Source organism: Candidatus Hydrogenedentota bacterium, assembly GCA_016791475.1.
Taxonomy (GTDB): domain Bacteria; phylum Hydrogenedentota; class Hydrogenedentia; order Hydrogenedentales; family JAEUWI01; genus JAEUWI01.
This window is the reverse complement of record JAEUWI010000034.1, coordinates 1-83,501: the sequence shown is the minus strand read 5'-3', so window position 1 is coordinate 83,501 and position 83,501 is coordinate 1. Positions and strand designations below refer to the sequence as shown.

Sequence of the window (83,501 nt, the reverse complement as noted above, 5' to 3'; positions counted from 1 at the left end):
GCTATGGTGACCGCGCCCTCTATTTTCACGGGGATCTATCGAGTTTTGTGCGAATGCACGACCGCCAGTTGGTTCCCATTGACGGGGATTACGCGCTCGACATCGCCGACTTCCTGAAGAACGTCGTGGAGAGGAATACGGAGTTTGGGAAGAATGTACGTCCACGATGCGTGGTGCCATCGATAGTTCCGCCGCTCAAGCTGAAACCGGTGCTTTCCAACGCCTACATCGACGTCTGGTATCGATCTAAAGAAGCGATCGCCAACGCGGACCGGATTGTTGTCGTCGGGTACTCCTTCAACTATGCCGACGAGCACTTCAACGATTTGATACGTCAACACAAAGACAAGCCCGTCGTGGTTGTTGACCCGAATGCGGCAAGCGTTCGCGAGAACTTGCGCAATATCTTCTCTTACGGTGAGGGAGACTACGTGTCCAATACATTCAAAGGGCAGGCCTGCTTCCAAAAGGATAAGCTTCGGGTAATAGAAGGGAAAGCGGCTGACATCCCCTGGACGGATTTGTAGGCTCATTGTCGGGCCATGCCGCTGCGGTCAAGAGTGGGGCAATCGCGGGTACACCGAGCGCGCCGGGGTGCTTGGTGCGGCTTCCGATGGCCCTGCGGGCCAACCGAAGCCCTGGGAGAGACCCTCGGACTCGGGACCGATCCGGTAGGGGGTGTAGCGATTCTCCCCCACCGTCTTCGGACGCCGTGCGTCGGGCCCGTGCCGGGGTGAGACCCGACGACGACGGCCGAAGACGGCAGGCAACCCCGCAAAACGAAGCAGTGTTCCCACGGAGGACACTTTAGCTTGGTATTGCGCGCGGGAGCATTTGCTGGTAAGATTGTAAGTAACTACTCACTTACTAGTAAGGAAGATCAGTTTGGGAATTCGTGCACAACATTTACCCGCTGAGAAGCGACGGACCGCCGCCGTTGAAGCCGTCGTTTTTCTCGCGGGCTCCCAGAATCCCGCCAGTATAACTACCTCGGCTATTGCCAACCATATGCAACTTTCTCATGCGGCGCTGTTTCGGCATTTCCCCACCAAAGACGATCTCTGGGAGGCGGTCATGAGCTGGGTTGCCGAATTCCTTCTTGCGCGGATTGATCGTGCCGCACAAGACATCGAATCGCCGCTCACGGCCATGGAGGCGGTTTTCATGAGCCATATCGACTTTGTTTTGGACCACCCCGGAGTACCACGGATAATCTTTGGTGAATTGCAGCGGGGTGATGCCACCCGGACCCGGCAGATAACTCATGAATTGGTGCAGCGCTATGCCGAGAAAATTCGTAACCACATCGAACGGGGTAAGCGCGTGGGCGAAATAGCGTCGGACGTGGACACCCGGGCCGCGGCGTTACTTTTCATCGGAACTATCCAGGGCCTGGTGATGCAATCCATGTTGTCCGGTGATATTCGGCGCATTCGCCAGGACGCGCCGGGCGTTTACGCGCTATACCAGCGCAGTCTGAGGTGTGCGCCATGACACGTTCTCGTGTTCTAAGTCGAAAGACTATAGTGCTGGGGGCCATTATGCTTTCTTTGCTGGGTCTTTTCGTGGCTGTTACGTTTCGCTCGGGGCCGTTTTCGCCTGTGCCTGTAACCGTGGTGACGGTGGAAAGCAGGGCCATCACGCCCTCCCTTTTTGGCATCGGCATTGTCGAAGCGCGCTACACCCACAAGCTTGGGCCGACCTTCACCGCCCGGCTGCGGAATGTGGATGTGGAACCGGGCGACCGGGTTACGACGGGCCAATTGCTGGGCGAGATGGAGCCAATCGATCTGGACGCAAAAATCGTAGCTCAGGATGCGGCCATCAAGCGTGCGGAATCCATGGTGGCGGCAAGCGAAGCCCAAATCGAAGAGCTTGCCGCACGGGAAGACTTTGCCGAGGTGCAGGCTCGACGATACGAGGAGATCACCGCCAATGCCGTAAGCGCAGAGGATGTCGACGGGAGTAAAATGGCGCTGCGCGTGGCGAATACCGCCTCGGAGGCGGCGCGTGCAAATCGCGAGGTGGCCGTCCAGGAACTGGCGCGCGTGCATGCCGAGCGTGATGGTCTCCTCCAGCAGGGCGCGAACCTCCGCCTTTTTTCACCGGTGGATGGTCTCGTAACGCGCCGGGAGGCTGATATAGGCTCTACCGTCGTCGCGGGCCAATCGGTCGTCGAGGTCGTTGACCCGGAAAGCCTCTGGCTAAACGTTCGTTTCGATCAACAAAGCGCCTTGGGCTTGCAGTCTCACTTACCCGTCCAAATACTATTGCGCTCACTGGGCGTTGCCCCTTTAGCCGGCCATGTTGTACGCATTGAGCCGCACGCTGATGCGGTCACCGAGGAGATCCTGGCCAAGATAGTGTTCGATACGATTCCAGAAATCCTCCCTCCGATCGGCGAGTTGGCGGAGGTAACGGTCGCGCTTGAAGCAGAAAAGCCGACGCCCGCAGTTCCCAATGCCAGCATTCATCGCGTTAACGGAAATCTTGGTGTATGGGTGGTTGCGAATGGGGGAATTCGTCTTGCTCCGGTTAAATTGGGTGTGGCCGACCTGGACGGCTGGGTCCAGATACTGGAGGGAGTCCAGGACGGCGATCAAGTTGTTGTGTATAGCAAACGAGCCTTGAGTTCCACGAGCCGGATTACGATTGTCGACCGGCTTACGGACAAGGCCCGATGATCAGCCTGGCCGGGCGAGATATCCTGCATGGATGGGGGAAATTCCTGCTGACGGGTATTGGCCTGGGGCTCTTGATTGGCGTGACCCTTACCATGGCGGGGGTGTATCGGGGCATGGTGGACGATGCCCAGATACTGCTTGAAAACAGCGGTGCAGATTTATGGGTAGTGCAACAGGACACGCTGGGGCCCTACGCCGAATCTTCCAGCGTTCATGATGACGTTTACCGAGGGTTGCTCAGTATGGCGGGTGTCGCGCGCGCGGCCAACGTCACCTACCTCACCATGCAGGTGCACCAGACCAGCGGGCCAACCCCCATTGAAAAACGCGTCATGGTAGTCGGCATCTCCCCTGGTGGCCCTGGAATGCCGGGGCAACCCACCCACTTGGTCAACGGGCGGCACATTACCCGCAGCCATTATGAAGCCGTGGCGGATATCGCCACCGGATTCGATCTGGGGGACCGGATCCAGATCCGGCGCAACGAGTACTCCGTGGTTGGCTTGACACGCCGTATGGTCTCGTCCGGCGGCGACCCGATGGTGTTCATCCCGCTGAAAGACGCTCAGGAGGCCCAGTTTCTCAAAGACAACGATGCCATCGTCCGCCAGCGCGCCCGAACCGCGCAGAATCCCCAACTGAACCGTCCCGGCGTGCCCGGCGTGCTGGATGCGGTGATCGATTCCCAAAGCACGAATACCTACGTGAACGCCGTATTGGTCCAGATCGATGAGTGGGCGGAGCCCGATGCCGTTGCCGAACCCATTCGGCGGTGGAAGCGTCTGACGGCCTACACCCGGGCAGACATGCAGACGATCTTGCTCGCCAAAGTGATTGCCACCTCCGCCAGACAGATCGGAATGTTCCTGGTCATCCTGTCAATCGTGAGCGCCGCCATCGTGGCGTTCATCATTTACACGATGACCATGGGAAAACTCCGCGAGATCGCGGTGCTCAAGCTCATCGGAACCAGGAACCGAACTATCGCCTCCATGATCCTCCAGCAGGCGATCGGCCTGGGACTCATAGGCTTTATGGTTGGAAAAATCGCCGCCACCTTCTGGGGGCCTATGTTTCCGAAATACGTGCTGCTACTCCCTGGCGATACGTTGCGCGGCTTTGTTGCGGTACTCATTATTTGCATGCTGTCGAGCATTCTCGCCATCCGCGCGGCGCTCAAGGTCGATCCCGCGGAGGCTATCGGTGGATAGGAAATCTTCAAAGCCCGAGACCAGCGGCATTCACATTGAGTCGCTCAAGAAGCGTTATGGCAAGGGCGATACCGCGGTTGACGCGCTCAAGGGGGTTGATATGGTGGTGGCGCCTGGCGAGGTCGTTGGATTGGTTGGGCCATCCGGTTCGGGCAAGACCACCCTGCTCAAGTGTCTTGGGGCCATCATCGAGCCCACCAGCGGGCGCATGCGGGTCGGGGACAATGTCATCTATGATGATAGGTGGATGATTTCTGATCTGCGGGCACTGCGACGCGATAGAATGGGGTTCATTTTCCAGGCGCCCTATTTGATTCCCTTTCTCGACGTAACCGATAACGTTGCCTTGCTTCCGATGCTTGCCGGTTGTCCCAATGCGGCGGCGCGCCAGCGTGCGATGGAATTGCTCGAATCCCTCGATGTTGCGCACCGTGCCCGGGCCATGCCCTCGCAACTTTCGGGCGGCGAGCAACAGCGCGTGGCAATCGCCCGCGCGCTTATCAATCGGCCACCCGTCGTGCTCGCGGACGAACCAACGGCACCACTGGACAGTGAACGCGCGTTGGCGGTGATCCGACTGCTGAACCAGATGGCTCGGCAATTCCATACGGCGATTATCGTCGTCACGCACGATGAAAAAATCCTCCCCACATTCAAGCGTATCTACCACATCCGCGATGGTGTGGCCTTCGAGGAGGCGGGCGAAGGACGTGCATGATCACTCGGGAATCCTAAGTGATATGGCCGACGCTCTCGGGATGCTTTCGAAACGAAATGGACGGAGAAGTCGTGATCCGCAGCTCCCCTACTTTCCCGACATCCGGTTGCAGGAAACACAATAAAACTGCGGACATCATGCGCTGGCTATGTGCTTTGGAGTCCGAGGGCCGTGCGGGAGCGGTGACCTCCGTCGCCAAGCGGTGAATCACTTATCTTGTTGCTTCCAGGTTTGCCAGCAGCATGAGCGGAGCACGCGCAAAGGCCAGGATTTCAGGATGTGTCAGCCTGGGTGCACGCAGAATCCAGCGGAACGCATCGGCACATTGGGCGTCGAGCACGCGGAAAAGCTTGTTGAACTCGATCTCGTTTCGCGACGGAGGGGCAATAGTCCCGTTATACCGGGTGATGACGCGTCCATCGATTTGGACGTTCCATAGAATCCGGTAACGATCCCGGATTGCGTTGGGTATACCGTGCTCATCGAGGAACTGACTCAGCGACGGGTCATACTCAAAGTCGGGATCGAGAATATCGTCAATGTGCATCAGTTCGTGCCGCATAAAGGCCCGCATCCGGGCCGGGTAACTGAATAAGTCGACATCGAGCCGAATGAGCAGGTTGGGCTTCGGTCCATCCAGGGCGTGGGTTCCGTACAGCTCGGCACCTCCATCGCGGCGGCGAACGGAGGGCGCGAGGATGCAGCGTTGTACCCGCGACAGGACCATAGGCCACTCGGCCAGCGCATCGATGGCCGGTCGGGCGAGGTCGAGTTTCACGAACCAATCGCGATCCAGCCGCAGGAAGTTGTGATCGCGCCGCTCCGGGTCAGGTTCCTGATAGCAGACTTCCCGCGCGGCGTGGTAGGCCGCCTCCCCGGCCGTGCCACGGGTGGCGAGAAAAACGACTTGCTCGACGAGCAAGGGATCCCACTCGACGTCGCCTTCTACATGGTCGAGGCTCCTGTCCTCTTTGCAATCGAAATCCAATACGGGCGATTCGATCATTGTGTCAGCCTTCCGGCATTTCAGCGCTTTCGCACGGGCCATCGCAACTTCCACAGGCCATCGGGACGTCGACTTCTTCGATTGGCCGGAGGGTCAGGTAGCGCCGCCCGATGGTCAGCCCTAAACGCTTGCATTCAGCCTCCAAAAAAGCGTTGCAGAACGCCGCCGCCGCCACGTGCCAGGGCGCGGCCGTGTGGCTGGAAAGGTTCGTGAGGAAGGTGCGCGCAAAAGCGCCCATATGATCGCGAAGGAAGAGGCGCTGCGCCTGGCGGGCCACCTCGGCGGCGGAATCGTCTTTCTCGTCCAATGCGTGGGCCTCCTTCGCGCACAGAAAGCACATGAACTCGCTTTCGCACGCAATGTGATCGAGTCTTTCGTGCTTGCCGGGATCCACATCAAGGCCGAAGGCCCGATAGAAGCCGACAATATCGCTCATTTCCTGGGGCTGGAAGAAGGGCCCGCCGGTCCCGTATTCAGTCTCGTAGGGCGGTACCTGCCCGCGGGCGGTATGCCCGAAGAGGCGGACATGGGCGACCACCATTGCCTCGTGGCTCGTGCACCGGGCGGCCTCCGACAAATCGGAGATCGCGGCCCTCATCGCTTCCGAGTACGGGCTGTCCACACAGAAGAGTGCTGCGCTCAGGGCATCGCATTCTTCCCGCCCGGCAAAGGTGCGGAAGCGCGCGCTATCTGGATGGCGGAAGGCCGAGGCCATCACGCCATAGAAGGCGCTGCGCGCAAGGGCGGTTTCGGTCGTGTCCTCCAACGTTTCAGCAAGCATGGTCGTTGTTCCTCAGATGGAGTTCTGGTGGGTCGCCGGTCGCACGTAAAGTGGCTCTTCGACTTTTGTACGAAAGAGTTCCTCGTCGCTTGCCCCGTAGGCGATAACGGTGTCGTCATACACCTCAATGGCTTTGCCCCGCAGCGTGCCCTCGTAGACCTTGGGGCCCTCCTGCACTTCATAGCGGTAGATGATCCGGTTTGAGCGGCGGAACAGTTGGAGTACCGCAAGCAGCTCGCGGTCGGGATACATATAGCGCTCGATGGCCGCGTCCACGCCCGGGCCGAACATCTGATAGAGATAGGAGCGGGGTACCCAGCGCGGGGGGATGTAGTAGCCGTTGGGCTCGGTGCCAAACTGGGGGTAGAGGGGCAGCGCGACCTTCGCGACATGGACGAGATAGTAGAGGGGGTGGTAACGATTCTCGGCCCAGGTGCCGTCCTCGTTCAACTGAACGGTTCCCTGCATACGAATCTGGCCGATACAGGCGGCCATACAGCGCGTTTCCATTGGCACGCCGCCGCTCTCGGGATCGGAGCCTTCAACCCGCGGGTAGCAGCCGATACATTTCTCGGAAATGCGCGTGTTCCCCCGATACATCGACTTCTTATAGGGACAAGCCTCGACACATTTGCGATAGCCGCGACACTCCTGCTGGTTGATCAGGACGATGCCGTCTTCCGGACGCTTGTACACCGCCTTGCGCGGGCATGCCGCGACGCAGGCCGGATACTGGCAGTGGTTGCAGATGCGCGCCAGGTAGAAGAACCAGGTCTTGTGCTCCGGCAGCGAGGTGCCGCTGGGGTCATACTGGCCCTTTGTCCCCGTATTGCCCGATGGATTGTCCTCGTAGATATTCGGATTGATCCATTCCTCGTCCCGGGGCAGATAACCCAACACGCGCGTGCTGTCCGGGGTCAGCATCTTTTCTGCGGCTTCAAAAATCGTTGTTCCGTCGAAGGTCCCGTAGGGCTGGCGTGGATCGGTGCCGTCCCCCGGCGTCCAGGTCTGGGCATCGGGATTGGCCTCTTGCAGCAGCTTCAGGGTCTTAACGTCCCAATGCTGGGGGTAGCCGCCGTAGGGTTTCGTCTCCACATTAGCCCACCACATGTTCTCCTGGCCTTTGCTGAAGGTCCAGGTGGATTTGCAGGCCATCGTGCAGGTCTGGCAGCCAATACAGCGGTTCGTGTTAAACACGAAGGCGAACTGTCGCTTGGGGTAGGCCGCCTCATAGGGGTACCCCATCTCGCGACCGAGTTGCCAGTTATAGACCCGTGCCATCTTGTTCTCCTTGGCAGCCAACTCGGGAGAGCGGCCGGTACTGCGGTTCTAACACGCCATGCGGCCCCGGATTCATGCGGGTGCCGCCATTTCGCAACACGGGTCCGCGCCCGCCGCCACGCGATGCGCGCGCAGTGCGGCCCGGCAGGAGGACATGACTTCGCAACATTCCCGGACCACCTGGGTGACGCTATCGGCGCCAAGCACCAGGAAGGCGCTGTGTGGCCCTCGGTACTCGGGCGATTGAAACAAATCAAGAATGGATTGCTCGCTCTGGCCCAGGCGGGCCAACTCTTCCGCAAAAACATAGGCGGCCTCGAGGGCTGTGGCGGGCGACGTCACGAAAGCCACGCCGTTCAGGACCATGGGATCGTCGGATTCCGGGTCGTTATAGGGCATTGGTGTTCCTCGCTTCGTTAAAACAGCGTTTCGCCGGAGTAGCCGCCCGCCAGATACAGCTTCATGGCCTCGTCCTCGTTGTCCGGCGCCATGCCCGACAACGTCGGACCCCAGACGCCCTTCCCTCCCAGGCCGCCGTTTTCGGCCTTTGTCACCTTGACGAGCGCCTCCTTGGGCACGGTGTTGACGGCGTGGTTGTCGGCTTCGCCGCCGAACAGGAATCCGATGGTCGCCTTGGCCTTGTGGAAAAGGGTGTCCGTCTGGTGCATCGGCATATGCCAGTTACGCGTGATCGACTGCTGCGAGCCGTAGCGCATGTTGGCCTGATACCCCGTGTTTTCCGACAGGGCGCGTCCGTCGGCCCGCGTCTCGTGGGCCTTCACACTACGCTCGGTTGCGATAAAGGGCCCGTGCTTCATCATGATCACGTCGTAGGGATAGGCATGGTTGTACTTGACGCGCAACATACAGCGGGACACCTTGTAGAAGGGGTCATCGGGCGTCGCGCCAATGTAGGGACGGTCGGCCGGATTGGCATCCACATAAACATAGTCGCCATCCTCGATTTCCAGATCCCGGGCGGCCTGGGGGTTCATGTGCAACTGATGTTCCCCGAGTGTTGGGGAGCGCTTGTCGAGCCGGTACGGGTCGCCGAAATTCGAGTCGTACATCATGTGCCAGTCCACGTTCGACCAACTGCTATGCACGCGATGCCGTGTCTTCGGGGTCAGGCAGAAGAATTGGTAGCCCTTCTCCCATAGGAAATTCGTGGTCTTCTTCGCTTCGGCCCAGGGCATCTTCACATTGCGGATAGTGCGGTCGTCCCAGTGCTCGGCGTCGGCCGGGATTCCGTAGTCTTCCGGGCGCACCAGGGGATTGGAACTGATGATCACATTGGGCAGATAGGGTGACGCCTCCGGACCTTCCCGGTGGACAATGAAATTCTCGCCGTACTCGATGGCCTCGGACGTGTCCGCATAGGCGTGGAGGCGTCCCGTGTCCGTAAAGAAGGGTTCGGAGAAATGTACCTGCTCGTAGAACGGAATGCGGGGATAGGTGCGAAAGTTCAGGAGGCAGCCCCCGGAAGGTCCGTACTTGCCCGCCATGATGTCGTCAAGTTTATATCCGGTCGTGGTGGTCGAGGTGTCGAGGAGCCGCTGGATATAGATGTTGCGGTTGCCCTGGTTCTCGAAGTGAAACATGTCGTGAAAGCGCTGCTCGCCGGTGAGGTCGCCGAGCGCGTTTGCGATACCCGCCAGAATGGTCAGATCGTCTTTGCTATCGAAGACGGGGGGGATCCCGCCTTTCCAGATTTGGAGGAAGGGGTTCGAGCAGGAAGCGGTGATCTCCAGCCCCTCGAACTCAAGCCAGGAGTTCGCGGGCAGCGCGATGTCCGCATATTCGATGGAGGCCGTCATCTGCACATCGACCGAGACGATCATGTCCACCAGGGGGTTCACGTTCTTAATCATCTCGTACGCCCACTTGGCATTGTTGATGAGGTTTACATTCGTGAACACGATCGCTTTCGTCGGTGTCGGCATGTGCGTCTTGCCCGTGAAGTTCTTATGGCCGAACTTCGGCGTATCGACGATAAGCGCCTTGTCTCCGTGATTCCAGTAGGCGGGTTCCTCATCCTTGGTATAGGCGTGGGTATGAACTGACTTCCCGGGCGCCTCCGAATCGAGCGTCAGTTCAAAGGGATCTTCCGCCACCCAGCCTTTAAACCCAGGGCCGGTCCAGGGCGAGCCCTGGAAGAGCGCCGACTTATAGTTGCCCGCCCAGGTGTGGCAGCCCGCGCCGGGCTTCCCGATATTGCCGGTGAGCATCATAGGGAGATAGGCCGCGCGGTTCATTTCGGTCGCGTGAAACCAGTGGTTGATGCCTTCGCCCTGATGGATCGTGCATGGTCGGATTGTGGCAATGTCTTCCGTGAGCTGTAGTATCAAGTCCTTCGGGGCCTGCGTGATATCGCAGACTGTGTCGATGTCATAGTCCTTGAGGTGCTCGTGGTACAGATTCCAGAGGGTCGCCACTTCGACAGTCTCGCCGCTGACCAGCGTCAGGGTGTAGTTCCCGTCGAGGGCAAGCTCCACCCCCTTCGCGGCCAGATGCTCCCCCACTTCGTCGCGCGTTATGGCCACAGGGGCATTGGCCTTCGTGTCCCATCCGACAAAGTCGCTGAGCTCGGCGTACTGCGCCTCCGTGAGATTCTGGATCTTCATCGAGGCCCCATCCGCCTTGAGGCCCGGCTGATAGCCGGGAATTACGTCGGCCGCGCGCAGCCGTTTCAGGTTGTCCTTGCGCACTAGCAGCGGGAAGTCCGTGAACTGCTTCACGAAGGTTTCATCATACTGCTTATTGTCGATCAAGAGCTTCGTCACGCCCAGCCACAGGGCCGCGTCCGTCGCGGGCCGGATCGGGATCCAGTAATCCGCCTTGGTGCTGGGCGGTCCGTACTCGGGCGCGATCACGACGATCTTGGCACCCCGCTCCATACATTCGATGAACCAGTGCGAATCGGTCATCTTGTTCTCGACTAGGTTTTTCCCGTCCATGATGATCAATTTCGAGGAGCGGAGGTCGTTGAAGTCGCAGTCCGACGCCTGCAAGCCATGAACCCAGGGCTGACCGGGTGCCTGGTCGCCGTGCCAGGTATAGTTCGACCAGTTCCTGCCCGCGAGCGCCTGTTTTGGTTCCACGCCGCGCACCGTTGCGTCCAGCAGGGCCAGGGAGTTGTTCAGGCGATACATTCCATACTTGCCCATGACCCCGAGCAGGCCCATGCCGCCGCGCATCTTGATGCAGCGGGTCCCGGCCCCCTGAGTCTCGGCCACCATCTCGGGTTGATAGCCCTGAGAGAGCAGGCGCTGTGTACCCTCCTCGCCGCTGTAGTTGACGGCCACCGACTTCAGTCCGCCCGCCACGTACTTGAATACTTCCTCCCAGGCTACGCGCACAAATTCGTCATTGCCGCGGCTATCGAATTTGTACATTGTCCGCAGCTCGGGCGTAAGTGCCGGGAACCCCGCGTCGGCCCAGGCCTTCCAGCCTTTCCGGACGATGGGATAGCGCAGGCGATAGGGACCATAGATCACCCGGTGAAACGTATAGCCCTTCGCGCATTGGCGGGGATTCCAGTTGACCGTGGCCTTGTTGCCGTACAGATCGGCGTAGTCCTGGTAGTCATAGGTTGATCCGAGACGCGTCACCACGCCGTTGCGCAGGTAGGCCCGGACCCGGCAGGCATGGGTGTCATTCGGCGAGCACACCCAGTCGAACATGGAGTCGTAACGATACTGATCCCGGTAGATCTTTTCCCAGTCCCGCGCGATAGTCCCCGCCAGCGGATTGTCGCCTGCCTCCGCGGCGTGCAGGATCTCCAGGGGGAGGCCTGCGAGGCCGGCGCCGAGGCTAACCCCGAGCACCCGAAGGAAACTTCGCCTGCTCACCTTGTCACATCGTCTTTGGTTACTCATTGTACCCTCCCGATGACTGTCGCGCGGATGGTCACGGTTGAATCTCGAGTTCGTGCCATGTGGTGACACACTTCTTCCCATCGCGGTCCCCCTTGCTTCCATCCCACACGGCGAAGGCGATGGAGATACGGGAGCCGGGCTCCAAATCCATTTGGTTTGGGTGGGGCGCTTTCAGGCTCCGCTTGAACGTCACGGCATAGGAAGACGTGTCGTAGCGACCGAAGGCGGCGACGGCCTGGTGCTCCAGCGGGCAGGCGCTGAGCGTGCCAAAACCGCGGGCGTTGAGGTCCTCCGCCGACAGGGGATAGGTGGGATCAGAGACGATGTTACCCGCCCCCCAGCCGGTAACGTAGGTCGGCGATGATTTCAGGGTGAGTGCGTGGCGCGCCGGCTGTTCCAGCGGCGAGCTTTCCGAGTTTGGATAGGAGTCGATGCCAATATTCGGATAAACCGTTTCGATATCCTGAAACGCCGTCTCCAGATTGACCTGGCGTTCGGATTTCCACATCCAGATGTTGACCGGGCTATCGGCCGCGCCCATCCCGATGAAGGGCGGGGCGGTTTCGGGAGACATCTGGACCGCCACCGCATCGCGAAAATCTTCCGTTCGTATCGCAGTGTGGTCGTTCGTGGCATCGGTCCAGACCAGTTGAAGGGCAAGGTTCTCGCCATCATGTATCGCCCGCACGGTGACGTAGTCTGCGGATTCGTCACGCCACCACAGCGGCGTAACTCTAACCCGGATCGGGGCTGCCGCCTGCCATTCGCTTGAATCCGGGTGATCGGGGATCGCCACGCGGCGAAGGGCGCGAAGACTTTCCCGATGGGGTTCAAAGGCGGCGCGCTGCTCGGCGGAAGACATTTCCATGACGTATTGGGCCAACAGAGACGCCGTCTCGCCTTCCGCCCAATCGCTCATCGGCATGGGGGTTCCCGGTATGCCGGCTACAATTCGGCGATACACGGCTTCGTAGGTTGCCGGCCCCTTGTAAATCCCTTTGGTCAGATCCCGCGGGCGGGTCGGGAAACCCTCCGAGTCGATCTGCCGCTGCGGGCCGTCACTTCGGCCCGTGGGACCGTGGCAGGGGGCGCAGCCCTCAACAAACAAGGCCGCCGCCTTCGCGCGCGTCTCTGGAGTCAATGCAATCGGCGGTGTCACCCGAACCACGCCCCCGGTAGGCGCCTGCACCGCGCTATCGGCCGCATCGACAGCACCCGGCCACGGGCGCGGCGAAAGGGATTTTACATAGTGGACCAGGGCCCCCCGGTCGGGCTCGCTCAGATGGGCGAAGGGCGGCATTGCCGAGCCCGGCATGCCCCGGGTCAGTGTGTCAAAGAGATCCTGATCCGTAGGAAGTCGTTCCCAGGTGGAAACTATCCGGAACTCGCCCTCGACCAGATTCCGAGGCTTCGGATAGAGGAGATACGCGGCGGGGCCATCTCCCCTGCCCTCCGCGCCATGACAGGCCGCGCATTCCCGGGCAAAAACTTGCGCGCCACGCGCCACCCCCTCGGGCGTGGCTGGCGGGAGGACCTCCGGACAGGCGTTCAGCGTGCCTAGTAGAATGCCGAAGACCAGGGAGAGCGAGCATCTGGCTCGGACTCTTCGAATCATGACAGGAGACCTCCCAGTATCTTGACAATGTGGCCCTGAGCCACGCGGATGACGCCAGGGCCACCAAAACAGGACATTTTCATCCACAATATGGGCAGGCCAAGTGGACAATTTCCACCGAAAACGGGCTTCTGCAAATAGTGGACAATTTAATCCACAAATTAGCACGGTTCGTGGGCATTGTCAATACCTTTGACTGCAACCGCTGGCGGGCTGGAGTGTGCCGGACATCAGACGGGACCTTGCATTTCACTTCTCCAGCGATTCACTAGTGACACTATGCCTTGAGTCCGTTGAGTCCGTCTTTGAGAGAGTACACATTCGCGTCGCCCCCATCCCTGAGTGCCTTGGCGAGTTGACGGCTGCGCAGTCCCCGAGTGCAACAGAGGACGCTGCGTTTGTGAGGTACAGTGGGCAGACCGTGATGCAGGAGTTTGCTCGCAGGTAGTGCGACGTCCGCCCAGGCCACTGGGGCGGCCTTCTGGTCCCGTTCTTCCCGTATGTCGATGAGGACCAGTTCGCATCGGGCCTTCTCGACCGTCTCCCACGGAATCTCAAGGTCCTCGTCGCAATGGAGCGGGTACGGTGTTCCGGGTTGGTGACAGCGGCATCGGGGATTGTCACGGGGCACACGGGCCTGGCGCGTGCGGAGCGTGAGCAGATCGATGAAGGTCATGACGGTCTCGGGCTGTCGAGGAAGGTCCAGAATGATTTTGAGCGCCTCCATGGCCTGCATGGCGCCCAGGATGGCCGGTACGCTTCCCAGGACACCCACTTCGGCACAGGAACCGGTGCAGTCTGGAGCGGGCATCTCGGGCCAGATACAGCGCAGGCATGGGCCCTTGCGGTGTGGGTTCACGATCAGGAGCTGCCCTTCGTACTGGTAAATGCTCGCCTGGACGAGGACGCGGGAAAAGGCCATGGCTCCGTCGTTGAGCAGAAACTTGGCTTCGAAGTTGTCCGTGCAGTCGAGCACGATGTCATAGGGCGCGAGCGTCGCTTCAATATTGGCGGCCGTGATCCTATTGGGGTGAACCTCAACCTCGATGAGCGGGTTCAGGGCACGCAGATAGGCCGCCGCGAGTTCGCCCTTGGGCTGCGTCACCTGATCCGCCCGATAGATGGTCTGTCGGTGAAGGTTGGAGACCTCGAGCCGGTCGGCTTCGCAGATACCGATATGTCCGACGCCCGCTGCGGCGAGGGCGGGCAGTGCCGCTGCCCCCAGCCCCCCCGCGCCCACCACCAGCACGCGTGCGTCTCCCAGCTTCTTCTGGCCCTCCAGACCTACGTCCGCGAGATTGAGCTGGCGTGCGTAGTAGTCCGTCGTCAGGATCACTCCTCCCGCAGTGCAGCCGGCCGCTTGAATTTGGTGATGGTCGTGGCCGTGGGTGGCGCAGCGCTCGCAGTTCACCCACCCGGAGTCCCCGTCCACGTAGTGCTCTTTCTTCCAGATGGGTACGCGGTGCTTTACTTCGTCGATGATATAGCGGCAGGCCGCAAAGGCCTCGCCCCGGTGGGCGGCGCACACCCCCACCCACACCGCAATATCTTCCAGACCGAGGTGGCCGGTGCGGTGTACGCAGGCGGCTCGAATAACGCCAAATCGTTCGCGTGCCTCATCCAGAATGCGATGCCCTTCTTTCAGGGCGAGTCCCGGATAGGCCTCGTATTCGAGCGAGCGCACTTGACGGCCTTCGTTGTGATCGCGCACCCAGCCTTCAAAGCTTGCATAGCCGCCCGCTCCGATGTGGCGGCTTGCCCTATGCAGCGCGCCCAGATCGAGGGCCTGATCGGACAGGGCGAACACCTTTCAGCCTCCGGCCACGGGCGGTATGAAAACCACGGTGTCCCCATCCTTCAGGGTCGTGTCCCAGGGAGCGAAGGCTTCGTTTACCGCCACGCCGAGCTGGGCCGGGCGCAATGTAAAGCCGAAGGCGCTGCGCAGCGCTTCGTAGAGTGCGGCGGGGGTCTCCGCCTCGCTTTTCAGGGTTTCTTCGGAACAGCCCCGCTCTTCCCGCAGCTTGGCGTAATAGGCCACATTAACTGTTTTCATAGATTCTCCTTGGCAGTTTCTTTGCTTCCGGCGACTAACCACCGATATGGTACATCTCGACTTTTTCCTGGCGTGCGGACTGACCGCAACTCCGCTCTTCCGAATAACGATCCGTCCGCTGTTTCCAAAGGTCCTCGATTTGGTCTTCGAGGAGGGCATCGGCGCTATTGCCGCGCAGGGAGGGTCTCAGATCGAGTCCGCGCGCAGCGAAGAGGCATGTAAACAAATGGCCGTCGCACGTCAGGCGCAGTCGGGAGCAGCCGCCGCAAAAGGGCCGCGTGACCGATGCGATCACGCCAATCTCCCCCAGCCCGTCGGCATATCGATAGCGGCTGGCGACCTCGCCGGGGTAGCTCGGCGCAACAGGCTCCAGGGGGAAGTGCTCGTGGATACGGGCAATAACCTCGTGGGCGGGTACCACGCGATCCAGCTTCCATTGGTTCATGGTGCCCACATCCATAAATTCGATAAAGCGCAGCACGATGCCCGTTCCGCGAAAGTGGCGGGCGAGATCGATGATGCCCCCGTCGTTCACGCCGCGCTGCAGCACGGTGTTCACCTTGATCGATTCGAAGCCTGCATCCCGCGCGGCGGCGATGCCGTCGAGGACGAGATCCGGGTGCACGTCGCGCCCGCATATCTGGCGGAGCACCGCGGGATCGAGACTGTCGAGGCTGACCGTGATGCGATTCATGCCCGCATCCCTGAGGGGCCGTGCGTAGCGCGGTAGGAGTAGACCGTTTGTGGTGATGGCGAGATCCTGGACGTTGGGAAGATCCGCCAGCATGGATACAAGCTCGTCGAGATTATGGCGCAGGAGGGGTTCGCCGCCGGTCAGGCGGATCTTATGTACGCCGAAGTCCGCCGCTATGCGTGCAATCCGCGCAATCTCCTCGAAGCTAAGCAGGGCATCCCTGGCCTGAAAGCAGTGATTCTCCGGGTAGATGGACGCGGGCATGCAGTAGGCGCAGCGCAGGTTGCAACGATCAGTGACGGAGATCCGGAGGTCGCGCAGCGGCCGGTGGCGCGCGTCGCGCAGGGATATCGCGGTGCCGGTTTCGTCCAGGACGGCCCGGTCCAGGGTCACGCAGTCCATATACTCTTACTCATTGCGGCGCTCCAGAACTCTGCGTCGATCGCGATACCTGGGCGGCCTGTTGCTCCACCCATTCCACCAGTTGATCCAGACTCACGTGATCCGGCAAACCCTCTTTCTTCTTGATCCCGAAGTCGTGCAGGCGCAGGTGCAGCACGGCGGGACGATCCACCTTCTCGGCGATGCCACCGCCGCACTCGATGGGGCAGCCGTCGATGATCCAGACCGGTCGCCGTTCCGCGAGTTTCAGGAACACAGGCTTTTCCGCGCCGAGCCCGGCGAGACAGGACATCTCCGCGATACCGCGCCGGTCCAGTTCGAGTGCGAGCTGGTTGGCGAGCTGGCCGGCGGGAGAACAGCCGGAGCAGGCAAAGACGACCGGTTTCAGGGGCAGATCCATGTTGCGTATTCCTTCAGCAGGGGACTTCCGCGTTCTTGCGCGCGTAGTACCACCAGTTCAGTGCGAGACAGGTGACGTAGTAGACCGCGAAGCCGTAGAGGGCGTATTCCGGCTTGCCGGCCTTGATCTGCATGGCGAAGATGGTGGGAATGAGGAACGCGCCGTAGGCCGCGACGGCGGAGGTCCAGCCGAGGACGGGCCCAGCGAGCTCTTTTGGGAAGATCACCGCGATCATGCGGAAGGTGGAGCCGTTGCCGATGCCGGTGGTGGCGAAGAGCAGGATGAACAACAGCAGGAAAGGCAGGAACCAGGTCTCCGGCCGGGGTGAGGTGTTGGCTTCGCGAATGACCCAGGCCGAAGCGAGTGCCGCGCCAATCATGACCGCCGTGCTCCACTGGGTGACCCGTGCGCCGCCAAGCTTGTCGGAAAGCCAGCCGCCCACCGGGCGGATGGCGGCGCCCATGGCCGCGCCGAGGAAGGCATAGTGCAGGAAGTTGGGCGCGTTGGGATTCACGAGTGCCTCGGCCAGGGGCTGCCCGGCGGCGTCCACATGGATGTAGCCGAAGACGTCTTTCAGCAGCTTGGGGAAGGCGCTGGCATAGCCGATGAAGCTGCCGAAGGTCATAACATAGAGATAAGTCATGACCCAGTTGTGCTTCTCACCAAAGATGGCGAATTGCTTTCGCAAGCTCTCGCGTGTGGAGGAGGGCGTGGCGACGCGCATGAGGACCATGGTGACGGCGATGGCCAGAAATACATTGAGAATCGTTGCGAGGATCTCAATACCGGGCGACAAGACCCATTTCTTCGAGAGGAGTAGTAGCGCTATGGAGGCGGCGACACCACCAAAGCCCAGGAGCTCCAACCAGAGAAACCGGCCCATCGCGGCGGCCATGGAGCCGCTCCGGTGTTGCTTTAGATTGTTCATCAGGAAATACGCCATGAACCCGAGCACCAGCAGAACGGGCACCCAGACGAAGCCCGCATTTTGAACCCACACCTCCCTGCCTTTAAACGACAGCGAAGGGCCACCGAAGATCCCGAAGGTGATGACCCAGGGAATGGCGAACTGGAACAGCGATACGCCCAAATTTCCAAGGCCCGCGTTGAGACCGAGCGACAGGCCCTGGCTTCGCTTGGGGAAGAAGAAACTTATATTGGACATCGACGACGCAAATACCCCACCACCCATTCCGCAGAGCGAGGCGAGCACGACAAAGGTGAGAAAGTTCGTCTGCGTGTTTTGCAGGGCGAACCCCGTCCCCAAGGCGGGAATAATCAACAGAAACGTGGTCATGTACTTGACGGTGCGCCCGCCGCACAGGGCAACCATGAAAGAATTCGGAATGCGCAACGTTGCCCCCGCGAGTCCCGCGACGGCCGGCAGGGTATAGAGGAGCGCCTGGTAAGCGGGTCCGCTCAGGGGCTGTCCGTCCGGGCCCGTGAACGCATATACCGTCGGGTCGCTGTCGTGCAGCCCCTGCATCACGTTGATGATAATACTCCAGTAGATCCACACGCCGAAACCCATGAGTAAGTTGGGAATGGACACCCGGAGATTTCTGCTGGCGATTTTATGTCCTTCGGCTTCCCAGAACGCTTCATTTTCCGGGTCCCAATTTCTTAGCGTATGCATGGCGCTCTCTCCTCAATCGTTCCCAACGACGCCGTGCGCGGCGTCCACCTGTTCCAATCGCCCGCGCAGGGCCGGCGAACTCTCGTAGTGCGCGCGCTGGATCACGTGGTGCATCCACCACAAGCAGACCGCCGACAGGATGGTGAAAAATATCCAGCAGGTGGTCCAGAGTCCAGTCCATTCCAGCAGGTAACCGAAGATGATCGGGCAGATGAAGCCGCCCAGGCCGCCAATGACCCCCACGATGCCTCCAACCACCCCCACCTCCCGTGGGAAGTAGTCGGGAATATGCTTGTAGACGGCGGCCTTGCCGATGCCCATCATGATGCCGACCACGAAGAGCAGGGCGGTGAAGACCCAGACGTTGGCCTGGAAATAGATATGGGTGACACCCCGGGCGAGCAATTCTTTCTTTTTGACGGTCTGTCCCGGCTCCACCACCGGCTCCTGGTAGGCGCTCATGGTGGGCCAGATGAGCAAGTCCTCACTTGCCTCCAGATTGCGCTGGTCCTCGGCGCTTTGGGGCCGGACGGGGTAGCGCACCTCGCCCACCGTAATTTCCGAAGGTGACACGGCGCTCACCGTTCCGCCGCGCTTGGCGAGGACCGCCTTGCCCGGCGACTGAATGTCCATGCGGGGCACGACGAGCAGGGCGCAGCAGATCAGGCAACTACCGAGCACCCAGTACATGACGCGGCGCGCGCCGAAGTGATCGGAGAGATAGCCGCCGAGGGCGCGTATCACGCCGGAGGGCAGACTGAAGATGGCGGCCAGCAGTCCGGCGGTGGCCAGAGGCATGGTGTATACGCTCACGTAGTAGGGAATGAGCCACTGGGCCAGGGCAACGAAGCCGCCGAAGACGAGGAAGTAGTAGAGGCCGAAGCGCCAGACGCGCATGTGACGCAGTGGTGCGAGGCGCTGGCGGAAACTGGTGATGTGGGAGTCGTCCACCCGCTTGGGCGCGGCGAGCAGGGCGAAAAGGATCGCCATTAACACGAGTCCACCCGCATAGAGGCGGGGCATGTTGCGCCACGCCTCAAGCTGCTCTCCCCCATTCGTGAGGGAGCGTAACAACCAGGGCGCGCCCATACTGGTGAGGGCGGCGCCGGCATTGCCTGCGCCAAAGATGCCGAGGGCCTTGCCCTGGTGCTCGCGGGAGAACCAGACCGAGGTGTAGGCGATACCCACGGCAAAGGAGGTTCCCGCCAGACCGAAGCCGAGGCTGCACCACAGGAAGGCGGCATAGGAGTCTGCGAAACTGAGCAGGTACATGGGCACGGCGGCGACCAGCATGACGATGACGAAGACCCATTTTCCACCGTACTTGTCCGTCAACAGGCCCACCGGCAGCCGGAAGATGGAACCGCTCAATACGGGAATGCCGATCAGCCAACCAATCTGGGCATCGGTCCAGTGGACGAGCTGGTTTTCGACGAGATAGGTCACGAGCACGCCGTTGAGCATCCAGCAGGCAAAGCAGACGGTGAAAGCGATGGTGTTGAGTGCCAGTACGGTAATGGCCTGTCGTCGATGTTCCATGGGGTTCTCTCTTATCCCTGTTTTCGTGCGGTCTTCGCGGCGCTCATGACCTCAAAGCCATGGAGCAGATTGTTGAGCCCCCAAAGCCCCAGAGCCGTTGCCAGCCCCACCATGAGAACATGGAACCAGCGCCGCTTGAGATTGATCGCGAGGAGCGCCCAGGGGTCGCCATGATTCGGGTCCGTGGGCAGGGTGCCGTCCACATACTCCCGGGCGTCGCTCAGGCCATCGCCATCGAGATCACTCTCCGCCCCGAGGGCCTCCGCGAGCTTGGCAGGCTCCTGGCGGATCTGGAGAAACTGCTGCTTGCCGATCACCTGAATGATGTGATCGCCGAAGGCGTTCAGGATGGGGCTGTCCACTTCCTCACCGGGAGCGAAGGCCGCGCGGGCCTTGCCGAGAGCCTCCATCTGCTGGGGGGTCAGACTACCGATCTGGCCGGGCTTCAGGCCTTCGGGGCCGTCGGCGTGGGCATGGCACATGGCGCAGTTCACATTGCGCCCGGACTGGGCCTCGATGTAGGTCTGGAACTCCGGGTAGGACCAGGCGGCGCCGCAGAGTATCAAACTGAGGGCCGTGACCATTGTGACGCGGGGTTTCATTGATGGGCTCCTTTGAAGAACTCGTAGATCTGCTGGCCGAAGACGGTCATGGCCACGAGATAAAAGGTGGCGGCGATGGCGATATTGCGGAGGGTCCTCCGGCTCGTGCCTTGAAAGATCCACGGGACCCCGAGCAGGACCGCCACGGCGGCCCCGGAAAGGATCATGATCATCCAGAAGGGCAGCAGCTCCAGCGGGTAGTAGACGAAGAAGAAATACCACTCCGGCTTGATCCCGTCGGGCGTGGAGCCCTGGGGGTCGAAGGGCTCGAAGAGCGGATAGGAGAAGAAGGCCTCGAAGGGCAGGCAGAGGGCGACGACGAAAAGGACGAAGAAGACAAGCCCCCAGATGGAAAAATCCTTCAGGGCGAAAATGGGGAAGAACTTCTCGGTCTTGCCCGTGGGGTTGTCCACACCTTTGCTCATACCGTGGATTTGCACCATGAAAAGGTGCTGGCTCAGGATGGCGAAAATCGCCAGGGGCAACAGCACGACGTGGAGCGCGTAGAAGCGGCTGAGGGTGGCCTGGCCCACGGCGGCTTCACCCTGTATCAACTCCTTGAGCTGACGCGGGATGTCGGCCAGGGCACCTGGGAGATAGGTCCCGGCTTCTTCGACGGACTGGAGACCGACTTTGGTGGCGTTGACGGCGATCTGGTGCCAGGGCAGCAGGTAGCCGGTAAACCCGAAACCGAAGGTAATCAGCAGCAGGAGCACGCCGGAAACCCAGGTGATCTCTCGCGGCTTTTCGAAGGCTTTCATGGCGAAGGCCGTGATCAAGTGGGTGAGCACGCAGAAGATCATCGCCGAGGAAGACCAGGTGTGAAGATTGCGCACCAGCGCGCCACCGCCGATATGGAAGGTAATCAGTTCCACCGACGCGTGGGCGTCGGCCACGGTGGGCTGGTAGTAGAAGAGGAGCAGGAGGCCGGTGACGAGCTGGATGCTGAAGCAAAAAAGCGCCAGACCGCCGAAGTAGTAGCCCCAGCTCATGCGGTGAACGGGAACTTCTTTTTTCTGAAAAAGCGATTCAAAACTCAGCTTTTCCAGGGGAAAGCGTTCGTGAATCCAGTCGCTTGCCTGCTGAAGCCGGTCGTGTGTACGCATCAGGCCATCTCCTCAAACTGTTTGGCGATGTACACGCCGTAACTGCCCGCTAGGGCAAGATCGACCTCACCGGTCATCTCGCCGCCCGCGCCCTGGCTGGCCACGAGGTTGCCGGTGCCGTCCATCAGCACCCAGCCGAGGTGGGGCAAGGGCGCTTTCGCCGGGGCACCCGGCGTGGGCATGCCCGTCTTCACGTCAAACCAGGACACGTGGCAGGGGCAGAGAATGCGTCCGTTGTTTATCGTGCTCGCGACGGTGCAGCCGAGGTGAGTACATTTCGCGGAAATCAGGAGGGGCAGTCCCCGCTCGTCCTTGAAGGCCAGGGCTGGACGCATGTGGTAATCGGTGAAGTAGCGTCCGTCCTTATCCGAGAGTTCGGCCAGGGACGCAACATAGATGTAATCTTTCTCGATACGCTCGATTTCGAGCTTTCGTTCCGCCGCGGCCAGCTCCAGGCGTTCGAGTTTCTTCTGCAGCAGTTCGGCTTGCTGCCGCGTATCCATGGCCGGGCCGCGAAAGTAGCGTCCGAGCTTTTCCAGCACACCGATGCTGAGCAGGAACAGAGCGCCGGTACTGGCGAGGGCACCGCGCACAAAGTAACGACGGCCGTCCCGGTGCTGGTGCTGGGGCGCACAACAAGCCGCGGCTTCAGGCCGGGGCGTGGTCCAGACCACCTTTTGCGGCGGGCGCCAGAGGTAGGCGATGGGTACCGAGAACGCGTGAACGAGGCGGGTAAAGGGGATGACGAGGAAGAAGCACCAGGCCAGGACGAGGTGGAGCTTGACCGTGGGCGGCAGTCCGGTGATGTATTCTGGCTGGGGCTGAAACGTGGCCAGGCTCCAAAGGTAGGGCGTGGTCGTGCTGGCCGACCAGGCGGCCCCCCAGCGCGCACCGGTCGCCACCGAGATGCCCACGACCACCTGGGCGATGAGCAGGAGCAGCAGCAGGTAGTCCGCCGTGGTGGTTACCGCCGAGACCCGGGCCGAGGTGGTGCGTCGATAGAGGAGCACGCAGAGTCCGCTGAGGGCGAGGAAGGCGGCAATGGTGCCGATAACCTCAACCGTGATCAGAAAGACCGGGATGGAGGTCAGGGCCTGCCACAATCCGGGCACGAGGACGGGAATCACGTGCCCCACCAGGAGGACGAGAATCCCAGCGTGCCAGGCCATGCTCCCCCAGCGCAATTGATTGCCCTCGAGAAACTGGGAACTGAGGGCGGAATAGGTGAAGCGCTGGGTCCGGTAGCGGTAGGCCGACAGCACGATCATCAGCGTAAAGGCGATGTAGGGGAATCCGACAAATAGAAAAAGGTCAAGCATGGATCAACGCTCCGGCAGTCACGTGCTTTACAAAAACCTCCAGGGATGCGAGGACGTGTTCATAGGGGCTCTCCCCTACCCGCAAGGCCTGGCGCATAAGTTTCAGGGGCGAAGGCAGGCAGAGTTGCTGCACTTCCTCCCAGGTATCTTCGGGGGCCACCCCGGCGTAGCCCAGCACGGTGGCCAGGTGGTCGGGCAGTTCTCCCCCGCTGTCGTAGCCCGCTTCGGCATAGGCCCCGCTGAATCCGGCCATGAACTGGCCGCGCTGCGGATTCTCCGCGCCGAAGAGGTAAACACTCAGGTACGGCACGGCGAGCGGGCTCAAGTCGAAGGCGCGGGTATAGTGTTCCCGCGCCTCTTCCACCGTGGACGATGCGAGGATTTCCGCGAAACGTTCCAGCGGTTCCGCCGTCTCATCGGAGACCTCGCGGAGTCGCGACGCCAATGTTTCGGCCAGCTTTTGATGACCTGGTTCCGGGTAAGACAGGAGCGCGGCGAAGTCCTGGTAGATCGCGCGATATTCGGGTGATTCCGTCATGGTCACAGCCCTCGCTCGGGGGTGGAAATGGCGCCCAGGCCGCAGGAGCCTTTGCACATCTCAGGCGAGCAACCGCTCCCCGCGATATTCACTTCGCGCTGGATGGGCGGCATCACGTAGCGCTCGTTCATCGGCGCGAGGGTCGTCATCTGGTAGATTTCTTCGGCCTCGGCTTCGGAGAGTCCGGCCTCGCGCAACACGGCGTGGACCTTGGACGCATCCACGTCGTCCACATCCTGCGCGCGCTTGAAGTAGCGCACGGCCATCTGGCGTTTCATCACGTCGTGGACGATCTTCTCGTTGCCCGCGCTGAAGAGGGAGGCCAAGTAACGGATGGGCAGGCGCGCGCTGTCGAGGTTGGAGAAGAACTCGGTGGCGTTCTGCTGATAGATACCATCGCCCGCGCGTCCGCTGACGGGCAGGAGCGGGGGCACGTAGTAGAGCATGGGCAGGGTGCGGAACTCGGGGTGGAGCGGCAGGGCCAGCTTCCACTTCATGACGTAGTTCCACACCGGAGAGCGCTGGGCGGATTCGATGAACTGGGCGCTGATACCGTTGGCCTCGGCGCCCGCGATTACGGCGGGATCAAAGGGATCGAGCAAGACACTGCGGTGGGATTCCACGAGCGCGTCTTCGGGTGCCTTCATGGCTTCTTCCACGCGATCAGCGTCGTAGAGCAGCACGCCCATGTAGCGGATGCGGCCCACGCAGGAGTGGAAGCACGCCGGGGGCTGGCCGGTCTCGATGCGCGGATAGCACAGGATGCATTTCTCGGCTTTGCCGGTTTTCCAGTTGTAGTAGACCTTCTTGTAGGGGCACGCGGCCACGCAGGCGCGCCAGCCGCGGCAGGTGTCTTGATTGACCAGGACGATGCCATCTTCACCGCGCTTGTAGAGCGCGCCACTCGGGCAGGCCGCGACGCAGCTCGGGTTCGCGCAGTGGTTGCAGATGCGGGGCAGATACATCATGGTGATCTGTTCCACGTCGAAGAGGACGCGCCGCTCGTCTTCCGTCAGTGCGTCGAGATTGGGGTCGTTGGCCGCGTAAACAGGAGAGCCGCCCAGATCGTCGTCCCAGTTGGGCCCCGCCTCGATGTCCATATCTTCCCCGGTGATCTGGGAGATGGGTCGGGCCGTGGGCTGGTCGTCGCCCTCGGGCGCGTTGGTGAGGTCGCCGTAGCGATAGGTCCAGGGCTCGTAATATTCATCCAGACCCGGCTGGTTCGGGTTGTAGAATATCTTCTGAAAGTAATTGGCCTTTTTCTGGCTCTTGAGCTGGAGCTCCCGTTGGTCGTTCAGTTCCCAGCCGCCTTTGTAGTTGAGCTGGTCCTCCCAGCGCGTGGGATAGCCGGTGCCCGGCTTGGTCTCCACGTTGTTCCACCACATGTATTCGGCACCGGGCCGGTCGGTCCAGATGTTTTTGCAGGCCACGCTGCACGTGTGGCAGCCGATGCATTTGTCGAGGTGGAACACCATGGAAACGTGTGCGCGTACATTCATTGTCTTCTCTCCTACCAAATCGGCTTGTCGAGTTTGCGCACCACCACGAAGGTGTCGCGGTTCACCCCCTGGGGTCCCCAGTAATTGAAGCCATACGAGAACTGGGCGTAGCCGCCGATCATGAAGAGGGGTTTGAGGCGCGCGCGCGTCAGGCTGTTGTGCCCACCCGCACGGCGCTTGCCCCGGTGTTGGCTCTTGGGATTTCCCACGGTCCGCTCGGTCGCGTGGTAGATGAAGCAGATGCCTCGGGGGATGCGAGCGCTCACGCAGGCGCGGGTAACCACGGTGCCGTGATCGTTGAGGACCTCCACCCAGTCGTTGTCGTGGATCGCCAGCATCGCCGCATCCTGCTCGTTCATCCAGAAGGGCTCAATGCCGCGCGAGAGGGTTTCCATGCGCAGGGTGTCGCCGAAGGTGGAGTGGATGTGCCACTTGCCGTGGGGCGTGAGGTAATTGAGGACCAGCGATCCCGGTTCGGTGCCCGTCATGTCCAGATCGCGGGTGGTCCGCAGGTCGGCCCGGGGCTTGAAGGTGGGCAAATGCTCGCCGTAGGCCACATAGGCCTCGTGATCGAAGTAGGTGTGCTGGCGCCCGGTCAGCGTGCGCCACGGGATACGCTCTTCGAGGTTCTGACAGTAGGCGGAATAGGTGCGCGTGCCATTCGTGATACCGGTCCAGTAGGGCGTGGTCAGCACGCGGCGCGGCTGGGTGCAGAGATCGGCGAAGTTGTAGCGCACGTTGCGATTGCCCGCGGCCAGGTGCGTGTGGTCGATGCCGGTCTTGTGGGACTCGGTCTCGTAGGCCCGGTGCGCCAGTTCGCCGTTGGTCTCAGCGGCGAAGTGGAGGATGGCCTCACAGACGCTGCGGTCAATCCGCAGGGAGGGGTACTGCTCGCCACCCCAGGTCTCGACCGGATTGTGCAGCAGGTATTCGTCGTAGACATCGTCCACTTTATACGTGCAGCCGTGGACGCCGATGCCGTTGTTGCGCACGTTGCGGCCCAGAGAGATAAATTTCTGGTAGACCTTGGTGTAGTCCCGCTCGACGACGGTCATGTTCGGCATGGTCTTGCCGGGAATGGCCTCGCACTCCCCTTTCGCCCAGTCTTTGATGCGGGGCTGCGTGATTTCGCCGGGGGTATCGTGCAGGAGGGGCGAGCAGACAAAATCCTGAATCGGCTCGGGAAGATAGCGCTCTGCCATCGTGCTGGTGGCTTTGGCGATCTCCTGGAAGATTTTCCAGTCGGTCTTCGACTCCCAGCAGGGCGGCACAGCCGCCTGGAGCGGGTGGATGAAGGAGTGCATGTCGGTGGAGCTGAGGTCGTCTTTCTCGTACCAGCTCGCCGTGGGCAGGACGATGTCGGAATAGAGCGCCGAGGTGTCCATGCGAAAGTTGATATCGACGATGAGATCCATCTTGCCCAGTTCGACCTTGTCGTGCCAGGTGACTTCCTTCACGTCTTCCTTCGCCTGTTCCTCGGCGATGCTGTTGTGGTGGGTGCCGAGGTAGTGCTTGAGGAAGTACTCGTGGCCTTTGGCGGACGCCTGAATCGCGTTGCCGCGCCAGATGTACCACACGCGGGGGAAGCACGCGGGATTGTCCACGTCTTCCATAGCAAACTTGAGGCTGCGGTCCTTCAGGCGCGAGACCACGTGATCCACGGGGTTCACGCCAAGCGCCGCCGCCTCTTTCACGAGCTCGAAGTTGTGCTCCGTAAACTGGGGATAGCAGGGCAGCCAGCCGCAGCGCACGGCCAGTGCCTGCTTGTCCGCCGTATGGCCCTCGGCGATGGGATTGGTCTTGTCGGCCACGGGACAGAACTCGCCAAATTTTCGGTCGTAGCGCCACTGGTCGCTGTGCATGTAGTGGAAGGAGGGCGCGTTCTGCAGTCGGGGCGGCCCGCTCCAGTCCGTGGCGAAGGCGATGGGCGCCCAGCTAGCCTGGGGCGCGAGTTTCTCCTGGCCCACATAGTGGTTCAGCCCGCCCCCGCTCCGGCCGACGCATCCGCAGAAGAGCAGGGAGTTGATGCAGGCGCGGTAGATGAGATTGTTGTGGTACCAGTGGTTCACCCCGGCGCCGATGATGATGCTGCATTTGCCGCCGGTCTTCTCCGCCGTGATTGCCCACTGGCGGGCGAAGTCGATTACCGTCTCCGCCTTGATGCCGGTGTACTGTTCCTGCCACGCGGGCGTGAAGGGATGGGTATCGTCGTCGTAACCGGTGGGCCATTGGCCTTCGAAACCGCGATTCACGCCGTGCTGGGCGAACTGGAGGTCGTAGACGGTGGCGACGAGCACCGGCCCATCCGCCGTCTGGATTTCGCGCACGGGCACATGACGCAGGCGGCCCTGGCCCTGAATACCTTCGGAGAAGTCGTCGAAGTACGCGCTGACTGTCTTGTCGGCGCAGTCTCTCAGGGAAAGCAGGGCGTCGATGGGTGCACCGTCGCGGCTGTCTTCCTGCTTAATGTTCCACTGGCCTTTTTTCGTCTGCCAGCGGTGGCCGATCTGGCCCGCGGGAATGCGCAGATTGCCTTCGGTGTCCAGCACGAAACTCTTCCACTCGGCGTGCTCCTCGCCCTGGGTTTCCGTGATCTGGGCGATGCGGAGCAGCGAACCGGGCCGGTAGTGGCCTTTCGCGTCGGGCTCCATCACCACGAGGAAAGACGCATCGGAGTTTTCCCGCATGTATTGCTGAAAGAAAGGCACGGCGCGGTCCGCATGGAATTCCCGGAGGATCACATGGTTTACCGCCATCCAGAACGCCGTGTCGCTGCCCTGGTTGATGGGGATCCATTCGTCGGCGATTTTGGAGGTCTGGCTGAAGTCCGGCGAGAACACGACCACCTTGGTGCCCCGGTGGCGCGCTTCCACGAGGAAGTGGGCATCGGGCGTGCGGGTCATGAGCACGTTGGAGCCGACCGTGGCGATGAACTTCGAGTGGAACCAGTCGGCGCTCTCCGCCACGTCGGTCTGTTCGCCCCAGACCTCGGGGGAAGCCGGCGGCAGATCGCAGTACCAGTCGTAGAAGGAAAGGGCGATGCCGCCCATGAGCTGGAGGAAACGCGCGCCCGCCGCATAGCTGATCATGCTCATGGCGGGGATAGGCGAAAAACCGACGAGGCGATCGGGGCCGTATTTTTTCACGGTGTAGATGTTGGAGGCGGCGATGAGTTCCTGGGCCTCGTGCCAGGAGACCCGCTGAAAGCCGCCCTTACCCCGGGCCTGCTGATAGCGCTTGCGCCGCTCGGGATTGGCCGTGATCGATTCCCACGCGGCCACGGGGTCGTTCCCGTGCTCCGCTTTGGCCTCGCGCCAGAGATCGAGCAGCGCTCCGCGCATGTAGGGATATTTGATCCGCAGCGGCGAGTAGATGTACCACGAGGTGGAAATGCCGCGCTGGCAGCCCCGTGGCTCGTGGTTGGGGATGGCCTTGTCTATCGTGGGGTAATCGAGGGCCTGCATTTCCCAGGTCACGATGCCCTGCTTCACATAGACGTTCCAACTGCAGGAGCCCGTACAGTTGACGCCGTGGGTCGTGCGCACCACCTTGTCGTGGGCCCAGCGGTTCCGGTAGAACTCTTCCCAGCTACGCTGTTCCGGCGCAAATAAATCCTGTATCCAACCCATCAGTTCTTCCTCCTGCGATTTGCGCCCTGGTCACTCCGGCGGCAGGCGTCCGCCACCATTCGCGCGCGCGTGCCCGCGACCCGCTTTGCCGTGGATTTACCCAGCAACACCAGCACCAGCGCCGTGCCGCCGATTCCGGCGAGGTGCATCGGAAGGCGGGCCGGAGGTGCGGGGGTGGCGGAAACTTCTTCGAGATATTTCACTACGTGCATCGCTTCCTGCTTCGTCACGGGCAGGGGCGTGTAGATGGCGCGCATGACGGGAAAGCCGGGGGCTTCGGTGGTCGCTTGAAGAGGCTGGGCACCCAGCCGGGTAAAGGCGTCCTCCAACGACACCGCCAGATTGCCTCCACGGCCACCGGCCTGGTGACAGGCCGCGCAGGCTGCGCCACCATTGGCGAAAGCCGTGCGCCCGGTAAACAGGGCTCGGCCCAGTTCGGCGTTCGGGGGCGCCATAGAGGCCGCTTCCCGTAGCTGCACCTGCTGGCGGTGCGCATCGATGCGGGCCGCCGCGTCGGGCGCGAGCAGAAAGTCGGCCAGCATGGTCAGGTCTTCTTCGCTGATGGGCCCCACATTCTTCTCCATCCGCTTAATGCCGTCCAGGACCGTCTGTCGCGGATAGGTGGCCGCGTTTTTGAGATCCGGACCGCTCAGCACGCCGCCGCCGATGGTGTGGCAGCCCATGCACTTCATGGCATAGGCCGCGGCGGCGGCATCGACCGGGGCGACCGCTTCCGGCGCTGCTTCGGCTGCGACAGTCGCAGGTGTGCTTTCCGCAGGGACTCCCGGCACCGCCTGGGCCGATACCCAGGGCGCAAATAGCCCTGCCCCAACGCAGCAGGCCATGAAGGCCCCACCACGCCCCCACCGAAACTGTGCCTTTCCTGAAAAATAGCTCATATTCTCTGCTCCTGGCGGGTGCATCCACTCCGGAATTTAGGGCAATTAATAGTGGATAATCTTATCCACTATATTCCGGAGAAAAGTATCCACTATTATGCGCTGACAAGTCAAGAGGATTTTATCGGTTTTGAAAAAATGCGGATTCCCATGGCAAAAGGAGTCAGAAAGAGGAAGGATCCGCCCGTACGGTGCTTATCAGGCGTCGTGCGTTTTGTGCTCGTGGAGCATCTTGCGCTCCAGGGTCACGGCAGCCAATTTGTCGAGGGTGGTGTGGGACAGATTCTCGATGAGGTTCTTTTTCGACATTACCCAGATATCGTGAAGGGGACACGGGTTGGCCTTGCCGCACTCGGCGAAACCAAGCACGCAATGGTCATACGTATCCTCCCCCTCGACGGCCTGAATCACTTCCAGGAGCGTGATATCGCTGGGATCCCGGGTGAGTGAGTAGCCACCGCCCGGCCCCCGGTGGGCCTCAAGGAATCCCCCCTGCACGAGGGCCTGAAAGACCTTACGCGTAAAGTACTCGGGAATCTCCGCCTTTTCGCAGATCTCACGCGCCTGAAAGCGATCCTTCGATTTGTCCGCAACAACGAAGGTAAGCGCGCGCAGCGCGTATTGGCAACCTTTCGAATAGAGCTTGAACATATTATGGATGTTTCCCTCCACTTAAGTATCGGTTACGGAGAAAGGATTGTCAAGGCCCCTGTTTTTGGGTCACCGAAGCCCCGGGAATAGACCGCTTCACATCGGGGTTTATATTGTGGATAAAATAGTCCATAATAGAGACTCAACCAAGGAGAGAAGCTATGAGTACCACAATGTTGGATCGAACGGTTGCCGAACTCGTTCTGGAGCGACCGGCCCGCTCCCGTTTCTTTGAAAGCTTCGGAATCGACTACTGCTGTGGCGGTAAGAAGACCCTGCAGGAGGCTTGCGACCGGAAGGCGCTGCCGTCCGAACAGGTGCTTGAACTGCTGGCGGCCCTCGCCACGGAGCCGACCCAGGATCAGGAACCGGACGCGGGTGCCATGACCCTCGCTAACCTGATCGAGCACATTCTCGAAGCGCACCACCAATACTTGCGCCAGGAACTTCCCCGGCTCGGTGCGATGCTGCAGAAGGTCGAGCGCGTACACGGCGACCGCAACGAGCGACTCGCGACGATGCTGTCTGTCTTCGAAGCGTTCACGTTGGAATTGAACCAGCACATGATGAAAGAGGAGGAAATCCTCTTTCCGGCGATTGCCCGGATGGACGCTACCGGCGCGGAGGTGGCGGCCTGCTTCGGCAGCGTCGCGAATCCCATCGCCCGGATGGAGGCGGAACACGACGACGCGGGTAACGCCCTGGAGCAACTCCGTACCCTCTCCGATGGCTACACCCCGCCCGACTGGGCCTGCAACACCTACCGGGCGCTGCTGGATGGCCTGCACGATCTGGAGCGCAACATGCACGCCCATGTCCACAAGGAGAACAACATCCTTTTCCCCAAAGCGATCCGGTTGGAAGCGAAACTAAAAGGCGAGACAGAACCTGGCGGGACCGAATAGCGCAGGCTTTAATCACTGCGCAGGAGTATGAATCATGAAACTTCGCATTCAGGGAAACAGTCTGCGGCTCCGTCTGCAACAGCGGGAGGTCGCCGAGTTACACGAATGCGGCCGCCTGTCGGAATCCCTCGTTCTGGGGACCGGGCCGGAGGAGACTTTCACCTACAGTCTCGAGCGCCATTCCGGCGCGACGCTCCAGGTACTTCGGGAGCCCGCCGGGCTTGTCGTTCGCCTGCCGGCGGTGTGGGCCGCGGAACTGGCCGAGACCGATCAGGTCGGCGTGGATGTGGAAGTCCCCGTGGCCCCTGGCGCGATGGTTCGGGTCAAGATCGAGAAAGACTACGCCTGTCTTACCGAGCGACCCGGCGAGGACGAAAGGGACGCCTTTCCCCATCCGGAGGGCCCCTGCGCGGGCCGTTGAATCGGAAACGAGACGTTCGAAATGTCCCAAAAACCACCCTTGTCTACGGTACTATCTTGGGTGAAAGCCGTTTCGCAGCATCCCCCAGGCCTGTGGGAACGGATCTATGCTTAGCACACCGGAAACGACGCGGCTGCCCGCGCGAATTCGCTTTGACCGGAACGAACTGGCCGGAAGCTTTGGCGACATTGGGACCGACCTACCCCTGCTTGCGGCCATGATACCGGCGGCGGGGCTGGACGCCGCCAGCGTGTTCATCGTTTTCGGGCTGGCTCAGGCCTTCTCGGGCATGCTATATGGCCTGCCCATGCCGATGCAGCCCCTCAAGGCCATGGCCGTGCTGGTGATCACCCACCAACTCAGTGGCGACCTCCTTTATGGCGCGGGGCTGGCCATCGGGCTCATCATGCTTGTCATGAGCGCCACGGGACTACTTAATTGGATTGCCCGAATCGTGCCGCCCTGTGTGGTGCGTGGCATTCAACTGGGCCTCGGCCTCCAGCTCGCCAACCTCGCGCTGGGCAAATACGTTCCTTCTGAGGGGCTGCCGGGCTATGTCTTGGCCGGGCTCTGCTTCCTTATCGGGGTGACTTTGTTCCGACACAGGCGCTTCCCCGCCGCCCTCCCCATCATCGGTCTCGGCCTGGCCTACGCCGTCTGCTTCGATCTCGACCTCGACGCCATCGCTGCGGGCGCGGGCTTCCGTCTACCCCGCCCCCACGCGCCGCTCCCGGACGACATCTGGACAGGCTTGTTCGTGCTCGCGCTGCCCCAGTTGCCGCTTTCTGTTTCCAATTCGATCATAGCGACTCACAAGACCCTCGGGGACCTCTTCCCCGAACGACCACAAACGCTGAAAAAGATTGGGCTGACCTATTCTCTCATCAACCTCATCGTACCTTTCTTCAGCGGCATCCCGGTCTGCCACGGCTGCGGCGGGCTGGCGGGCCACGCGGCCTTTGGCGCTCGGACGGGCGGATCAGTGATTCTCTACGGCGCGTTCTACGTAGTCATCGGTCTTTTTTTCGGCGGGTCTACGGAACACGTCATCCGGATCTTTCCTCAACCCGTACTCGGAATTATTCTCCTCTTTGAAGCGCTCCTGCTCATGTCCTTCATACGAGATACCGCAAACGATCAGCGAGCATTCCTCATCGCGCTGCTCGTGGCTACCGCAGCAATGACACTGCCCCAGGGCTTCGCTATCGGATTCGTGGCCGGTACACTCCTCCACTACCTTCCAACCCGGTACACCTTTCCTACTTAGTCGGCACTACGAGCTCTCGATCTCGCTATTCTCTCGATATGCGAGGCAAATGGGTGCCTAACGCCCACAAACTTTCCCTCGAGAGCGACACCCTTCCCGAATTTGGCTTGTGCTAGTTGTGGAAGCCCACGTGGATGCTCTTTCCGTTGCCGTCCCTACCGGACACAACCCGCCCATACGCAAACTGGACAAGAAGGGTATCGCTTCCAAAAAGCTCCTTAATGGATGCGTCGAACTCGAAAAACCAAAGCTGCTCAGTGAGGCGGGAAAGAAACGGGCCCGTCCCCCGCAACCAACTACGGGGGACGGCCCCCCTTGGCTCTTCACTTAGGACATAGGCATCGCTGGCCGACGACGATTCTCCTCTTCCAGGGCTCGGGGAAACAATACGTTGTTCTCCTTATGGATATGCTGGTGCAAATCCATTTCCAAATCGTGCAGGCCGTCCAGAAGGGCCTGGTAGGTATTGCAGGCCCATTCCGGCGGTGTATAGTCGTCGGTCAGGTCGGCCAGCCGTGCGAGGCCATCGCCCGCCCCGTCGTGATCGGCTTCCATGGCGTGGATCGGGTTGGCCAGCGTCCCGAAGGGCATAGGCGGCAGCCCTTCCCGGCGCGCCAGTTCGCGGATGACGGGAAACAGCACGCGTTCCTCTTTCATCGTGTGGACCTCCAGCTCGCCGGCCAGGCCGCGCAGAGTTTCGGCGACCCCTTCGAGGCGCGGGTCGTTGTCCCCATGCACCTTCGCGACCTTGTCCGCCATCTGCATCAGCCGCGGCAGTTCGCGCCGCAGGTAGTCGTGGTGCCGCTCGACAATATGGTCGCAGAGGGCGTCGAGGGGCATGGCGGCCGCGTCCAGATGGGCATCCGACGCCCGCAGCGAATCCGCGCGCACGAGGGCATCCAGGACCGTGTCCACGGACACTCCTTTCTTGTCGCAGGCGTCCGCGAGCGATCGCTTGCCGCCGCAGCAGTAGTCAATATGGAAGGCTTCAAAGACCCGCGAGCGAGCGGGCTGCGCGGCAACGAGTTCGCCGACGCTCTGGGTTGCTGTGATGGTGCTCATAGTGGGTTCCTTTCGAGGGTCGCGGGCACTACGGCTCCGCGGGATGGGTGCGGTCAGTTTCGATTTCGTGGTAGTCGGTGGCCATGACGGCTTCCTGCTCATCGCGCAGGGACCAGCCGGTCTTGAGCCCCAGCACGAACCAGGCGAGGGCGAGGATGCCGATGGCGAAGATGGTGTCGCCGATGACGCGCATCCAGCGCAGGGTATCCATCAGGCCGGTCTGCATGAACTCGGCGGAGCGGGCCATCCACATGCCGTCGTTTACGCTGGCCCAGACCTGGAGGATGCCGCGGGGCAGGTCGCTGAGGAGCACCATGAGCGCAAGGCCGATGTTGATCATCCAGAAGGCAAAAGCGAGGCTGCCGGTCTTCCACATAAGCCGCTGGGTCAGCCCCTTCAGGCAGAAAAGCGTCAGCCCGATGCCGAGCATGCCGTAGACCCCGAAGAGGGCCGTGTGGGCGTGAACGGCGGTGGTATTGAGACCCTGCATGTAATACAGGGCGATGGGCGGGTTGATCAGGAAGCCGAAGATCCCCGCGCCCACGAGATTCCAGAAGGCCACGGCGACGAAACAGTAAATGGGCCACTTATAGGCCACGACCCAGGGCCGCGCGCGGCTGAGGGTGAGGTTTTCGTAGGCCTCGAAACCGATAAGCACCAGCGGCACCACCTCCAGCGCGCTGAAGACTGCGCCGAGCGCCAGCACCGCCGTGGGCGTGCCGGTGAAGTAGAGGTGGTGGAAGGTGCCGATGATCCCGCCCGCCAGGAAGATGGTGGTGGCGAAGAGCACGGCCGAGGTCGCGGTCCGGATGTTCAACAGCCGCATGCGGGTGAAGAGGAACGCGATAATCACGGTAGCGAAGACCTCAAAGAAGCCTTCCACCCAAAGATGGACCACCCACCAGCGCCAGTACTCCGCCAGCGCCAGGTTGGTCTGCCGCCCCCACATGAGACCCGCGCCGTAGAAAAGGGCGATCGCGGCGCTGGAGAGGAAGAAGAGCGCGAGCAGGTTGCGGTTGGGTCCGGGGTTCCGCAGCGCGGGCCAGAGGGCGCGCGCCATGAGCCCGAGCCAGATGAAAAGGCCGGCAAAGAGAAAGATCTGCCAGAAGCGACCAAGATCGACGTACTCGTAGCCCTGGTGTCCAAACCAGAAGTTCATCTCATAGCCCATTTGCTGGCGCGTGCCGTACCAGGTGCCGAACATGGAACCCACGACGATCAGCAACAGCGCGCCGAAGAGCACGTTGACGCCCAGCCGCTGGAAGCGGGGCTCGTGTCCCGAGACCGCCGGCGCCATGAACAGGCCGGTGGCCAGCCAGGCCGTGGCGATCCAGAAGATGCCCAGTTGCGTGTGCCACGTGCGCGTCACAGCGTAGGGAAGGATCTCCGCCAGCGGAATGCCGTAGAAGCCCGAACCCTCGACGCTGTAATGCGCCGTCACCGCACCCAGGCCCACCTGCACCACAATGAGTCCGACCACCACCCAGAAATATTTGAGCGTCGCGCGCATCGACGCCGTGGGCTCCTGCCCCATCAGCGGGTCGTGCGCGGGCAGATCGTCATCCTCGTGCTCGCCGTGTTTCAATATCGCATAGTACCAGGCCAGTGCGCCGATGCCCGCCAGCAGCAGCACGAAGCTGACCACCGACCACACGATATTCGAGCCGGTCGGGCGGTTGTCGATCAGCGGCTCCGGCGGCCAGTTCTGCGTGTAGGTGATTGCCTGGCCGGGACGGTTCGTGCCGCAGGCCCAGGCCGCCCAGAAATAGAAGGCGCTCAGCTTCTCGCGGCGTTCATCGTCGCGCAGCACGTTGTTCGGCAGCGCATAGGCCTCACGCAGTTCCGCCAGCGCCGGATCGTCGCTGTACAGCGTCTCGTAGTGCGCGCGCACCGCCTGGATGGCCTGCGCCCGCGCCGCGGACACCACGATATCGCCCGTCTCCGGATCGTGGGTGTTCGTGCGGATCTCCGCCTTCAGCCGCGCGCGCAACGCGCCCTGCTGCTCCAGGTCCAGTTCCGCATAGGGCTTACCGAAGTCCGCCTGACCCCAGTGGTCCAGCAGCCATTCGCACTCCCGGTGCAAAAAGTCCGCCGACCAGTCCGGCGCCACATAGGAGCCGTGGCCCCACACCGTGCCATTTTGCTGCCCGCCCGTCGACTGCCACACGTTCTGCCCGTCCATGATGTCCTGCCCGGTGAACAGCACCGTCCCGTCGGCCGTCACCACCCGCCCCGGGATCGGCGGCGCCTTGTGGTACAGGTCGTACCCGAAATAGCCCAACACCAGGAAGGACAACACCATTACCAGGATCAAACTGATCCACAACCTGCGATCCGTCATTGCAACCTCCAATCTGCATTTAATATTTGCCCATTGCCAAATAGTTATAGAAGTATATCAAACATTGCCCGGCAGCGTTGCGGGAAGTTTCGGTGCGAGGCGCTCCAACGCTTTCGGGTACATCATCCGCGCCAGGTGCAGGCCCCAGATTGCCAGGGCCGCCACTTCGAGCAGTCCACTCGCCCCGGCGGCGGGGAAAGCAAGCGGCGTGAAGTCGGTCAGGGTCTGAAAAGTGACGCGCAACGCGCAGCCCGTGTTCAGCAGCAGGAAGGGCACCCACAGCGGGGTCAGGGTGCGGCCGTCTACGCCGGTGAAGACTGGCACGAATTTGGCCGCGACGCCGAGGATCATCATGCTGATGAAACCCACCGTAGCCGCGTGGCGGATGGCGCCATAGTAGGCGTGGGAAAAGCCGAGCGCCGCCGCTTGACTCTCGGGGGCGAAAACCCGCAGCACGCCAAACTGGTAGGCCGGCAGCAGCACGAGCATGGCCAGCGAGATCACGAGCCAGAGATAAGCGGCGCGGATGAATTTGAGGCTCCGATCCGGACGCCACACGGGCTGGTCCAGCCGCCAGGACCAGACAAGCGCCGCCACGGCGCCAAGGAGGAGCAGAACGCCGAAATACCAGACCGCGACATACGGGCGCCCTCCGATCCGCATCGCCACGAAGCCCCCCGCTTCTGCCAGCAGGGCGAGGTTTATCAGCACCAACATCGACAGGCTCTTCCGCGAGGTCGGCCTGGGCAGGTGGTAGAGCTTGTCGAGGATGAAGTGGCTCACCCCCAGGATCATAAGCAGGGCGAAGCCGTGGATCTGGAGATCCCGCAGGGGGGCCTGCCACAACGCGATCCGGGCGAGCAAGGCCTCTTCCGTGGGGGCTGTCGCCAGTGCGGTAAAGTGGATCGTGCTGTAGATCGCCTGCACCACGAACCAGAAGAGGGCACAGGCAATATAGTACTCGTACGCCTCCAGCGGCTTGCCGTGGAGACGCGCGGTCCGGATCAGCACAGCGGCGAAGGCCAGCACCGCGACGATTTCCAGCGCTCCCCCGAGCAGCGCCACACCCAACAGCCCCGGCCACGTGTCAATGAAGGCCTCCCCCCCGGCCCGCAGCAGGATCCCGCCGACCATGAGCCACAGGGTTGATCGGGCCAAACGGGGCCAAGCGAGCCGGGTATTCTTGAAGCGAGGAAACATGTGATAGGCGAACCCCATCACGAACAAACCCACCCAGCCGAATATCTGCGCGTGGCCGTGGGCGTTCACCTGATGAATACCCACGCTAGTAAACGAGCCGGTGGCCGCAATCCGCAGCAGCAGCCAAGCGCCCCACACCGCGCCGAGACTCAGCGCGATGGCAATGCCCGCGAGAAAGAAGGGGCGGAAGTGGCCGCGGGCATGCTCCTCGGCGGGGTCTATTCCGGTCTTGGAGAGTAGAATCTCTACAGGATTTGTGACCGGGCTATACTCTTTTTTGTTTACACTCATCCAGTTACGCATGACTGCTCCTTCTCGCATAATCACATGCTGTTAGGTGATTATAGTCCAAAAAAAATTCCGTTCACCCCACCGGCAGCACGGCGCGATGCTCCACGATGTCCGCCAGGGTCGCTTCCTTAAGCATCTTCAAGTAGGCTTGGCGCACCGCCGCCCACTGAAAGTGTACCGCGCAGGGATTGGCCGCATCGCAGGTCTCTTTTCCCATGAAACATCCTTCCCAGCGGGTGGCATGATCGATCGGGTCCACTACGTCGAACAGCGTGACCTCCTCCGGTTTGCGGGCCAGACAGAAGCCTCCCCCCATCCCCTTCTGCGAATGCACGATGCCCGTCTGGACGAGTCCCTGGAGCAACTTGCCCAGGTAGTTCTGCGGCGCGCCAATCTGCTCGGCGATGTGGGCGGCGCCCTGATACTCCCCCGGCCGCTCGGCCAGCAGTACGACGGCTTTGAGGGTGTGAAGGGCAGTTTTGGATATCATAGCTTTAAATCCTTAATCACATGCCATTATATGATTCTTTGCCCGGCACTGTCAAATGCCCTTGCGTGTTTCCCGCTGGGAGGGCTGTGGGGTCTCAGCGGTAACTTCGGAATTGTCGCCCAAGACCGCCGTTCTCGTTCACGCGCTTAAGACACTGGGCGGGCAGAACTTGGGTAGCCAGACAATGGCCACCGCTTATACATTCTCATTTGGAAGGAACGAAATTGCGGCCGCGTAAGAAAGGCTACGTCCCGATGTGGCTTCTCGATCGCATAGAGCCGGGCCCGCAACGTTGTTCAAATCAACACGCTGCACCGCTTCGCAAATATTGCAGGGTCTTGCCCTGGGTGCATTCGCACACGGTCCGCTTTCCGAGGCTCCTGCGTCGCCACCGAAAGCGCCAGCGCACACAACCCGGCTTCCGATGGCCCTGCGGGCCAACCGAAGCCCAAGAGAGCCCCTCGGACTCGGAACCGATCCGGTAGTAGGTGAATCGAGCGCAACTATCGCCTTCGGACGCCGTGCGTCGGGCCCGTGCCGGGGTGAGACCCGACGACGACGGCCGAAGACGGTAGGAAAATTGGACCGGTGTACGTGGGGGCACGTATATCCCTCCCCCATTCCTGACCCAAGCCTTGACTAAATGACACGCTCGCGTATATTCCCGCCATAACCCTTCCAAAGCTGATGCTCTTTCAAATCCGAATACGCGTAGACGGGATACCCCCGTCTCTCATGTCTTATGGGAGACCGGTGGTGCAACACGGTTTTTTCATTGGGAATTTCAACAACAAGGAGACAGGGTCATGGCCCATTTGACGCGGGCTCATAATGAGCTCTACCGGCGTTCGCCGGATGAACAATACCCCACGCTGGCGGCGCTTGTAAGCCACTGCGAGGGGCAGAAGCGATGGTCGGAGGAAAAGTGGAATCCGCCTTCCGGGATCCGTCCAGAGGTGGAGGGCGATGCGCTCAACCTGCGCCTCGGCGAGGATGGCGTCTACCGCCTGAACGACTGGAGCTTCAGCCAGGTGTGCGCACTGGCGAAGGTCAGCAAGGACACGGTGAATAAGCTCCGGCCGGAAACGGCGGCCAACGTGCTGCGGGAGACGCTCCCCGGCGGATCACGGCCCATTCAGGCCATGACCATGGCGGACGGAATCCGCTCCATCCATGGCGCGACGTACACCCGCTTGCACAACGCCGATTTGCTCGGTGCGGTGCTGGACGTGGCGGGTGATTTCGCGCCACCCCAGGCGGCCATCACGGGCGCGACGGGGCTCTATTGCGGGGAGCAGGATATGTTCTGCTTTCTGATTGATCCGACGGGTTGGACGGAGATCGACGGCGAGCCTTTTGCTCCCGGCTTTTTCCTGTGGAACTCGGAGGTGGGCAAGCGCTCCGTGGGCGTGCAGACCTTCTGGTTTCAGGCGATTTGCCGAAATCACATCGTCTGGGACGCGGTGGAGGTCGTGGAGTTCACGCGCAACCACACAGCGCGGGTGCATGAGTCGCTGGATGAGATCCGGCGGATCATCGAGCACCTCGTGTGGAAGCGGGACGAACGGCGCGACGGCTTTGCCAAAGTGATCCGCAAGGCCATGCACGAACGCCTCGGCGCGGATGCCGAGGAGGTGCTCAAGGCCCTGACGAAGAATGGCATCCCCCGGAACCTCGCCCACGAGGCGACGGAGATAGCCAAAGCCCAGGGCTGCTTCACCATCTTCGCGCTGGTGGACGCCCTCACCCGCATGGCGGGCAAGCTGCCCAATGCCGGCGACCGCATCGAATTGGACACCAAAGCGGCGGGCCTTCTGGCCCTCGCCGCATAACCACTCCTCACGAAAGGAGGCCATCATGGCCAGCAGCAACAAGAAAACAACGGCCAACAAGCCCGTGGAAGAACTCCGCCTGGGCACCATCAAGGCCGCCATCTGGCAGAACGAATCCAAGAACGGCACACGGTATAGCGTCCGGATCACGCGTCTCTACAAGGACGAAGACGAGTGGAAGACCTCCGACTCCTTCGGGCGCGATGAACTGCCTCTGGTCGCCAAAGTGGCGGACCTGGCCCACATCTGGATCTTCCGCGCCAACCAGCGCTCGGAGAGTGACGACGAATAATAGTTGTTCAATGCGGCAGGGATTTTTTTAAAATGGTTCGATTGCACCACCGGGCCTCCCTGCCCACGTCTTCGCCGGCTCGGCACCCACCTGCGCTCAACGCTGTCCCGCAATTTTCACCGCCAGAAATGAAATATATCCATCGACCCGTGTTCATCCGGCCGTGACCTGTCAGCCGCATTGAGCACCCCGTTCCCCATCTGGTACTATCCTGTGACAACCACCACGGCAGTTGGAAAGGCCCTAAGCGCCTATGCGGGAGCATCTTACTGGCCCTTTACCACGTGCTGCGAACGTCGGTGCGGGCCCGTGCGCAGGGGAATCAGAATTCATGCTCAACCTCGAAGACATCCAGAGTGATGCCGCCCATTCCGGCGTCGGGACCTGCCCGTCCGTCCAGTCCAAGCCTCAAGAGACGATGGGCGCGTGCTTTGCGGCGATCCCTCGTCGTGCCGGAGTCGCATAATCATGGATCAAGCCACACACAACAAGATCGTCTCCTTCATTTGGGGCATCGCCGACGATGTCCTGCGCGATTTGTTCAAGCGTGGGAAATATCCGGATGTCATCCTGCCCATGTGCGTCATCCGACGTATGGACGCCGTGCTCGAACCGACCAAGCCGCAGGTGCTTGAGACGAAGAAGATGCTCGACGACGCGCAGATTACGGAGCAGCGCGCCGCCCTCTGCGATGCTGCCGGCCAGGCCTTCTACAATACATCGAAGTTCACCCTGCGTGATCTTAAGTCGCGGGGCAGCCAGCAACAGCTCCTGGCCGACTTCGAAGACTACCTCAACGGCTTCTCGTCGAACGTCCAGGACATCCTGGAAAACTTCAAATTCCGCAACCAGCTCCAGACCCTCTCTCGGGCCGACGCCATCGGCACGCTGATCAACAAGTTCCTCGATCCCGACATCGACCTCTCCCCCGCTGGTATCGACAACCACGCCATGGGCACCGTCTTCGAGGAGTTGGTTCGAAAGTTCAACGAGGACAACAACGAAGAGGCGGGTCAGCACTGGACCCCGCGCGACGCAGTACGCCTCATGGCCAATCTCATCTTTTTGCCCATCGAGGACGAGATCAAGTCCGGCACCTACCTCCTCTACGACTGCGCCTGTGGCACCGGCGGCATGCTCACGGTTGCGGAGGAGACGCTCGTGGCCATCGCTGCGAAGCGAGGTCAACAGGTCAAGTGCCTGCCCTACGGCCAGGAGATCAACCCCGAGACCTACGCCGTCTGCAAGGCGGACATGCTGCTCAAGGGCGAAGGCGAGAGCGCCGACCACATCGTCGGTGGTGCCGAATGGTCCACCCTGTCGCACGATGCCTTCCCCGCGCAAGAGTTCGATTTCATGCTCGCCAATCCGCCCTACGGCAAGAGCTGGAAGAAAGATCTGGAGGCCATGGGCGGCAAGGAAGGGATGCGCGATCCGCGCTTCAAGGTCATGCACAACGGCGAGGAGCTTTCCCTCGTCACCCGCTCCAGCGATGGCCAAATGCTCTTCCTGGCCAACATGGCCTCGAAGATGAACGGCAAGTCCGCCCTGGGCAGCCGCATCGCCGAAGTACACAACGGTTCCTCCCTCTTCACGGGGGATGCGGGCCAAGGCGAGAGCAACATTCGCCGGTGGATCATCGAAAACGACTGGCTCGAAGCCATTGTCGCCCTCCCCCTCAATCTCTTCTACAACACCGGCATCGCCACCTACATCTGGGTGCTTTCCAACCGGAAGGCCACCCACCGCAAGGGCCAGGTCCAGCTCATTGATGCCACCCAATGGTTCAAACCGCTTCGGAAAAACCTCGGCAAGAAAAACTGCGAACTTTCCCCCGAGGATATCGAACGGATCAACCGCACCTTCCTTGAATTCAAAGAGACACCCGAATCGAAGCTATTCCCCAACGCCGCCTTTGGCTACTGGAAAGTCACCGTCGAGCGTCCCTTGCGCCTGCACAGCCAGTTCTCCCTCAAGGCCATCGAGACGCTCCGCTTCACTTCCGGCGACGAGGACATCCGCACCGTGCTCAACGAGGAATTCGGTGACCTTCTGTTCGAGAATTTCCCGAAAGTCGCCACCCAGGTCGAGGCCCGACTGGCCGATTGGGGCAGCGACGAGGAAGAAGGTGACGACGAAGAAGGCGGCTCGACGAAAAAGGGCCTGCCCGAGAAGAAGAAAAAGAAGCTCCTCGACCCGAAGACCTGGGAGCGCGACGGCCGCCTGGTCGAAGCCGCCACGAAACTCCGGGCCGCCCTGGGCGATCAGCCCTTTGAGGACCACAATGTTTTCCGCGACCGGGTGAACGCCGCCCTGAAAGACGGGGGGATAAAGCTCGGCGCTGCGGATCTCAAGCAAATCTTCAAGGCCGTGAGCTGGCGCGAGGAGTCCGCACCGCCCGTCATCGCCAAGGTCCATAAGCCGGGCAAAATCAAGGCCGACCCCTTGCGCGGACTCGTCGAAGCCACCGTGGACGGCAAGAGCGCCATCGTAGAGTATGAGCCCGATTCCGATCTACGCGACACCGAGCAGGTCCCGCTCCTGGAGGAAGGCGGCATCGAGGCCTTCATCCGCCGCGAGGTCCTGCCCTACACCCCCGACGCCTGGATCAAAGAAAGCGCCACCAAAATCGGCTATGAAATCAGCTTCACCCGCCACTTCTACAAGCCGCAACCGCTGCGGACGCTGGAAGAAATCAGCGCCGACATCCTCGCCATCGAGAAGGAGGCCGAAGGCCTGCTGGATGGCCTGCTGAAGGGGGTACGCTAGGGTGATCCGGCCCCAGTTCGACATAACGATTATCGGGAGGAGCGGCCCTCGGATCGGGTGGAGCAACCCCTGGATCGGGGGGAGCGACCCCTGGATCGGGAGGAGCGGCCCTCGGATCGGGGGGAGCGACCCCTGGATCGGGGGGAGCAACCGCCCTTTTTGAGCCCACCGAATGTGCGACAGGCGACGCGCAGGCTGTGCCCGTCTCAGGCGAATTGCCGAATAGCGCTGTAGTACCATGACAAGCGTGCAAGGTGCCAGGTCATCGCACCCGGCTACAGGGAAGAGACATGTCAGACAAGTTGGAAAAGCTGGACTTAAGGGTCCTCGGGGCAAACTGCGATGCTGTCGAAAGCATTGAGCCGCTGGCTATGTCGGATTTCGACGTGAGAGAAGTGCCGTGGCGCGAGAAGCGCCTCCTATTCCATGAACCGCTCAAGCTCACGCCCGAACTCACCGCGTCCAGGCAACACGTGATCCTCAAGGACGACGCGTTGCACATTCACGTGATTGCCCCCACCCGCGAAGATCTGCAGGCAGAGCTGCACGAACAAATCGGCGTGTTGTGGTCCGAGTATGCCCTGGAGGCCGACGAGAATCTCTCCGATGCCGCGCGCGCGTTGAAGATGCGCCTGCGCTCCGCCATAAACGAGGAACACGCAGGAATACCTCAAGACCAGGGGCAGATATGACAGTTAACTTCGCCATGGAAACCTGTAGTGCATCGCTGGTCGGATTGCCAGGCAAACGGTACAAGCAAGGGCTCTTGATGACGCTGCACGGAAGTGCTTCCTTTATTGTTGCCGGGGATAGAGCTACCGCGCTGATTCACCAATTCAGCTTTCGACGCAGGCCTGACTTACTCCGCAGGGGCATACTAGCCATCGAGCGGATAGCAGAGGTCCTGCTGAATGAGAGCAAGGGATGGAGTGAGGCATCTCCATGAATGCACTTGCTTCAAGCACCTGCTATGCGGGAACCCATTTGGGCTCATTGTGGTCCGGTCGTAAGGTATCGGACGTCGAGCAGTTCACCAACTATCTTCGAAGTGTAGTGAAGGATCGTGTTGAAGACGCCGATACCAGCTTTGAGGCTGAGTTGCGCGGAATGGCCTCTACAGGGATGGAGACCGGTTTCGTCGAGAAGCTCCTGCGCGCAGTTCCCGAAGAGAAATCGTGGGCAATCGGAGAGGCTCTCGCAGAGTGCGTTCTCGTAGACGATGACAGTCGCGAGATCTGCTGGCCGTGGAACCTTGTCCGAGATCGACGTACCCCTAGAGCCAGTTTGCCCGGCGCAGACCTCGTCGGTTTCTGCAGAGAAGGCGAATCGGTGCTGCTACTTTTCGGTGAGGTTAAGACTTCCTCAGACGCAAGAACGCCTCCAAATGTAATGAATGGTAGTGGCGGAATGGCGTGGCAACTTGAGGAAGAGGCAACTCGCTTGGATATTCAGCACGCACTGCTGAAGTGGCTGCGGTCCCGGTGTGAAGCTCCAAAGCATCAAGAACTCTATCAGGCCGCGGTTCGGCGCTACGTTCAGTCTGTCGGCAAGGAGTTCCTTTTGGTCGGGATTCTGCTTCGCGATACAGAGCCTGATGAACGAGACGTTAGCATGCGCGCGAAAACGCTTGCAGCGACAATTACCGCCCCGACGCGCATTGAATGCACCGCTTGGTACTTGCCTGTCCCGATCGCCGACTGGCCAACTTTGCTTCATGGGAGTACACCATGACAACAGGCTCTTGGCTTAGGACAGCTATTGGCGAGGACCGCCTTCAAGATACCACAACGGAAGCGAGTCGCCGGAGACTCACACAAGCGTTGGGGTCCACATCGCCACCAGATATGGATGAGAGTGAACTCCTGTTCATTGCTAACGCGCTTGAACTCCAGGTCTTTGATTGCCTCGATGACGAGCACCGGGCGATTGAACTTCGATCTGTAGCTGCTGAAGCGTTCCAGATTGCCAGAACTCTGAAATGGCCGGAGGAGCCAGTCGCGGCTTCTCATTGGCTGGTGCGCTTGGGTTGCCTTGCCGTCCTTGGTGATCGCTCTGCGGATTTTCGACGCATCGTGACGGAGGTAGAGTTCCCGGTACTGCCGCTCGACGCTCCAGACTGGGGCGTCCGAGTGTGGTCGTCGGTATTGGAGGTATGGCTGCGACTTCTTCGAAAACAAGGTTGGGCGGACCTCGACGCGGTTCAAGCACGTATCGTCGCTATCCGCATTGCCCAGCGTGACATTGAACCCACGTTCCTGCAGGAGGCCGAGGCCAGCAAGGACGTCCGGCCAGCATTAGAATTGATAGCCCTATACCATCTCGCGAAAGCCGCCGAGCTCCTGGGCACCTACCTGGGGCAGGGCTCCATCGACGGCCACTTCGACATCAGAGAACAACTGGAAGCGCAGTTCGACCGGGCAATTGGCGCATCCGCGCGCGGCCAACTGATCGACCAGGAAAACCTGTCGCGCCTACTCGCTCGAACTGCACGCGCGATGGTTGAAAGCAGCATCTGGACGGTCACCCGCGCAGTCAACAGCCGGGTGACGCGATTCGTTGAGACGTTGACTGCTCGAGATCGATCGCGCCCAATCTTTGAGATGCTGCCTCCCCAGAGGCGGACCCTCCGTGAGGAGGGCCTTCTCGGCTCTGGCCATCGCGCGGTTGTGGTGAGCTTGCCGACTTCGAGCGGTAAGACGTTCATCGCACAGTTTCGGATTCTTCAGGCCTTGAACCAGTTCGACCAGGAGAACGGTTGGGTAGCGTATCTGGCGCCTACGCGAGCGCTGGTGAACCAGTTAACAACGCGCCTCCGTCAGGACTTCTCGAAAATCGGGACGGTCGTGGAGAAAGTGAGCCCGGCACTCGAAGTGGATGGCCTCGAAGCCGGGATGCTGACAGAGTCCGACAAAGCACAGCAGTTCCGGATTCTCGTAACCACGCCGGAGAAGCTGGATTTGATGTTGCGTGGCGGTTGGGAAGACAAGATTGGCCGACCCATTACGCTCGTGGTCGTGGACGAGGCTCACGGGTTGGCGTCCCCGGACCGAGGAATCAAGCTTGAGCTGCTCATGGCGACGATTAACCGGGAGTGCCGCTATGCGCAGTTCCTCCTGCTGACGCCCTTCATCCGTAACGGGGCGGAGATCGCACGATGGCTGTCGCCAGATAGCAACAAAAACATCGACTTGGGCGTTGACTGGACTCCGAACGACCGAGTTGTGGCCATTGCCCGTGTCGACAAGGGCGATAGCAAGGGCGCATTCACTCTATCGCTTCGCACGCGCCATACGACTCGCAATACCCTCGATATCCCGGAGCAGATCGTTATCGGCCAGCCGCGCCCTCTGGGATTGGCCTGGTCCAAGGTGGCGAAATCTCCGGGGAAAATTGCGGCTGTAACCGCGCAAGTTCTGAAGGAACGCGGCACAGTCATCGTGCTCGCCGACGCTCCACGGGCGACCTGGGGCATTGCTGACACATTTAAAGTCGAGGCGAACAGGCGAAGGCTGGTAGACGAAGATCTCGACCATGTGCGGAAGTTTCTCGTCGACGAGATGGGGCACGACTTCCCTCTGACCGGTCTACTCGAGTACGGCGTCGGGGTTCATCATGCGGGTATGTCCGAGGACACGCGTGCGCTTGTGGAATGGCTCACGGAAACCGGTCGGCTTGGCATTCTCGTGGCGACCACCACCATCGCTCAGGGTGTGAACTTTCCCGTGTCCGGTGTCGTGTTTGCCAGCCAACAGTACCTTTCTAGGAGCTTCCCGTTTCGCACCGATATGCCTCCCGAGGACTTCTGGAACATCGCCGGTCGGGCCGGTCGCGTTGATCAGGGGGACCTCGGCGTGGTTGCCCTGGCGGCCAAAGATGACGCCAGGCAGCGGGAGTTGGAGCACTTGATCGATACGGCTGTGGGCGAACTCAATTCGACGCTCATCGACATGGTGAGGGCCGCGATGGAAGCTGGCTCGCTGCTGCGCTTGGAATCGCTCTCTCATCAACCAGGTTGGTCGGCGTTCGTTCAGTATCTGGCTCATACATACCGTCAAATCGGGAACCACGAGCAGTTCGCAGCGCAAGTTGAACAGGTTCTTCGAGGTACCCTCGGCTTCCAATCACTGCGCAAAAGCCACCGAGGATGGGCGGATACGTTGGTGCAGGGCGTTCACGCCTATGCCGAACGAATCAAGGGAAAACCACTGAGTCTGGTTGACGCTACCGGGTTCTCCTGGGAGTCGGTCAGCAACACGCTCGCCCGACTGGGTCAGGAGAATCTTCCGGACGATGTCTGGTCACCGAAGTTGTTCGCGGACCGCAAAGATGACCTTCGCCGAATGATGGGGCTGTTGCTCCAAGTGCCGGAGCTTCGCGACCCCCTGAAAGCGGTAACGGGAGGTACGAGTCCGGATGGAGACAAACTCGCCCGAATCATCTGTGACTGGGTACAGGGGCGTGCGCTTACCGAGATGGCGACAGACTACTTCAGCCATCACGAGCAAGTGGCGGACGGCGAGACCACCACCGACCCCGTCGCCGCAATGACCGAGTGTTGCCGCAACGTATTCGGACGGCTCACGCAGACGGCGTCCTGGGGACTTTCCGCATTGCAGTCGCTTACGCTCGGAAGCAAGATCGAACGATTGTCCCCCGACGAGCAGCGCAGCCTGCGGAATCTACCAGCGCGCGTCTACTACGGCGTGAACTCCGACGAGGCCGTGGCCCTGAGACTTCTCGGGGTTCCAAGGACTGCGGCGCCAGCCCTGGCTAAACACCTTGAAGTTACAACGGAAGAGCCGCTCCACCAGATTCGCCTCCGGTTGCGGGCTGCCGACCCCAATGAGTGGACAATAGCGATGGGCGAGCGTGGCGCCAGCTACCATCGAGTCTGGTCGATCATGGAGGGGGAATCATGATCGCCGACCTTAAGCCGTACCCGGAGTATAAGGAGTCGGGTTCAGAGTGGCTCGGCACGGTCCCGACAACCTGGGAAGTGCAGAATCTCCGCACACTTATCTCTAAGCGAACCGAGCGAAATCGAGCAGACCTGCCCCTTTTGTCGGTTGCGCGCGAGAAGGGCGTCTTCGTGCGCTCGATGACCGATGAAAAAGAGAATCACAATGTCATCCCTGAGGATTTGAGCAACTACAAGGTGGCCCGCGCTGGCAATCTCGTGATCAATAAGATGAAGGCTTGGCAAGGCTCAATGGGCATCGCTCCATGCGACGGTATCGTCAGCCCGGCCTACTTTGTCTTCGACCTACGCATAGCCAATCACGCATTTGGACAAAGGCTGCTTCGCAGCAAGCCCTACGTTGCACATTTCGGTCAGGCGTCGGATGGCGTACGGGTCGGTCAATGGGATTTGTCCATTCCTGGTATGCGACAGATTCCAGTGCTCCTCCCTCCCCCCGAGGAGCAGGCGGCGATTGTGCGTTTCCTGGACTGGGCGAACGGGCGGCTGGAGCGGACGATCCGGGCGAAGCGCAAGGTGATCGCGCTGCTGAACGAGCAGAAGCAGGCCATCATTCATCGCGCCGTCACCCGAGGCCTCGACCCCAACGTCCCCCTCAAACCCTCCGGCATCCCCTGGCTCGGGGATATTCCCGCGCATTGGGAGCTTTGGCGGATAAGTCGTTTTGCTCGCGTCGGTAATGGATCAACTCCGTCTCGCGGCAAACCCGCCTATTGGAATGGCGGAACATATCCGTGGCTGAATAGCTCGCAGGTTAACCGCGACATGATCGACAGCGCAGATCAATTCGTCACAAAGTCCGCACTTCGAGAGTGCCATCTGCCCATAGTTCCCGCTGGGAGTGTATTGGTGGCGATTACTGGCCAAGGAAAAACTCGCGGTATGTCTGCACTCCTCCGCATCGAGGCGACCATCAACCAGCATATCGCTTTCATAGCTCCGCGAATCCCTGTCGCATCGCCCGAGTTTATATGTCTTAGCCTAAGAGCGGCCTACCTTCAACTCCGTGCTCTTAGTGAAGACTCCGGCAGTACAAAAGGGGCGATTACGTGCGAAGATTTGAAACGTTTCAAACTCGCCATTCCTCCCGAGACTGAACAGACGGAGTTGTTGAGAGTTGTTGAGAACGAGACTCGGGCCCTATCCGCCGCCATCTCCCGCCTCGAACGCGAGATCGAACTCCTCCGCGAGTACCGCACCCGCCTCGTGGCCGACGTGGTGACCGGCAAGCTCGATGTACGTGCGGCGGCGGCGCAGTTGCCCGAGGAAGTCACGTCGGAACTCGCCGAGGACGACGTTGAGCTGGACGACGCGCTTGAGACCGCTGACGAGGAGGCTGAAGTGTGAGTCTCGTACCTGCCCAGCCCAAGCTATATCACATCGTGCATGTGGATCGGTCACCGTCCATCGTGGCGGATGGGTGCCTGTGGTGCGATGCGGAAATCGCGCGGCGGCATCCCCCTGGAACGACGATTGGAATGAGCGACATTAAACAACGGCGGATGACCGAGCTGACCTTGACCAGCCATCCCGAGTTGCATGTCGGCGATTGTGTCCCCTTCTATTTCTGCCCGCGCTCGGTTATGCTGTATCTTATCGCCCGCGCCAACCACCCGGAGCTGTCTTACCGGGGCGGGCAAGGCCCGATCATCCATTTGGAGGCCGACCTTCAGGCTACGGTGGACTGGGCGGCGCAGCGGGGTGCGCGATGGGCCTTCACCCTGTCCAACGCGGGTGCGCGATACTTCGAGGATCGGGCCGATCTGGGAAAATTGGCGGAAATCGACTGGAAAGCGGTACAGGCGACCGATTGGCAGAGTTGCAAGGAAGGCAAACAGGCCGAGTTCCTGCTGGAGCAACGTTTCCCCTGGCCGCTTGTGGAGCGCATCGGGGTGTATTCCGACGTCATTTATAAGCGAGTCATCAAGACGTTACCACAAGACGGGCACCGGCCGGTGGTGGAAATTCGGAATAATTGGTATTATTGACCCATGAGGCACAACCATGATTGAACTGACCAGCGGCGATATGCTGCGCGATGAATCCGAGGCCCTCGTCAACACCGTGAACTGTGTGGGCGTGATGGGGCGGGGCATTGCCTTGCAGTTCAAGAACGCGTGGCCGGAAAACTTCAAGGCCTATGCGTCAGCATGCAAGCGCAAGGAGGTCCAGCCGGGGCGCATGTTTGTGTTCGAGACGGGCCAGCTCACGCCGCCGCGCTATATCATCAACTTTCCGACGAAGCGGCACTGGCGGGGCAAGAGCCGCATGGAAGATATTGACCACGGTCTAGCGGCCCTTGCAGCGTTCATAGAGGAACGGAAGATTCGCTCCATCGCCCTCCCACCTCTGGGCAGCGGTTTGGGCGGCTTGGAATGGGTGGAGGTGAAGCCACGCATTGAGGCGGCCCTGGGCGCGCTGCCCGACGTGACGGTGCGGATCTATGAGCCCAAGGGCGCGCCCGCATCGGACACCATGCACCACAGCCGCGAGGTGCCCCGCATGACTGCCGGGCGGGCGGCGCTGGTGGAGCTGATAGACCGCTACTTTCGTGGCCTGCTCGACCCTTTCGTCACCCTGCTTGAAGTCCACAAGTTGATGTATTTCATGCAGGAGGCGGGAGAACCCTTACGCCTTAATTACGAAAAAGCGGTCTACGGGCCCTATGCGGCGAACCTGCGCCATGTGTTGCATGCTATCGAGGGACATCTGTTGGTGGGTTACGACGACGGCGGAGACGCGCCCGACAAGCAACTGTCTCTGGTGCCGGGCGCGGTGGAGGATGCCGGGGCCTTTCTCGGCCAGCATCCCGATACCCGTGCGCGCTTCGACCGGGTGACGGCGCTGACAGAGGGCTTCGAGTCGCCTTTTGGCCTGGAAATGCTATCGACGGTCCATTGGGTGATGACGAAGGAAGGGGTCTCTGCCATGGACGACGTGGTTGAGCGAGTCTACGAGTGGAGTCCCCGCAAGCGGCAGTTCACACCCCGACAGATCGGCATCGCTGCGGATACCCTGGTCAAGCAGGGTTGGATAAAGCACGACCCGATCGAAACGAGCTCAAAGTGAGCGTCTCTGGACTTGCGATGCGCGACCGGTGAGCATACGTTTGCTTGATTGCACCGGGTGATCGCGCCGCTGTTTCAGCTCACATGCACCGCAACCTGTTGATTTGAATAGGATTATGATTCCCCGAATTGCTTGACGGTTGTTTGACAGGATCGTCGAGCAACGCGCGACGACCTGCGGCAAGGCTGTCGGGTACTTGATGGAGAGAGCAAAACCATCGGAGCAGCATAGCGCAACCCATTGCAGCATAATGACTTACAAAATGCATTGGTAATTGATGGAGGCAACCAGTGAGCACGGACATCTCCGAGAAGGGCTTGGAAAGCCTCATCATGCGGCACATGACCGGCACGGACGGGCTTGCGGTGGACCCGGGTTGGTCCGCCGAGGAGTCCCCACCCAGCGGCGGCACGGGCTATCTTGTGGGGCGTCCGCAGCACTTTGACCGCGCCCATGCGCTGGATGTGCCCCAGCTCTTCGCCTTCCTTCAGACGACCCAATCGGAGACTTTCGAGAAGCTGGGGATGGGCAGCTACACGGACCATGCGGACATCAACCGACTCAAGTTTCTGTCGCGGCTCTCCGGCGAGATCGGCAAGCGCGGGGTGATCGACGTGTTGCGCAAGGGGGTGGCGCACGGCCCCTTGCACTTCGCCCTCTTCTACGGCACCCCCTCCCTCGGAAACGCCAAGGCCGAAGCCCTCCACGGGCAGAATCGTTTCTCCATCACGCGCCAGTTGGCCTACAGCATGGACGAGACGCGCCGGGCGCTGGATCTGGGCTTGTTTATCAATGGGCTCCCAATCGCCACCTTTGAGCTGAAGAATAGCCTGACGAAGCAGACCGTGGTCGATGCCGTGCACCAGTACAGACGGGACCGCGATCCGCGCGAACGGCTCTTTCAGTTTGGTCGATGCGCGGTGCATTTCGCCGTGGACGACAGCGAAGTACGGATGTGCACTGAACTCAAGGGGAAGGCCTCCTGGTTCCTGCCCTTCAACAAGGGGTTCAACGACGGCGCGGGAAATCCGCCTAATCCGAACGGCCTCAAGACGGACTACCTCTGGAAAGAAGTGCTCACCCCGGCGGGGCTGACCAACATTCTGGAGAATTACGCCCAGATCGTGAAGGGGGAGAAAAACCCCCGCACGGGTAAGACACCGCTCAGGCAGGTGTGGCCGCGCTATCACCAGCTCGGTGTCGTGCGCCAGGCACTGGCCGACGTGCGCGCCCACGGCGCGGGCAGACGTTACCTGATCCAGCACTCTGCAGGGAGCGGCAAGTCCAACTCTATCGCCTGGCTGGCCCACCAGCTCATCGGTCAGAAGCGCCACGACAAGGAGATTTTCGATTCGGTCATCGTGGTCACCGACCGCCGCCTTCTCGACCAACAGATCCAGGCGACCATCAAGCAGTTCATGCAGGTCGGCGCGACGGTAGGACACGCGGAGCGCTCGGGCGACTTGCGAAAGTTCATCGAGCAGGGAAAGAAGATTATCGTCTCGACCGTCCAGAAATTCCCCTTCATCCTGGATGAGATCGCCAAAGAGGGTGGCAAGACCTTCGCTATCATCATCGACGAAGCCCACTCCAGCCAGGGCGGCAAGACCACGGCGGCGATGAGCCAGGCGCTGGGGGAGGAACTGGATGATAGTGAGGGCAACGACCCCGAAGACCTGGTAAACGCGGCGCTGGAAAAGCGCATGGCGGCGCGGAAGATGCTCAAGAATGCGAGTTACTTCGCCTTTACCGCCACGCCAAAGAACAAGACGCTGGAGATGTTCGGCGAAGCACTGGCACCCGATGTCGAAGGCAAGGTCAGGCACCGGCCATTCCACAGCTACACCATGAAGCAGGCGGTTGAAGAGGGCTTCATCCTCGATGTGCTCCGGTCGTATACGCCCGTGGAGAGTTATTACAAGCTGGTGAAGAAGACGGAGGATGATCCGGAATTCGACACCAAGAAGGCCAAGAAGAAACTCCGCCGATACGTGGAGAGTCACGACCACGCGATTCGACTCAAATCCGAAATCATGGTGGACCACTTTCACGAGCAGGTGTTGGCGTCCGGGAAAATCGGGGGCCAGGCGCGGGCGATGGTGGTCACCAGTGGCATTGAGCGGGCCATCCAGTACTATCACGCATTCAAGGCATACTTGCTTGAACGGAAGAGCCCCTATCAGGCGATTGTCGCCTTCTCGGGGGAGCATGAGTACGGCGGAGCGAAGGTGAGTGAGGCGTCGCTCAACGGTTTTTCCAGTGGGGACATCGCGGGGAAGATACAGAGCGATCCGTATCGTTTCCTCATCTGCGCGGACAAGTTCCAGACGGGCTACGACGAGCCACTGCTTCACACGATGTACGTGGATAAACCCCTCGCGGGTATCAAGGCCGTGCAGACCTTGTCCCGCCTCAACCGCGCCCATCCCCAGAAGCACGATTGCTTCGTCCTCGACTTTCAAAATAACAGCGAGGCGATTACCTTTGCCTTCCAGGATTATTACCGCACCACGCTGCTGTCCGAAGAATCTGACCCGAACAAACTGCACGACCTGAAGACGGCGCTGGATGCCGCCCAGGTGTACGCACCGGAACAGGTGGATCAACTGGTGGCCCTGTTCCTCGACGGGGCCGACCGGGATGCCCTGGACCCGATCCTCGATCAATGTGTGGCCGTTTATGTGAGCCAGCTCGAAGAGGATGGCCAAGTGGAGTTCAAGGGAAAGGCCAAAGCCTTCTGCCGCACCTACAGCTTCCTCTCGGCGGTGATTTCCTACAGCAACGCCGCGTGGGAGAAACTCTCCATTTTTCTGGACCTGCTCACGCCCAAGCTTCCCGCGCCGCGTGAAGAAGACCTCGCCAAGGGCATCGTCGAAGCCATTGACATGGACAGCTATCGCGTGGAGAAGAAAGTGGCCATGAAGATCGCTCTGGCCGACGAAGATGCGGAGATTGAACCCATTCCTACCGACGTGGCGGGCAGAAAATCGGAACCCGAATTGGATCGGCTGAGCAATATTCTGCAGAGCTTCAATGCGCAATTCGGGACGTCATTCACCGATGCGGACCGAATCTTCCGTCACATTCGGGACGACATCGCGCCGAAAGTCGCTGCCGATCCGGCCTATCTGAACGCGAAGGCCAACACACCGCATACCGCCAGATTGGCCCACGATCAGGCCCTGGGCAAAGCGGCGCAAGGCTCCATGAAGGACTTCACCCAGTTCTACAAGCAATTTGTCGAGAACGAATCCTTCAAGCGTTTCGTCGGCGACATGGTGTATCAGATTACGAACCCCTGACCTCGATCCAACTCCCCCATCTCCCCTCCCCCACCGTCCTCCTCCTGGGCGGTGGTTTTCTTTTTGCGCGGATTCTGACTGCGCTCACCCCTGGGGCCGTCAAGGTCGTGCTTCGCCTCCACCTTGACCGCCGGGTTCGCTTCGTCGGCCGTCTCCGCGAAGAAAACAACCTTAACCCCCAGGAGGCGGACATGAACACGGAGAAAACAGATCAGGTAAAGCAACTCATCGATCAGGGCCTGAAATCCCTCGTCGAGAATCTTGAAAGCGGCAAGAGCGATCAGCTCGTGGCCTATCTCGCGGCGATGGCGCGATTTCATCGCTACAGTTTCCGGAATATCGTGCTGATTCAGTCGCAATTCCCCAGTGCGACGCGGGTCAGTGGATTCCGGGCGTGGAAGAAGCTTGGACGTTTCGTAAAGAAGGGCGAGCAGGGCATCACCATCATTGCACCGATGGTCTTTCGCGATTCCAGTGACACCGCGCTACAGGATGACCAACCCCGCATCCGATTCCGTGCGGCGTATGTGTTCGATGTCTCCCAGACCGACGGCGAGGCCCTCCCCTGCCCTGCGGAAGCCAGTGGCGATCCACTTGACCACACCGAGCGGCTGAAAGCCTTCATCGCAAGCCAGGGCATCGTGCTGGAGTATTCCGACGAGTTGGGCAATGCCGAAGGTGCTTCCTCTGGTGGCAAAATCCGCATACGTCCGGAGCTGAGCCCCGCAGCGGAATTCTCCGTCTTGGTTCACGAACTTGCCCACGAATTGCTCCACTGGACGGATCACGGCTTGATTGGCACGTGCAAATCCCGCGAACTGGAAGCCGAAGCGGTAGCTTTCATCGTCTCCAGCGCGATCGGACTAGAATGCAGCACCGCGTCGAGCGACTATATACAGCTCTACAATGGTACCGTCGAAACCCTGGAGGCCTCCCTCGATGGCATCCGCAAAACCGCCTCGGAAATCATCACGGCGTTGACACCCACGGCGGAATAGCCTCCCCTTCGGGCGCCCGACCCGGATCACGGGCGTCCTCTTCAAAAGGCCGCACGATCCGTCTGCGCAAGGGCAGCGCCTCCAAGGGAATGGTCTGGCGCCCATGCTCTTTACGGATCGCGTTGATCCTTCGCAACAGCATCAGATACTGCCGGCGCACCGGAGCATAGGGTTCATAGGGCAGATGGTAAAGCTCGCTGACGAGTCGGGCCGTGGAAAGGCGGTTGCAGCGCTCCAGGTACTGGGCCATCAATTCGCCATAGGGTGCGCGATCAATGCGGACGTGGCTGTGAAGCCGACCGTCGGGTCCCTTCCGCACGCTGATGGAATAACCGCCAATCCGGATCGGCACCTTGCGGGCATCACGGATGGTTGCCCCTTCCTCCTCGAAGAACGGATGCACGCCCTTCGTGGCCATGAGCAGAAAGATGGAACCGAGGCGAATGTATTGAAGGTTTGCATGTCCCCCGCGCTTTCGCCGGGCCCGCTGCCATTTGGACAGGGCCGCGCCGTACTTCGCGATCAGTTTCGCGTCGATGGCTTCCGGGCACTTCCCCTTCGGAACGAAGCCCTGGCAGTAGAACCAATAGCCATGGGGCAGGTAGGCCGTGGCCACCTGTTGAACGAAGCCCGCAAGGCTGGTGGCAACACATCGGTAGATCATCATCGCGCCCCCTGGCAATTCCCCCGAATGAAGGGGCGGGATTGTTTTGGTGAAGGCACAATCCCGCAAAGCCTTTATCGTCCCTTGCGGCGCCTGCTTCCGCCATGGCGAATTGCCATGATGCAGAAGCGCCCGTGTCGCGGTCTCGATATGCGTTACAGCTCATCAGACAGAACCCGCGACACGAGCGCCTCACGGGGTTCTTTAGCACAAGCCGCGGTAAAGGGCAAATGCCCGATAACATCCGCGGTGCATGCCCGGCATCCGGTGTACCTCCCGCACCTGCGGAAAGCCCCGGCGTCCGTTCATTCGGCACGGCGCACTTACTTCCGTAAGTTCCCCGTGCCCAATTCATACCCGTTGCGCACTCAAATCCTCTGCTTGCATAACCTCCTTTCCCGCATTGCTGCGATCATCCCATGCTCACGCCGCACCCGATCCATCTCCCGATGAATTGGGTGCGGCCGGTCGTGTCCCTGCCTGGGGTAAAGGGGGACGGCCAGGCCAGCACTGGCTGACCGTCCCCCTGGCGTCATTCAAATGGGTAAAAACCCGTCGGTCCTTTCGTCGTGGCATTTGTGTTCCGGCACCACCCGGAAACACACCAAGGTGCGTGCGACTGCCTTGCCGCCTGCACCCTCGAAAACCTTTCGACTTCTACTCAGACCACACTCCCCCACTGAGGCTTTTCAATCACCTGGCTGAATGGGCCAGGCACCGGGTACCACCCCGGCCGCCTCAGCGGTTCCCGCGTTAGTGTTGACCTTCAAATCACGCGTCACGTCGCTAGGGGGTGTTATCCCCCGTAACCGATGACCGTACACCGGGACTCCCGTCCCGATGCAGTTTCCGCCCCTCGCATTGGCTGCAAGAGGCGATTTCAGGGGGCAGAAGTAAGAAGCTCCCCCTTACCCGCCGATCATGGCCCTTCGCGGTTCGGCACCGTCTCGCGTAATTCTTACTGGCAAGGGCTTTCGCCCCTCTCATGGTTGAGCTCTTCGCCGTCGGCTTTTTCTCACCGAACGCCGGTTCCCTTCCGGGACCCGAGTCCGCCTGTCACCAGGACGGACACTCCCCACGCCAGCGCAGGTTGAACGGACCTGGGGCTTGCACCCTGTAGTCACGAACCCCCTGGGCGGATTTGCCGCGCAACTTCGGACGTCCGAAGTTGGCCGCGCACCGTCTTAGATCAACACAGCCCCGTTGGCCCAGTCGTTGCCAACTGTTCCACCGGGGCATGTCCGCGTCGCCCTGCTTCAAGGCAATCGCTATTGGATAGAATGCTGGGATTACTCTCCTGGCCCGTCCGCTGGACAAGTCAGGAGGATTACGCCAGCAAGCCTCCATCGAACCGGACAAGCGCGTCTCCACGCATCCGGCTCTACGGGTCTGACAATGGCGGGTGGTAAAGTCCGCCCCCTTAGCCCGATTGGTGAGATCGGGTTTACCGGGTTGCCAGCCCACTTGAATGATGCCGCCACGCCGTTGAGCGCATCGACAATGGCCAGTATAGCAAGGGCACGGCGGCTTGAATAGAGAAACTTTTCGGCGGGATAGGGGAAAAAAATGGTATTTAAGAGGCTGTTGGGTGTCGGCAGGAATTACTCCTCCTTCCCCATCGCCTCCCGGATCTCCTGCAGGGTGTAGCGTTGTGCCTTCAGCGCTCCGATTCGCTTGATCCGTTCCACCATGTCTGCCGCGTACAACTGGTAGCCCGATGCCGTGGTCTCGGCCACGTCGAGCAGCCCTTCTTTGGTCCAATGGCGGATCGTGGAGTTCGCCACGCCCGCGCGCTTCGCCAGCGCCCCTATCTTGAGGAGCGGCGCCTCACCGAGGCCCGCGCTGGCGTCGCCCTGCAAGGCCTTAAGGTAGATGTTCAGCGAGCGCTCCACCGCCCGCGCGATCAGCTTCAGGTAGTCGTCTTTGGATCCGCCGAGTTGGGCCTTTTCGAGCGCGGTGATATACGCCAGCCGTTCGCGCTTCTGGATGATCGCCGCTGGATAGCCCTCCATCAGCAGGATCAGATTCATCAGGAGTCGCGCGGTGCGACCGTTCCCATCCACAAATGGGTGGATGGTAACCAGACGATAGTGGGCCTCTGCGGCGAGTTCCACGGGATGAAGACCGGGAGCGCTGCGGAGCCACGCCGCGAATTCTTCCATCAGCCCGGGGACCTTCACAGGATTGGGCAGGACGACCATCGAGCCTGATATACGCACCGCCACATTCCGGTAGCGCCCGGCATTCGCATCGTCGATGCCCTTCAAGACCACCGTGTGAAGTTCGAGGATATCTCGCCCGTCCAATTCCCGTGGCTGCCGAGCAACCTGGTCCCGGATCCAGTCGACGGCACGGGCGTGGTTCACCGCTTCAAGGTGTTCAACCAGCGACTTGCCACCGACGGTCAAGCCCTTCTCCACCACCAGCGCGGTTTCGCGGCGTGTGAGTGTGTTGCCCTCAATTGCGTTGCTGGTATAGGTCAGCTCAACCCGAAACCAGTCTTCCAGATTGCGAAGCAACGCGGCCGACAGGGGTCGCTGGGCGTCAAGCTGCGCTTTCTTCTCGGTCAATGCGGAAAAGTCCATGAAGAAAGCATAAAGCATAATGTTATGGTTTGCAATAGTGATTCAAGGCGACGTGAAGTTTACGAGGTCGCCTCCGACGCTAAACGGGCGGCACGACTTCACACCAATAACGTGTTACCATGCTTACAATTCAGGCTGAGAAGCGCAATGCCGCGTCTGGCGCACGATCTATTGGAGTACCACGATGACCAAAACACAAACCACCCGATACGACGTCACCGAGCACCTTCGTACCCCAGAAGAGATGGCGGCCTATCTGGAAGCGTGCCTCGAAGAAGCCCCCGGTGACGCCGCCTTCATCGCCAAGGCCCTCGGCGACATCGCCCGGGCCAAGGGCATGACCCAGATTGCCCACGACGCGGGATTGTCCCGCGAGAGCCTCTACCGCTCCCTCTCGGGCGACCACAGCCCGAGTTTTGATACCGTGCTTAAGGTCATCAACGCACTCGGACTCCGGCTCCACGCCGAAGCGACGCGCGTTCCGTAGGTAGGGCCACAGCAACGGGCGGACCAGCACTATCTCGGTTACCTCGAAGAGGGGCGATTCCAAGGGTCGGCACGCGGCGGTAAGTAGACATTCCGCCAATGGGCCGCAAAAGGGCCAAATGGGCCATCAGGGGACGACTGTGCCAATCACACACGGTCCTTGGAATCGTGTCAGAATCGTGCCGATCGTGCCATTCACTTGCACAAGGTTTGGATATGAGACATTTTATGGGACATTTATGGGACATTTGAGACATCATCCGTGCTTATCGGCCAGTCATCAGCGTGTAGCGTAAACCCGCCACAATCCCGCCAAACCCGCCACAATCTGCATGGACGCTGCGGAGTGTCGAACAAGACATAAACAGGACACGAGCACTATATAAGCTCAATAGAACAAGCGATAACTCCTTTTTTGGCATATATTTATAACAATCCATCCCTCGCCGCTAAACAGGACATGAGCGCCTCGGATCGTCCGCACGCATTCGGGGGCTGCCACATGGCCGCAGCACTTTCGGACGTCCGAAGTTCTATCGTACTCAGCTCGGCTTCTCCCTCCCGATTTCTCCTTTGCATTGTCCCTAATTCGCGCTATAATTCGGGACAAACAAGAGAACCTATCCCCTATGCAAACCACAGAAGATAAAATACTTGCGCGCGTGCGTCGGTCCGGCCCCGGCAGCGCGTTTACGCCAAAGGACTTCCTCGATCTCGCGGGCTATGAAGCGGCGAAGAAGGGGCTGCTGCGTCTGGCCAACGCCGGCACGCTACGCCGACCCATGCGCGGGGTCTATGATTTCCCCGCCTACAGCGCGGTGCGTCAGGGACCGGCGAGTCCCGATCCCGATGCCATTGCCCGGGCAATTGCCCGCGCTCATGGCTGGACCCTCGTGCCCACCGGTGTCACAGCCCTGAATCTGCTGGGCCTTTCAACCCAGGTGCCCGCGCAGTGGGAGTATTTCAGCGATGGCCCCACCAAGCGCTATGCCTGGGAGGGCGGCCGCATCCACATGAAGCACCGCACCAACAAGGAAACCACGGGCCTCTCCCCCAGAACCGCGCTCCTGATTCACGGGCTAAAAGCCCTGGGCGAAGAGCACGTCGATGACGCTACCCTCGATGCGCTCCGCGCCCGGCTCACCCCGCAAGAACGGGCCCGGGCTTTACGTGAATCGCGCTACGTCACCATTTGGGTCTACGAGATCATTAGGCGCTTAGCTTTTGGAGAGGCCGGGTGCGATGAGTGATGCAGCACGGAGAACACTGAGACGATTTGTCAATTCGATTGGCTAAAGGATGTAAATATACCCATTCCGCGTCCCATCGTCAAATATAGGCTTGACATTTCGCTTGTAAACAGGCTATTATTTCCCCCGTATGAATACGCAACGCCCAGTAAGCACCCGCGACTTCTTCGCCACGCACCCGGTCTTCTCCCTGGAGGAGGCCGAGGAGACCTTGCGCCCAGCGGGTGGTCGGGCCGCCGTGGTGCAGCGGTTGAAGCATCATCTGCGGACGGGCCAGTTGACCCATGTGTCCCGGGGTATATATGCGGTGGTGCCGCCGCTGGTTGCGCCGGATCATTTTCAGCCCGACCCCTTCCTTGCGGCGCGCGCGGCCCGTCCTGATGGTATATTTTCCTATCACAGCGCACTGGAACTGCTCGGCGCAGCCCACTCGGTGTGGCATCAGGTCACCCTGTTCACCGATCAGCGCCGCCCTCCCCTGCCCCTCGGTGGAGCACGGGTTCTCTTCCTGGATCACCCTCGCCCGCTGCTCGACCGTGGCGAAACTGGCCTGGGCGTGCGGCGGGTGGAGTGGCGCGGCCAACTCCTGCGCGCCACCGGTCCAGAGCGTACACTGGTTGACGGATTACGTCGTCCCGATCTGGCGGGTGGCCTGCCGGAGTTCTTGGAATCGGCAGCGGGCTTCGCCACGCTGGACCTCGATCTGCTGGATACGTTACTGACAGCCTACGCCACCGCGAACCTGTGGGCGGCAAGCGGCTGGTTTCTCGAAGCGCACCGTCAGACCTTCCACGTTGACGATGGGTACCTTGACCGCCTTGAAGCGCAACGCCCCCGCGTGCCCCAATACCTTGTGCGCAGTCGTCGCGGCGGCATCCTGGTCCCACGGTGGAACCTGATCCTGCCGCCTGAACTGGAATCGATGCGAGATCCCGATGAACGCTAGTCTTCAATACCTCCAGCAGTGCGCGGGACAATCCGGATTCCAATTACAATCACTGGAGAAAGTCATCCGACTGGGCACGCTGGCCGGTGCCATTGCGGCGCACCCCTTGCTTGGGAAGGCGTTAGCCTTGAAAGGCGGAACCGCGCTCAATCTATGCCTCGGCGAAGCTCCTACGCGACTGTCGGTGGACCTGGACTATAACTACGTGGCGCATCCTGATCGGGAAGCGATGCAAGCGGCACGTCCAGAGGTTGAAGAGGCCGTTGAGAATATAGCCCGCCGACTGGGCTTTCGACTGCAGCGCTCTGCCGACGCATTTGCCGGAAGGAAAATCTACGCGATATACGCCTCCGCTCTGGGGCCAGAAGATCGTGTTGAGGTCGATCTGAACTTCCTCTGGCGACAGCCCCTTGCGGGTGTGGTCCGCGCAGAACTCTGGCAACCCGGCGAACTGGATCGCCCGCAAATAGCCATAGTTTCCCGGCTCGAGCTTGGTATCGGAAAGTTGCTCGCCTTCGTGGACCGTTCCGCGCCACGAGATGCGTGGGACGTAGCCCAGTATCGCAATACCATGGGCGATACCTCGAATCATCCTGAATTTCGCGCCTGTTTCATTGCCCTGTCCGCCATGTTGCCCCACCCCTTGTCGACCTATACCCGCGCGGTCGTCGCTTCGCGACTTACACCGCGATTGACACAGGAGCAACTTGTGCCCATGCTGAGTGCTGGAGCAACACCGGACCCGGATCAGTTGTTCGATACCGCCTGGAGCGTGGCCGAACCGCTTCTCGACCTGACTCCACAGGAACAGGACTACGTCGAAGCAATTCACAAAGGTGAACTGCGGCTCGAATTACTGTTTCCGAACGAGCCCGCTCAAGCGACCCGATTGGCCGATCATCCCGCCATACTCTGGAAGTTGCGAAACGTGCAGCAACGCTTACCTCACCAGACTACTCGGCCTGAATTCTGAGCCAGGCGCGTGATAAGATTTCCGGCCACCCGCACAACGTGCAAGTAACTCTTACAAGTTCCCCCTCCCTGCCCCCGAACGGTCGACTATACCTCGCCTTTTGACCCCGCCCCCAAGAAAACTGCAACGTCCCATCCCTACTTATAGGGAGACATTCTCCACACCGGTCGCCAAGGTGGGTGGCACCCTGGATTTCTGGGCAATAAACTCTTGACAGCGATTTTATTAGTTTTCCTGCTGTTATCCTTTCGGAAAAGTATTTAATGCCCCAGCCTTCGGCCCAATGTACGGCAAACCCCACATATTGGGCCTCAGTTTTACCTTCAACGCTGCATTTTGCGATTGAAGGGAGATTTTTCCCTTGACAAAGTTGTCGAACGTTGTCCACGATCAACGTACAACGACAAGGTTCATCAAGGAGTTTGGTCCCATGTCATCACCTGTAAATAGCGCGGCCACCCGCAGCAAGAGCACCACCGGCATCAACTTCGATGCCCGTATCCTCGACTATCTGGACGAGTTACGTCGCGAATCCCCCGTTTTTCAGCGACGCTCGCGAAGCGAAATCGTCAACATGATCATCGAAGACTTTGCGGCCCAGAATGGCCGACCTATCAACCACGAAGAGGAAACGCGACAGAGCGCATAACCTATGGCAGCCCGGGACAGTAAGATCGACGCAAAGGCAATACCCTTCCGGGGTTACCCTGCGCCGACGAGCAACACCACCTACACGCCGAACCAGTTCTTCGACGTGGTGCTGCGCCATGCCTCCCGGGGCTGTGTTCGCCTGGTCGCCTATATGATACGCAAAACCCTGGGCTGGAGCGATGCCGAAGGCAACCCGCAGGAACCCGAGGTGGTTATCTCCTACAATCAGCTCATCCGCGAAGCGGGCATCAGTCGGGGTGCCATCGGCCCGGCACTGGAAGAGGCGGTCGCCTGTCACTTCATCCGCTGTATCCGCGAAGGCCGGGCCTCGGGCCACCGCCAGGCGGCGGTTTCGGCGCTTTACGAGCTTTGTTGGGATGATCGGGATGAATACATAAAGGATTTGTCGGTTTTTGCTGGCTTCTATGCGGGCAACGGCAACCTCACCTACATCCCCAATGCCTTCTTCGATTTCACCGTGCCCAATGAGTCCCTGGCCGTCATCAAGGTGGTCGGCGCCATCATCCGCCACACCATCGGCTTCCAGACCAAGTTTGGCTTCCGTCGCCAGCAGGTGGAGATGAGCTTCACCCGGCTCCAACGGATCACGGGGATTGCTTCGCGCCGCAGTCTGAACGACGCCATACAGCATTCCATCAAAAACAACCATATACAGCGCGTAGAAGACGGTTTCTTCGATGCCAACGCGGGCCAGGCCAGCCGCGCCGCCACCTATGGCATAAAGTGGAGTGACACAGGCACTTGCCCCCTGACCGGTTCAAAAAGTGCACCGGACTCCGCCGAGCCGCCCGCGATTGAGAAGGCGAAGCCAGTTCAAAAAGGATACCGGATCCCCGCGAACGCACCGGAGAATATACCGGTTCAAAAAGTAGACCGGGAGCGGTTCAAAAAAGATACCGAAAACCGGTCCATTAAGGATACCGACCCCGGTTCAAAATCCGCACCGGTCGCAGTTCAAGAAGGATACCGGGACCAGTCCATTTTAGACACCGGTATAGAAATAACAGATCTAAATAACACCCTAAAGAACACTGGTAAACAACAACAGGCTGCACCTGCTGCTGTGGAGGGGGCTTTTTCTCGATTGAAGGAAGAGGGATTCGATGGGAGCACGGCAAAGCGATTGGCCGAGTCCTATCCCCCACTTCAGATCATCGAGCAGTGCGAGTGGCTCCCCCTGCGCAACCCCACCCGGAATCGCCTGGGACTCCTGCGCAAGGCCATCGAGGAAAACTGGCCCAACCCGGAGACGGAAAACCCCGAGCGCCTCGGTGGGGTCTTCGCCGCCCACTTCTATGCCGCCTGGGCGGGTAACGACGACACTCCCGCCGCCGCCGTGGTGCTGACGGACGTGGAAGCCGGCGAGCGCTTCGTGAAGGAGCTCCTCCGTCACTACCCCCACGAGGACAAGGTCCACCGGATGGGCCGGAGCTTCGGCGAGTATGTGCGCGATCGGGAAAATGCCAACCCCGGCATGCCCCGCTCCCTCAAGCTGGCCCTCACCCGACATGGTGATGCTTTCGTGGTGGAATTCCGCCGGAAGGTGCGCGAAGCGGAGAAGAAAGCGAACGCCCGGGCCCGGAAGCAGCACTATGAGCGCTTCCGCGGGGACTACCTCGACTATATCCGCGAGCAGGAGACCGCCCTGCGCGACGACAACCCACTGCTCTATGCCGCCTTCGAAGGCGAAGAGATCCGCCAGCGTGATTTCCTGGCGAAATCGCCCTATTGCCAGTCGCCCGAATTTATCCATCAGATGCTTGCCGCCTTCGACAGCGACAAGGAACACTTGAAGCGCTTCTACGAATATTACAAAGCACTCGACGGGTCCATTCTCGATTTCTGGGGATGGGACCGCAAACATAACCCGACCCAACTGGGCCAGGAGGTGGTGAACGCATGAAGATCGTCACAGTCATCAACGCCAAAGGCGGATGCGGCAAATCCACCATCGCCATGAACCTGGCCGCTTCCCTGGCGAAGGACGGGAAGAAGGTGCTCCTCTCCGATATGGACCCCCAGGCCCAGGTCTCCGAATGGCTCCACGCGAGCGACGGCCTCTCCTGGGAGGACACCATCGTGGCGGCACTGCTCGGTCATGCACCCCTGAAATCGGTAATCCACCCCACCCAGCACAAAAACCTGTCCTTTGTGGCCAGTGCCTTCGCCCTGGAGGAATACGGCCGCGATATCATCCAGGAAGATGGCTACTTCGAGGGCTACGCCAGCGTGCTCGCCCAACTGCCGGAAGACGCCTACGACTTCCTGATCGTCGATGCGCCCAACCAGATCTCGCCCATCATGGAAAATACCATCTATCCGGCGGATCTCTTTATCGTGCCCTTTGAAAGCACCAAGGCCGTGAAGTCCTATGCGAACTTCTACAGCCTCTTGCTCCAGATCCGGCCCAGCGCCGATTTCCACCTGCTCCACGTGCTCAATAACCTCCACCGCGCCGGCCTGCGCAAACGGGTGATCGAACGCATGCACGAAGAGCACATTGCCATTGCCCAGACCGAGATCCGCAATTGCGGCTGGCTCGCCCAGGTGGACGAGCACGGCGGATCGATTCTGGAATACCGCCCGCGCTCCAAGGGGGCCGAGGACATCAACGCCCTGCGCGACGAAGTGCTGGGTATGTTCAACATGAAAAAGCGCAAGAAGGTAGCCAACGCATGAGCCCTGCAGACAACACCGCCGAAAATCGCCCCTCCCGCCTCCAGCTCGTCCGCGAGAAAGGCAAAGGCGCCATTCCCGCGATCCCCAAGCGCGGCGCCCAGCTCCTGGAGATCGAGCTGCTCGTCGAAGATCCGCAGAACGAGCGCAAGACCTTCAACAACATGGACGGCCTCATCGACACCGTCAAGGCACTCGGCGTCATCGAGCCCCTCACCGTTACACCCCACGAAGACGGCAAATACATGGTCGTCACCGGACACCGCCGCCTCCGCGCCGCCAAGAAAGCCGGCCTCAAGCAGCTTCGCGTCGTCATCACCGATCCCGAAGAAGGCCAGGCCCGCCGCCGCCGTAGTATCGTCAGCAACGTCCAACGCGAAGACGTGCCCCCCGTAGAGCTCGCCGAAGCCCTCCAGGCCATCCTCGACGAAGATCCCGCCGTCAAGACCCAGCGCGACCTCGCCAAGATGATCGGCAAGCGCGAATCCTGGGTCAGCGACATGCTCCGCATCCTCACCCTCCCCCCCGTCCTCCAGCAGCAACTGCGCACCCATGAGAAAACCGTGCCCTACGACGCCGTCATGCGCATCAGCCGCGTCGACGACGTGAAGCTCCAGAAGGGACTTGTCAGAGACGTTCTCGACGGCAAGCCCAACCGCGAGATCCGCGCGAAGATCGACGAGGCCAAAGGCAAGAAGACTCCGGCCGTCGTTCCCGCACCGGCAACGCCCCAGAAACCCGCCGCGAAAGCCACCGAAGCACCCAAAGACCAGACCTACCGCATCGACCTGCCCAGCGCGACGGTGACGGTGAACTTCAAGAAGGGCCCGGTGTCCAAGTCGTCCGTCAAGGCCATGCTGCTTCAGGCGCTGGAGAGTTTGGGGTAGTAGGGGCGCACGGGCGGTTTGGAAAAACCCCGCCCGTTGGGTGGAGAATCTGGGCCCGCCTGCGGAATTCTCTTTTCAATGGGAAGAGAATCGATGCTCTCGTGAATTTTGGTACCCACCGGGTACCAAATCTTCGGATGAGCCAATTACCCTTCGCGCAACCTGATAATTTGAAGAAATACAGACAGACGAGGAAATATCACGCCCGCTGGGCGTAATATTTGACCCCGACACGATTCATGGTAACCTGCCTACCGGAGAATCGAGCCCCAACCCAATTCCGTCCCCGCCGGGGAGGAAATTGGCTCAGCGGGAAATTCGCCACCCGACGGGTGACAATTTCGCGCCAGCCTTCTGCCCCTCCTCTCCTGGTCCCATTACCGCGCCGCGCGTGCGTTCTACGAGCGCGAGGCGGCCCTGGAGGAAAGGGACTCAAACTACGAGTGAGCAGCCACCCGTTTTTACGACGAGTAGCCAAAAACCGGACAACCCCCCGAGGTGGACACGCTCCTGACCATGATCCAGCAGCACTTCGTGTTTTCGAACGACCACTTCCGCCGACGGTTACGTCCGCATGATCTGCGTGAAGTATTTCGGGCCGTATTCGGTCTCCGTCTCCGGGGCCCCGTCCAAGCCTCCAAGTCCGAGATTGCCGGTGGTTTCATAGTCGACCCACCGCTGAAGTGAATGCCTCGAATTGTCTCGGCATTCTCCGACCGCATGAACCTGTAACATGCTTGGGCTGCGGATGGATTCAAAGCTCATCCCCCCCGGCGCGCGCGGATAGCCTCGCCGTTTCGAAAATCAGAGGGAGAAACTGGATTTGGGAGCGCCCAAAGTCCTTTCTTTTCTGCCTTCGCCTTCACTTCCTCTTCCCTCAGAATTGCATCGTTTGGCGCATAGTTCTTATCCCAGTGCGCAAGCCCTTCGGATAATAATTCAAGGTTAAAATAGACGGAGTCTCTCAGATTGACTCGCACAATGTATCGACCGTAGCGGTCCCTGCTCAATACTTGAAGGTGAACAGATTTCCCCATACAACTATTTTCGGAAAATTGGGTGGCCTCTTTGCCAAAAACTTGATTCTTTTCCGGACAGTCTACCCCGTAAAGTCGGATCTTAATTTGCTGGCCAGTGTCAATTCTAGCAGTCATTGTGTCGCCGTCATAGACATCAACTATCTCTGCTACCAGCTCATCTGGCAAAGACTCTTCAGACTTAGAGACAATAGCCTTCTTTTTTGAAGGCGCCTGATAGCTTCTATTTGGAGACCAATAAGGTGGAAAATAGGGTTCGTGCGGTACTGTATGGGGATTTCGACTCGTCAATTTCGGTATTCGAGGCGCAAATCGCCTTCCACTCCCGTTTACACCCGCCCCACCAACTCCAATCTGAGTTCCTCCGTTGCCGTTTCCGTTGCCACTGTGAAGGTGGTAGCCTCCGTGAATGTTATCCTGATGGCCCCCATTGGCATCCAAACTTCCCGGATGTGCATGTGCGAAATTGGACATTGAGCCCCAGAGAAAGTGGAGCAGGACACAGAGCATTAAGACAGTCACCCGTTCGGGTCTTATGCACATATCTCCTCACTCCTTGCCAACGCGTTGTATTCCCCAAAGATTTTCTTCCAATTCCCATGACTGAAGCATACGAACCGAGTAATGTGTTTTCAAGAGTAAAATCATCGGGCGCTATCTGGAACCGGAGAACGTGTATACAAAGGCTACACAATCTCCGGTACGACGAAGGGCTCGCGATAGGAATCCTTCAACATGCCGGTGGCCTTCTCCCCTTGCGCGAACGCCCCCTTCGCGGGATCAAAGTCGAGCGATTGCTGCAAGCGGTAGGCAATATTCGCGAGGTGGATATGGGCGCATGACTTGAACCCTTCTTCGGGTGTGCCGTGGACATCTTCCACCTTGCGGCTCTTCACGGCATTGATGAAATTGCCGAAGGGGCCATCCGAGTCGGGCAACACCGCGCTCTCGGGTATTGGAATGGGTTTGTTCTGATAATCAAAGAAGCCCTTTTCCCGAACCCAGTAGCCGTCGGTGCCAAAGGCGCTGTTCGAGCAATTGCTGTCACACGCCTCGTTGAAGGACCCCAGATTGCGCACCTCAAAGGTCAGCAGGGTGCCGTCCGCGTAGGTAAACTGACTTGCCTGCGTGTTGGGTGTCTGCCCGTCGTCCTTCCATGCGTAACGACCGCCGGTGCTCGCAACCCGCACGGGAAGCCCTTTGTTGGCCGCCCATACCGCCACGTCCATTTCGTGCACGCCCTGGTTCCCGCATTCGCCATTGCCGAAATCCCAGAACCAGTGCCAGTTGTAGGGCACGAACAGCCCGCCGCCTTCTTTTAAGTTCGGGTCGCCGCCCACCCGATCCATCCAGGGGCGCTCTCCGGCAGGTCCGAGCCACATCGTGTAGTCCAGGTGCTCCGGCGGTGTCCCCGCCTTGCCCCGGCCAATGTCCATGCGATTCCCATTCTTGTACACATATCCGCGCGCATGAACCACGGGCCCGATCAGCGTTCCTTCGTGAAGGAGCTTCATGTCGCGCCGACACGTGGGATCCGAGCGCTGCTGCGTGCCATGCTGGACGATCCGCTGGTACTTCTCCGCCGCCTTTACCAGTTGCTGGCCCTCCCAGAAACTGTGGGCCAACGGCTTTTCAACGTAGACGTCTTTCCCCGCCTGACAGGCCCACACAGCGGCCAGTGCATGCCAGTGATTGGGAGTCGCGATGCTTACCGCGTCGATCGAGTTGTCCTCAAAGGCCTCGCGCATATCGACGTACAATTTCGGTTTCTTGCCGGTCTTTTCGGCAAGCTGTGCGCCCCGCTGTTCCAGAACATTCCTGTCTACGTCGCACAACGCCACAACCTCTGAAGCTTGGTACTTCGTAAACTCCGCGATATGGTTGCGGCCCTGCCCGTTCACGCCGATGCAGCAAACACCAACTTTCTCGTTTGCCCCAAGTGCCGCGCCACGCGTCGCGGCGCCCGTCGCGACTGCCGCGACTGCCGCCGATGCGCCCAGGAAAGACCGTCTTGAAATGTTCATGTCTCTTACCTCATTCGTATGTGGCATAACGCCGAAATCATTTAACGATACGCTTGTTCCGCCTTCAATCGCCTACTGACTCATCGAAGGCGTGCCCATCGCATCCCGCAGGATCTCGACGGTGTCCATGTGCTGGCGTTGACCGGCAATTGCAATGGGTTCGAAGGAATTCTCGTCGAGGGCCATGGGATTGGCGCCCTTGCTCAACAGATAGCGGATGACCGCGTTCTGGCCATTTGAGGCGGCATAGTGCAAGGGCGTCCAATCGTGGTCGCCGATGACGTCGATTAGCTGCGGATCCGCCTCGATCAACACCTTCAACTGGTCAAGTTCTCCGGACGCGGCATAATCAAAAACCTGCCAGGGCGTCGAAAACGTTGAGATATCATTTTCGGGGATCTCTAATTGCACGGACCCACCGCAACCCGCCAGCACGCCCGAGAGGACCAGTAAAATGGCTCCACGTACTACGCTCATTTTTCGTAAATCTCCGCTGGGTTGAATCGAAATCACACCCCTACGCCGCAGGAAGAGAAGAAGGGCCACAGATTCCAGGGCCATCGGGGCAGGTCAAGCGGGTAAGCGTACCGAAGCGTCAGGCCAGCTTCGGTACGCTACTCGCTCGCTTAATTGTGCGGTCGCTTTTCATTCACAGAAGGCCGCCCCCCATCCCCACCGAATTACGGCCAGTCTTTCTTCGCCCACCCGGATCCTGTCGGGTAACGGAAGGCAAACTGGTTCATCGGCCAGGCGTGTCCACCCTGGGTTCCGACCTTGGCAAACTCGACGTGCCCGTCCAGATAGAGAATATTGGCGCCGCCCGGAACGTGGTTGAACCGAACCGGGTTGGAGCCTCGGGCGACAGCACCGCCGTTGGCGTAGCTTTCGTCATACATCACGACCACATCGGACTGGGCTGCCGCGCTGGCGCCGGCATTGTTGATATCGGTAATCGCGAAACGTTCGACACCATCACGCAGCGGGATCATGTCGAATGTCCCCGACGACGTGGGGCTGTCGCTGGCCCAGTTGTAGGTTACCGTGCTCTGTCGATTGCTCCAGGTCAAACAACCAAGCGCAGTGTTGGCGCCGGGATAGGTCCCGCTCACCGGGCTGTTCAGCATGGTTTCACCGATCACGTAGTAATCTTCGACCGAGCGGTTCATCCAACTGGACTGGATGAGGCGCCCCATGTACTTGTAGGTACGGATAAGGTCGTTGTACCCGGACTTCGTAATATCGGCATGCACGTAGGGCGCACAGGCGTTCGGATTTAACCCGCAATCGTAAAAGCGCGACAAGGAACTGCCCCCGAAGATCGGGTCGGGCACCGCCGGCGCCGCCACCTTTCCGTAACAGGGATTGTCCGGCTCGTTATGCGTTGCGAGCCAATTCATCGTCTCCTGACTGCACCCGGCCAGATTGTTTCTGGCAAGGCCATAGTCGGTGTCGAAAAGCGGGCCCACATTCGAGGATGAAGGGCAGCCGTTGATTTTTGTGTCCGACAGGTACTCCGGATAGACCTGTGCCCACTGCACGTAAACGGAAGACCGCTTCGCGCCAAGGTCGACGGTATTGTTCGTATGATCCAGACTATTGTATGGAAAAATACCGCCTTTGCTCTCGTTTGAAAACATCTTGAACACAATGCCAAATTGCTTGAGATTATTCTGGCAACTGGCGCGGCGGGCGGCTTCACGCGCGCGGGCCAAAGCCGGAAGCAGGATGGCCGCAAGGATTCCGATGATAGCTATAACAACGAGTAGTTCTATGAGGGTAAAGCCTCGCTTATTCGGTCTCATTCGTTCTCTCCCTTTTCGTTTTTCACGACATCATTCACCAGATGTCGCCGGTGTCCGCACTTCGGAAAAAGCACAGCCCTGAACCACTTCGTTTCACTGATATGATGAAACTCTCGCTACAGGATATTCGTCCAGTCCGTTCCCTCCACGTTGGGGTTCATTGATGTAAGAGCGTAAGCGACTCCCGAAAGCGCACCCCTTGGGGCTCTCTCCGAACCATGACATCCCCCGCGAACAGGCCTTGAACGTCCACGTGAGGAAGGCATCTGATGAACCCCCCGAGATTCTCTATCATCCTTCCCTTGCTGACGGCGTCGAAATCTTCGTTTCGATCGGTCATCATGGAATGTGACGCGGCCCCGGATGAGCCTTTTCCTATTTTCAACGAACTCCGCCAGCCTGTATATCAGGGATATCATGATTGTGGATTTCGAAAACTTGAAAATAGTTGGGAGGATTCCTTGAGCGTGCCGGCAGGTGGCTTCGCCCCCACTTGCCCTGTACCCCATCAGAGAAAATCCAGTGCGGTCTGCGACGGTGCACGGGGCAAGCTGGAAAGAGGTAGATCGCGAATTCGAGTGATACTCGACGGGCAGAACTTACCCGTCGAAGGCAGCGAAGTGGAATCTTAACCTGTTTCTGTACAAGCGTTTACGCCATAAGAAGACGCAGAGTGCCAGAGCGCATGCTGCCCGCTTATCAGAACTCAAGAGCGGTGTCGGTTGAAAGTGCGGGACTTACACCCCGGAATCACGGTTCAACGGTCGAAAATTCCCCGAGGATCTTGGCGGTGTCCAAATGGCCCCAGTCTATCGCGGTTGCCTGGGGGCGATTGCCATCCGAATCCACAGCGAGCGGATCGGCACCGTTCTCCAGCAGATACGTCACGATGGCGTTGTGACCGTGTGCGGCGGCAAAATGCAGGGGTGTCTTGCAATCCGCGTTGCAGACGTTGGCGAGCGTGGCGTCGGATGTGACAAGCGCCTCGACCCTGCCCAGGTTTCCCGAGATGGTGGCTTCGATGATCTGCTGTTTGACCGGCAAGCTTGACAGATCAATCGCCGGCGCGTTGTCCCCCTTGGTCGACGGTTCGGGGCAGCCAGGAAGCAGAGCCCCTGCACACCCCGCCAGGAACAAGATGAAAACGCATCTGCGTACTGCAACCATTGAGCGAAACCTCTTAAGTACTCGTTGAATCGGCAACCTGTCACCCTGGCGTTCCCGTGCTTCGGAGGGGCGGGCCAATTGAGAATCCCGACCTCTACAAAAGGTATACCTCCAGGCACAAAGTTCAGGCACCGCGTGTCAGGGCGCACCGATTCCGAGGGAGCTCAGGGAAAGTTGAGACCGCTCGCCCAGGCGCCTGTCGTGGCCATCTGCTTTGCAAAGAATTGATTGACGGGCCAGAATCGTCCGCCGCGGCTTCCCACACGCGCAAACTCGACGTGACCATCCATATACAAAATATTAGCGCCCGTAGGCACATGGTTAAATCGCGGGCCGTCTTTTGAATTCACCACTTGCCCATTATAAGCGATAGCTTCATCGTACGATACCACGATGTCAGATCGGGCGTCTGCCGAAGCGTCCGGGTTGTTGACGTCGGTGGTGACCAGGCGCTCGACCCCTTCCTTCAGGCGCATGATCGTAAACGACCCCTGGCTGCTGCCTATTGGGAAGGGATAAGTAAAACTCCCGGCGTTTCGGTTTCCCCACTGCATGTGGGTGCCGCTGGTCGTGGCGCCGGGATAGGGAAGTTCGGGGGCATTGAGGAACGTGGAGCCGACGGCATAAAAGTCATCAGCGGATTTCGACATCCAATGAGGGTCGATGAAAAAACCAAAGTACTTGTAGGAACGGACGAGGTCGGTGTAGCCAAACTTCGCCATGTCGGCATGAACATAGGGGGCACAGGCACCGACATCGAGGCTGCAATCAAAGTACAGCGACGATGATTGGCCTCGGATGGAATCAAAGGTTTCGGGGGCCGCCCGCTTTCCGTAGCACGGGTTGTCCGTTTCCTGGTTCGTGACGTTTGCCCACGCCACCATGGCAGCGCCGCAGCCAGCGAGGCTGTTGCGAGGAATTGAGTAGTCCGTGGCGGCCATCTTGGGGTATTGAATGGAAGACGGACATCCGTTCGGTCGAGCATCCGCCAGGTATTCCGGATAGATTTGCCACCACCCGACGTAGACCGACATCCGCGTATTGGAAATCGGGACGTCTTTCGCGCTGATGTGGAGGGAGTTCAATGGAAACAGGCCGCTGTTCTCCTTCGCGAACATCTTGAAAACGACGCCCCACTGCTTCAGGTTGCTCTGACAGGATGACCGACGTGCCGCCTCGCGCGCACGGGCCAGGGCGGGAAGCAGGATGGCCGCAAGAAGGCCAATGAGCGCCATGAGGACCAGCAGTTCGACGAACGTGAACCCTCGGCGGCCTAGTCTCCTCATTGCACTCTCCCTTTCTCGATACGCTCGACCTCCAGAAGTATAGCACCCGACTCCCGAGCCTTCCACAGCCTCCAGACAGGTCTCACCTTGGGGCCCTTCTTCCCTTCTGACGGGATGGCCCGCGTGTCGCACGTGCTTCGTGGCTATGTCCACACCCTCGCGCCGGGAAATGGCACATATCCCGCCGGAATACGGTCTTCGTGCCACATCAGAACGCCACAGCATTATCGACGATCCTGGTGCATTTCCCTATCGGCCAAGCCATGATTATGACCATGGAAAAACCTGATTGTATCCATGCGGATGTCAGGAGACCGCCCACGTGTGGCCCCGGCGCAGATTGTATAGACGGTGAAATCCTTGTCATTCAAGCGACGTAATTCCTTCCCGAATGGCGAACTTCACAAGGTCGGCGATGGTCTTGATGCCCAGTTTCGCCATGATGTGGGCCCGGTGGGTTTCTATCGTGTTAGCGCTGATGTGCAGCGCTTCCGCGATTTTCCTGGTACTGTGTCCTTCCGCCAGGAGCTGCAAAACTTCGCGCTCGCGTGGGCTGAGTGCGGCATGCTGCTCCGGCGCCGCTTCCGTCAACTGCCGGACATAATCGCTCACCACGGTATCAGCGATATCGCCACTGACGTAGTGCTTGTTGTTCATCACTGTTCGCGTAGCTTGAATGACTTCATCAAAAGCGCTCGCCTTGAGAAGATAGCCCACCGCGCCGGCCCGGAGCATGCCCGTTACAAAGCGCTTGTCGGAATGCATCGACAACGCAATCACGCGTGCTTCCGGAACGTTTGCGCGGATCTGGGAGGTAGCCTCGATACCGTTCAGGTCCGGCATCGCGATGTCCATGATGATGATATCCGGTTTGAGCTGGGTAGCCATGCGTACCGCCACCCGGCCGGTTTCGGCGTCCCCCACCACTTCCAGATCGTCATGCTTCTCAATCATGGAGCGAAGTCCTTCGCGAAAGACTTCATGGTCGTCGGCAAGCAAGATTCTAGTCTTCATCCTGGGCACTTCCTGTTTCCGCGCCGGCATCGCTCAACGGTGCACAAAAGCTAACCCGGGTACCTCGACCGCACTCAGATTCTGTCCGAATGGATCCATGAAGATTCTCCAGGCGCTCCCGAACACAGAACATGCCAAACCCTCCATCTTTGCGTTTCATATCAGTCAGGTCGGCAACATCGAAGCCCACGCCGTTATCTTGAATGACGATCCACAGCCTCGCGTCTTCCGCACGGACGGAGACCGAGACTTCTGAGGCCCTGGCGTGCTTGACGACATTGCGCAGCAATTCGCGCGTCACGTCGAAACAGACCGAGCGAATATCATTGCTCAACGGCTTGGGAAGCCCATCGTCAATCAGTCTAAAGTGGATTCCATCACTTTCACAAATCTTTTCCCCAAGCCATTCGATGGCGGGAATCAGCCCCAGCTCATAAAGGATTGGGAGACTTAACTCGAAGGTCAGCGTGTACGTGTCTTCGATGGCGCTTCCGAGCATCTTTTGAACAGTATCAATCTTCTGCCCGACGCCCTGGTCGTCAATTTCCGAGGCCAATTCGCTGAGTTTCATTTGCGTCGCTACCAGATCCTGGGCAACCTCGTCGTGGAGGTACATGGCGATTCGTTTCCGTTCGCGTTCCTCCGTGAGCGCGAGTTCCGAGGCAAGCGACCGAAGTCGTCGCTGATATTCCACGTGTCGCTTCTCGGCCTGCCTGCGCTCGGATACATCCATGAAGCTGGCCCGGATAATCTGGTGTTTCGCCGACGGCAATCTCGCCAGCCGTACCTCGCAGATCAAATGCGCTCCCGCACGATTCTGGAATGCCATTTCTATCACTTGCTCATCACCGGCCATTGCACGGTAACCGAGCGCGCGAATGCTTTCGGCTGGAGAAAGGCTCTCCAGTGAGAAGAGCGACTGGAATTGCTCCATCGTAGATCCCAGCAATTCGTGGCGGCTGCAGCCAAAGAGCTCTGTAGCCCTGGTGTTGGCATCAACCAGGCGATCCTGTTCGAGGTCGTACACCACAATGGCGTCGGGCGCCTTCTCGACCACCATGCGAAACCGTTCCTCGCTCTCCTGAAGCTCCTGGTGTGTATCGGCCAGTGCCAGTGCCTGTCGCCCATAGCGCGAAGCCAGCGCGCTCCCCATGAGGAATATAAACGCCAGAAAGGCATAGTGACTCAAGAGTACCAGCGATAGTACCGGGGGATTGACCAGGAGTGTCTGGAGCCAGGTGGCGAACATGCACACCAGGGAGACGGCCATGATCAATACTTCGGTCCGTTCGAGATTGCGTCGCCCGCGATAGATGACGAAAAGGCAATAGACGTAGGTGGCCAGCGTGCCCGCGAAACAAAGCGGGCTCCAAATGCTGGGCACGAAAACGGCCGAGACGTGGGGCTCACCGGCGGGGAACAGCCATACAAACAGGCCAACCACTTCGGAAGCCATCAGGGAATTCTCGGACAGAATATTGGCGACAAACAGCACGGCGAAGTAGGCAAGAAACAGTGTCGTGAAGTGCCGCGAGCTTACGCGCATGTGGCACGTGACGAACCACACAAAAGCCGGTTGTGCGATGAATAGCAGACAAAGATCCACTTTGAGGGCGAGCACATATCCGGCCACCGTTAAGGTCTCGTTCATGAATACCAAGGCGATCGTATGGCCCCCGACCGTCAGACAAATGATGCTGAACGCCAGCTTTTCCTTATCATGGCGCTGGTACCACCAGTCGAAAAGGTGGCTCACGCCTGTGGATAACGCGAAACCTGCCACCACAAGGGTAGAGCAAACGAACCACCCCAGCATCAGGGTCTTGTCAGCACCCTCCGGCAGGACTATGTCCACAACTAAAGACCTCCCTTGTATTCCATGGCAAGCGCGCAGCACCCCGCCGCCAAACAGGCAGGAATGGGCACGGGGCGTCTCATTCAAGTGGTCGTGGTCTCTCTTACCCTCGCGCAAAGCCCAGAACCGGGTAGAGCATCTCTCATCCGATTATGCGGACAGGACTCTTTGCCGAATTCGACTGTTGCACCGGCATTGCCGGGTTTCAAGAGCCCGAGTGCTCCTCGATGAGTAACGAGCTCGGGATTGTGTTCGCTGGTCTGGTATTACAATTACAAGTGTTAGGAATTGATTTGGAGAGTACATGGATTGGCATCAGGCAATCAAGAGGGCGAATGGGTTCATCAGCAAAATCTATTCCAAATGGATTGGGCGTGATTGGCCCAATCCCCGTGCGCCTTTTTCCTGGGGGCGGGAACTTTCGGGTATGCTTAATCCGATTTTCGGGCCAGGAAAGGAGCCAAAAGTAAAGCTAGAGTCGCACACTAAAGCATGTTGCTTTAGTCTTTAATGATTACTTTATGGTTGGCGGGGACCGGCAGCGGACGATTCAGTCCAGGTCATGGGTACAATCCGTCCAGTATCACCACAGCAACCTCCGACTTGGCTTCTCGACGAACTGTGTACTGTTTTCGGTCATGCTTGCCTATAGTGGACATTTGGCGGGGCTGTGTGGTCTTATAGTAAGGGGAGTGGCGGTTTCAAAAGCGACGCTTGGAATCTGATATGATTCGTAGCGTGACGGGAGGTAGCTTTGGAAATTGATTCCACGCATATTACGGATCCAGATGGGGGCACACCACCGAAGCCCGGGGAGGCCATTCAGCCTCCGACCAATGTCTCCTCCACGATAGCCGATGCCGACTCCATGCTCAATCGGAGACTTGGCAATTTCGAGATCATTGAGGTATTGGGGCGCGGTGGCTTTGGTGCTGTTTACAAGGCGCGCGATCTGAAGTTGGCTCGCTTTGTTGCCATCAAGTTTCTTCACAATCCGCTCGACGCGCGCCGGCGCACCCTGTTTGAAAGGGAAGCACGTGCACTGGCGGCGCTCTCAAAGGAGGCCGCCATTGTTGAGGTCTACGAGTGGGGCGAACTGGGGTCCCAGAGTTACATCGTTCTCGAATTCGTGGAGACGAGCGCCGAGAATCTGCTGAAGCAACATCCCAACGGACTTCCCGTTCTTAAGGCGCTCGGGATTGTCGCCGATTGCGCGGCGGCGCTCTCCGCAGCGCATAAAGCGGGAATTCTCCACCGGGACATCAAACCGGCCAACATACTCCTTGAAGCGGATAAAGGCTCCGCGAAATTGGCGGACTTCGGACTCGCGCATCTCTCCGAGGAAGAGGGTGAGTTCACCCTCGCTGGTGGTCTGAGCGGTTCCCCACCCTATATGTCGCCAGAGCAGGCTTCGGCAGGTTCCGTCGACAGCCGGAGCGACATTTTCTCCCTCGGCGTAACCATGTATGAGTTGCTCTGCGGAGATAGACCTTTTGTGGGAACGACCTCGGGGCAGATCATCGAAAAGATTCGCCGTAACGATCGCATACCACTTGGAGAACGCTGCCCGGGCCTTCCGGGCATTGTCGTGGATATTGTCGACAAAGCGACCGCGCACGATCCGGGAGACCGCTACCCTTCCGCAGAAGAATTCCTGGCGGAGCTGCGTACGGCCATTGGTGCGCTGGAAGGAAACGAGCAGATAGACACCAGGTCACGCCGCAGGGTTGTCCGCAAAGGTGGATCGCGGCGTCTATTGCTTGCGGGCTGCGCCCTGGCGCTTGCCCTAATTCTGCTATTACTGTCCGGGCAACTCGTTCAACGCTGGAATGTAACACCGGAGGGTGCGGCGATTGCGGATCCGAAGCAAGCCTATGCGCAGGCTCGCGAGGAAGTCGAAGCGGGCGACTTGGATTCCGCGCTGGCCTTGTTTAAGGCCTTGCAGCAGGCAGGGGTGACCGAGAACCGACTCCTGGTCGACGCCTATATCGACTTCATCGAAGAGCACAAGGGGGTTGCCCCATCCGAAGACACACTGGAACAGGCCCACCGTCTGGGAGAGAAGATCCGGGCCCGAGAATCGGATCCGGTGAAGTATGATGGATGGACGAGTCGCCCGCTTTCGTTTTTCCTATTGCCCCGGGAGCCCGAAAAGAGTAATTACCTTGAGCAAAATGGTGTCGCGCAGGTTTTCGATCAAGCGCTGGACGCCGCATTTCGAGCATCGTCCAGCATCGAGTACCTTGACCGAAAGAACATTCGCGCCTTGATCGCGGAGCAGACCTTGTCTGCCGATCTGAGCACGGAATCGGGCCGACTCCAACTGGGCAATTTTGTCGGCGCACGACTCATGGTGGCTGGAAGTTTCCTTCAGCTCACGCCCCAATCCAAGGAGCGGTTTCGTCTCGAAGTCACTGATGTGGAGACGACAAAGATTATTCCAGCCGCGTCTCTTGACGTGGACACCTTCCTCTCCGTCGATGACCTCCTCCTGGCGGCTGCGGATTCGCTCGTAGCGGCACTGGAACATGCCTACCCCGCGCAGGGCAGGATTTTTCGAGACAAGAACACGCTGGTATTGAACATTGGCCAGGACGTCGGTCTTCAGCAGGGACAGAGATTTGACGTCCGCCCTGATGTGGAAGGGCCGCCGCTTGAGGGCGTCGTCGTCGTGGTGAACGGATCTCCGGGACCATCGAGAACCATGGTGACGATTGAGGGAGCCGATCTTGAATCCGTGCCCGCGAATGCCGACGACGCCTGGTATGTGCGAAGACTTCAGGAGAGTGAGGTGCAATGAAATTGGGGGTAGCGACGGTTTGCGTCCAAAGAATCGCAGCAATTATGGCACTAGTCTGGATCGCTTCGGGATTCGGTGGCTGCGCAGGGACGGCCTTGAGGCTGGCCGGAACCAAGGATGCGAAAATTGTGGATGGCCCCTTCCGAGGCCGCTGGTGGAACTACTATGAGCGCGGTCGTGCCTACCAGCAACGCGGTGAATTTCCCGAAGCCGAACAGGACTTTCAAACCGCGATAATGGCCCGAAGCAGGGATGTCCTGTGGCCACGCACCTACGGAATGCACTTCATCCCGGAGTACTTTCCCCACCGTGAACTCGGCGTCAGTTTGTACTATCAGGGCGATCTGGAACGGGCCGTTGAGCACCTGCAAGCCAGCTTGGATCACCAGTTCTCCGCACGGGCCGCGCACTACTTCAAGCAGGCCCAGCAGCAACGCATCGCAGCGCTCGGCGACAAAGAACCACCATCGCTTGAGGTACGGATGGGTGAGAGCATCCTGAGCGACTCTCGGGTAGAGTTTTCCGCAGTCGCGCGGGACGACACCTTCGTTTCCGGCATCGAAGTGAACGGCGTACCCGTCGACATCCGCGTTATTGGCTCAGAAGTCGCCTTCTCGTACCCGGTTACGCTGTCGCCCGGATCAAACCATGTACATGTTCGGGTTGTGGACCTCGGAGGAAACGAGTTCGTCGATGACGTCACCCTGGAGACGGATCTGGACGGACCCGCCATCAGCTTCGACACACCGATTACGATTCCCGGTGTAGTTACGGGCCAGATTTACGATGCGTCGGGCGTGGCTTCGCTGGCGGTCGGCACCACCGAAGCCCGGCTCGTCGAGCAAGGTTCAGGGGTCTACAGCTTCGAAGTCTCGGTACTCTCCCAGTCCGCGCCGCTCAAGTTCGAGTCCCACGATACCCTGGGAAACAGAACCTACGGCGAGGCGCCTCTCCCGGCTGAGCACGTCGCCGACCCCGCGCCCGTTGCCCTTGCAAGCAATGACGCCAAGCACGCCGTGGAGCTCCTTTCGGGGGAGCGCATCGCCGCCTCGGTGGTGGCGGTTGAGCCTGTACGAATTCGATTGGACAACATTCCCGAAGGGGCCGCGTACTATCAGGATGAAATCATTGTGGCGTTGAATGCACGCTCGAAGGAGCCTATCAAGAGCATCGTGCTGCTCGGCGAAGAGATCGGTCTCGTGCCGGCACGGAACGATGTCTACATAACCCGGCGCGTGCGGCTCGATCCCGGGCCAAATACGCTGGAAGCGGTCGTAACGGACACGCAAGGCAATCAAGCGTCCGATGAGCGAAGTGTTCAACGGGACGCGAGCGAACTCGAGAACATGAAGAACAAGCTCGCCATAGCCATGATGCCGAAGTCTCTTCCTGCCGACACGCTTACGCAACATGTAGTCGGCGAGATGCACGGCAGACGGGGCTCGACTGCCGGCGGTTCCGGGAGCGAGCAGACCCTCGCCGATCGCTTTGCCATTGTAAACCGCGAGCAACTGGACACCGTTCTGCGGGAGCAAGTGTTGAGTGCGGAACTGGGCGCGACGGACCGCGCCCTCATCTTAAATCAACTGATTCCTTTCGAGGTCTTGCTGCTTTTTCAGGCAAATCTGGACAATGGAACTTTGGAAATAATAGCCGATGGTGTCAGTTCCGAGAAGGGTGTTTTTGTCACGGGTCGGGTTGACGTCGCGGGCGATGAGAAAGACGTGGACGAATTGCTCGATCAACTTGCGGTCAGGATTTTGCAGGAGTTTCCACGAGCCCAGGGGGAAGTTATCTCGTGGGACAGCCCGGAGCTCACCTCGACTCTCACAAAGGAACAAGGGGTACGTGAGAACCGAAAGTGTCTCGTCTATCGCTTGGAGGATGTAGTTCACAAAGGCGAGGTGATTGGCAGCAAGCCGGAGATTCTCGCGGAAGGCTTCATAACGAGCACGGGCAGTAAATTCTCAACGGCGGACCTGTTCAGTGTTTCGGGAGATGGGGAGCCCATGGCACTTGAACTTGGAGAGGGGGATTATGTTGTTCTCAAGTGATCACGCCCGCGTACTTTGGGGTACATGCCTCGTCGCCACCGTGATGGGGCAGTGTGCTTTCGCGCAGCCCAGCGATGACCTGAATATGTCCGTTTCCCCCTCCCCCATCGGCGCGGGGGCGCGGGCCGCCGGCATGGCCGATGCCTTCGTGGCCATCGCGGACGACGCCACGGCGGCCTCGTGGAATCCCGCCGGTCTGGTGCAACTTGAGCGCCCGGAGCTCTCCATCGTCGGGGCGTGGAACCGGGTTGTCGATGAGTTCTACGGGGCGCCCAGCGACCCCGAGTTTGAGGGACTCCACGATATAGAGAATCTCGAACTCAACTATCTGTCCCTGGTCTATCCCGTACCCTTCGTCGTGATGGACCGCAACATCACCGTGTCGCTGAATTACCAGCAGCGCTATGATTTCAGCCGGAAGTTTTCTTTCCGACGCAGCCAGCGATATCTCCTCTCACGAGCACCCTCGGTGCACAGCGTATATCAGCGGATAGATTTCGAGCAGTCCGGTGGTTTGTCCACGGTCAGTCCAGCAATCGCTTTCGAACTCACCCACCGTCTCTCCGTGGGCGCGTCGCTGAACCTCTGGCGGAGCACCCCCTTCAACGAAAACAGTTGGACGCAGCACCTCCGAAGCACCCAGTCCGAGATGTATTTCGGTGTTCCCGGCTTTAGATTTACCAATACCAGGGAGGACTACCGTAATTTCGAAGGTGAAAACATGACCCTGGGCCTCCTATGGGACGTGGACGACCGGTGGAAAGTGGGTTTGCGCTATGACACCGCCTTCACGGGCGATGTGGACTATTCCGGGCGAATCTCGCGCCACCGGAAGTTCCGTCCCCTTTCCGTGCAGAGCATTCGCGAAGATCGTCAGGTGAGATTTCCCGATTCCTTGGCCTTCGGCGCGAGCTACCGCGCCAATGACCGACTGACCCTGTCGCTCGACGTTACCCGGACAGACTGGCACGATTTCTATATGAAGGATTCCCAGGGGATCCGGCGTTCTCTTGTGGACGGTTCCAACGTAGATGCGCGCCTGAGCGCCACGGACCTGGAGCCCACCTACACCGTACGCCTTGGCGCGGAGTATATCTTTGTGCCGCGCCACCCGGAAGAGTCTCTGGAAAGACTCTGGACCTTGCGCGGTGGGCTTTTCTATGACGAAGAACCGGCGACGGGGGAAAAGAATTCCTGGTTAAAAGGCACGGGTGAACCCGATGCGTTCTATGGTTTCACGCTCGGCGTGGGCGTCCAGCTCTTTCAGCGCGTGAATATCGATATGGCGTATCAGTATCGCGCTGGCCTGGGTGTGAACAAGGATTTCGTGCGAGGAGTCAAAGATTTCGAAGAAGATTTCGACCAGCACCGCATCCTGCTGTCCACCGTCGTGTACTTTTGACCGCAAGGTTGGTTGGGCTTCACGTCCAGCGAGATCTGTTCGTGAACACCAGCGCGGCTTTCTGGTGGTCGTCTCTTCGGATGTCGACATTGAGGAGGGTTAGCTCAGGGTCTGTGTTCGGGTAGGATCCGCCTCTTCCAATTCAGCATTACCAGCGTCGCGACTCCAAGTATCCACAACTCTCCGAGCGCTCGACGAATACTTTCGGGGATGGTGCTTTTGCCTGCGGCACAACCGGTTTCGCCCTCGCCCTCACCCTCACCCTCACCCTCACCCTCACCCTCGCCCTCGCCCTCGCCTTCACCCTCGCCTTCACCCTCGCCTTCACCCTCGCCAACATGACTGGACAGCTCATCGCGTGTCAGGAGCCCGTCTCCGTTTGCGTCCAGAATACCGAACGCTTCTGCGGTCACCGTGCCAAACTCAGCGGTTATCTCGTCGAGTGTCAATGACCCATCGACGTCAACATCCAGTTCGCTAAACAGCAACAAGATCTCTTGAAAAGTCTCAGTCAATCCCTCGCCCTCACCCTCACCTTCACCCTCGCCTTCACCCTCGCCTTC

The 83,501-nt window shown here is 59.9% G+C and carries 65 protein-coding genes and 1 pseudogene; 30 read left to right on the top strand and 36 right to left on the bottom strand.

Annotated features, from left to right (window positions below; all coding sequences use genetic code 11):
* Positions 1–53 precede the first annotated feature (53 nt).
* The 5 genes from JNK74_17900 (at position 54) to JNK74_17880 (ending at position 4,613) form a co-directional block, all read left to right on the top strand.
* Entirely contained in the window at positions 54–527 is a 474-nt protein-coding gene (locus tag JNK74_17900; GenBank protein MBL7648060.1) for a hypothetical protein, read from the top strand.
* Between the two features lie 358 nt (positions 528–885).
* Positions 886–1,494, top strand: a complete 609-nt coding sequence (locus tag JNK74_17895) for a TetR/AcrR family transcriptional regulator (GenBank protein MBL7648059.1) — start codon at positions 886–888, stop codon at positions 1,492–1,494.
* Positions 1,491–2,684, top strand: a complete 1,194-nt coding sequence (locus JNK74_17890) for an efflux RND transporter periplasmic adaptor subunit (protein MBL7648058.1) — start codon at positions 1,491–1,493, stop codon at positions 2,682–2,684. The genes JNK74_17895 and JNK74_17890 overlap by 4 nt, the downstream gene beginning before the upstream one ends.
* Positions 2,681–3,895 carry an ABC transporter permease gene (locus JNK74_17885; GenBank protein ID MBL7648057.1) on the top strand — a complete coding sequence of 405 codons (1,215 nt, stop codon included), beginning with the start codon at positions 2,681–2,683 and terminating at the stop codon, positions 3,893–3,895. The genes JNK74_17890 and JNK74_17885 overlap by 4 nt, the downstream gene beginning before the upstream one ends.
* The gene (locus JNK74_17880; GenBank protein MBL7648056.1) at positions 3,888–4,613 is read left to right on the top strand and encodes an ABC transporter ATP-binding protein; all 726 of its coding nucleotides are present in this window, start codon (positions 3,888–3,890) and stop codon (positions 4,611–4,613) included. The genes JNK74_17885 and JNK74_17880 overlap by 8 nt, the downstream gene beginning before the upstream one ends.
* Positions 4,614–4,824: 211 nt before the next feature.
* Here the strand turns inward: JNK74_17880 and JNK74_17875 are convergent, their stop codons facing one another.
* The 20 genes from JNK74_17875 to JNK74_17780 all read right to left on the bottom strand — a co-directional run bounded on the left by JNK74_17875 (position 4,825) and on the right by JNK74_17780 (position 30,141).
* Positions 4,825–5,619 carry a hypothetical protein gene (locus JNK74_17875; GenBank protein ID MBL7648055.1) on the bottom strand — a complete coding sequence of 265 codons (795 nt, stop codon included), beginning with the start codon at positions 5,617–5,619 and terminating at the stop codon, positions 4,825–4,827.
* 4 nt (positions 5,620–5,623) lie between these two features.
* Complete coding sequence (locus tag JNK74_17870) at positions 5,624–6,400, bottom strand: molecular chaperone TorD family protein (protein MBL7648054.1); 777 nt, start codon at positions 6,398–6,400, stop codon at positions 5,624–5,626.
* Between the two features lie 12 nt (positions 6,401–6,412).
* Complete coding sequence (locus JNK74_17865) at positions 6,413–7,681, bottom strand: nitrate oxidoreductase subunit beta (GenBank protein MBL7648053.1); 1,269 nt, start codon at positions 7,679–7,681, stop codon at positions 6,413–6,415.
* A 72-nt stretch (positions 7,682–7,753) separates the two neighbouring features.
* Positions 7,754–8,080 (bottom strand): hypothetical protein, encoded by a 327-nt coding sequence (locus tag JNK74_17860; protein ID MBL7648052.1) that lies wholly within the window; start codon positions 8,078–8,080, stop codon positions 7,754–7,756.
* Positions 8,081–8,097: 17 nt separating this feature from the next.
* Complete coding sequence (locus JNK74_17855; GenBank protein ID MBL7648051.1) at positions 8,098–11,559, bottom strand: molybdopterin-dependent oxidoreductase; 3,462 nt, start codon at positions 11,557–11,559, stop codon at positions 8,098–8,100.
* Positions 11,560–11,590: 31 nt separating this feature from the next.
* A complete protein-coding gene (locus JNK74_17850; protein ID MBL7648050.1) occupies positions 11,591–13,174 on the bottom strand; it encodes a c-type cytochrome in 1,584 nt (527 codons plus the stop codon).
* A 277-nt stretch (positions 13,175–13,451) separates the two neighbouring features.
* Positions 13,452–14,981 (bottom strand): ThiF family adenylyltransferase, encoded by a 1,530-nt coding sequence (locus tag JNK74_17845; GenBank protein ID MBL7648049.1) that lies wholly within the window; start codon positions 14,979–14,981, stop codon positions 13,452–13,454.
* A 3-nt stretch (positions 14,982–14,984) separates the two neighbouring features.
* Positions 14,985–15,227: a MoaD/ThiS family protein gene (locus JNK74_17840; GenBank protein MBL7648048.1), complete on the bottom strand. Its 243-nt coding sequence runs from the start codon at positions 15,225–15,227 to the stop codon at positions 14,985–14,987.
* A gap of 34 nt (positions 15,228–15,261) precedes the next feature.
* The gene (moaA, locus tag JNK74_17835) at positions 15,262–16,323 is read right to left on the bottom strand and encodes a GTP 3',8-cyclase MoaA (protein ID MBL7648047.1); all 1,062 of its coding nucleotides are present in this window, start codon (positions 16,321–16,323) and stop codon (positions 15,262–15,264) included.
* A gap of 10 nt (positions 16,324–16,333) precedes the next feature.
* On the bottom strand, positions 16,334–16,723 hold the full coding sequence (locus tag JNK74_17830; GenBank protein ID MBL7648046.1) for a putative zinc-binding protein: 390 nt from the start codon (positions 16,721–16,723) through the stop codon (positions 16,334–16,336).
* Between the two features lie 13 nt (positions 16,724–16,736).
* Positions 16,737–18,359: a NarK/NasA family nitrate transporter gene (locus tag JNK74_17825; GenBank protein MBL7648045.1), complete on the bottom strand. Its 1,623-nt coding sequence runs from the start codon at positions 18,357–18,359 to the stop codon at positions 16,737–16,739.
* Between the two features lie 12 nt (positions 18,360–18,371).
* Positions 18,372–19,898, bottom strand: coding sequence for a NarK/NasA family nitrate transporter (locus JNK74_17820; protein ID MBL7648044.1), 1,527 nt, complete (start codon positions 19,896–19,898; stop codon positions 18,372–18,374).
* Positions 19,899–19,909: 11 nt separating this feature from the next.
* Entirely contained in the window at positions 19,910–20,500 is a 591-nt protein-coding gene (locus tag JNK74_17815) for a hypothetical protein (protein ID MBL7648043.1), read from the bottom strand.
* Positions 20,497–21,606 (bottom strand): cytochrome bc complex cytochrome b subunit, encoded by a 1,110-nt coding sequence (locus JNK74_17810; GenBank protein MBL7648042.1) that lies wholly within the window; start codon positions 21,604–21,606, stop codon positions 20,497–20,499. The genes JNK74_17815 and JNK74_17810 overlap by 4 nt, the downstream gene beginning before the upstream one ends.
* On the bottom strand, positions 21,606–22,925 hold the full coding sequence (gene narI, locus JNK74_17805; GenBank protein ID MBL7648041.1) for a respiratory nitrate reductase subunit gamma: 1,320 nt from the start codon (positions 22,923–22,925) through the stop codon (positions 21,606–21,608). Before narI ends, JNK74_17810 begins: the two co-directional genes overlap by 1 nt.
* Positions 22,918–23,463, bottom strand: coding sequence for a molecular chaperone TorD family protein (locus JNK74_17800; GenBank protein MBL7648040.1), 546 nt, complete (start codon positions 23,461–23,463; stop codon positions 22,918–22,920). The genes narI and JNK74_17800 overlap by 8 nt, the downstream gene beginning before the upstream one ends.
* A gap of 2 nt (positions 23,464–23,465) precedes the next feature.
* Positions 23,466–24,962, bottom strand: coding sequence for a nitrate reductase subunit beta (gene narH / locus JNK74_17795; protein MBL7648039.1), 1,497 nt, complete (start codon positions 24,960–24,962; stop codon positions 23,466–23,468).
* An 11-nt stretch (positions 24,963–24,973) separates the two neighbouring features.
* Positions 24,974–28,591 (bottom strand): nitrate reductase subunit alpha, encoded by a 3,618-nt coding sequence (locus JNK74_17790; protein ID MBL7648038.1) that lies wholly within the window; start codon positions 28,589–28,591, stop codon positions 24,974–24,976.
* On the bottom strand, positions 28,591–29,490 hold the full coding sequence (locus JNK74_17785) for a cytochrome c (GenBank protein MBL7648037.1): 900 nt from the start codon (positions 29,488–29,490) through the stop codon (positions 28,591–28,593). The genes JNK74_17790 and JNK74_17785 overlap by 1 nt, the downstream gene beginning before the upstream one ends.
* Before the next feature lie 198 nt (positions 29,491–29,688).
* Positions 29,689–30,141 (bottom strand): Rrf2 family transcriptional regulator, encoded by a 453-nt coding sequence (locus JNK74_17780; GenBank protein MBL7648036.1) that lies wholly within the window; start codon positions 30,139–30,141, stop codon positions 29,689–29,691.
* Between the two features lie 161 nt (positions 30,142–30,302).
* On the opposite strand from JNK74_17780, the gene ric (JNK74_17775) reads away from it, so the two are divergent.
* From ric (JNK74_17775) to JNK74_17765, 3 genes are all read left to right on the top strand, one after another.
* On the top strand, positions 30,303–31,046 hold the full coding sequence (ric, locus tag JNK74_17775) for an iron-sulfur cluster repair di-iron protein (protein MBL7648035.1): 744 nt from the start codon (positions 30,303–30,305) through the stop codon (positions 31,044–31,046).
* 34 nt (positions 31,047–31,080) lie between these two features.
* Positions 31,081–31,467: a hypothetical protein gene (locus JNK74_17770; GenBank protein ID MBL7648034.1), complete on the top strand. Its 387-nt coding sequence runs from the start codon at positions 31,081–31,083 to the stop codon at positions 31,465–31,467.
* Positions 31,468–31,573: 106 nt separating this feature from the next.
* Positions 31,574–32,734, top strand: coding sequence for a putative sulfate/molybdate transporter (locus JNK74_17765; protein ID MBL7648033.1), 1,161 nt, complete (start codon positions 31,574–31,576; stop codon positions 32,732–32,734).
* Positions 32,735–33,061: 327 nt separating this feature from the next.
* On the opposite strand, the gene ric (JNK74_17760) is transcribed toward JNK74_17765, so the two are convergent.
* The 4 genes from ric (JNK74_17760) to JNK74_17745 form a co-directional block, all read right to left on the bottom strand.
* On the bottom strand, positions 33,062–33,796 hold the full coding sequence (gene ric, locus JNK74_17760; GenBank protein ID MBL7648032.1) for an iron-sulfur cluster repair di-iron protein: 735 nt from the start codon (positions 33,794–33,796) through the stop codon (positions 33,062–33,064).
* Positions 33,797–33,824: 28 nt separating this feature from the next.
* Positions 33,825–36,137 carry a nitric-oxide reductase large subunit gene (locus JNK74_17755; protein ID MBL7648031.1) on the bottom strand — a complete coding sequence of 771 codons (2,313 nt, stop codon included), beginning with the start codon at positions 36,135–36,137 and terminating at the stop codon, positions 33,825–33,827.
* A 57-nt stretch (positions 36,138–36,194) separates the two neighbouring features.
* Entirely contained in the window at positions 36,195–37,640 is a 1,446-nt protein-coding gene (locus tag JNK74_17750; GenBank protein MBL7648030.1) for an NnrS family protein, read from the bottom strand.
* Between the two features lie 61 nt (positions 37,641–37,701).
* Positions 37,702–38,118 carry an Rrf2 family transcriptional regulator gene (locus JNK74_17745; GenBank protein ID MBL7648029.1) on the bottom strand — a complete coding sequence of 139 codons (417 nt, stop codon included), beginning with the start codon at positions 38,116–38,118 and terminating at the stop codon, positions 37,702–37,704.
* An 806-nt stretch (positions 38,119–38,924) separates the two neighbouring features.
* On the opposite strand from JNK74_17745, the gene JNK74_17740 reads away from it, so the two are divergent.
* The 11 genes from JNK74_17740 (at position 38,925) to JNK74_17690 (ending at position 55,358) form a co-directional block, all read left to right on the top strand.
* On the top strand, positions 38,925–39,950 hold the full coding sequence (locus tag JNK74_17740; protein MBL7648028.1) for a DUF932 domain-containing protein: 1,026 nt from the start codon (positions 38,925–38,927) through the stop codon (positions 39,948–39,950).
* A 25-nt stretch (positions 39,951–39,975) separates the two neighbouring features.
* On the top strand, positions 39,976–40,242 hold the full coding sequence (locus JNK74_17735) for a hypothetical protein (GenBank protein ID MBL7648027.1): 267 nt from the start codon (positions 39,976–39,978) through the stop codon (positions 40,240–40,242).
* 468 nt (positions 40,243–40,710) lie between these two features.
* On the top strand, positions 40,711–43,011 hold the full coding sequence (locus JNK74_17730) for an SAM-dependent DNA methyltransferase (GenBank protein MBL7648026.1): 2,301 nt from the start codon (positions 40,711–40,713) through the stop codon (positions 43,009–43,011).
* A 290-nt stretch (positions 43,012–43,301) separates the two neighbouring features.
* Positions 43,302–43,703 (top strand): hypothetical protein, encoded by a 402-nt coding sequence (locus JNK74_17725; GenBank protein MBL7648025.1) that lies wholly within the window; start codon positions 43,302–43,304, stop codon positions 43,701–43,703.
* Between the two features lie 250 nt (positions 43,704–43,953).
* Positions 43,954–44,742, top strand: coding sequence for a hypothetical protein (locus JNK74_17720; protein ID MBL7648024.1), 789 nt, complete (start codon positions 43,954–43,956; stop codon positions 44,740–44,742).
* The gene (locus JNK74_17715; GenBank protein ID MBL7648023.1) at positions 44,739–47,930 is read left to right on the top strand and encodes a DEAD/DEAH box helicase; all 3,192 of its coding nucleotides are present in this window, start codon (positions 44,739–44,741) and stop codon (positions 47,928–47,930) included. Before JNK74_17720 ends, JNK74_17715 begins: the two co-directional genes overlap by 4 nt.
* Positions 47,927–49,336, top strand: a complete 1,410-nt coding sequence (locus tag JNK74_17710) for a restriction endonuclease subunit S (protein ID MBL7648022.1) — start codon at positions 47,927–47,929, stop codon at positions 49,334–49,336. The genes JNK74_17715 and JNK74_17710 overlap by 4 nt, the downstream gene beginning before the upstream one ends.
* On the top strand, positions 49,333–49,977 hold the full coding sequence (locus JNK74_17705; GenBank protein MBL7648021.1) for a DUF4433 domain-containing protein: 645 nt from the start codon (positions 49,333–49,335) through the stop codon (positions 49,975–49,977). Before JNK74_17710 ends, JNK74_17705 begins: the two co-directional genes overlap by 4 nt.
* 16 nt (positions 49,978–49,993) lie before the next feature.
* Positions 49,994–51,058, top strand: coding sequence for a macro domain-containing protein (locus tag JNK74_17700; GenBank protein ID MBL7648020.1), 1,065 nt, complete (start codon positions 49,994–49,996; stop codon positions 51,056–51,058).
* A gap of 290 nt (positions 51,059–51,348) precedes the next feature.
* Entirely contained in the window at positions 51,349–54,360 is a 3,012-nt protein-coding gene (locus tag JNK74_17695; protein ID MBL7648019.1) for a type I restriction endonuclease subunit R, read from the top strand.
* Positions 54,361–54,551: 191 nt separating this feature from the next.
* Positions 54,552–55,358 carry a DUF1738 domain-containing protein gene (locus tag JNK74_17690; GenBank protein MBL7648018.1) on the top strand — a complete coding sequence of 269 codons (807 nt, stop codon included), beginning with the start codon at positions 54,552–54,554 and terminating at the stop codon, positions 55,356–55,358.
* Here the strand turns inward: JNK74_17690 and JNK74_17685 are convergent.
* Together JNK74_17685 and JNK74_17680 are read right to left on the bottom strand one after the other, a co-directional pair.
* Entirely contained in the window at positions 55,330–56,025 is a 696-nt protein-coding gene (locus JNK74_17685) for a hypothetical protein (GenBank protein MBL7648017.1), read from the bottom strand. The genes JNK74_17690 and JNK74_17685 overlap by 29 nt on opposite strands.
* Positions 56,026–57,623: 1,598 nt before the next feature.
* Positions 57,624–58,607, bottom strand: coding sequence for a Fic family protein (locus JNK74_17680; protein MBL7648016.1), 984 nt, complete (start codon positions 58,605–58,607; stop codon positions 57,624–57,626).
* A gap of 184 nt (positions 58,608–58,791) precedes the next feature.
* Between JNK74_17680 and JNK74_17675 the strand changes: the two genes are divergently transcribed.
* From JNK74_17675 to JNK74_17640, 8 genes are all read left to right on the top strand, one after another.
* A complete protein-coding gene (locus JNK74_17675) occupies positions 58,792–59,094 on the top strand; it encodes a putative addiction module antidote protein (GenBank protein ID MBL7648015.1) in 303 nt (100 codons plus the stop codon).
* Positions 59,095–59,722: 628 nt separating this feature from the next.
* Positions 59,723–60,343 (top strand): hypothetical protein, encoded by a 621-nt coding sequence (locus JNK74_17670; protein MBL7648014.1) that lies wholly within the window; start codon positions 59,723–59,725, stop codon positions 60,341–60,343.
* Positions 60,344–60,473: 130 nt separating this feature from the next.
* A complete protein-coding gene (locus JNK74_17665) occupies positions 60,474–61,289 on the top strand; it encodes a hypothetical protein (GenBank protein ID MBL7648013.1) in 816 nt (271 codons plus the stop codon).
* Positions 61,279–62,262 (top strand): nucleotidyl transferase AbiEii/AbiGii toxin family protein, encoded by a 984-nt coding sequence (locus tag JNK74_17660; GenBank protein MBL7648012.1) that lies wholly within the window; start codon positions 61,279–61,281, stop codon positions 62,260–62,262. The genes JNK74_17665 and JNK74_17660 overlap by 11 nt, the downstream gene beginning before the upstream one ends.
* Before the next feature lie 430 nt (positions 62,263–62,692).
* Positions 62,693–62,911, top strand: a complete 219-nt coding sequence (locus JNK74_17655) for a hypothetical protein (GenBank protein MBL7648011.1) — start codon at positions 62,693–62,695, stop codon at positions 62,909–62,911.
* A gap of 3 nt (positions 62,912–62,914) precedes the next feature.
* Positions 62,915–64,837, top strand: coding sequence for a hypothetical protein (locus JNK74_17650; protein ID MBL7648010.1), 1,923 nt, complete (start codon positions 62,915–62,917; stop codon positions 64,835–64,837).
* Positions 64,834–65,613, top strand: coding sequence for a ParA family protein (locus JNK74_17645; GenBank protein MBL7648009.1), 780 nt, complete (start codon positions 64,834–64,836; stop codon positions 65,611–65,613). The genes JNK74_17650 and JNK74_17645 overlap by 4 nt, the downstream gene beginning before the upstream one ends.
* The gene (locus JNK74_17640) at positions 65,610–66,497 is read left to right on the top strand and encodes a ParB/RepB/Spo0J family partition protein (GenBank protein ID MBL7648008.1); all 888 of its coding nucleotides are present in this window, start codon (positions 65,610–65,612) and stop codon (positions 66,495–66,497) included. Before JNK74_17645 ends, JNK74_17640 begins: the two co-directional genes overlap by 4 nt.
* 761 nt (positions 66,498–67,258) lie before the next feature.
* On the opposite strand, the gene JNK74_17635 is transcribed toward JNK74_17640, so the two are convergent.
* The 9 genes and pseudogenes from JNK74_17635 to JNK74_17595 all read right to left on the bottom strand — a co-directional run bounded on the left by JNK74_17635 (position 67,259) and on the right by JNK74_17595 (position 76,682).
* Positions 67,259–67,825, bottom strand: a complete 567-nt coding sequence (locus JNK74_17635) for a thermonuclease family protein (GenBank protein MBL7648007.1) — start codon at positions 67,823–67,825, stop codon at positions 67,259–67,261.
* A gap of 395 nt (positions 67,826–68,220) precedes the next feature.
* Positions 68,221–69,558, bottom strand: coding sequence for a Gfo/Idh/MocA family oxidoreductase (locus JNK74_17630; GenBank protein MBL7648006.1), 1,338 nt, complete (start codon positions 69,556–69,558; stop codon positions 68,221–68,223).
* Positions 69,559–69,630: 72 nt separating this feature from the next.
* On the bottom strand, positions 69,631–70,035 hold the full coding sequence (locus JNK74_17625) for an ankyrin repeat domain-containing protein (GenBank protein ID MBL7648005.1): 405 nt from the start codon (positions 70,033–70,035) through the stop codon (positions 69,631–69,633).
* A gap of 203 nt (positions 70,036–70,238) precedes the next feature.
* The gene (locus tag JNK74_17620) at positions 70,239–70,955 is read right to left on the bottom strand and encodes a hypothetical protein (protein MBL7648004.1); all 717 of its coding nucleotides are present in this window, start codon (positions 70,953–70,955) and stop codon (positions 70,239–70,241) included.
* A 72-nt stretch (positions 70,956–71,027) separates the two neighbouring features.
* Positions 71,028–71,360: pseudogene (locus tag JNK74_17615) on the bottom strand (prepilin-type N-terminal cleavage/methylation domain-containing protein).
* A gap of 750 nt (positions 71,361–72,110) precedes the next feature.
* The gene (locus tag JNK74_17610) at positions 72,111–72,527 is read right to left on the bottom strand and encodes an ankyrin repeat domain-containing protein (GenBank protein MBL7648003.1); all 417 of its coding nucleotides are present in this window, start codon (positions 72,525–72,527) and stop codon (positions 72,111–72,113) included.
* A 164-nt stretch (positions 72,528–72,691) separates the two neighbouring features.
* A complete protein-coding gene (locus JNK74_17605) occupies positions 72,692–74,038 on the bottom strand; it encodes a DUF1559 domain-containing protein (GenBank protein ID MBL7648002.1) in 1,347 nt (448 codons plus the stop codon).
* A gap of 138 nt (positions 74,039–74,176) precedes the next feature.
* Complete coding sequence (locus JNK74_17600) at positions 74,177–74,827, bottom strand: response regulator transcription factor (protein MBL7648001.1); 651 nt, start codon at positions 74,825–74,827, stop codon at positions 74,177–74,179.
* Positions 74,817–76,682 carry a PAS domain S-box protein gene (locus JNK74_17595; GenBank protein ID MBL7648000.1) on the bottom strand — a complete coding sequence of 622 codons (1,866 nt, stop codon included), beginning with the start codon at positions 76,680–76,682 and terminating at the stop codon, positions 74,817–74,819. The genes JNK74_17600 and JNK74_17595 overlap by 11 nt, the downstream gene beginning before the upstream one ends.
* A gap of 754 nt (positions 76,683–77,436) precedes the next feature.
* On the opposite strand from JNK74_17595, the gene JNK74_17590 reads away from it, so the two are divergent.
* From JNK74_17590 to JNK74_17580, 3 genes are read left to right on the top strand one after another with little or no spacing between them, the layout of a single operon-like run.
* Positions 77,437–79,482, top strand: coding sequence for a serine/threonine protein kinase (locus JNK74_17590; GenBank protein MBL7647999.1), 2,046 nt, complete (start codon positions 77,437–77,439; stop codon positions 79,480–79,482).
* Positions 79,483–79,526: 44 nt separating this feature from the next.
* The gene (locus JNK74_17585) at positions 79,527–81,536 is read left to right on the top strand and encodes a hypothetical protein (GenBank protein ID MBL7647998.1); all 2,010 of its coding nucleotides are present in this window, start codon (positions 79,527–79,529) and stop codon (positions 81,534–81,536) included.
* Positions 81,520–82,938, top strand: coding sequence for an outer membrane protein transport protein (locus JNK74_17580; GenBank protein ID MBL7647997.1), 1,419 nt, complete (start codon positions 81,520–81,522; stop codon positions 82,936–82,938). The genes JNK74_17585 and JNK74_17580 overlap by 17 nt, the downstream gene beginning before the upstream one ends.
* Before the next feature lie 104 nt (positions 82,939–83,042).
* On the opposite strand, the gene JNK74_17575 is transcribed toward JNK74_17580, so the two are convergent.
* Positions 83,043–83,501, bottom strand: a 459-nt coding sequence (locus JNK74_17575; GenBank protein ID MBL7647996.1) for an EF-hand domain-containing protein, incomplete at its 5' end; no start/stop codon positions are given.

What these genes read in the sequence shown, in the direction of transcription:
- JNK74_17685 (MBL7648017.1), bottom strand. Translation starts at nt 56,025, where the DNA reads ATGATGATCTACCGATGTGTTGCCACCAGCCTTGCGGGCTTCGTTCAA.
- JNK74_17640 (MBL7648008.1), top strand. Translation starts at nt 65,610, where the DNA reads ATGAGCCCTGCAGACAACACCGCCGAAAATCGCCCCTCCCGCCTCCAG.
- JNK74_17785 (MBL7648037.1), bottom strand. Translation starts at nt 29,490, where the DNA reads ATGAGCTATTTTTCAGGAAAGGCACAGTTTCGGTGGGGGCGTGGTGGG.
- JNK74_17815 (MBL7648043.1), bottom strand. Translation starts at nt 20,500, where the DNA reads ATGAAACCCCGCGTCACAATGGTCACGGCCCTCAGTTTGATACTCTGC.
- JNK74_17885 (MBL7648057.1), top strand. Translation starts at nt 2,681, where the DNA reads ATGATCAGCCTGGCCGGGCGAGATATCCTGCATGGATGGGGGAAATTC.
- JNK74_17850 (MBL7648050.1), bottom strand. Translation starts at nt 13,174, where the DNA reads ATGATTCGAAGAGTCCGAGCCAGATGCTCGCTCTCCCTGGTCTTCGGC.
- JNK74_17720 (MBL7648024.1), top strand. Translation starts at nt 43,954, where the DNA reads ATGAATGCACTTGCTTCAAGCACCTGCTATGCGGGAACCCATTTGGGC.
- JNK74_17890 (MBL7648058.1), top strand. Translation starts at nt 1,491, where the DNA reads ATGACACGTTCTCGTGTTCTAAGTCGAAAGACTATAGTGCTGGGGGCC.
- JNK74_17820 (MBL7648044.1), bottom strand. Translation starts at nt 19,898, where the DNA reads ATGGAACATCGACGACAGGCCATTACCGTACTGGCACTCAACACCATC.
- JNK74_17765 (MBL7648033.1), top strand. Translation starts at nt 31,574, where the DNA reads ATGCTTAGCACACCGGAAACGACGCGGCTGCCCGCGCGAATTCGCTTT.
- JNK74_17680 (MBL7648016.1), bottom strand. Translation starts at nt 58,607, where the DNA reads ATGGACTTTTCCGCATTGACCGAGAAGAAAGCGCAGCTTGACGCCCAG.
- JNK74_17755 (MBL7648031.1), bottom strand. Translation starts at nt 36,137, where the DNA reads ATGACGGATCGCAGGTTGTGGATCAGTTTGATCCTGGTAATGGTGTTG.
- JNK74_17645 (MBL7648009.1), top strand. Translation starts at nt 64,834, where the DNA reads ATGAAGATCGTCACAGTCATCAACGCCAAAGGCGGATGCGGCAAATCC.
- JNK74_17725 (MBL7648025.1), top strand. Translation starts at nt 43,302, where the DNA reads ATGTCAGACAAGTTGGAAAAGCTGGACTTAAGGGTCCTCGGGGCAAAC.
- JNK74_17800 (MBL7648040.1), bottom strand. Translation starts at nt 23,463, where the DNA reads ATGACGGAATCACCCGAATATCGCGCGATCTACCAGGACTTCGCCGCG.
- JNK74_17855 (MBL7648051.1), bottom strand. Translation starts at nt 11,559, where the DNA reads ATGAGTAACCAAAGACGATGTGACAAGGTGAGCAGGCGAAGTTTCCTT.
- JNK74_17605 (MBL7648002.1), bottom strand. Translation starts at nt 74,038, where the DNA reads ATGCTGTGGCGTTCTGATGTGGCACGAAGACCGTATTCCGGCGGGATA.
- JNK74_17865 (MBL7648053.1), bottom strand. Translation starts at nt 7,681, where the DNA reads ATGGCACGGGTCTATAACTGGCAACTCGGTCGCGAGATGGGGTACCCC.
- JNK74_17870 (MBL7648054.1), bottom strand. Translation starts at nt 6,400, where the DNA reads ATGCTTGCTGAAACGTTGGAGGACACGACCGAAACCGCCCTTGCGCGC.
- JNK74_17745 (MBL7648029.1), bottom strand. Translation starts at nt 38,118, where the DNA reads ATGATATCCAAAACTGCCCTTCACACCCTCAAAGCCGTCGTACTGCTG.
- ric (MBL7648032.1), bottom strand. Translation starts at nt 33,796, where the DNA reads ATGAGCACCATCACAGCAACCCAGAGCGTCGGCGAACTCGTTGCCGCG.
- JNK74_17730 (MBL7648026.1), top strand. Translation starts at nt 40,711, where the DNA reads ATGGATCAAGCCACACACAACAAGATCGTCTCCTTCATTTGGGGCATC.
- JNK74_17770 (MBL7648034.1), top strand. Translation starts at nt 31,081, where the DNA reads ATGAAACTTCGCATTCAGGGAAACAGTCTGCGGCTCCGTCTGCAACAG.
- JNK74_17670 (MBL7648014.1), top strand. Translation starts at nt 59,723, where the DNA reads ATGCAAACCACAGAAGATAAAATACTTGCGCGCGTGCGTCGGTCCGGC.
- JNK74_17585 (MBL7647998.1), top strand. Translation starts at nt 79,527, where the DNA reads ATGGCACTAGTCTGGATCGCTTCGGGATTCGGTGGCTGCGCAGGGACG.
- JNK74_17750 (MBL7648030.1), bottom strand. Translation starts at nt 37,640, where the DNA reads ATGCGTAACTGGATGAGTGTAAACAAAAAAGAGTATAGCCCGGTCACA.
- JNK74_17580 (MBL7647997.1), top strand. Translation starts at nt 81,520, where the DNA reads ATGTTGTTCTCAAGTGATCACGCCCGCGTACTTTGGGGTACATGCCTC.
- JNK74_17600 (MBL7648001.1), bottom strand. Translation starts at nt 74,827, where the DNA reads ATGAAGACTAGAATCTTGCTTGCCGACGACCATGAAGTCTTTCGCGAA.
- narI (MBL7648041.1), bottom strand. Translation starts at nt 22,925, where the DNA reads ATGCTTGACCTTTTTCTATTTGTCGGATTCCCCTACATCGCCTTTACG.
- JNK74_17780 (MBL7648036.1), bottom strand. Translation starts at nt 30,141, where the DNA reads ATGTTCAAGCTCTATTCGAAAGGTTGCCAATACGCGCTGCGCGCGCTT.
- JNK74_17650 (MBL7648010.1), top strand. Translation starts at nt 62,915, where the DNA reads ATGGCAGCCCGGGACAGTAAGATCGACGCAAAGGCAATACCCTTCCGG.
- JNK74_17665 (MBL7648013.1), top strand. Translation starts at nt 60,474, where the DNA reads ATGAATACGCAACGCCCAGTAAGCACCCGCGACTTCTTCGCCACGCAC.
- JNK74_17655 (MBL7648011.1), top strand. Translation starts at nt 62,693, where the DNA reads ATGTCATCACCTGTAAATAGCGCGGCCACCCGCAGCAAGAGCACCACC.
- JNK74_17610 (MBL7648003.1), bottom strand. Translation starts at nt 72,527, where the DNA reads ATGGTTGCAGTACGCAGATGCGTTTTCATCTTGTTCCTGGCGGGGTGT.
- JNK74_17675 (MBL7648015.1), top strand. Translation starts at nt 58,792, where the DNA reads ATGACCAAAACACAAACCACCCGATACGACGTCACCGAGCACCTTCGT.
- JNK74_17735 (MBL7648027.1), top strand. Translation starts at nt 39,976, where the DNA reads ATGGCCAGCAGCAACAAGAAAACAACGGCCAACAAGCCCGTGGAAGAA.
- JNK74_17690 (MBL7648018.1), top strand. Translation starts at nt 54,552, where the DNA reads ATGAACACGGAGAAAACAGATCAGGTAAAGCAACTCATCGATCAGGGC.
- JNK74_17900 (MBL7648060.1), top strand. Translation starts at nt 54, where the DNA reads ATGCACGACCGCCAGTTGGTTCCCATTGACGGGGATTACGCGCTCGAC.
- ric (MBL7648035.1), top strand. Translation starts at nt 30,303, where the DNA reads ATGAGTACCACAATGTTGGATCGAACGGTTGCCGAACTCGTTCTGGAG.
- moaA (MBL7648047.1), bottom strand. Translation starts at nt 16,323, where the DNA reads ATGGACTGCGTGACCCTGGACCGGGCCGTCCTGGACGAAACCGGCACC.
- JNK74_17840 (MBL7648048.1), bottom strand. Translation starts at nt 15,227, where the DNA reads ATGAAAACAGTTAATGTGGCCTATTACGCCAAGCTGCGGGAAGAGCGG.
- JNK74_17620 (MBL7648004.1), bottom strand. Translation starts at nt 70,955, where the DNA reads ATGAATTGGCTCGCAACGCATAACGAGCCGGACAATCCCTGTTACGGA.
- JNK74_17700 (MBL7648020.1), top strand. Translation starts at nt 49,994, where the DNA reads ATGATTGAACTGACCAGCGGCGATATGCTGCGCGATGAATCCGAGGCC.
- JNK74_17875 (MBL7648055.1), bottom strand. Translation starts at nt 5,619, where the DNA reads ATGATCGAATCGCCCGTATTGGATTTCGATTGCAAAGAGGACAGGAGC.
- JNK74_17660 (MBL7648012.1), top strand. Translation starts at nt 61,279, where the DNA reads ATGAACGCTAGTCTTCAATACCTCCAGCAGTGCGCGGGACAATCCGGA.
- JNK74_17715 (MBL7648023.1), top strand. Translation starts at nt 44,739, where the DNA reads ATGACAACAGGCTCTTGGCTTAGGACAGCTATTGGCGAGGACCGCCTT.
- JNK74_17625 (MBL7648005.1), bottom strand. Translation starts at nt 70,035, where the DNA reads ATGAGCGTAGTACGTGGAGCCATTTTACTGGTCCTCTCGGGCGTGCTG.
- narH (MBL7648039.1), bottom strand. Translation starts at nt 24,962, where the DNA reads ATGAATGTACGCGCACACGTTTCCATGGTGTTCCACCTCGACAAATGC.
- JNK74_17860 (MBL7648052.1), bottom strand. Translation starts at nt 8,080, where the DNA reads ATGCCCTATAACGACCCGGAATCCGACGATCCCATGGTCCTGAACGGC.
- JNK74_17710 (MBL7648022.1), top strand. Translation starts at nt 47,927, where the DNA reads ATGATCGCCGACCTTAAGCCGTACCCGGAGTATAAGGAGTCGGGTTCA.
- JNK74_17740 (MBL7648028.1), top strand. Translation starts at nt 38,925, where the DNA reads ATGGCCCATTTGACGCGGGCTCATAATGAGCTCTACCGGCGTTCGCCG.
- JNK74_17825 (MBL7648045.1), bottom strand. Translation starts at nt 18,359, where the DNA reads ATGCATACGCTAAGAAATTGGGACCCGGAAAATGAAGCGTTCTGGGAA.
- JNK74_17810 (MBL7648042.1), bottom strand. Translation starts at nt 21,606, where the DNA reads ATGCGTACACACGACCGGCTTCAGCAGGCAAGCGACTGGATTCACGAA.
- JNK74_17790 (MBL7648038.1), bottom strand. Translation starts at nt 28,591, where the DNA reads ATGGGTTGGATACAGGATTTATTTGCGCCGGAACAGCGTAGCTGGGAA.
- JNK74_17630 (MBL7648006.1), bottom strand. Translation starts at nt 69,558, where the DNA reads ATGAACATTTCAAGACGGTCTTTCCTGGGCGCATCGGCGGCAGTCGCG.
- JNK74_17830 (MBL7648046.1), bottom strand. Translation starts at nt 16,723, where the DNA reads ATGGATCTGCCCCTGAAACCGGTCGTCTTTGCCTGCTCCGGCTGTTCT.